Annotated in this window: 96 protein-coding genes (2 of these 96 only partly in view); 42 read left to right on the top strand and 54 right to left on the bottom strand. The window is 39.5% G+C overall.

Going from position 1 to position 115,343, the window contains the following annotated elements:
- Both moaCB and moaA read left to right on the top strand, forming a co-directional pair.
- Positions 1-882, top strand: partial view of a bifunctional molybdenum cofactor biosynthesis protein MoaC/MoaB gene (gene moaCB / locus FDK13_RS05200; RefSeq protein WP_137338930.1) — the 3' portion only. Its footprint begins 24 nt before the window's first position; 882 of the gene's 906 nt are visible here — the last part of the coding sequence; its start codon lies beyond the left edge, outside the window; it ends in the stop codon at positions 880-882.
- A gap of 13 nt (positions 883-895) precedes the next feature.
- Entirely contained in the window at positions 896-1,888 is a 993-nt protein-coding gene (gene moaA, locus FDK13_RS05195; RefSeq protein WP_137338929.1) for a GTP 3',8-cyclase MoaA, read from the top strand.
- Positions 1,889-1,904: 16 nt separating this feature from the next.
- On the opposite strand, the gene FDK13_RS35300 is transcribed toward moaA, so the two are convergent.
- Positions 1,905-2,054 carry a hypothetical protein gene (locus FDK13_RS35300; protein ID WP_170982711.1) on the bottom strand — a complete coding sequence of 50 codons (150 nt, stop codon included), beginning with the start codon at positions 2,052-2,054 and terminating at the stop codon, positions 1,905-1,907.
- 225 nt (positions 2,055-2,279) lie between these two features.
- On the opposite strand from FDK13_RS35300, the gene FDK13_RS05190 reads away from it, so the two are divergent.
- On the top strand, positions 2,280-2,687 hold the full coding sequence (locus FDK13_RS05190) for a T9SS type A sorting domain-containing protein (RefSeq protein WP_137338928.1): 408 nt from the start codon (positions 2,280-2,282) through the stop codon (positions 2,685-2,687).
- 47 nt (positions 2,688-2,734) lie between these two features.
- Here the strand turns inward: FDK13_RS05190 and FDK13_RS05185 are convergent, their stop codons facing one another.
- A complete protein-coding gene (locus FDK13_RS05185) occupies positions 2,735-3,661 on the bottom strand; it encodes an alpha/beta hydrolase (protein WP_137338927.1) in 927 nt (308 codons plus the stop codon).
- 256 nt (positions 3,662-3,917) lie between these two features.
- Here FDK13_RS05185 and FDK13_RS05180 point away from each other — a divergent pair, with 256 nt between their 5' ends.
- Positions 3,918-4,208 (top strand): putative quinol monooxygenase, encoded by a 291-nt coding sequence (locus FDK13_RS05180; RefSeq protein ID WP_137338926.1) that lies wholly within the window; start codon positions 3,918-3,920, stop codon positions 4,206-4,208.
- Positions 4,209-4,234: 26 nt separating this feature from the next.
- On the opposite strand, the gene FDK13_RS05175 is transcribed toward FDK13_RS05180, so the two are convergent.
- Entirely contained in the window at positions 4,235-4,825 is a 591-nt protein-coding gene (locus FDK13_RS05175; RefSeq protein ID WP_137338925.1) for a hypothetical protein, read from the bottom strand.
- 126 nt (positions 4,826-4,951) lie between these two features.
- Between FDK13_RS05175 and FDK13_RS05170 the strand changes: the two genes are divergently transcribed.
- The 3 genes from FDK13_RS05170 to FDK13_RS05160 all read left to right on the top strand — a co-directional run bounded on the left by FDK13_RS05170 (position 4,952) and on the right by FDK13_RS05160 (position 11,994).
- A complete protein-coding gene (locus FDK13_RS05170; protein ID WP_137338924.1) occupies positions 4,952-8,035 on the top strand; it encodes a PVC-type heme-binding CxxCH protein in 3,084 nt (1,027 codons plus the stop codon).
- A gap of 174 nt (positions 8,036-8,209) precedes the next feature.
- Positions 8,210-10,903 (top strand): PVC-type heme-binding CxxCH protein, encoded by a 2,694-nt coding sequence (locus FDK13_RS05165; protein WP_229215910.1) that lies wholly within the window; start codon positions 8,210-8,212, stop codon positions 10,901-10,903.
- Between the two features lie 164 nt (positions 10,904-11,067).
- Positions 11,068-11,994: a hydroxypyruvate isomerase family protein gene (locus FDK13_RS05160; RefSeq protein WP_137338923.1), complete on the top strand. Its 927-nt coding sequence runs from the start codon at positions 11,068-11,070 to the stop codon at positions 11,992-11,994.
- A gap of 102 nt (positions 11,995-12,096) precedes the next feature.
- On the opposite strand, the gene FDK13_RS05155 is transcribed toward FDK13_RS05160, so the two are convergent.
- Together FDK13_RS05155 and FDK13_RS05150 are read right to left on the bottom strand one after the other, a co-directional pair.
- Complete coding sequence (locus FDK13_RS05155) at positions 12,097-12,408, bottom strand: isoamylase early set domain-containing protein (RefSeq protein WP_137338922.1); 312 nt, start codon at positions 12,406-12,408, stop codon at positions 12,097-12,099.
- Positions 12,409-12,716: 308 nt separating this feature from the next.
- Complete coding sequence (locus FDK13_RS05150) at positions 12,717-13,688, bottom strand: aldo/keto reductase (RefSeq protein ID WP_137338921.1); 972 nt, start codon at positions 13,686-13,688, stop codon at positions 12,717-12,719.
- Between the two features lie 120 nt (positions 13,689-13,808).
- Between FDK13_RS05150 and FDK13_RS05145 the strand changes: the two genes are divergently transcribed.
- From FDK13_RS05145 to FDK13_RS05125, 5 genes are all read left to right on the top strand, one after another.
- Positions 13,809-14,591, top strand: a complete 783-nt coding sequence (locus FDK13_RS05145; protein ID WP_229215909.1) for a M23 family metallopeptidase — start codon at positions 13,809-13,811, stop codon at positions 14,589-14,591.
- A 106-nt stretch (positions 14,592-14,697) separates the two neighbouring features.
- Positions 14,698-15,984 (top strand): aminotransferase class V-fold PLP-dependent enzyme, encoded by a 1,287-nt coding sequence (locus FDK13_RS05140; protein ID WP_137338920.1) that lies wholly within the window; start codon positions 14,698-14,700, stop codon positions 15,982-15,984.
- Between the two features lie 234 nt (positions 15,985-16,218).
- On the top strand, positions 16,219-16,830 hold the full coding sequence (locus tag FDK13_RS05135; protein WP_137338919.1) for a Cj0371 family chemotaxis-regulating polar lipoprotein: 612 nt from the start codon (positions 16,219-16,221) through the stop codon (positions 16,828-16,830).
- A gap of 45 nt (positions 16,831-16,875) precedes the next feature.
- Entirely contained in the window at positions 16,876-18,048 is a 1,173-nt protein-coding gene (locus FDK13_RS05130) for a glutathionylspermidine synthase family protein (protein ID WP_137338918.1), read from the top strand.
- A gap of 15 nt (positions 18,049-18,063) precedes the next feature.
- The gene (locus FDK13_RS05125) at positions 18,064-19,647 is read left to right on the top strand and encodes a glycoside hydrolase (protein WP_137338917.1); all 1,584 of its coding nucleotides are present in this window, start codon (positions 18,064-18,066) and stop codon (positions 19,645-19,647) included.
- A 19-nt stretch (positions 19,648-19,666) separates the two neighbouring features.
- Here FDK13_RS05125 and FDK13_RS05120 read toward each other — a convergent pair whose 3' ends face one another.
- Both FDK13_RS05120 and FDK13_RS05115 read right to left on the bottom strand, forming a co-directional pair.
- On the bottom strand, positions 19,667-19,993 hold the full coding sequence (locus FDK13_RS05120; protein WP_137338916.1) for a helix-turn-helix domain-containing protein: 327 nt from the start codon (positions 19,991-19,993) through the stop codon (positions 19,667-19,669).
- Between the two features lie 4 nt (positions 19,994-19,997).
- The gene (locus FDK13_RS05115; protein WP_137338915.1) at positions 19,998-20,339 is read right to left on the bottom strand and encodes a type II toxin-antitoxin system RelE/ParE family toxin; all 342 of its coding nucleotides are present in this window, start codon (positions 20,337-20,339) and stop codon (positions 19,998-20,000) included.
- Positions 20,340-20,454: 115 nt separating this feature from the next.
- Between FDK13_RS05115 and FDK13_RS05110 the strand changes: the two genes are divergently transcribed.
- From FDK13_RS05110 to FDK13_RS05095, 4 genes are all read left to right on the top strand, one after another.
- A complete protein-coding gene (locus FDK13_RS05110; protein WP_137338914.1) occupies positions 20,455-20,775 on the top strand; it encodes a DUF6660 family protein in 321 nt (106 codons plus the stop codon).
- A 95-nt stretch (positions 20,776-20,870) separates the two neighbouring features.
- Positions 20,871-25,214, top strand: a complete 4,344-nt coding sequence (locus FDK13_RS05105) for a CusA/CzcA family heavy metal efflux RND transporter (protein WP_137338913.1) — start codon at positions 20,871-20,873, stop codon at positions 25,212-25,214.
- A 9-nt stretch (positions 25,215-25,223) separates the two neighbouring features.
- Positions 25,224-26,447: an efflux RND transporter periplasmic adaptor subunit gene (locus tag FDK13_RS05100; RefSeq protein ID WP_137338912.1), complete on the top strand. Its 1,224-nt coding sequence runs from the start codon at positions 25,224-25,226 to the stop codon at positions 26,445-26,447.
- 39 nt (positions 26,448-26,486) lie between these two features.
- Complete coding sequence (locus FDK13_RS05095; RefSeq protein WP_137338911.1) at positions 26,487-27,104, top strand: hypothetical protein; 618 nt, start codon at positions 26,487-26,489, stop codon at positions 27,102-27,104.
- 74 nt (positions 27,105-27,178) lie between these two features.
- Here FDK13_RS05095 and FDK13_RS05090 read toward each other — a convergent pair whose 3' ends face one another.
- The 3 genes from FDK13_RS05090 to FDK13_RS05080 all read right to left on the bottom strand — a co-directional run bounded on the left by FDK13_RS05090 (position 27,179) and on the right by FDK13_RS05080 (position 29,452).
- Positions 27,179-27,802, bottom strand: a complete 624-nt coding sequence (locus FDK13_RS05090) for a LuxR C-terminal-related transcriptional regulator (RefSeq protein ID WP_137338910.1) — start codon at positions 27,800-27,802, stop codon at positions 27,179-27,181.
- An 80-nt stretch (positions 27,803-27,882) separates the two neighbouring features.
- Complete coding sequence (locus FDK13_RS05085) at positions 27,883-28,287, bottom strand: hypothetical protein (protein WP_137338909.1); 405 nt, start codon at positions 28,285-28,287, stop codon at positions 27,883-27,885.
- A gap of 529 nt (positions 28,288-28,816) precedes the next feature.
- Positions 28,817-29,452 carry a response regulator transcription factor gene (locus FDK13_RS05080; protein WP_137338908.1) on the bottom strand — a complete coding sequence of 212 codons (636 nt, stop codon included), beginning with the start codon at positions 29,450-29,452 and terminating at the stop codon, positions 28,817-28,819.
- A gap of 693 nt (positions 29,453-30,145) precedes the next feature.
- Between FDK13_RS05080 and FDK13_RS05075 the strand changes: the two genes are divergently transcribed.
- From FDK13_RS05075 to FDK13_RS35295, 6 genes are all read left to right on the top strand, one after another.
- The gene (locus FDK13_RS05075; protein ID WP_137338907.1) at positions 30,146-33,112 is read left to right on the top strand and encodes a DPP IV N-terminal domain-containing protein; all 2,967 of its coding nucleotides are present in this window, start codon (positions 30,146-30,148) and stop codon (positions 33,110-33,112) included.
- 551 nt (positions 33,113-33,663) lie between these two features.
- The gene (locus tag FDK13_RS05070) at positions 33,664-34,806 is read left to right on the top strand and encodes a glycosyltransferase family 1 protein (protein ID WP_137338906.1); all 1,143 of its coding nucleotides are present in this window, start codon (positions 33,664-33,666) and stop codon (positions 34,804-34,806) included.
- Positions 34,807-34,839: 33 nt separating this feature from the next.
- On the top strand, positions 34,840-36,057 hold the full coding sequence (locus FDK13_RS05065; protein WP_137338905.1) for an amine oxidase: 1,218 nt from the start codon (positions 34,840-34,842) through the stop codon (positions 36,055-36,057).
- A gap of 57 nt (positions 36,058-36,114) precedes the next feature.
- On the top strand, positions 36,115-36,249 hold the full coding sequence (locus FDK13_RS36375; RefSeq protein ID WP_262711806.1) for a hypothetical protein: 135 nt from the start codon (positions 36,115-36,117) through the stop codon (positions 36,247-36,249).
- 15 nt (positions 36,250-36,264) lie between these two features.
- Positions 36,265-36,582, top strand: a complete 318-nt coding sequence (locus FDK13_RS05060; protein WP_262711809.1) for a PIG-L deacetylase family protein — start codon at positions 36,265-36,267, stop codon at positions 36,580-36,582.
- Positions 36,583-36,601: 19 nt separating this feature from the next.
- Positions 36,602-36,760 (top strand): hypothetical protein, encoded by a 159-nt coding sequence (locus FDK13_RS35295; RefSeq protein ID WP_170982710.1) that lies wholly within the window; start codon positions 36,602-36,604, stop codon positions 36,758-36,760.
- Here FDK13_RS35295 and FDK13_RS05055 read toward each other — a convergent pair.
- Positions 36,752-37,156, bottom strand: a complete 405-nt coding sequence (locus FDK13_RS05055; RefSeq protein WP_137338903.1) for a glycosyltransferase family 2 protein — start codon at positions 37,154-37,156, stop codon at positions 36,752-36,754. The two genes, FDK13_RS35295 and FDK13_RS05055, sit on opposite strands and share 9 nt — an antisense overlap.
- A 394-nt stretch (positions 37,157-37,550) precedes the next feature.
- On the opposite strand from FDK13_RS05055, the gene FDK13_RS05050 reads away from it, so the two are divergent.
- The gene (locus FDK13_RS05050; protein ID WP_137338902.1) at positions 37,551-38,009 is read left to right on the top strand and encodes a DUF1569 domain-containing protein; all 459 of its coding nucleotides are present in this window, start codon (positions 37,551-37,553) and stop codon (positions 38,007-38,009) included.
- A 181-nt stretch (positions 38,010-38,190) separates the two neighbouring features.
- Here FDK13_RS05050 and FDK13_RS36370 read toward each other — a convergent pair whose 3' ends face one another.
- From FDK13_RS36370 to FDK13_RS05040, 3 genes are all read right to left on the bottom strand, one after another.
- A complete protein-coding gene (locus FDK13_RS36370; RefSeq protein WP_262711805.1) occupies positions 38,191-38,316 on the bottom strand; it encodes a hypothetical protein in 126 nt (41 codons plus the stop codon).
- 345 nt (positions 38,317-38,661) lie between these two features.
- Positions 38,662-39,123 carry an IS200/IS605 family transposase gene (gene tnpA, locus FDK13_RS05045; protein ID WP_137338901.1) on the bottom strand — a complete coding sequence of 154 codons (462 nt, stop codon included), beginning with the start codon at positions 39,121-39,123 and terminating at the stop codon, positions 38,662-38,664.
- A gap of 78 nt (positions 39,124-39,201) precedes the next feature.
- Positions 39,202-40,605, bottom strand: a complete 1,404-nt coding sequence (locus tag FDK13_RS05040) for a purple acid phosphatase family protein (RefSeq protein ID WP_137338900.1) — start codon at positions 40,603-40,605, stop codon at positions 39,202-39,204.
- 188 nt (positions 40,606-40,793) lie between these two features.
- On the opposite strand from FDK13_RS05040, the gene FDK13_RS05035 reads away from it, so the two are divergent.
- A complete protein-coding gene (locus FDK13_RS05035; RefSeq protein ID WP_137339281.1) occupies positions 40,794-42,992 on the top strand; it encodes a B12-binding domain-containing radical SAM protein in 2,199 nt (732 codons plus the stop codon).
- Between the two features lie 73 nt (positions 42,993-43,065).
- On the opposite strand, the gene nagA is transcribed toward FDK13_RS05035, so the two are convergent.
- The 18 genes from nagA to FDK13_RS04945 all read right to left on the bottom strand — a co-directional run bounded on the left by nagA (position 43,066) and on the right by FDK13_RS04945 (position 62,861).
- Positions 43,066-44,175 carry an N-acetylglucosamine-6-phosphate deacetylase gene (nagA, locus tag FDK13_RS05030; RefSeq protein WP_137338899.1) on the bottom strand — a complete coding sequence of 370 codons (1,110 nt, stop codon included), beginning with the start codon at positions 44,173-44,175 and terminating at the stop codon, positions 43,066-43,068.
- Positions 44,176-44,229: 54 nt separating this feature from the next.
- On the bottom strand, positions 44,230-44,793 hold the full coding sequence (locus tag FDK13_RS05025; protein ID WP_137338898.1) for a pentapeptide repeat-containing protein: 564 nt from the start codon (positions 44,791-44,793) through the stop codon (positions 44,230-44,232).
- 21 nt (positions 44,794-44,814) lie between these two features.
- Entirely contained in the window at positions 44,815-45,111 is a 297-nt protein-coding gene (gene trxA, locus FDK13_RS05020; protein ID WP_137338897.1) for a thioredoxin, read from the bottom strand.
- Positions 45,112-45,216: 105 nt separating this feature from the next.
- The gene (locus FDK13_RS05015) at positions 45,217-46,269 is read right to left on the bottom strand and encodes an acyltransferase family protein (RefSeq protein ID WP_137338896.1); all 1,053 of its coding nucleotides are present in this window, start codon (positions 46,267-46,269) and stop codon (positions 45,217-45,219) included.
- Between the two features lie 61 nt (positions 46,270-46,330).
- Positions 46,331-47,620: a hypothetical protein gene (locus tag FDK13_RS05010; RefSeq protein WP_137338895.1), complete on the bottom strand. Its 1,290-nt coding sequence runs from the start codon at positions 47,618-47,620 to the stop codon at positions 46,331-46,333.
- 38 nt (positions 47,621-47,658) lie between these two features.
- The gene (locus FDK13_RS05005; protein WP_137338894.1) at positions 47,659-48,543 is read right to left on the bottom strand and encodes a glycosyltransferase family 2 protein; all 885 of its coding nucleotides are present in this window, start codon (positions 48,541-48,543) and stop codon (positions 47,659-47,661) included.
- A gap of 23 nt (positions 48,544-48,566) precedes the next feature.
- On the bottom strand, positions 48,567-49,517 hold the full coding sequence (locus tag FDK13_RS05000) for a glycosyltransferase family protein (protein WP_137338893.1): 951 nt from the start codon (positions 49,515-49,517) through the stop codon (positions 48,567-48,569).
- 16 nt (positions 49,518-49,533) lie between these two features.
- Positions 49,534-50,295 carry a DUF5672 family protein gene (locus FDK13_RS04995; RefSeq protein ID WP_137338892.1) on the bottom strand — a complete coding sequence of 254 codons (762 nt, stop codon included), beginning with the start codon at positions 50,293-50,295 and terminating at the stop codon, positions 49,534-49,536.
- A complete protein-coding gene (locus tag FDK13_RS04990; RefSeq protein WP_137338891.1) occupies positions 50,295-51,278 on the bottom strand; it encodes a glycosyl transferase in 984 nt (327 codons plus the stop codon). Before FDK13_RS04990 ends, FDK13_RS04995 begins: the two co-directional genes overlap by 1 nt.
- Positions 51,275-52,498 carry a glycosyltransferase family 4 protein gene (locus FDK13_RS04985; RefSeq protein WP_137338890.1) on the bottom strand — a complete coding sequence of 408 codons (1,224 nt, stop codon included), beginning with the start codon at positions 52,496-52,498 and terminating at the stop codon, positions 51,275-51,277. The genes FDK13_RS04990 and FDK13_RS04985 overlap by 4 nt, the downstream gene beginning before the upstream one ends.
- Before the next feature lie 56 nt (positions 52,499-52,554).
- Positions 52,555-53,214 carry an acetyltransferase gene (locus FDK13_RS04980; protein ID WP_137338889.1) on the bottom strand — a complete coding sequence of 220 codons (660 nt, stop codon included), beginning with the start codon at positions 53,212-53,214 and terminating at the stop codon, positions 52,555-52,557.
- Positions 53,215-53,216: 2 nt separating this feature from the next.
- Positions 53,217-53,915: a WbqC family protein gene (locus FDK13_RS04975; protein ID WP_137338888.1), complete on the bottom strand. Its 699-nt coding sequence runs from the start codon at positions 53,913-53,915 to the stop codon at positions 53,217-53,219.
- Positions 53,916-54,016: 101 nt separating this feature from the next.
- Positions 54,017-56,074 (bottom strand): ArnT family glycosyltransferase, encoded by a 2,058-nt coding sequence (locus FDK13_RS04970; RefSeq protein ID WP_137338887.1) that lies wholly within the window; start codon positions 56,072-56,074, stop codon positions 54,017-54,019.
- 4 nt (positions 56,075-56,078) lie between these two features.
- Positions 56,079-57,161 (bottom strand): DegT/DnrJ/EryC1/StrS family aminotransferase, encoded by a 1,083-nt coding sequence (locus tag FDK13_RS04965; RefSeq protein ID WP_137338886.1) that lies wholly within the window; start codon positions 57,159-57,161, stop codon positions 56,079-56,081.
- Positions 57,154-58,419: an ABC transporter ATP-binding protein gene (locus FDK13_RS04960; protein ID WP_137338885.1), complete on the bottom strand. Its 1,266-nt coding sequence runs from the start codon at positions 58,417-58,419 to the stop codon at positions 57,154-57,156. The genes FDK13_RS04965 and FDK13_RS04960 overlap by 8 nt, the downstream gene beginning before the upstream one ends.
- Positions 58,420-58,437: 18 nt before the next feature.
- Positions 58,438-59,265 carry an ABC transporter permease gene (locus FDK13_RS04955; protein WP_137338884.1) on the bottom strand — a complete coding sequence of 276 codons (828 nt, stop codon included), beginning with the start codon at positions 59,263-59,265 and terminating at the stop codon, positions 58,438-58,440.
- 3 nt (positions 59,266-59,268) lie between these two features.
- Positions 59,269-60,342, bottom strand: a complete 1,074-nt coding sequence (locus FDK13_RS04950) for a hypothetical protein (protein ID WP_229215908.1) — start codon at positions 60,340-60,342, stop codon at positions 59,269-59,271.
- A gap of 20 nt (positions 60,343-60,362) precedes the next feature.
- Complete coding sequence (locus FDK13_RS04945) at positions 60,363-62,861, bottom strand: SLBB domain-containing protein (protein WP_137338882.1); 2,499 nt, start codon at positions 62,859-62,861, stop codon at positions 60,363-60,365.
- A 270-nt stretch (positions 62,862-63,131) separates the two neighbouring features.
- On the opposite strand from FDK13_RS04945, the gene FDK13_RS04940 reads away from it, so the two are divergent.
- Entirely contained in the window at positions 63,132-65,006 is a 1,875-nt protein-coding gene (locus FDK13_RS04940; RefSeq protein WP_137338881.1) for a DNA topoisomerase IV subunit B, read from the top strand.
- Between the two features lie 48 nt (positions 65,007-65,054).
- Positions 65,055-66,134 carry a prephenate dehydratase gene (gene pheA, locus FDK13_RS04935; protein WP_137338880.1) on the top strand — a complete coding sequence of 360 codons (1,080 nt, stop codon included), beginning with the start codon at positions 65,055-65,057 and terminating at the stop codon, positions 66,132-66,134.
- A gap of 49 nt (positions 66,135-66,183) precedes the next feature.
- Here the strand turns inward: pheA and FDK13_RS04930 are convergent, their stop codons facing one another.
- The 3 genes from FDK13_RS04930 to FDK13_RS04920 all read right to left on the bottom strand — a co-directional run bounded on the left by FDK13_RS04930 (position 66,184) and on the right by FDK13_RS04920 (position 69,721).
- Positions 66,184-68,337, bottom strand: a complete 2,154-nt coding sequence (locus FDK13_RS04930; RefSeq protein WP_137338879.1) for a hypothetical protein — start codon at positions 68,335-68,337, stop codon at positions 66,184-66,186.
- A gap of 53 nt (positions 68,338-68,390) precedes the next feature.
- Positions 68,391-69,050 carry a hypothetical protein gene (locus FDK13_RS04925; protein ID WP_137338878.1) on the bottom strand — a complete coding sequence of 220 codons (660 nt, stop codon included), beginning with the start codon at positions 69,048-69,050 and terminating at the stop codon, positions 68,391-68,393.
- A 65-nt stretch (positions 69,051-69,115) separates the two neighbouring features.
- Complete coding sequence (locus tag FDK13_RS04920; protein ID WP_137338877.1) at positions 69,116-69,721, bottom strand: DUF4136 domain-containing protein; 606 nt, start codon at positions 69,719-69,721, stop codon at positions 69,116-69,118.
- Between the two features lie 324 nt (positions 69,722-70,045).
- On the opposite strand from FDK13_RS04920, the gene FDK13_RS04915 reads away from it, so the two are divergent.
- From FDK13_RS04915 to FDK13_RS04905, 3 genes are all read left to right on the top strand, one after another.
- Positions 70,046-70,606 (top strand): DinB family protein, encoded by a 561-nt coding sequence (locus FDK13_RS04915; RefSeq protein ID WP_137338876.1) that lies wholly within the window; start codon positions 70,046-70,048, stop codon positions 70,604-70,606.
- Positions 70,607-70,827: 221 nt separating this feature from the next.
- The gene (locus FDK13_RS04910) at positions 70,828-71,505 is read left to right on the top strand and encodes a response regulator (RefSeq protein ID WP_137338875.1); all 678 of its coding nucleotides are present in this window, start codon (positions 70,828-70,830) and stop codon (positions 71,503-71,505) included.
- The gene (locus tag FDK13_RS04905) at positions 71,502-72,872 is read left to right on the top strand and encodes a sensor histidine kinase (RefSeq protein ID WP_137338874.1); all 1,371 of its coding nucleotides are present in this window, start codon (positions 71,502-71,504) and stop codon (positions 72,870-72,872) included. The genes FDK13_RS04910 and FDK13_RS04905 overlap by 4 nt, the downstream gene beginning before the upstream one ends.
- A 700-nt stretch (positions 72,873-73,572) precedes the next feature.
- On the opposite strand, the gene FDK13_RS04900 is transcribed toward FDK13_RS04905, so the two are convergent.
- From FDK13_RS04900 to FDK13_RS04885, 4 genes are all read right to left on the bottom strand, one after another.
- Positions 73,573-74,634 (bottom strand): mechanosensitive ion channel family protein, encoded by a 1,062-nt coding sequence (locus tag FDK13_RS04900; RefSeq protein WP_137338873.1) that lies wholly within the window; start codon positions 74,632-74,634, stop codon positions 73,573-73,575.
- A gap of 3 nt (positions 74,635-74,637) precedes the next feature.
- Positions 74,638-75,474 (bottom strand): N-acetylmuramoyl-L-alanine amidase-like domain-containing protein, encoded by an 837-nt coding sequence (locus FDK13_RS04895; protein ID WP_229215907.1) that lies wholly within the window; start codon positions 75,472-75,474, stop codon positions 74,638-74,640.
- Between the two features lie 188 nt (positions 75,475-75,662).
- Complete coding sequence (locus FDK13_RS04890; RefSeq protein WP_137338871.1) at positions 75,663-77,654, bottom strand: transporter-like protein; 1,992 nt, start codon at positions 77,652-77,654, stop codon at positions 75,663-75,665.
- Between the two features lie 239 nt (positions 77,655-77,893).
- Complete coding sequence (locus FDK13_RS04885) at positions 77,894-79,636, bottom strand: alpha-amylase family protein (protein WP_137338870.1); 1,743 nt, start codon at positions 79,634-79,636, stop codon at positions 77,894-77,896.
- 218 nt (positions 79,637-79,854) lie between these two features.
- Between FDK13_RS04885 and pgmB the strand changes: the two genes are divergently transcribed.
- From pgmB to FDK13_RS04865, 4 genes are all read left to right on the top strand, one after another.
- A complete protein-coding gene (gene pgmB / locus FDK13_RS04880; protein ID WP_137338869.1) occupies positions 79,855-80,511 on the top strand; it encodes a beta-phosphoglucomutase in 657 nt (218 codons plus the stop codon).
- Positions 80,512-80,577: 66 nt separating this feature from the next.
- A complete protein-coding gene (locus FDK13_RS04875; RefSeq protein WP_137338868.1) occupies positions 80,578-82,887 on the top strand; it encodes a glycoside hydrolase family 65 protein in 2,310 nt (769 codons plus the stop codon).
- A gap of 74 nt (positions 82,888-82,961) precedes the next feature.
- Positions 82,962-83,687: a 3-keto-disaccharide hydrolase gene (locus tag FDK13_RS04870; RefSeq protein WP_137338867.1), complete on the top strand. Its 726-nt coding sequence runs from the start codon at positions 82,962-82,964 to the stop codon at positions 83,685-83,687.
- Positions 83,688-83,812: 125 nt separating this feature from the next.
- Positions 83,813-86,086, top strand: coding sequence for a tetratricopeptide repeat protein (locus tag FDK13_RS04865; protein WP_137338866.1), 2,274 nt, complete (start codon positions 83,813-83,815; stop codon positions 86,084-86,086).
- A 115-nt stretch (positions 86,087-86,201) separates the two neighbouring features.
- Here the strand turns inward: FDK13_RS04865 and FDK13_RS04860 are convergent, their stop codons facing one another.
- Positions 86,202-86,570, bottom strand: a complete 369-nt coding sequence (locus FDK13_RS04860) for a response regulator (protein WP_137338865.1) — start codon at positions 86,568-86,570, stop codon at positions 86,202-86,204.
- Positions 86,571-87,001: 431 nt separating this feature from the next.
- Between FDK13_RS04860 and FDK13_RS04855 the strand changes: the two genes are divergently transcribed.
- Both FDK13_RS04855 and FDK13_RS04850 read left to right on the top strand, forming a co-directional pair.
- The gene (locus FDK13_RS04855; RefSeq protein ID WP_137338864.1) at positions 87,002-87,289 is read left to right on the top strand and encodes a YtxH domain-containing protein; all 288 of its coding nucleotides are present in this window, start codon (positions 87,002-87,004) and stop codon (positions 87,287-87,289) included.
- Between the two features lie 61 nt (positions 87,290-87,350).
- Positions 87,351-87,665, top strand: a complete 315-nt coding sequence (locus FDK13_RS04850) for a hypothetical protein (RefSeq protein ID WP_137338863.1) — start codon at positions 87,351-87,353, stop codon at positions 87,663-87,665.
- Between the two features lie 41 nt (positions 87,666-87,706).
- Here the strand turns inward: FDK13_RS04850 and FDK13_RS04845 are convergent, their stop codons facing one another.
- Positions 87,707-89,149 carry an ATP-binding protein gene (locus FDK13_RS04845; RefSeq protein ID WP_137338862.1) on the bottom strand — a complete coding sequence of 481 codons (1,443 nt, stop codon included), beginning with the start codon at positions 89,147-89,149 and terminating at the stop codon, positions 87,707-87,709.
- Between the two features lie 256 nt (positions 89,150-89,405).
- Here FDK13_RS04845 and rpoN point away from each other — a divergent pair, with 256 nt between their 5' ends.
- From rpoN to FDK13_RS04820, 5 genes are all read left to right on the top strand, one after another.
- Complete coding sequence (rpoN, locus tag FDK13_RS04840) at positions 89,406-90,857, top strand: RNA polymerase factor sigma-54 (protein ID WP_137338861.1); 1,452 nt, start codon at positions 89,406-89,408, stop codon at positions 90,855-90,857.
- A 22-nt stretch (positions 90,858-90,879) separates the two neighbouring features.
- Positions 90,880-92,337 carry a sigma-54-dependent transcriptional regulator gene (locus FDK13_RS04835; RefSeq protein WP_137338860.1) on the top strand — a complete coding sequence of 486 codons (1,458 nt, stop codon included), beginning with the start codon at positions 90,880-90,882 and terminating at the stop codon, positions 92,335-92,337.
- A 4-nt stretch (positions 92,338-92,341) separates the two neighbouring features.
- Positions 92,342-93,871: a sensor histidine kinase gene (locus FDK13_RS04830; protein WP_137338859.1), complete on the top strand. Its 1,530-nt coding sequence runs from the start codon at positions 92,342-92,344 to the stop codon at positions 93,869-93,871.
- Entirely contained in the window at positions 93,861-95,288 is a 1,428-nt protein-coding gene (locus tag FDK13_RS04825) for a hybrid sensor histidine kinase/response regulator (RefSeq protein ID WP_137338858.1), read from the top strand. The genes FDK13_RS04830 and FDK13_RS04825 overlap by 11 nt, the downstream gene beginning before the upstream one ends.
- 154 nt (positions 95,289-95,442) lie before the next feature.
- Entirely contained in the window at positions 95,443-96,162 is a 720-nt protein-coding gene (locus FDK13_RS04820; protein WP_137338857.1) for a CPBP family glutamic-type intramembrane protease, read from the top strand.
- Positions 96,163-96,287: 125 nt separating this feature from the next.
- On the opposite strand, the gene FDK13_RS04815 is transcribed toward FDK13_RS04820, so the two are convergent.
- From FDK13_RS04815 to FDK13_RS04780, 8 genes are all read right to left on the bottom strand, one after another.
- Entirely contained in the window at positions 96,288-96,839 is a 552-nt protein-coding gene (locus FDK13_RS04815) for a hypothetical protein (protein WP_137338856.1), read from the bottom strand.
- Between the two features lie 207 nt (positions 96,840-97,046).
- Positions 97,047-100,151 carry an efflux RND transporter permease subunit gene (locus FDK13_RS04810; RefSeq protein ID WP_137338855.1) on the bottom strand — a complete coding sequence of 1,035 codons (3,105 nt, stop codon included), beginning with the start codon at positions 100,149-100,151 and terminating at the stop codon, positions 97,047-97,049.
- Positions 100,152-100,260: 109 nt separating this feature from the next.
- Positions 100,261-101,406 carry an efflux RND transporter periplasmic adaptor subunit gene (locus FDK13_RS04805; protein WP_137338854.1) on the bottom strand — a complete coding sequence of 382 codons (1,146 nt, stop codon included), beginning with the start codon at positions 101,404-101,406 and terminating at the stop codon, positions 100,261-100,263.
- A 31-nt stretch (positions 101,407-101,437) separates the two neighbouring features.
- The gene (locus FDK13_RS04800; protein ID WP_137338853.1) at positions 101,438-102,685 is read right to left on the bottom strand and encodes a TolC family protein; all 1,248 of its coding nucleotides are present in this window, start codon (positions 102,683-102,685) and stop codon (positions 101,438-101,440) included.
- 80 nt (positions 102,686-102,765) lie between these two features.
- Complete coding sequence (locus FDK13_RS04795) at positions 102,766-104,133, bottom strand: HAMP domain-containing sensor histidine kinase (protein ID WP_137338852.1); 1,368 nt, start codon at positions 104,131-104,133, stop codon at positions 102,766-102,768.
- Between the two features lie 52 nt (positions 104,134-104,185).
- Positions 104,186-104,872 carry a response regulator transcription factor gene (locus FDK13_RS04790; protein WP_137338851.1) on the bottom strand — a complete coding sequence of 229 codons (687 nt, stop codon included), beginning with the start codon at positions 104,870-104,872 and terminating at the stop codon, positions 104,186-104,188.
- A gap of 74 nt (positions 104,873-104,946) precedes the next feature.
- A complete protein-coding gene (locus tag FDK13_RS04785; protein ID WP_137338850.1) occupies positions 104,947-106,107 on the bottom strand; it encodes a trans-sulfuration enzyme family protein in 1,161 nt (386 codons plus the stop codon).
- A 10-nt stretch (positions 106,108-106,117) separates the two neighbouring features.
- Positions 106,118-107,125, bottom strand: coding sequence for an App1 family protein phosphatidate phosphatase (locus FDK13_RS04780; RefSeq protein ID WP_137338849.1), 1,008 nt, complete (start codon positions 107,123-107,125; stop codon positions 106,118-106,120).
- A gap of 46 nt (positions 107,126-107,171) precedes the next feature.
- Here FDK13_RS04780 and FDK13_RS04775 point away from each other — a divergent pair, with 46 nt between their 5' ends.
- Positions 107,172-108,047 (top strand): diacylglycerol/lipid kinase family protein, encoded by an 876-nt coding sequence (locus FDK13_RS04775; RefSeq protein ID WP_137338848.1) that lies wholly within the window; start codon positions 107,172-107,174, stop codon positions 108,045-108,047.
- Between the two features lie 238 nt (positions 108,048-108,285).
- On the opposite strand, the gene FDK13_RS04770 is transcribed toward FDK13_RS04775, so the two are convergent.
- Genes FDK13_RS04770 through FDK13_RS04750 form a run of 5 tightly spaced genes read right to left on the bottom strand, consistent with a single transcriptional unit; the run spans position 108,286 to position 114,408 of the window.
- Positions 108,286-110,496, bottom strand: coding sequence for a DUF3298 domain-containing protein (locus FDK13_RS04770; protein WP_137338847.1), 2,211 nt, complete (start codon positions 110,494-110,496; stop codon positions 108,286-108,288).
- Positions 110,493-110,951 carry a hypothetical protein gene (locus tag FDK13_RS04765; protein ID WP_137338846.1) on the bottom strand — a complete coding sequence of 153 codons (459 nt, stop codon included), beginning with the start codon at positions 110,949-110,951 and terminating at the stop codon, positions 110,493-110,495. Before FDK13_RS04765 ends, FDK13_RS04770 begins: the two co-directional genes overlap by 4 nt.
- 53 nt (positions 110,952-111,004) lie before the next feature.
- Complete coding sequence (locus tag FDK13_RS04760) at positions 111,005-112,267, bottom strand: OmpA family protein (protein ID WP_170982709.1); 1,263 nt, start codon at positions 112,265-112,267, stop codon at positions 111,005-111,007.
- 44 nt (positions 112,268-112,311) lie between these two features.
- Entirely contained in the window at positions 112,312-113,658 is a 1,347-nt protein-coding gene (locus FDK13_RS04755; protein WP_137338844.1) for a Kelch repeat-containing protein, read from the bottom strand.
- A 27-nt stretch (positions 113,659-113,685) separates the two neighbouring features.
- Positions 113,686-114,408, bottom strand: a complete 723-nt coding sequence (locus FDK13_RS04750) for a porin family protein (RefSeq protein ID WP_137338843.1) — start codon at positions 114,406-114,408, stop codon at positions 113,686-113,688.
- A 257-nt stretch (positions 114,409-114,665) separates the two neighbouring features.
- Here FDK13_RS04750 and FDK13_RS04745 point away from each other — a divergent pair, with 257 nt between their 5' ends.
- Positions 114,666-115,343, top strand: partial view of a tetratricopeptide repeat-containing sensor histidine kinase gene (locus tag FDK13_RS04745; protein ID WP_137338842.1) — the beginning only. It continues 1,110 nt past the right edge of the window; only the first 678 of its 1,788 coding nucleotides appear in the window; the start codon lies at positions 114,666-114,668; the stop codon falls past the right edge of the window.

Genomic DNA, 115,343 nt, shown 5'->3' with positions numbered 1-115,343 from the left:
AATACGTTGCGGATTGCAACAGCGCAGGCAATTGTTCAGGTCAGTAAGCCGGAAACAATTGCGGCTATTCAAAACAGGACTGTTCCAAAAGGTGATGTTTTTGAAATGGCAAAAGCTGCCGGATTGTTGGCAGTCAAAAAAACACCTGATTTATTGCCCGATTGTCACCCGATTCCTATTGAATATTCGGGTGTGGCTTACAGAATTGAAGAGCTGACGATTGTTATTGAGTTGACTGTCAAAACAATTTATAAAACAGGTGTTGAGGTAGAAGCCATGCACGGAGCGTCTGTTGTAGCGCTTACACTTTATGACATGTTAAAACCGATTGACAAAGGCGTTGAAATACGGAATATAAAATTGTTGGAGAAAAAAGGTGGGAAAAGTGATAGAAAAGCGATTCCTGAACATTTGAAAACAGCGGTAATTGTCTGCTCCGATAGCATTTCAAAAGGTATCGGAGAAGATAAATCTGGTCGGAAAATCATTGAGAAGCTGGATTTGCTCGGAATTGAAGTAAACGATTACAGCATTATTCCAGACAACAAAAATACAATTCAGGAAAAAATAAAAGGCCTTTGTGCTTTATCTTATCAGCTGATATTGATTACAGGAGGAACCGGATTGTCGCCAAGAGATGTTACACCCGAAGCTGTCAGTGAATTGATTGACAGAGAAATTCCCGGAATAGCTGAAACGGCCAGACAATACGGACAGGAAAGAATACCAACTTCCATGTTATCCAGATCGGTTGCCGGTTTGGTCGGAGAAACACTGGTTTTGACAATGCCGGGAAGCACAGGCGGCGTAACGGATTATATGGATGCACTGTTCCCGCACGTCCTCCATGTTTTTAGTGTTATGGAAGGAAATAAGCATTAATTAAAACAAGAAAATGTCTCAACCTATTTTGGATACATTTGGTCGAAAGCATACTTATCTGCGGATTTCGCTTACGGATAAGTGTAATCTGCGTTGTACCTATTGTATGCCTCAGGAGGATATGCAATTTATGCCCTCAAAATGGTTGATGCAGGCTGACGAAATTCAGACACTTGCGGGGATTTTTGTGGATTTGGGCGTTGAAAAAATAAGGTTAACCGGTGGAGAACCCTTAATAAGGAAAGACGTTGGCCAGATTATTCAAAACTTGGGTACCTTGCCAACCTCATTGACTTTAACGACAAATGCGGTTTTTGTAGATCAATTTATTGACGATTTGAAAAATGCCGGCGTACGTTCCCTGAACGTAAGTCTGGATACTTTGAATGAAACAACTTTCAAAAGTATTACAAAAAGAGATCATTTCAACAAAACGCTTGACAGTATCAAACTCCTGATTTCCGAAGGATTTGTTGTCAAAATTAATGTCGTGGTTATGAAAGGAATCAACGATACTGAGGTTAATGATTTTGTCAGGTTAACGCTGGATGAGCCGAATCTCCACGTTCGTTTTATTGAATTTATGCCTTTCAACGGAAACAAATGGGAAATGTCGAAAATCGTATCCTACAACGATTTGTTATCTGATATAAATAAACAGTTTGAATTTGAAAAACTTGAAGGTGAATTACATGATACTGCGCACAGTTTCAAGGTTCATGGCGGAAAAGGTACTTTTGGAATTATCGGGACCGTGACTCATCCTTTTTGCGCAGGTTGCAACCGGATAAGACTCACGGCTGATGGAAAACTTAAAAATTGTCTTTTTGATACAACAGAAATCGATCTTTTGACTCCGCTTCGTCGTGGAGAAGATATTCGCTCATTAATCTATTCTCATTTTCACAAAAAACATTTTGCACACGGTGGGCATATTGATTTTACTGCCAAGGAAGCAAAAGCTGATTATGAACAGAATAGGAGGATGATTGCGATTGGCGGGTGATTCATAAAAGCTTAAATTACTCAGAATCAAGCATTTTTAAAGCTAAATCTTCATCAATCATTAACTCCGGATTATTTTTATACTTTTCAATTCTGATGCTAACTACCTCCATTTGCCATTGAGGTAGTTGGTCATCTTCATGATTTATTAATTGAATAGGTGTCATTGGTAACTTTATTACTTTCTAAGTTTCTTTTCCTATCAAATGTAAACAATCAGTCTTATAAATGAATCCAGGCAGCACAAGATAAAAAGGATAATTATTGTAAGAGTAACCTGATTTTTTATCACTCTACCGTTCAACACGATTTTCTACCGTTTAACTATTTACATGCAACATCGGCGTGACTGAGGACATCATTGTTGAAAATTTAGCCATAAATCTTCAATCATGAAAAATTTCAAAACAACTTTCGTTGCCGTCATGCTCGGCTTACTGGTAAGCGGATTTGCATTCGCCGGACAAACTCAAAATGCATCAGGAAATAATTACTATCAGCCTTTTCGGGTTGGGATGTATCGTGTGAAAAATACTTTGATGATGAACGTACTAGTGGAAAAAGAGAAAGATACCCGCGTTCATATCAGGCTTTTAGATAGCAATGGAAAAATTCTCCACCAGGAATATGTAGGAAAAGGAATCGAGAAAATCGGTCAGAAATTTGATTTTTCCGAAATCAGTGACGGAAATTACAAGATTGAAATTGTGAGCGGAGAAGAGAAAATTGTAAAAAATGTTAGTCTTGCAACTACTGAAATTGCAGAAGTTGCCGGAAGGAAATTAGTAGCGCTAAACTAAATTGAAGATCGGGATACAAATCGGATAAGATTTGTATCCCGATCGTTTTATTTGCCCCAGCCATTTGCTTTAAGCCAGCCGTCCATCGCTGCCGGCCAGTTTACCAGTGATCCTTTTCCATCTGTTCTCAGCCCGAAACCATGTCCGCCTTTTGGATATAAGTGCATTTCTGCCGGAGTTTTAAATTTCTTCAAAGCCAGATAATAAGCAATGCTGTTTTCCACAGGCACCGCGCCGTCATCCATGGCATGTACTAAAAAAGCCGTTGGCGTTTTTTCGCTGACCTGCAATTCATTAGAATAATATTTTATCAATTCTTCCGATTTTTCTGATCCTAGTAAAGCATCTCGTGAACCGCCATGAGCAATTTCGGGCATGAATGAAATTACAGGATATAACAATATTGAAAAATTAGGTTTGGCGTCTTCTGAGGCCTGTTTCCCAAGATTGTAATGTGTTGATAACGTAGCCGCCAAATGTCCACCTGCCGAAAAACCCATCACTCCGATTTTGTCAGCATCAATATTCCATTTCTTAGCCGACTGGCGAATTAACTTTATTCCCTGCATGGCGTCCATTAGCGGAACTTCATGCTGATGCGTCATGGCTTTGGCATCTGGTAAACGATATTTTAGAACAAAAGCTGAAATGCCTCTTTCGTTAAACCATTTGGCAAGATCACTTCCTTCATGAGAAGCGGCAAGTATCCCGTAACCGCCACCCGGACAGATCATTACAGCAGCGCCGGTTGCTTTTTCTTTTGGAACAATAAAAGCTGTGATCGTCGGGACAGTAACGCCGCTGATCCTTAAAATTCCATTTGCATCTGTTACAGATTTTTCTTCAACCTTATTGGCTATGGAATTGGGTACTTTTCCTTCCGGCCATAAGGATATTACTTCATTTTGAGCCATTGATTGTAATGATAAGGCGGTCAGGCCGATGGCCATGACTATAGATTTCGTTTTTTTCATCGATTAATGATCTTTCGTTTAAAAGACGATTATTTTTAATCTCTACCCCAAATATCCTCCGGAGATCCTGATGAAAGTTATCTTTGATATACTTAATCGTCGATGAAGTAAAGTAATAATAATTTTGTAGGTTTAAAAAACCGGAATTTAATATACTTTGTCTGTACGGCTTCCAGTTTAATAGTTGTGCTGCGCGATTAGAGAATGAATTTTGATTTTTTTGGCATTATCCGATCCATCAATCATTAGTAAGTTTATGACTATCATACGAATCGTTAGAATGACTTTCCTCCCTGAAAAAACCAGTGAATTTCAACGTATTTTTGAACAATGCAAAAACGATATCAGGAGTATGCCGGGATGTTTGCATCTTGAACTTTGGCGCGATGTGGACGATCCCAATATTTTTGTAACACATAGTCACTGGGAATCTGTTGAAACCCTTGACAATTATAGAAGAACCGAATTTTTTGGATTGATCTGGAAAAAAACCAAGATACTTTTTGCCGATGCGCCAATGGCATTTTCGGTTGAAAAAGTATCCTGACGTTTATATTCAGTTTTTCCTTCTAACTATTTCTTTGCCGGATTGATCATGATATGGGCGCGATGTGTTCCCGGGTCCATGATCCAGGGCATTCCAGGCATATCAGGTTTTAGCGGAAGGCCGGTACTTTCAGACGTTGCAAAAGGTATATAAACCACATAACGCATATACCCATCTTTCAGCTCGCCCGTTTTTGAATCATAGTTTTCAGCTGATCCGGAAAATGAATAAAGTGTTGCGGGTTGTTTAGGCATCAGCAGCTTTTTGCTTTTGACTTCTTTTTCACGGATATCAAATATCTCTTTTTGATTTTTTCCTTCTTTGGTCAAAACCCGGCCGCGCTCCATAAAAGGTTCAAGGTCGGCGTGATAGCAGGATACGTTAATTCCATCCTTTGTCGGATCGTCGGCAATACAAACAAAATCATTCGTTCCGTTTCTTAAAACCTTAAAAGCGCCGTCAGAAGCGTAGCCATATACTTTTGCGGCAGCTTGTTTATCGCTTGGAGCAGCCAGTATCGCCGTCTTAATTTGTATGTCTTCGGGAGAAATCACAGTTTGCGCTCCTGCCTGAAATGCAGAGCAAATAATGGCAAGGCTAAAAAAAATCCTGTTCATGGTAGTAAATGATAGGTGGCTGTTTTCTTATAGTCTAAATTTAGTAATCTTTATGGATAGAAACCTAGAAAGGATTACTTTGTAAAGCTTACTCTGCAAAAAAATAACTGATTAAACCGATCACCGATGAACTTTAAGAATCCGGTAACATTATCAATTTCTGGTATGCTTGCCTTGGGAATACTGGCCGCCTCCTACATGCGGACCAATCCGAGCACTGTAAAAGGATCAGGTCTGGATAGTTTATACGAAAATTTGACGACCGAGCAAAAGCATTCTCCAAAATATGCTACCGCAGGACTAACCGTTGCCAACGGCCTGGAAGCTACGCTTTTTGCCTCAGAACCGACATTGACTAATCCTACCAATATTGATGTGGACCATTTGGGACGTGTATGGGTTTGTGAAGCGTATAATTATCGTCCCGCAATCAATGGCAATCCAACACATGCCGAAGGCGATCGGATTTTAATTTTGGAAGATACAAACGGTGATGGAAAATCGGATAAAACAACCGTTTTTTATCAGGGAAAAGAACTGAATTCTCCTTTGGGAATTTGGGTAATGGGCAATCAGGTCATTGTTTCTCAAAGCCCTTATGTCTGGTTATTTACAGATGCAGACGGAGACGGAAAAGCAGATAAAAAAGAAGTCATTTTTGAAGGTGTCGGTGGAGAGCAGCATGATCATGGTATGCACGCGTTTGTCTTTGGGCCGGATGGGAAATTATATTTCAATTTTGGAAATGAAGGCGGGCATCTGCTGGACGGAAAAGGAAATCCAGTCGTAGGTCAGGATGGAAAACCGGTGGATTTTAAGAAAAACAAACAGGGAATGGTTTTTCGCTGTGATCCGGATTTCAAAAATATTGAAGTGCTTGGAAATAATTTCCGGAACAATTACGAAGTAGCCGTGGATAGTTACGGTACCATGTGGCAGTCGGATAATGATGATGATGGAAACAAAGGTGTCCGCATTAATTATGTCATGCAATACGGAAATTATGGTTATACAGATGAAATTACCGGTGCAGGCTGGCGCGCAAACCGTACCAATATTGAAGATTCTATTCCTTTTCGCCACTGGCATTTGAATGATCCCGGCGTTATTCCAAATCTTTTGCAAACGGGAGCAGGATCGCCAACAGGAATGGTTGTGTATGAAGGACGGTTGTTACCAAAAATATTCTGGGATCAAATGATTCACTGCGACGCTGGTCCAAACGTGGTACGTTCTTATACGGCTGCAAAATCCGGCGCGGGTTATTCTGCCAAAATTGTAAATCTTCTGGAAGGAAAACGTGATCAGTGGTTCAGGCCTTCGGATGTTTGTGTGGCACCGGATGGTTCGCTTATCGTTTCCGACTGGTATGATCCGGGTGTTGGCGGACATCAGGCTGGCGATCAGAATAAAGGACGTTTGTATAGAATTGCACCGGAAAATACACCGTATAAAATTCCTTCGGCAGATTTTTCAACAGCAGCGGGAGCGGTGCAGGCATTACAAAATCCTAACCTTTCGGTACGGTATCTGGCCTGGAATGCTTTGATGAAAATGGGTGATAAATCACTTCCGGAGCTTAAAAAGCTATTTGAAAATACAAAAGAAAATCCGCGTATGCGTGCCCGTGCTTTGTGGGCTATTGCAACGATTGACAGAGTAAGTACTGAAAATCTGGAATCTGCTTTGCGTGATGCAAATCCGGATATGCGGATTATGGCAATTCGTGTGGTTCGTGAAAAAAGAAATGCAGATTTGGTAAAATATATCAAATTGTTGGCTAACGACTCTGACGTTCAGGTGCGTCGTGAATGTGCTTTGTCGCTTCATGGAACAGTATCTCCGGATGCTGCAAATCTTTGGGCTGAACTTGCACAGCAATATGACGGAAAAGATCGCTGGTATCTGGAAGCTTTGGGAATTGGTGCCGAAGGACAATGGGATGCATTTTTCAAGGCCTGGCTTTCAAAAGCGGGACCAAATCCGATTGCTACGGATGCCGGGAAAAACATTGTCTGGCGTTCTCGAAGTAAGGAATCGGTTAATTTGCTTGCTTCTCTGGCGAGTGATCCGGGTGTTGATCCGAAAAGTCGTTTGAAATATTTCCGTGCTTTTGATTTTAATCCGGGAGCGAAAGAAAAGTCGACGGCTTTATTGAAAATCATGAAAGGAAAAGCCGAAAACCAAAACGAAATCAACGAATTGGCACTTCGTCATTTGGATCCGGTTTTTGTAAAACAATCACCGGAAGCATTGGCATCTTTGAAAAAATTACTTGATGCAACATATGGAAGCGCCACTTATATGGAATTGGTTTCCCGCTATGAACTTCCCGCTGAAAATAACCGATTGCTGCAACTGGCAACGTCTAAATCACAAACAAATATTGGCCGTTCTGCCGGACAGCAACTTTTGAAGCAAGGAGGCGCGCCATTGCTTTGGACAGTTATAAAAGGAAAGGATTCTGAAAAAGCATCCGCTGCGCTGGCTTCTATTAAAGGTGTCGGAAGCAAACAATCTCTGGATATTCTGAAAACTGTTGCGCTTGATACAAAAGAGCCAATCGCAGTCCGTTCGGAAGCCGCCCGCTCATTAGGCGGTACAATGAATGGTGAAGATCTTGTTTTGGTTTTGTTAAAAGAAGGGAAAATTGCAGGCGATTTAAAAACGCCAGCTGTTCAGGGACTCAGCGGAGCATGGCGGAAATCAATTCAGATCGAGGCAGCTAAATATGTTGACGGAAATAGTGTTGCTGCCAAAAAACATCCGGATATCAAAACGCTTGTTGGTATGACCGGAAATGCCGGAAAGGGCAAGGAAATATTTTCGATGTACTGTTCTGTTTGCCATCAGGTAAATGGACAAGGAATGGACTTTGGTCCGAAACTCTCTGAAATTGGTAGTAAACTTCCAAAAGAAGCAGAGTACGCTGCCATTTTTGAACCAAGCGCCGGAATCGGTTTTGGTTACGAAGGTTTTGAAGTTCAATTTAAAGACGGATCATCAGTTACAGGAATTGTTTCAAGTAAAACCGAAACAGATTTAATCATGAAACTTCCGGGTGGTACAACCCAGGAATATAAAATGTCGCAGGTGAAATCAATGAAACAGATGAAGGATTCCATGATGCCTGCCGGTCTTCAGGATGCTATGACAACTGATGAGCTGGTTAACCTTGTGGAATATTTAAGTAGTCTGAAGAAAAAATAATTTATCGCTTTTATTTCAAATCTTTAATTGCAGCCCGTTAAAACACTTTTGTTTTGACGGGCTGTTTTTTTGGCGTTATTTTTTCAATTTAAGTAAAACTTTGTTTCGTTAATCTGAAAAAGAACTGGTAATTTTGAAGTTGTCCAATAGTCTTCTGCTCCATAGAATTAAGTTTTGAAACGAATTAATTACTTTAAGTCTGCCTTTCTGGTTGCCGCAAATCTTTGTTTTTTTAGTCTGAGTGGTATATGCCAAGTGGTTGATACACTGGCGAAAATTCATCCGGATAGTTTGTACGCAACATTTTCCGAACCTGAAAAACGATTTTCAAGAAATGCTGTCGCCGGTCTTTTAACTGCTGACGGACTTGAAACGACGCTTTTCGCTTCCGAACCATTAATTACCAATCCGATTAACATTGACGTGGATCACCGCGGACGAGTCTGGGTTTGCGAATCATATAATTATCGTCCGGCCGTCAATGGAAAATCAGAACTGAGTGTTGGTGACAGGATCGTGATTCTGGAAGATACAACCGGCGATGGAAAGGCGGATGTTACCAAAATTTTTTATCAGGGTGCAGAATTAAATTCTCCGCTGGGAATTTGGGTAATGGGCAACAAAGCCATTGTTTCCCAGAGCCCATATGTGTGGCTTTTCACTGATACGGATGGCGATGATAAAGCGGATAAAAAAGAAATTCTTTTTAAAGGAATTGGAGGTACGCAGCAAGATGCCGGCGTTCATGCTTTTGTATTTGGTCCGGATGGTAAATTTTATTTCAATTACGGAAATGCAGGAAGACAACTTGTCGATGGACAAGATCGGCCCCTTTTGGATAAATATGAAAGACCTATCGATTTTCGTCAATATCGTCAGGGAGTCGTTTTTCGGGTTGATCAGGAATTCAGAAATGTAGAAATACTGGCCGAAAATTTCCATAATGGTTTTGAAATAGCGGTCGATAGTTATGGTACGATGTGGCAATCGGATCAGGAAGAACCAGGCAATGGTGCTGACCGGGTTAGTTATGTCATGGAAAATGGGAATTTCGGTTATATAGATGAAATGAGTGGAGCCAGCTGGCGCATCAATCACACCAATCTTGAAGACGAAATTCCGCGCCGTCACTGGCATCAGAATGATCCTGGCGTAGTACCAAATTTACTCGAAACTGGCTCAGGCCTGCCCATGGGTATGGTGGTTTATGAAGGAGATTTATTGCCAAGACGTTACTGGGACCAGATCATTCTGGCAGATGCCGGACAAAATACGGTGCGAGCTTTTCCAATGCAACCTGACGGAGCCGGTTTCAAATCAACCGGAATTCTTCCACTTTTGGAAGGAAAACGAGATAAATGGTTTCGCCCGACAGATGTTTGTGTGGCGCCTGACGGCTCGCTGATTATTTCGGATTGGTATGATCCGGTAGCGGGTTCTCACAAAATGAAGGATAAAAGCCGGGGAAGGATTTTCAGGATTGCGCCTCCGGGTACTCCTTACAAAATCCCGGTTTACGATTTAACATCTCCGGTTGAAGCGGTGAAGGCTTTACAAAGTCCCAATTTATCCCAACGTTATTTAGCCTGGAATGCATGTGTTAAACTGGGTATGGCGGCAGAACCCGAGCTGGAAAATCTATTCAGATTATATAACGGAAATCCAAAATTACGCGCTCGCGCACTTTGGGTTTTGAACAAAATAGAAGGTTTTAATCATAGAAATCTGGATATTGGGTTCAGGGAATTAAATCCAAATTTACGTATTACAACGTTAAGAGCGGTGCGTCAAAGAAACAGTGATCCTACTGAATATATCAAAAGATTAACCTCTGATCTAAATCCGCAGGTTCGCCGGGAATGTGCTTTGGCTATTAATCATAACCATACGTACGAAGCGCTGGATGTCTGGCTGCAACTGGCACAGCAATATAAGGGAAATGACCGCTGGTCTGTGGAAGCATTAAGTATCGGTGCGATAGGGCAGTGGGAAAGAATTTTTCCTGCATGGCTTGCAAAGGCCGGTAAAAATCCTGGTGATACAGATTCAGGAAAAGATTTAATCTGGCTGGCAAGAACGAGACAAGCCATTCCTTATTTAACTGATCTTGCTTCGGACACTTCGGTAACGTTTAAAAGCAGATTACGTTATTTCCGTGCATTTGACTTTTTCCACGCGGGCTATGAAAAATCACAGGCACTGATGCATGTGATGGACGTAAAATCATCTGACCGGATTGAGGTCAGCAAACTGGCTCTGCTGCATTTGGATAAATCTTTCGTCACAAATTCCCAGCAAGGATTGACAGCCCTTAATAAACTACTCAATGAAACGTACGGTACAGAGGATTATATTGAGTTGGTAACCCGGTATACCCCTGAATCTGAGAATTCACGATTATTCCAAATGGCAATTGAAAAATCGGGTAGCGTTCTCGGGCGTGATGCCGGTGCTTTGCTTTTGGAAATTGCCGGTGTTTCTTTTATTACTGATAAATTATCAACCTTAAACGATTCGAAGAAATCGGCTTTACTGGCATCTCTTCAAACTGCGGGAAGTGCGGAATCTGTCTTTATTTTACGATCCACGGCTTTGGATGTAAACCAGAAAGAATCTGTTCGGGCAGATGCGGCTCGTTATCTTGGCGGAAGCTGGCCGGGGGAAGATGCGGTTGTTAAATTGTTAAAACAAAATCAGATTGACGGAGATATTAAGGAAGCCGCTTTGGAAGGTGTTAAAAATGCATTCAGGGAGGAAGTGAAAAAAGAACTGGCGCCATACTTTCCAAAGCCTGTTGAACCGGTTATTGTAGCGGAAGAAGTGGAGCAGCCGAAAAGTAAGAAGGAAAAAAGAAGAAAGAGAAATTAAGGGTTTCACGCAAAGCAAAAAAGATAAAGGCAAAGCACGCAAAGTTAAAATCTTTGCGTGCTTTGCCTTTTTTCTTACCTGCTTTGCGTGAAACCCTTAAATTAATCGGTATAAATCAGCAAAACTTTTCTTTATCACTAAAACCATAACAATATCATTAAATCATGCTCCGCAGAAACTTTGTTAAATCATCACTTGGAATAGCCGGTGCTGCGATTGCAGCGAATGAGGCTTTTGCAGCTCCAACTTCGAATATGGCAAAAAATACTTTCAAACTTAAATACGCTTCCCACTTCGGTATGTTTCAAAACAATGCCGGTAAAGATGTGATTGATCAGCTTAAATTCATGGCCGATCAGGGGTTTATGGCTTTGGAAGATAACGGTATGATGGGGCGTCCGGTTGAAGAACAGGAAAAAATAGCCAAGGAAATGACTCGTTTGGGTATGGAAATGGGTGTTTTTGTTGTGGATAAAGGTGGAAATGGAGCAAATACATTAGCATCCAACAAAAAAGAGCATATTGATATTTTCCTTGCTGGCTGTAAAAAAGCAGTGGAAACAGCAAAACGCGTGAATGCAAAATGGATGACGGTTGTACCGGGAGATTTCGACCGTAGTCTGCCAATAGGAGTACAAACCGGAAATGTTATTGATGCGCTTCGCAGAGGAGCTGAAATTTTGGAACCGAATGGCTTGGTAATGGTTTTGGAACCACTAAGCGATACGCCAAATTTGTTTCTACGTACTTCTGATCAGACTTATGAAATTTGCCGCGGCGTGAACAGCAAATCTTGTAAAATCCTGTATGATATTTACCACATGCAGAAAAATGAAGGACGTGTTATCCACAATATTGAAGCTACATGGAATGAAATTGACTATTTTCAGATAGGCGATGAACCAGGAAGAAACGAACCAACAACAGGAGAAATCAATTACAAAAATATTTTTAAATACATCTATACCCGCAGCAAAAAGGAAGGAAGAAATTTCATCCTGGGTATGGAACACGGAAATTCCCAAAAAGGAAAAGAAGGAGAAGCTGCATTAATAAAAGCTTATGTAGACAGCGATAATTTTGCAATTTGAGGTAGCTTTCAGCTAAGGAAAAAAAGAAAATGGCCGGTAGAATTATCTACTGGCCATTTTCTGTCTAAAAGCTAAAAGCTAAAAGCTAAAAGCTAAAAGCTATTAAAGAACTACAACTGAATTTTCTTCTGCATTTATTCCAGCAGAAACATATTTATCAGCTTCCCAGTCATTTGCCCAGATTTCGTTATCTAAAAGGTAACGGAATTGGTATTCTTTACCAGGAACCAAGTCAAGGCTAGCCTTGAACGAACCGTCTTTTTGTTTTTTCAATGCAACAGCTTCTTCCGGATTCCATCCATTAAACTCGCCCACAAGCGTAACTGTTTCAGATTTTTCAACGGCTTCAGCAGGTAAGGTGAACGTTACTTTTACAACGGGCTTGCTTTTCAAATACTGTTTAGTAATTGCCATAATTTGTAGTGTTTTTTAGTTGATGAGACAAATATACAATCAAAAATTATACAAATAAATGACTATCAGCATAATAAATTTTTTCTTTCTTTGAATAGTTATATGATTTTATTTAAAAAAGAGGTCTCAGTGCAATTTTTCAACGCTTTTTACTGAAATTCAAATCTGGGGATTAAAGTCATTTTAGCTCCTGGAAAGTTGTTTTAAGGTAGGATTATTCTTAGAAAATCTGCCAAAGATATAATGAAAAATGCTGCACAACGCTCTGTTGCAATGCAGCATTTCTTTGAAAAAGTCAATAAGAAAGTCTATTGGGACCATTCCGTAGGTTCACGGTCCCAACGATGTTTCTTTATTTTTTCAAGCTCGTTTTCTGATAATCTTTGTCCATCGCTGGTAGCAATATTAGATTTAACATGAGATAATTTTCTCATCCCCGGAATGGTCGTGTGAACATCCTCGTTTGCAAGAATAAATCTTAAAGCGGCTTCCGGCATAGACATATTTTCAGGTAGATCCGGACGAAGTGCTTCGGCGTGATCAACGCTGCTATTCAGATTTTCCGGAACAAAATAAGTAGAGCGCCAGTCGTCTGCCGGAAAAGTAGTTTCTTTTGTAAAATGTCCTGACAAAGTACCTTCATCCAGTGGAACACGCGAAATGACGCCAATGTCAAGTTTTTTACATAATGGAAAGAGATTATCCTCTGGTGCCTGATCAAAAATATTGTAGATTACCTGAACCGCATCGATCAAACCAGTTTCCAAAGTTTTCAATGCATTGTCCGGTTCCCAGCGGTTGACACTGATTCCCCAACGTTCAACTTTTCCCTCTTTGGTAAGTTTCTGAATCGCTTCTTTCCACTCATCTTCATGTGCCCAGGCATCTTCCCAGACATGGAATTGTAACAAGTCGATTGATTCAACACCCAGGTTTTTTAAACTTTTTTCAGCATATTCCACGATATAATCAGCCGGAAAAACATCCTTTAAAAGGAAGGAGGGTTTTGAAGGCCATTGACGGTTTTTAGGCGGAATTTTTGTTGCTGCATATAATTTTTTATCAGGATTCCGGCGGATCAGATCTCCCAGAATCATCTCACTCTTACCTTCGGCATATCCCCAGGCTGTATCAAAAAAGTTACATCCGGATGCTACGGCCAGGTCAAGAGAATCTTCAATTTCTTTAAGATCGGATCCTGTCCAGCCGGCAAGTCCCCACATTCCATAACCTATCTCGCTGATCTTCCAATCACTACGTCCAAAACGGCGGTATTGCATTTTTGTTAAAGTTTAGTTGTTTTTTCTTTAAAGGAATTTATAGTACAATTTTAATGCTATTGAAATACATTTGTTTTAATTTATTACATTTAGAAGATACTGCGTTTGTTATTAAATAAAATGTCATTTAGCGGGAGAGCATTGTTGGAGGGTACCATGAAACGATTGGTTGGCTTATTATTGATTTTGGGAATGGCAGGGTGGAATACACAAACGTTGCCCAAAGAGAATATGCTATCCTATTGCAGTTCCTTTCGGCAGATCCAGCAAGATATCCGTGACTGCGCGATAACACCGGATTCGGCGGCGCGGGCCTGGCAGGAAAATATTAGAAATATCAGGGCCACATTTCATAATGGGGATACCTGCCGGATGGGAGATTCGACATATTTCGTTTTTCCAATCAAAGGCTACACGCCCGAAAAATCGATTGGAGGCAGGGGGATGGGTTATAGATCAGACGGTTTTGACCTTTTTGATATGGACGTAAAAGGAAGTCACCCGGCGCATGACCTTTTTGTGTACGATAAAAATCAGGACAATCTGGATGACAGAACCTGGAAACCGGTTGAAGTTTTGGCATTTACTTCCGGGGTTGTTGTGGCAGTGGAAAATAACTGGAAGTATGACAGCGATTTACGCGGCGGAAACTGGATCTGGATTTATGATCCATGTCTTGACGGATTATTTTACTACGCCCATAATAACGTTTTATTCGTAGAACCTGGCCAATGGGTAAATGCCGGAGATAAAATTTCGGAAATGGGAAGAAGTGGTTTTAATGCATTTAAAAAACGCTCACCAACACATTTGCATTTGATGTTTTTGAAACTAAACAGCGACGCATTACCCTATCCGGGTGATACTTACGATTGGTTAATGAATTCAACAGTGAAAAAATAGCCTTGTGAATAAGCGGGTTGGGAAGAAGGCTTGATTAAAATTACTTGAAAAATATTTGCAATATTTTATAAATCACTCCCTTAACTATTCCTAATTTCTCGTAATTATGAACAACCGCCGGTCTTTTATCAAAAAAAGTGCTGCCCTGAGTATGGGCGCATTTGGAGTCAATAGTCTTTTTAGCGAATTGCACGCCGCTGATTTTCAGTCTGCTGAAAAATTCTGGAAAGATGATATCGGAAATAATGAAGATTACTGGGCGGTGATCCAGGAAGCATATTCAGCAAGTAAAAGTGATATTATAATCCTCAACAATGGCGGCGTTTCCCCTTCTCCGCTGGTTGTTCAGGAAGCACTGGAAAAATATAACAGACAAGCGGCACAAGGCCCTTCCTATTATATGTGGCGGATTATGGACAAAGGACGTGAGCCTTTACGTCAGCGACTGGCTGCTTTGGGCGGTTGTGATCCGGAAGAAGTTGCAATCAACAGAAATGCCACAGAAGCTCTGAACACCGTTATTTTTGGTTTGCCTTTGCAAAAAGGTGACGAAGTGATCGGGATGAAATTTGATTATCCAAACATGATGAACGCCTGGCGTCAGCGTCAGCTTCGGGATGGAATTGTTTACAAACAATTGTCATTTGAATTTCCGATTGAAAATGACGCGATGATTGTCAAGGCCTATGAAGATGCCATTACGCCTAACACAAAAATTATCCATCTTACGCATGTGGTTAACTGGGTTGGACAGATTATGCCGGTTAAGAAAATTTGTCAGATGGCGCATAAAAAAGGTGTTGAGGTAATTGTGGATGGTGCGCATTCTTTTGGATTACTTGATTTCAAAATTGCTGATCTTGAATGTGATTATTTTGGTACGAGTCTGCACAAGTTTTTGAGTGCTCCGGTTGGTAGTGGGATGATGTGGGTGAAAAAAGATAAAATCGCCAAAATCTGGCCTCTGGTTTGTAATCACGAACCAACAAGTGCTGATATCCGCAAGTTTGAAACGTTAGGAACAAGAAGTTTCTGTATCGAACAGGCCATAGGTGAAGCGATTAATTTCCAGGAAGCGATTGGAACAAAACGGAAGCAGGAACGTATCCATTATCTCAAAAAATATTGGGCTGAAAAAGCGCAGCAGATTCCTGGTGTAAAAATCCATACTTCCTTAAAACCGGAATATTCCTGTGCCATTGCCGGTGTCAGTGTTGACGGAATTAAACCGGGTGAATTGGAAAGTAAATTGTTTACGGATTTCAAAATCCACACAACGCCAATTAGTTATGAGTATGTGAACTGTGTAAGGGTAACACCGCATGTTTATACTAAAATAAGTGATTTGGATAAATTGGTTGGGGCTTTGGAGAAGATTTCGAAGAAGGCTTAGATATAATAATTAGACAATTTTAAAATCCTTTGAAGGCATTTCATCTGCTTTTCAAAGGATTTTGATTTTAAAGTCGTTCGGGTTAAAACCATTTATCAAATTAAATCGTCGTTAAAACAACCCAAAACATTTATTGCAGCTTATATTCAACCGTTTGACAAAATTGCTTTCGCTACTGTGTTCTAAACAGCTACATTTGGTTTATTCTTTAACCGGGAAAAATTTGTTAATAATATGACCAAACTACGCAAAGGTTCTTTCATCAAAAGAGCCAAAGATATAACACTGAGCAGCGCATTAACCCTGGCGATTTTGTCGGGGACATCTATGATGAGCAGCTGTTCGTCGAACGACGATGAATCCGATTACAGCTATGAGGAAACGACTTATTCAAAAGGAATCCGTTCGCATATTAAAGAAGTGAAACCTGGCGAATTTAAAATTACAGACGAGGAAAGTGTTGCTGCGGATAAATCCCTGGCTATCGTTACTTATCTGGACGGACATACTGATTCTTTAAGTACTACTGCCGCCAAGGCTTTGATTGATAAAGATATACGAAACAATCAGTCGTACGTAGGCCATCACAGCGGACTTTCCAGTATGCTTTTATATGGTGGAATTGGCTACATGCTCGGAAGAAATAATAGTAATGGTTATATGAATACATACCGGGACCAGAATAATTCCAGAGGAAGTGTTTATAGCAATCCGGGCGTTTTTAATAAATCGCAAAGTGCGGTTAATGATGTTAGTGCTTCACGTTCTACACGAGTTGTAACGACGCGCCCGTCGGGTGGAAGAAGCGGATTTTTTGGCCGTTCATCTGGAAGAAGCGGAGGTTGATTTCATTTTTTGAAAAAAATCTGAAAATCTAAACCTTGAAATAATATGATAAAATTAAAATCACTCCCGCAAACTCCTGAAAGTGCACTTCAAAAATTAGGCTGGAACTGGATGCTGGGTACGGATACAACGCCTTATCTGGTAAAAGATGTTGTTGTGATTGATGAAGAAACAGCAACCCGATATTACGAAGCCGCTGCAACACTTTATGATATGTTTGTTGAAGCGGGTCAGTATGTTATTGATAACCAGCTTTTTGATGAAATGGGTATTTCTCCAAATCTGGTTGAATTAGTGAAACTTTCGTGGGAGGAAGACCGGAACGTACATCTTTACGGACGTTTTGATCTCGCTGGCGGTTTTGATGGACAGCCGGTAAAACTGATCGAATTCAATGCTGATACTGCAACTTGTCTGCCGGAAAGTGCGGTGGTACAATGGGCGCATTTGCGGACAAATAGTGAGGATGATTCACATCAATTTAACACTTTATATGAAACGCTGGTAAAACAGTTTCAATACATAAAACTCGTCAATTCTGATCTGACTGCTTCTATCCTTTTCTCCACCATGCATGGTTTTCCGGAAGACGATACGAATGTTAATATTTTATCGGAAGCGGCCAAGGAGGCAGGTTTTGATGTAGATTTTGCTTATATCGAAGAGGTTGAATTTTCCAAAGAAGGGATTTTTAAACAGGACAGTTCGGGATCCGGAAATTTCGTTCGTTTTGATTTTTGGTTCAAGCTGATTCCCTGGGAATTTATAGGTGGAGACGAACCCGAACTAACGGTTTTATTGACTGAAATTGCTAAAAATCGTCTGGCTGTTATTCTCAATCCGGCTTACACATTGCTGTTTCAGTCAAAATATATTCTTAAAATTTTGTGGGATCTATTCCCTTACCATCCGCTTTTGCTGCAAACGGAACGTTATGTTATTCCACATAAAAAATCGGTTAGCAAGGTTTTATTTGGAAGAGAAGGCGCCAATGTATCAATCATTGAAAGGGGAGGAGAAGTGCTTGAAAAAGTGGAGGGTGATTATGAAGGACAAAAAAGAATTTATCAGGAATACGTAGAATTCCCGAAAGACGAGGAAGGTTTTTCTTATCAGGCAGGTGTGTTTTATGTCGGCGAACCTTGTGCATTAGGTTTTAGACGTGGTGGAAAAATTTTGGATAATACAGCTCAATTTGTAGGCCACATTGTTGAATAACCGGTTTCGATTTTTATGATGAAAATTGCTTTTACTGTCTTAGCAGGGTTTGTGTTCGTTTTCGCTTTTGATTTAAAATCGTTTGCTCAGGCAACAGAAGGGCCGATTATTTTTAAAATTGATACAAAAAACAAAGCCCAGGTAATTGAAAACTTTGGAGCAGCAGGCTGCTGGTTCTCAGAGGGAATCGGGAAATACTGGCCGGAGCAGAAAAAGGAACAAATAGCAGAATGGCTTTTTAGCAAATCTTTTGATAACAAAGGAAATCCCAAAGGTATCGGACTTTCAGCCTGGCGCTTTAATATTGGCGGCGGGACAGCAGAGCAGGGTGACAGCAGTGGAATTAAGGACTTTCGAAAACGAGTTGAATCTTTTCAAAATCCGGACGAAAGTTATGACTGGAATAAGCAGGCTGGGTATGTGTGGTTTGTCAAAAAAGCAAAATCTTATGGCGTAGAAAATCTGATCGCATTTTCAAATACCCCGCCGGTACAATTCACTCAAAATGGCCGTGGCTTTAAAACTGAAAAAGATTACAAATCAAATCTGAAACCCGATAAATATGGTGCTTACGCCGGATTTCTTGCGGATGTGATCAAACATTTTGATGCCGAAAATTTACATTTCAATTATATAAGTCCGGTTAATGAGCCACAATGGGATTGGTCGAACAAGCCCGGACAAGCCAGTCAGGAAGGTACTTCATGGAAGAATGAGGAAATTTATAAAGTTACCACGGCACTTGACAGTGCATTAACTGCACAAAAACTTTCATCGAAAATTATGCTTGTGGAAGCTGGCATGCTGAATTATTTATATGCAGGTTCCGGTAATACCAACCGCCAGATCCAGAGTTTCTTTGGAAAAGAGAGCAAACTGAAAGTGCGGAATCTGAAACATACGTCTGACTTCATTGGCGGTCATAGCTATTTTACGGAAAATGGTGATAGCAGTTTGATAAAAATCAGAAAAAATGTAGCCGACACTACGAGGAAATATGATGTAAAATTTTGGCAAACGGAATATTCCATGCTGGCTGATGGTTTTCGCGAAGGCACAAAAGAAAAACGTTCAGCGATTGACTGCGCCCTATTTCTCGCGAAAGTGATTCATAATGATCTGGTCGTAGGTAATGCGTCGGCATGGCAATTATGGAATTCCTATGAACCCGGCAGCCCGGATTATGATACCCGTTATTTTCTTATCGCATTAAAACCCAACGAAAAACATACCGACGGAGAATATTTTCAAACGAAAGGATTATGGGCGTTCGGGAATTTTAGCCGTTTTATTCGTCCGGGAATGCAACGATTAATTGTGGATCGAAGTGATAAAATATCTGATCTAAAAGCGGCTCAAAATGTAATGTTATCGGCTTATACAGATGCAAAAGGCAAAGTTATCGTTGTAGCAATTAATTACACAACATTAGAAAAACGAGTAAAAATTGACCTTGCTAATGCTGGTAAATCCTCAAATTTGAAAAAATATATTACCAGTGCTTCGGAAGGCGATAACCTTAAACCATATCCTGTTCAGAAGTTAAAAGATGAAGTGATTTTGCCGGCACGGTCGGTTGTGACGATGGTTGTTGAGTGAAATAGTAGTTCACAATTTATCAAACCAGTTTTAAATGTTGGTTTTCTAATATTACATTAAAATATATATTCGCATTTAACGCCTTGAAGACTTTTAAAATGGTATCAATACTTGCACTATTAACGCTACTTTCCAATTTCGAAATCTGCGCTTTCTGAACGCCAACAAGTTGTCCAAGCTGTTCTTGTGTCAAATTGCGTTCCTTTCTTGCTGTTCTAATCATTTGGCCCAGGACATCCATTTTTAATTCGTATTCATAATCTTCTCTATCTACGCTTCCCGCTTTTCCGATGTATTTATCTTTCATCTCGGCTAAGGAGTACGATATTGTTTCAATGTCTGCCATAACGTTATTTTTTAAGTTTGCTTTCGAAGTATCTTGTTCTGATTTTTATTGCTCGTTGAATTTCGTTGGCAGGTATTTTATCAACCTTTTTGATCAAGCCATGCGTAGCGAAAACTAATGTTTTTTGCTCATTTGTCTTATCCCAAAATGCCAACATCCTTATTTGTTGTCCTTCAAATCGCGTGCGAAATTCCCAAATATCACCTTGTAGTTTTTTGAACAACCTGGGGTCATTGGTTTGTTGTGCAAGATCAATATTATAAAAAATTTTTCGAACCGCCTTACGATTAAGGCTGGCTAGAAAGTGATCCGCTTCTTCTAAAAATCGTGTGTGAAAGTACTGCAAACTATTTTAATAAAAATAAATAAGTTTCTAAATTTAGAAACTTATTATCAAACGAAAAAGGAGTATTCCAAATTTGAATACGATTTTCAATCCATATTCTTTACCTTTGCACCTAATGAAAATATTCAAGCTCACATTAAGTCTTTACATTTTACTATTGTCGTGCTTTCCGTGCGGTGATGGACTGGAATGCAATGGCAAAGATGAGCTGAAAATTTCTGCTTCTGTGGAGCATAAGAATCATTCACACGAAAGTGAATCCTGTACGCCATTTTGTACATGCAGCTGTTGTGCAGCTTCTACTTTTTTTCAATTTTCGGTTCCAGCGGTTAAAATTCCAAAAGCTGTTTTTGCCGCAGTAAAATTTCCGCTTTACGCTGATTGTTTCCGTCCTGAACTTTCCTTCTCCATTTGGCAGCCGCCAAAGATTGCCTGATAACATCTTATTTTTTGGTAAAATTTTGAGGTATTGAGCCGTTGAGGTTCTATGTCAAAATTCCGCCTGTTTGTTATTTTGGCAATTAAATTTTCATGTTAGATAAAATCATTCATTTCAGTATCTATAATAAGTTTATTATAGGCCTGTTTATGCTGGCATTAATCGCTGTTGGAGGTTATTCGCTTAGCAATCTGCCCATTGATGCACTGCCTGATATTACCAATAATCAGGTGCAGATCATTACAACTTCCCCAACGCTGGCAACGCAGGAGGTTGAACAATTTATTACCTATCCGATTGAGCTGGCAGTAAAATCAATTCCAAAAATTGTGGAATTGCGTTCAGTAAGTCGGTTTGGGCTTAGCGTGGTTACTATTGTTTTTGAGGAAAACGCTGATATATACTGGGCTCGTGCACAAATTTCAGAACGACTGAAAGAGGCAGAAAGTAAAATCCCAAAAGGTCTTGGAAATCCTGAACTGGCGCCGATAAGTACCGGACTGGGAGAAATTTATCAATACGTAGTTTTTCCGCAAAAAGGTTTTGAAAAACAATACTCTGCAACAGAATTAAGAACAATCCAGGATTGGATCATTCGTCCGCAATTGATCGGAACACCTGGTGTGGCAGAAGTCAATACATTGGGCGGAAGTCTGAAACAATACGAAATCGCGATTGAACCGGACAAGTTAAAGGCGATGAATACGACCATCGCAGAAATTCTGGATGCACTGGAATTGAATAATGAAAATACCGGCGGTGCCTATATTGACAAAAAACCGTACGCTTATTTCATCAGAGGAATTGGTATGGTTAACGGTATTGATGCGATCAATAAAATCGTAATCAAAACAAAAAACGAAATTCCGATTTTGATACGTGATGTCGCTACGGTTCAGATCGGCAGCAGCATTCGTTATGGAGCTGTTACAAAAGATGGAAAAGGAGAAGAGGTAAGCGGAATGGTGATGATGCTGAAAGGCGAAAACAGCGCCGAAGTAGTGTCCCGCGTCAAGGAAAAAATGGAACAGATCAAGAAATCTCTTCCCAAAGGCGTTTCCATCGAAGCATTTGTCGATAGGACAAAACTGGTAAACCGCGCCATTGGAACCGTTGAGAGAAATCTTTTGGAAGGTGCTTTAATCGTTGTTTTTGTACTGATCCTTTTGATCGGAAATCTTCGCGCCGGACTAATTGTCGCTTCGGTTATTCCGCTGTCGTTGTTATTTGCAGTGAGTATGATGCATTTATTTGGCGTTTCAGGCAATCTGATGTCGCTCGGGGCCATTGATTTTGGGCTTATTGTTGATGGTGCTGTGATCATCGTGGAATCGATTATTCACCGGTTGCAGGTTAGTGTTAAAGGGAAATTGACGTCTGAGGAAATGGATGCCGAAGTATACGAAGCCTCTGCGAAAATCCGTAGCAGTGCCGCTTTTGGAGAAATTATTATCCTGATCGTTTATCTGCCAATTTTAGCACTTGTTGATATCGAAGGCAAAATGTTTGGTCCGATGGCGCAAACGGTTTCGTTCGCAATTCTTGGTGCATTCATTCTTTCGCTGACTTACATTCCGATGATGACCGCGCTGGTATTGAAAAAACAAACCGGGCATGAGATCAATATCAGCGACAAGATCATTCATTTTTTTCAGCAGATTTATCAACCATTACTTACCAAATCGTTGCGTTTTAAAGGATTGGTATTATCCGTTGCTGTGGTGTTTCTCATTATTTCTGCCTTCGTCTTCAACTCTTTGGGCGGTGAATTTATACCAACACTAGACGAAGGAGATATCGCTACAAACCTTGTGATAGCATCCGGAAGTTCACTATCTCAGGAAATTGAAGCGACCACAAAAGCGGAACAAATCCTGAAAGCCAAATTTCCGGAAGTGAAAATGATCGTCACCAAAATTGGGAGTTCCGAAATTCCAACAGATCCGATGCCGATGGAAGTTGGTGATATGATTATCATTTTAAAGGATAAAAAAGACTGGACTTCCGCGAAAACCAAGGAAGAGTTGATGGAGAAAATGTCAGAGGCTTTGGAAGCAATTCCTGGTGCTTCCACCGAGTTCTCTCAACCGATTCAAATGCGATTCAATGAGCTGATGACAGGCGTAAGGAGCGATGTCGCGGTCAAGATTTTTGGAGAAGATCTTGAAATGCTGGTTAGTAAGGGCGATGAAGTTTTGAAAATCATCCAGGATGTAAAAGGTGTTACAGAAGCCAAAGCGGAAAGAGTAGCAGGATTGCCACAAATAACGGTTCGTTATAACAAAGACAAACTGGCTTTATACGGACTTAATGTTGGAGATCTGAATAAAGTTATCAGAACCGGTTTTGCCGGAGAAGTTGCCGGTGTGGTTTATGAAGGCGAAAAACGTTTTGATATGGTTGTTCGGTTGGCTCAGGAAAAGAGACAGGACATTTCCAACCTGAAAACGCTTTTTGTTTCACTTCCATCCGGTAGCCAGATTCCTCTGGAACAAGTAGCAGATATTGCCTATGAACCGGGCCCGATGCAGATCAGCCGTGAAGACGGAAAAAGAAGAATTGTGGTAGGATTTAACGTTCGTGACCGGGATGTAAAAAGTGTGATTGAAGAAATCCAGAAAAAACTGGATCAAAAATTAAGCCTCCCGGCTGGCTATTATGTGACTTATGGCGGACAATTTCAAAACCTCATTCAAGCCAATGAACGTTTGGCCGTTGCAGTTCCTGTCGCCTTGCTTCTGATTTTTGTATTGCTGTTTTTTACATTTCGTTCCGTTAGTCAGTCGCTTCTGATTTTCTCAGCCATTCCTTTTTCGGCAATAGGCGGCATATTTGCTCTTTGGATTCGGAATATGCCTTTCAGTATTTCGGCCGGTGTTGGTTTTATTGCATTGTTTGGTGTTGCGGTGTTAAACGGGATCGTTTTGATTGGTTATTTCAATCAGTTGAAAGCCGAAGGATTATCCGATATCATGCAGCGAATCAAGGAAGGAACCAGCGTTCGTCTGCGTCCTGTTCTGATGACCGCGGCCGTTGCATCGCTTGGTTTTCTTCCCATGGCATTAAGTACAAGTGCAGGCGCGGAAGTGCAAAAACCTCTCGCTACCGTGGTAATTGGCGGTTTGATCAGTGCTACTTTGTTGACAATGATTGTTTTACCAATTCTTTACTGGTATCTGGAAAATAATTTGAAAATCAAGAAATCAGGTATCATAACTGCCGTGATGATTTTGCTTTTTATTGGGTTTGATACAAATGCACAGTCAATTCCTAAATTGAGTTTACAACAAGCAATTGAATTAGGATCAAAAAATAATCAACTGATTTCGGCAGGTGAGTTGGAAATAAAGATGCAGTCAGAGTTGAGAGGAACTGCTTTTGATATTCCAAAAACAAATATCGGTGGTATGCTGGGACAATATAATACCAAGGCTTTTGACCAGAATTACGAAGTTTCACAAACTTTCAGTCCTTTCCAATATGGAGCCCGAAAGGAGCTTTTAAACAGTAACCTCAAAGGAAGCCAGATGAAACTGGAACAGTCAAAAAAGGAAATAATTTATGCAATCCGGCAAAACTGGATGACACTTTTGTATTTGACCAAACTAAATAATTCGCTTACAAAACAGGATAGTATTCTTGGTCAATTTGTGAAAGCTGCATCACTGAGATTTCAAACCGGCGAAACAAATCTGCTGGAAAAGACAACTGCGATCAGCAAACAACAGGAAATCCAGCAACGGATTAAACAAAATGAAAGTTTGGTATCCGTTGGGAAATCAAAGATCAGATTATTGCTAAATCTCAATACTGATTTTATTGTAAGTGATACTGTGTTTTCAGCCGCGCCCGTCAGTACTTTATTTGACACAACAGCCATAAATCAAAATCCTGTTTTCCTTCATGCGTTACAACAAGTAGAAATTGCAAAGGCTAATAAAAACCTTGAAAGGACGTTGCTAATGCCGGATTTTACTGCCGGATATTTTATTCAGTCGCTTACCGGAAACCAGGATATTAATGGGCAGAATATCAATTACAATGGTTTTCCGCGGTTTCAGGGTTTTAAGGCGGGTATTGCAATTCCGGTTTTTTCAAAGAGCTACCGTTCAAAAGTTCAGGCCGCGGAAACCAACATTCAGTTGCAGAAAAAAAATGTGGATTATCTTCAGTCACAACTTCAAAATCAGTACCAGCAGCAGCTGACTCAGCTTTATACTTACCAGTCGCTGATTGAATACTACCAAACTTCGGCTATCCCCAATGCCCAGACGATTTCTTCCAATGCCTCCAAAAGTTACCAGAGCGGAGAAATATCTTATGTCGAATATCTTCAGGGCATTCAAATAGCGCTTGATATTAATATGAATTACCTGAAAGCAATTGCAGATTTCAACCAGGCTTATGTAAGCCTGCAATATTTATTAAATCAATAGTTGAAAATCATGAACAGAAAAACCATTATATATTTTAATATTTTGCTGGCAGTTTTGGTAGTGCAGGTTATGTTTTCCTGTAAAAATACCTCTGGTGATAAGGCTGAAGAGGAGGAGAAACCTAAAACAGAAGAGAAAAGCCTGGATTTGGAAAATAAAGAAGTCGCGCTGACACAGGCTCAATATGATGCCTCTGATATTGTGCTGGGAACGTTTGAAAGTAAAAATCTGAGTGAAGTAATCAATGCCAATGGTTATACCAAATTACCACCGCAAAATCAGGCGGATGTTTCTGTCTTTATGGCGGGTATTGTGAAGTCAATCAAGGTTATTGAAGGCGAATTTGTCAAAGCCGGGCAAACCATTGCAACGCTGGAAAGTCCGGAGTTTACCCGGCTTCAGGAATCTTTTCTTATTTCAAAAAGTAATACTGAATTTTTAGCTGCTGAATTTGAAAGACAAAAAACATTGTCGGATGAGAATGTCAATGCCAAAAAAGCTTTTCAAAAAACAAAAGCAGATTTTGAAATAGAAAAGGCGCGTTACAATTCTCTTCAAAAACAGTTGAACATGCTGCATATCAATGGATCCGGGTCGGGGAATATTGTTTCTACCGTTTCGGTCACGGCTCCAATTTCGGGTTATATCACAGAAGTTAATATCAAAATCGGCAGTAATGTTCAGCCGGGGAATTCACTTTTTAGTATTGTAGATAATACCAAAATGCATGTGGATTTGTTGGTTTATGAAAAAGATCTGCAAAAGGTAAAACCAGATCAAACGGTACGTTTTGTCCTGACAAATCAGGATAATGCAGAAATCCGCGGAAAGATTTTCAGCGTAGGCAAGGCATTTGAAAATGAGACGAAATCCGTCGCCGTTCATGCTGATATACTGAACGACAAGCAGATATTGATTCCTGGGATGTATGTCAATGCGCTAATTGATATCGGAAAAAATAAAGTAAATGCGTTGCCTGTCGATGCCGTGATCAAAGCAGATGGGAGAGAATTTATTTTTGTTTTGGAAGATGAAAAGGATAAGAAAGAAGCTCAAGAGAAGTCATACCATTTTCAGCGAATCGAAGTGAAATCGGGTACAACACAACTGGGTTATGTTCAGGTAACACCTTTGCAGGTTTTGGGAAAAAATGCAAAAATTGTTTTAAAAGGATCTTATTACATTCAAAGTCATCTCCTTAAAAGTGACGGAGGTGGAGGACATGAACATTAAGTTTTGCTGACACGTTGATAAAAGATAAAAGAGGAAATTATGTACAGTATCATTACAGCAACAATATTATTAGGCCTGGTGCACGCGCTCATTCCCAACCACTGGCTGCCTTTGGTTGCAGTGGCGAAAGCCGAAAAATGGGAGCGTCCGGAGCTATTGAGTGTTGCTTTTATAATAGCGTTGGCTCACGTGGCCGGTACAGTGGCACTGGGAATAGTTCTTGGCATTATCGGAACAAGGCTGGCGGGGAAATACAACGAATTTGTAGATATTATCGCGCCTGTTTTGCTGATTATTTTCGGTTTGATATACTTTTCTGTCAACCTTCCGCATCACCATCACGGTGAGCAGGAAGATGTAAAACAGTATGAAAAATCACGAACAAGATGGATTTTGATTTTCGTTGGGATTATGTTTTTATCACCTTGCCTTGAAGTGGAAAGTCTTTTTCTTTCTGCGGGAGCTTTCGGTGTAAAAAGTGTTTTAATACTTGCCGCTGTTTATGCAGTTACAAGTATTGCAGGAATTGTAAGCCTGGTCATGCTCGCATTTAAAGGAATTCATCTGGTGGATACCCATTTTATTGAACACAATGAAAAGCGCATCACCGGAGTTATTCTGATTTTGGTTGGTATTATCACTTTTTTTCTTCATTAATATAAAAAAGCTAAGTTCCATATGCAAAGGAACTTAGCTTACTTTATTTTGACAGCTTTAAAGTTTTTTCCGGTCTAAGCTATGGATTGAAATGTTTCGACCTTATTCATAAGATCTACCACGTTTGTCACCTGCATTTTACGGTAAATTTTGAATTTAACGGTACTTATCGTGGAAGGCGCAAGATTCAATTCCCTGGCAATTTCGGCGGTACGGCATCCTTTAAGAAGTAACTGCATGATTTCAGATTCCCGGACTGAAAGCAAATTTACAAGATCATTTTCGACCATTCCTTTCAGTAAGAAATCTGTAAGTCCGTCGTCCATATATTTCCGTCCTTTGATAATGGTATTAAATGCGGACTGGAACTCATGTTTCGACATGGTTTTAAGGCAAATCCCGTCAACTCCCTTTTTTAGATAAGGCAGAGCCCAAACTTTTTCATTCTCTTCGCCAAGAACTAAAATTTTAACAGAAGGCTGAATCCGGCGAATTCCTTCAAAACTATTTAAATTGGTCAGGTTTGATAAGCGAATATCAACGATAAGGACATCAAAATAGGATTTTTTTAAAACCGCAGGAATATTTTCCCAGCTATCGGCTTCTTCAATATATACGTTGTCGGCATATTCCTTAATAGAAGCAGCGATACCCAATCTGAAAAAGTCATTTTTTATTAAAATTAATATTCTTGTCATCTTTAATTCTGATTAATAAGTGTATGGAATAAATGAATAGATCATTTCCTGAGTCCTAACCGGAGTGACGTAATTGCTATTTATGCTTTTAATTCCTTTAATTCGAGTAGGTTACGGACAACGTCATTGATTTTCGTTGTAACAATTATACTTACCGGAATTAAAGATTTTCCTGTAATAAGATTGAGTTTTTCTAACCATTGGATACTTTCAGAAGTGTACAAAATGATCCGTAAAGCCGGTTTGCTTTTATGGAGATAGCCCAGGAAATCAAGAATCTCCATATCCGGAACATTAAGGCGGACAACCAGCAAATTATTGCTGTCTTCTGTCAAAGGTGCTTTCTTTCCAAATGCCAGTTTTCTGAAAACATCGCTAATGCCAACAGCCTCTTCAATGTATACTTCCTCTTTATGTAATTGCAAAAGATCTACCAGTTTGGTATGTGTGTTACTTTGCAGATCATAAACAAGAAGTCGTTTCATAACGGTTAAATTTTGATTTCAGGTTCAGGAAATCATGATTTACAGAAAGATGACTTATGGACGTCAAGTCAAAACTTAGTTAAACAACATGATTGTCTTGATGAGGGTAAGATAAATTTTCATTTTTGCCGGAAGCTATTTGAACCCTAAATTAGTATGGTTCAAATAGCTTTGTTTCCGGCCGTTAGCGTGTGAGTAGTGCAGCCGGATTTGAGTATTTGTTTTTTGCCATAGAGTGTGTCTGTTAAAGTGGTAAATGATACCTTATTCTTACTATCAAAGCTAAGGGAGATTTTTATATGTATTTGTCGAGATCGGATTTCCATTTTGTAGAAATATCTCTATGTCATTTTGTTGATTCTACCATTGAATCTTTTTGGAAAGGTGTGGAACAGTTATATTAAGACAGATGGAGTTGTTTTAACTGCTTGTCAACCAGAAGAAAATATAGTAATCGGTATCTGGAAAACGATTAAACAACCATGGTAATGATGCAAGGCAAATAGAATTTTTTTTAATGTGTTGAAGGTCAGAAGTTCTTCAAAAGGGAAACTTTTTTAGATAATTCAATTTCGTCTGACACGTCAAGTTTATCAAATATCCTGCGCTTATAAGTACTGATGGTATTTTCTTTAACCTTTAAAATGGAAGCAATTTCTTTTGTCCATTTTCCTTCGGTTAAAAGCTGCATGACCAGCATTTCACGCGGAGATAAAGTCATTATGGGATTTTTAAGACCCTTTGAGTTGTTATCTCCCAGATTATTCAACAACGTTTGTTGAATACGGTAACTTACATATTTTCCTCTGTTCATTAAGGCCTTGTAGGCGGCCTGAAATTCATCGTGAGAAGCCTGTTTAGAGAGAAATCCATCTGCACCTGCCTGCATATACGGCAAAGCATATACTTGTTCGTCATATCCGGAATGAATCAGGATAAGAATGTCAGGCTGTCTTTGGCGCACCATTTCCATCATTCTGATATTTTCTCCCCCCGGAATGTCAATATCAAGGATCAATAAATCAAACTTTTCATTTCCCAACAATGAAAGCCCCGCGGGGAAACTATCAGATTGGGTCACATTTGCCTTAGGATCTGTATCAAAAATCAGGTGTCCGAGGCCCATTCGGATTAAAGGGTGATCCTCGATAATTAAAATGTTCATAAAATAGTGCAGATGTTGTTTAGCAACAAATCTAATTATTTATTAGCTGTTAAAGTATCGAAATATATCTACAAGAGTTATCCATTTAATGACAATTTTAACGAATGTATCTTCGTATTTTTCTTTTACACAGTGAAATGATTTTTTTACTTATAAAAGTAAAAGCAGTACCTCATGTTTTGGTGTCAAAAAAACAAATCGGTATATGACAGGAATGTATGATTTGTTTAAATAGTGATGCTTTAACAGGATTTTAAGGAAAATTATTCGTCTTAAATCCGAAAAATAAAACAAAAACGTATATTGTAAATCGTTAAAATTTCCTTGCCGGTATCTCGCATTTTTAATGTCTTAAGACAAAGTTGTTATGAAGCATATTGTTTTGGAAAGCCAACTCTTTTTCATTAAAATGTGCTTCAATATTTAATTTGGTCAAAATTGTCTTTTGTGAAATTTATTGGTATATTTAATGATATACTTCAATTAATTATTTCAACTATTGTGCTTCTTTCCAAATTGATAAAAGATGTTTGAATGTGAATATACATAATAAGAAAATGCATTGTTGATATCAATCTTCTGATTTTTTTCGATTTATTTCTATACTTGATTGAGATTTGTAATGCTGCGAAGAACATATTACCAATGATTTAATAAAAAAAGAATAACCCAAAAATCAATAATTATTTAGTAATGAGCATAAAACCAAACCTCTTAAATATTTTCCTTTTTCTACTGATTTTTACTTCGTCCAAAGCTATAACCCCCGATTCTATCCGTGTTACCCTGACAGAAGGAACCAACATGGCCATTGCGCTTTCGCCCGATAAAAAAAGTATCGCGATGGATATTCAGGGAACTATCTGGCTTATGTCTGCTGGCGGTGGAAAGGCAGTTGCTTTAACAGATGCCTTAGGTGATTGCCGCCAGCCAACCTGGTCGGCGGATGGAAGTCAGATCGCATTTCAGTCGTACCGGGATGGAAATTTCCATATCTGGAAAGTCAATAAAGATGGAAGTGCTTTAACACAACTTACTTTTGGGGTATATCATGACCGCGAGCCGCATTGGTCGCCCACAAAAAATGAAATTGTTTTTTCTTCCGATAGAAGCGGAAATTATGACATATGGAAAATTGATGTGGACAAAAGAAATCTTACGCAGCTTACCGCAGAGCCTGGAAATGATTACTTTCCTTCCTTTTCGTCAGATGGATCAAAGCTTGCTTATGTTTCTGAGCGGAATTCTGCTGCCGGATTGTATATTCTTGAATCAAATTGTGAGCCCAAATTACTGGTTCATAGTAAGGAAAAGTTGTTTTCCCCTGTATGGCATCCGAGCGGAAAGCAGGTCATTTTTAATAGTCTTTTACCACAAGGAAGTCAGTTGGAACTTGTAGCTGTGGGCGGTGGCGACTGGCAGACTTTATCGGATAAGTCGGATGATGTATTTCCGTTTAAGGCAAGCTGGATTTCGGATACAGAATACTTGTATACAGCAAATGGCCAGATCCTACGTGCACATTTGGGTGAAACGAAAACGACAAAAATCCCTTTTGAAGCCGAAGTCATTTTAAACCGTAAAAAATATATTACAAAGGTTCGGGATTTTGATTCAAAGAAACCGCAACCTGTTCAGGGAATACGAAGCCCGATTGTTTCTCCCGACGGAAAAAGTATTGTTTTTACTGCCTTAGGTGATTTATGGATTTATAAAAAGGGAACTGGGAAACCTACTCAGATTACGAACGATATCTTTATCGATGTAGATCCGGTATGGTCGCCTGATGGGAAAAAACTGGCCTATACCAGTGATAAAAAGGGCAATATGGATTTGTATGTGAGAGATCTTGTAACTGGAAAAGATACTTGTTTGCTGGATGCCCCGGATAACTTGAAATTTCCTTCCTGGTCGCCGGATGGATCGAAAATTGCTTTTTATCAGGCTGATCCTAAGTCACTTGGTAAAAATGTACTCAATGTAATGGAGTTGGGGACTGGTAAAAGTGCTACGATTTACGGTTCTCTTTTCGAAGGTTCGCAGCCAGGTTGGGCGCCAGATGGGAAATATATTGTTATTTCTTCTCTCGAAGCATATTCGACAAGATTCAGAGAAGGACTCAGTAAAATCCTGATCATTCCGCTTGACAAGTCGCCGTCAAGATTTGTTTCACCGGTTCCTGAACGTACGCTTGCAACAAGAGGAAAGAATGGTCCGGTTATTTCCCCCGACGGCTCAAAAATCGCTTATATTCTTGATAATATTTTATGGATTGTACCTGTTGATCCTCAATTAAATATTGTTGGACCGCCTAAAAGATTAACCAATGAGCTGGCCGAAGCGCCTAGCTGGTCAGGAGATTCCCAAAAAATAGTTTTTCTGGCGACTGATATGTTGAAAGAAGTATCTGTTGCGGACGGTGAAATTAAAATGATCGATATGAATTTTACCTGGCAGAAAAAGCAGCCGGAAGACCGGTTTGTGATTCATGCAGGAAAAGTTTTTGACGGTCGATCCGAAAAATATCTGGAAAATGTTGATGTGCTGATTGAAGGTGCCCGGATTAGAAAAATTACACCGCACCGTGCAGGCGCTTATGGAAATGCGAAAATTATTGATGCTTCAAAACAAGTATTAATTCCCGGACTTTTTGAAATGCACACACATCAAAATGCTCAGATGGGTGAAAAGGGGGGTAGACTTTGGCTGGCATACGGCATTACTTCTATCCGCGAACCGGGTACCGATCCATACGACGCGCTGGAAAGAAAAGAATCATGGAATAGCGGAAAAAGATTGGGGCCACGCACTTTTTTTACAGGCGGACATATGGAAGGAAGCCGGGTTTATTACAACCGGAGCACAAGTAATGTGGGCGGTGGGCAACTGGATCTGGAACTAAACCGTGCTGTAAAATTGGGTTATGATCTGATTAAAACTTACGTTGGCCTGCCGGATAACCTTCAAAAAAGAGTGACGGAATTTGCTCACCAAAATGGTTTGCCGGTAACGTCGCACGAGATTTATCCTGCAGTGGGGAATGGTGTGGATGGTGTGGAACATATGGGGGCCACAAGCAGAAGAGGATATTCTCCCAAGCTGACTGCAATGAACAATACCTATCAGGATGTGCAGCAGCTTCTTATCAAATCCGGAATGTATATCACGCCAACAGTTTCGCTTCAGGGTGGTTTTACTGCTTTGGCAAAAAATGACACCAGTTTTTTTAGTCATTGGCAATACAGTAAATTCTATACGGAAAAGTTGAAAACTGACCTTCAGGGATCTGCTTCCAGAATGAATGAAAGCACTTATTCCAATGTTGAAAAAACATTATTTAATCTGGTCAGATCTGGTGCGAAAGTGACTTTGGGAACTGATTCACCCATTATTCCTTCCGGATTTAGCTTTCATGCTGAACTGCAATGCTGGGTTAAAGCAGGCCTCTCACCATTTGAAACTTTAAGAGCCGCTACCTTGTGGTCGGCGCAGGAAATAGGCGTGGAGAAAGACCTTGGAACTATTGAGCCAGGTAAATTGGCAGATATAGTACTGGTTGACGGTGATCCTTTAAGCAATATTAAGGATGTGCTGAGAATAAATGGTGTATATAAAAACGGAGAATTTTTTGATTTGAAAAAATTAAAAACAGGTTTCTAATGAATTCTGGTGTATCATTTTTCAGGATAAAGGTCTAAAATAATTTTGCACAAACTCCGTCTGATATTCATAATCCGGCATGGCATAATTATTGCACTTGCCCTATTTATATATCGAAATTGTACTATTTCTGACTTGTTTATTCTGAGTAAGTGAATCCACAAGAATTCCCCAAAATGATTTTTTGTCGAGTCGGGTTTTAGCAGGTTTACAACCCTTCGTTCTGGCATAGTTGTTATAATTGATCCAATCAAATTTGATTCAGTACTGGTGATCTTGGGAATATTATTGCAGTTAAATATAATCCTGAAAGTCGCGTAATGTGAGTCAGCTTGCCGTATTCCCTATTTCTCTAAATTATTTAATGTTGATTTCAGATTTTATATCAGGCCTCTTTTGGAGATTCCGATTTAACTGAAGTCTAAAAAATTTGGAAGTATTACATTTTACTTCTTAGAAATTCGTGTGCTTTTATTAAAGTGATTTATTAACCGGACTTTATTTTACTATAACTGACAACTGATTATTTACTTCCAGACAGCGTTAATATTATGATTCAACTACCTAAAAATTTACTGTGTTTTTCACACTTGCGTTGGGATTTTGTATATCAGCGTCCACAACATCTGATGACCCGGTTTTCTGAATTTTCAGCTGTTTATTATCTTGAAGAACCTGTCTTCGGATCATTTCAGCATTCTTTTATAAGTTTTTCTCAAAGGCTTCCAAATCTTTGGGTTTGTGTACCTCATCTACCTAAGGGAATGGATAAGGCGGAAATCAATAAAGAGCTTAGATCTTTGTTAAATGTATTTTTTGTCAACCGGGATATCAAAGATTTTATGTTTTGGTATTACACGCCGATGGCGCTCGAATTTTCGTACAAGTTTGTACCGGGATTGACGGTGTATGACTGTATGGATGAATTGTCGGCGTTTAAATTTGCTCCCGATGAATTAAAGGATTTAGAAAGAAGGCTTTTCAACAAAGCGGATATTGTTTTTACAGGTGGACAGTCGCTCTATGAGGCCAAAAAACATCAGCATTACAACATACATCCTTTTCAAAGCAGTATCGACAAAAAGCATTTTGCAAAAGCGAGGTCAAAGGAATCAGAACCGGCAGATCAAGCAGCTGTGATAGGGCCAAAACTGGGTTTTTATGGTGTTATTGATGAACGTTTTGACACAGATTTGATCAGAAATATTGCGGATGCACGCCCGGATTGGCAAATTATGCTTATTGGCCCTGTGGTTAAAATTGATCCCGCCGGATTACCAAAAAATAAAAATATTCACTATTTGGGATCAAAAAAATATGATGAACTTCCATTTTATCTTTCCGGATGGGACGTTGCCCTGGTGCCGTTTTTATTGAACGAATCGACACGTTTTATAAGTCCGACAAAAACACCGGAATATCTGGCTGGAGGAAAGCCGGTCGTTTCTTCGGCGATAAGGGATGTTGTAACTCCTTACGCAAAAAATAAGCTTGTTTCCATCGGTGTGGATGCAGATGATTTTATAGTTGCTATTGAAGAATTACTGGCAAACCCTGAAAATGAGGTTTGGCTTAATAAGGTTGACGAATTTTTGGCTGACAATTGCTGGGATAATACGTTTCGTTCTATGATGGAGCTTATGAGCAGTACGCTTGAAAGTAAAACAGCGCAGGTTTCTCTTGCAAGTGAATAAGGGAATTCTCATTATAAATTTTAGTAATTATTAATGTCTAATCAAGTGATCGAAAACCCGTTTAGATCTTTCTGGATGGCTGGATTTGAATGTACGGATCAATTAAATGCTTTTGGAAACCGCGTTGATTTTCTTCATGTAACCTCTCATCTTGAAATGTTGCAGCAGGATTATCAAAATCTGGAAGCATTTAATATTAAAACGGTGCGTGAAGGTTTGCGATGGAGCCAGGTTGAGAAAGTACCTTATAAATATGATTTCAGTACTTTTCAACAAATGCTGGAAGTGGGTAGGAAGAATGGTATTCAGCAGATCTGGGACATTTGTCATTTTGGATTTCCTGATGATTTAAGTCCCCTACATCCGCATTTTACAAGAAGATTTGCAGCTTTATGCAGGGCTTTTGCATTATTTTATAAATCACTGGGATATAGTGAACCACTTATTGTAACACCAATCAATGAAGTAAGTTTTATGTCCTGGCTTGGCGGAGACGTAGCCGGAACTTCTCCTTACTGTCATAATAATGGATGGGAAGTGAAATATGGCTATATGAGGGCATATATTGCTGGTGTCAAGGCCCTGAAAGATGTAGATTCTACTATAAGAATTCTGACCACGGAACCTTTGGTAAATGTTGTTGCGAATCTTGATGCAACGCCATCGGAAATTCAGGATGCAAAAAATAATCATGAATTGCAATACCAGTCACTGGATATGCTTTGTGGTAGGATTTGCCCGGAATTGGGTGGGAAACCAGAATATCTGGATATGCTTGGCTTCAATTATTATTATAATAATCAATGGATTCTTAGTCCGCATAAGATTTTAGGATGGAATGACGAGGTGCCTTATCCGTATTTGCGTCAGTTGTCAGACTTGCTTCATGAAGCTCATAAACGGTATAACAGACCAGTCGTTTTGACCGAAACAAGCCATCCTGGTATCGATCGCCCGCTTTGGATCAAATATGTTGTAGCTCAGATTTTGACAACAATCCGTGAAGAAATTCCATTTTGGGGGATTTGTATTTATCCAATAATTGACCGCCCCAATTGGGATCATCCAGACAAATGGCACCATTCTGGTTTATGGGATATGGACCCGGCTGTAGGGATCAAAAGCCGGATTTTACATGAGCCTTCGGCAAAAGCAGTGATGGAAGGCCAGATATTATTGTCTGCTCAATTGCGAGAAGCAGCTAATCAGAAGGATTTCAACATTCAAAAAAAAGGAGCAGTTATTCTTTAATTGTTGGATCATGGTTTTGGTAATTGTGTAATAATAAGGTATTTTACGTCGTAAATTATGGGACAAATATCAGCATTGCATAGCCATATTGGCAAAATGAAAAGTGTAAAAGTGGAGGAATTCGGGTCTGGTTTAATTGTTGCAACACATCCGGATGACGAAACGCTGGGTTGTGCGGAACAGTTGCCCTGATGCGGAAAAAATGGAATTCCAGTTCACTTTTTATTTGTGAGTGATGGAAGTATGTGGTACCCGAACCCGAAAAAATATCCCTCTGAAAAATTGACCAGGGTAAGGGAACAGGAGGCAAAAACTGCTGTTTTAATCCTGAGAGCTGAAATAGCCCATATGGAATTTTTGCGGTTAAAGGATTCAATGGTCCCGCATGAAAATGATAATCAGTTTCAGGAAACTGTTGAAAAGATTGTAAAAATTATCGATGATCTTCAACCGAAAACTGTATTTGTTCCCTGGCAAAAAGATCCGCATCGTGATCATCAGGCAACATTGGGAAATCATGTTTGAGGCTGTAAACCGGGCAAAAATGAAACCAAGATTTCTGGAATATCCCATATGGCTTTGGGAGTTAGGGAAACCGGAAGACATGGAACTATTAGACCAGATGAAAAAAATTACCGTAGATATTGAAGAAACTTTGGAAGTGAAAAATACGAGGCAACGCTTCGCGCGATTCCTAATCTAACAGCCTGTTCAGTAACGTGAATCGATTGTAGTCCGCATCCATCAAAAGCCTGCGGACGGTACCGATATGGGCGACGTCTGGTACTAACTGGATTTCTTCAATATGAAGATTGGAATCAGGATATATTTTCTGATATGTTCTGGCAAAATCTGCGGATTTATCCGTGCAGTTATTCGCTAAAAGCAATACCTCATATTCGGAATGTGATAGTTGTAATCCTTCGCTGTCCTTTTTATTACGAAGTGCTTCCAGTGTGTTAAATAAATTATCCTGCTCATTTCTTACAGGTAAAATAACCGATAATTTAAGATGCTGAGAAGGGGGGATGGTATAAAATAAAGATGAAGCCATTAAAGGCTCATTTTCTGCCGTTTCCTCAGAAAAAGTTTGTACCATAAATTAGTTGAACAATTAAATTGATAGATACTTACTCGCAAAAATCATAACCAGTCAGGAATAATTTTGACAAGTATTAGTAAAAACTATGCCAATAAATATTCCCGCTTTTTTCACTGGTTGTGAGCAGAAATTGAGATTAAACAGAAAAATTAATGAGTTTGAAAAGGATGAAATCCTGCTAAATAATAACAATGGATCCTAAATTTTAAAATGAGGAAATTTGAGGGAAAAGGTGTGAAGAATATTCCGGAATTTGGTAAGTAAAACCACGCCGGTTTTACACAGTATCAACAGGCTGAACATTAATTATCAGATATTTATATAAATTTGTTCTTGGAGAATTATTCATATATCTTATGATAATTTAAAATCAATTCAGAACACTAACAAAATGGCTCTTCCTGATATTTTTACAAAATCGGTAACTGATGAAGTAATTGAGCGGATAGATAAGCTTACGGGCAAAAGTCAGCCATTGTGGGGGAAAATGTCCGGTGCACAAATGCTGGCTCATTGCTGCGTTTCTTACGAATATGTGTATGATAATAACCATAAGCCTCCTGGCAAATTCATGAAGTTTATTCTGAAAATGTTTGTAAAAGATAAGGTTACAACAGAAATTCCTTATACAAGAAATGGTGCTACTGCGCCGGATTTTGTTATAAAAGGAGATAGGGATTTTGAGAAAGAAAAGGCACGGCTAAAAGAATATATCGAGAAAACGCAGGAGCTTGGCGTCGATTTTTTCGCAGGACGAGAATCTCATTCCTTTGGGAAATTAACTATTAAGGAATGGAATAATATGTTTTACAAACATCTGGATCACCATTTGACTCAATTTGGGGTTTAGATTTATGGATTTTTTGTTGGAATAATAAATTGAATTCGTGATATCGCGGCGTTCGTTTTTACGGAATAAATTCTGCGGCTACCACATCGTTCGTTTCCCACGGAATAAATTCCGCGGCTACCACATCGTTCGTGCCTCTGGCACTGTGTGGATTTTTTTGTATCATATTATAATTCCGTAGCTATTCCATCTTTCGTTTCCACGGAATAAATTCTGCGGCTACCACATCGTTTGTTTCCCACGGAATAAATTCCGCGGCTACCACATCGTTCGTGCCTCTGGCACTGTGTGGATTTTTTTGTATCATATTATAATTCCGTAGCTATTCCATCTTTCGTTTCCACGGAATAAATTCTGCGGCTACCACATCGTTCGTGCCTCTGGCACTGTATGGATAATTTTATTTATTACGAACAATTCCTGCGGTTTTCATATTCATTTCGGGATTAAAAAATGCCGTCAGGCATGATCGATATCGTAGCCGCGGAATTTATTCCGTGGTTGTGGTTGATGATTTATCGAATTTAAAAAATGCCGTCAGGCATGACCGATGTGGTAACCACGGAATTTATTCCGTGGTTTGTGGCGGATTTATCTGGAGAAAAAATGCCGTCAGGTATGGCCGATTTTAAGGAATATCAACCAACCTGATTTACATTAAATCTTCAAACAAATATTTCTTGTTATGCTCAACCTCAAATTTGGTCAATAACTCCAAATACTCTTCACTGAAACTCCTTTTTTTATGATGCTCCTCCTGGTTCTGAATATATTTAAAGATAGTATCAACCTGCGAATGACTATACGAAAATGCCCCGAAACCCTTCTGCCACTCAAATCGATGTTGCAATAATCTACTTTCATTCACCCACTTTGAAGATTTTGCCTTAACACTTCTCATAACATCCGATATTGAAATCGCGGGATTTAATCCGAAAAGACAATGAACATGATCTTCCACGCCATTTACGATATAGGTTTTACAGCCGGTTTCATTTAATAAATTTCCAATAACACCGATAAAATCTTTTTTCCATGCATTACTAATTACCGCATTTCGAAATTTTACCGCGAAGACGCTGTGTACATAGACTTGATGATAAGTATTTCCCATATCTTATTGATATTAAGTGACTAATATCAATAAGACGGGAAATATTTAAAATGTCTCTTTAATCGGGTTAATCAATTTCTATTTATGATTCTTTCTGGCTTTATATTCTTTAAACCTTTGATTGTATTCGTCTAATTGTTCAGCCTTGAAGCTCTTTTTTAGATTTTCAGGCAAATCCAGCCGTTCCTGCATTTTTAATGTTGTGGACAATTCCACTAGTGTATTCTGTCCCTTTTTATCTTTTTCAAGATTGAAGGAATCATACAAATCGCCGCTTACGGTAAAAGCTTTAAACGAAAGCAGTGCATCGTTTACCGTGATAACCTGGTATAACTGCGTGTTGGACGCCGCTCTATCCATCCAGTTTTGCAGCCCGATATCATACATTTTCGGTCCACTTACAGAAACTACGTATATCGGCCCATCAGGTTTTTTTCTGCTTTGGCCCAGAGGCATATTAATACCCCGGCCATACGTGTGATCGTGTCCTTGTAATACCAGATCGACTTTATATTTTTTGTATAGCGGCTCCATTTTTGCTCTCCACTCATCATTATCACGTCCGTTTTTAGTAGAATAAATTGGATGGTGATGCATAACGATCGTCCAGCGCATACCATGTCCTGCGGCAACTTTCTCAAACCAGGCAGCTTGTTTGTCCATAACAGTTGAGTCCAAAATTGCTTCCTGAGAATTCAGGGAAATAAATCTTATTCCCTGATAATCAAAATAATAAGCTGTTTCAGTCAAACCTTCCGGGCCATTTTCGGGCAGGGCAAACTGCGGTCTCCAATGCATGGAGACATGTGGTTTTTTTGCCTTATCCATATAGTATTCATGGTTGCCGGGTGTCGCCAAACTTGGTACCATCCCATTTACCCAGCCACCTGCCTCAAACCATTCACCCCACTGATAGTCGGCATTGGAACTATTAATAAGATCACCTGCATGAATCATAAAATCAGCTTTTGGCAAAGTGGAATAAGCACCGCGAATCGCCCGTGACCACAAAGACCGGATATCATTTTGTGCATCACCGAAATAAAGGAATGATACCGGATCATTTTTATCAGAAGCCGTTGTAAAATGAAACCATTCACTCCAGTATTTTCCTTCGCCAACGCGGTACATATATTGGGTTGCAGGCTTAAGTCCCGTAAAGTCAACCTCATGATATTGCACCTGTTTTCCGTCCAGAACAATAGCAGTTGTTTTTGCATCAACACTTTTTGCATTGGATTGAAAATCAGGCGAAGGATCAGCCTCGTGAATCATAGCCACTGCTTTTATAATTGTGGAATCCGTTCGCCAGTTTATTGCCTGAGAATGAGCGGCATCACCTTTCCAGCCAAGAATAATCCGGTCGGGGAATTTGGACGCTGGATAGGATTTATTTTCCTGAGCAAAAACAATTGCCGGCAAAAGCGCCAGGCCAAAAGTTATGAATAGAATAATAGGATTATTTTTTGGTGAAAATAACATTGCCAGTTTGCATTTAGTTAAGTAGTATAGCTGCAATAGTACTTTTTAAGTTTAATAGTAGGCTATAAAGCAATGTTATGATAATGTGAATAATGCTTTTGTTTAAAAATTAACCACTCATTTTTTCACTTAAATCCATCCAAAACTTCCCGTACCTTTGTATTGTGAAAATTGAGATACGCAGTGCTTTGAAAAAGAAAACCTTATTTATAACCCCGCCGTTTACCCAGCTGAATACTCCCTATCCGGCCACAGCTTACCTGAAAGGATTTTTAAATACCCTGGGAAGAGAATCACATCAGGCAGATTTAGGGATTGACGTCATTCTGGCACTTTTTTCTTCAAAAGGGCTGCGTCAGTTATTTGCCTTACTTGAAGATTCTGACACGGAATTAACCGATAACAGTTTCCGGATTTATTCTCTCCGGAATGAATATATCACGACCATTGATCCTGTAATTCGTTTTCTTAAAAATAGAAATCCTACGCTGGCTCACAGCATTTGTGATCGAAGTTATTTACCGGAGGCGAGTCGTTTTCAGCAACTTGAAGATATGGACTGGGCTTTCGGGACGATGGGAATTCATGATAAAGCGAGGCATTTGGCCACTCTATATCTGGAAGATCTTGGCGATTTAATTCAGGAAGCAATTGATCCGCATTTTGGTTTTAGCCGTTATGCAGAGCGTCTTGGCCGTTCAGCTTCACATTTTGACGAGATGTGTGAGGCGCTTGAAATGCCAAATACACTGCTGACCAACATGCTGGTGAATTTGCTGGAAGAAAAAATTCAAAGTTATAAGCCTGATATTGTTTGTATTACCGTTCCGTTTCCTGGAAATCTTTACGGCGGAATGAAGTGCGGACAGTATATCAAAAAAAATCACCCAGAGATTTCTGTTGTCATGGGCGGAGGTTTTGCTAATACCGAATTACGCTCGTTAAAAGAACCTCGTGTTTTTGACTATATAGATTTTGTTTGTCTGGACGATGGTGAAGCCCCGCTTTTATCATTACTCGAATATCTGGACGGTAATCGTGAAAGAGAAAAATTAAAACGTGTTTATGCCCGGACAGACGGCAAAGTAATTTATTACAACGGAGCCAAGGAACGTGATGTACCGCAGCGGGATACCGGAACGCCGGATTATAGCGATTTGCCGTTGAATGATTATTTGTCGGTCATTGAAATTGTCAATCCAATGCACCGGTTATGGAGCGATGGACGCTGGAATAAGCTGACTTTGGCGCATGGCTGTTATTGGGGAAAATGCTCATTTTGCGATATTTCACTGGATTATATCAAACGATATGAACCGATGACGGCTGCACTTCTCTGCGACCGGATTGAGGAAATTATAGAGCAAACCCAGCAAAACGGTTTCCATTTTGTTGACGAAGCAGCACCGCCAGCGTTGTTGCGGGATCTGGCTTTGGAAATCATCCGCCGTAAATTAACCGTGGTTTGGTGGACAAATATTCGTTTCGAAAAAAACTTCACACATGACCTTTGCCTGTTGCTAAAAGCTTCGGGATGCATCGCCATTTCCGGCGGGTTGGAAGTTGCATCGGATCGCCTTTTGGAACGAATGAAAAAAGGAGTAACCGTAGCTCAGGTTGCCAGAGTGGCTGACGCTTTTACCCAGGCTGGCATTATGGTTCACGCCTATTTGATGTATGGTTTTCCAACGCAAACGGCGCAGGAAACAATTGACTCTTTGGAAATGGTACGTCAGTTATTTCATCAGGGAATTATACAGTCGGGTTTTTGGCACCGTTTTGCTATGACGGCACATAGTCCTGTTGGACTTCATCCGGAAGAATTTGATGTCATGCGAATTGGCCCCGAAATAGGAGGATTTGCAAATAACGATTTAGAGCATGATGATCCGTCGGGTGCAAATCATGACTTGTTTGGGGAAGGTTTACGGAAATCGTTATTTAACTATATGCACGGTGTTTGTTTCGATTTTCCTTTGTCAAAATGGTTTAATTTTAAAATTCCTTCGCCGTCTATTTCGCCAAAATATATTGAAAAAAGCATCAGCCAGTTTCCAGACGCAATTCCACGAACCAATGCGATGGTTGTCTGGATGGGAAGTTTGCCCTCACTTTCTGTTTTTGAAGAGAAAAAAGGGAAAGCTATTGTCCAAATAGCTGAATTGGTTTTTTATAACAAAAAACAGGAATGGGCTTTGGAAACCAGCGTTCCGGTGGGCGAATGGCTGACAGAATTAATGCCTGAATTACTTATCGGGAAAGACGAACCGTTTCCTTTGGATAAATTGAAAAACAATTTTGAATCACAAGGATTAGGTGAATTCGAAACCTTTATGCGCTCAAAAGTCTGGAAAGAGTTGAAAAGCGGAGGATTATTGGTTGTATAAATTCAACCGCAATGAATGCCAGTTTCCATCGCGTCTATTGCGAAACCCATAGTGTCCATTGCGGTCAAACAATTCAGTTTAAAACCACAAACTTTTCCAAAGCATCATCAAAAGAACTAAAAACCGCCGGATAACCGACCGCGAGACTTCCGATTTTATCATCTAATCCTAATGCAATAGCCGGACGAATGGTTGCCATTTCAATAGCTTCCTGAACAGAAATCCCAACTTCAAGAACGGCATTTCTTACCGCATCCGCCAAAGAAATAGTAGCTCCCGCCAGATTTCCTTCCGAATTATTATATTGACCGTTTTGCAGATAAGCGTCAAATTCACCCCACTTAAATTCTGTTACTTTTTCTCCAACAAAAAGTGCATCAGAAATAAGGAACAATTTGTCTTTTTTTGCCTTATAAGCAATTCTCGCGGCTGCATAATCGCAATGAACACCGTCAATAATGATTGGCGCATAAACGGAATCATTATCAAATGTAGCTCCCACCAGCCCAGGTTGACGATGACCAAACGCCGACATCGCATTATATAAATGTGTTACCAGTTTAATTCCCTGATCAAATACCCGGCTGGCTTCCTGATACGTTGCATTGGAATGCCCGGCAGAAACGGTGATTCCGGATGCCAAAAGCATATCAATTTGCTCAGGTGTAAACATTTCGGGCGCTATCGTAATCAGCTTAATCACGTCTTTTCCATGACTGATAATGGCTTCAAGCTCATTATCAGAAGGTTTTCTTACATATTCCGTAAGATGGGCTCCACGTTTTATCGGATTTAAAAAAGGACCTTCAAGATGCATTCCGAGAACACCAGATCCTGGGTTATTCCGGATATAACTTCGGGTAGCTTCAATTCCTTTCAGGATATTTTCAAGGGAGGAAGTGATCAGTGTTGGTAAAACATAGGCCGTTCCCAATGCTTTGCTGGCCTGATAAATATCATCGATCGTTTCTTCATCTGCTTTTTCAGTGAAATGAAAACGTTCACCTCCATTAATGTGGGCATCAAAAAGACCTGCGCAAATATTTTGAACTTTCAGTGCACCTTCAACAAATCCGGAAGCTGTTAAGGAAGAGATAACCCCGTTTTCAACAGAAATCAGTTGGCCGGTCAAAACGGAATTGCCGGTATAAACTTTCTCTGCAAATATCTGGTAAGAAGACATAAGTTAAAGACGTTTTTATAAGGTTTAGGAATGATGACGAAATTTGGATAATCGTCATTTGATAATAATGTCAAATTTAGTTAAAAGACCTGCTAAATCGGAAGAAAGAAATTTTGCTTTTTTGACATTATTTATTGCGGGATCAATCGTGAAATTCTGGCTGGTAGTAAAATCTACACCGCTAAGATTGGTATAAGAAAAGACTGAACCCATTAAATCGCAATTCACAAATTTGGATTTAGAAAGATCAGCCTGAGTGAAATCTGCACCGTTAATTTTACAATTGACAAAGGCGCTTTTGTTCAGTTTTTTATTGTCAAAATTGGTATAATCTAAAAGGCATTTTTCAAAACGAACCGAAAAACCGAAGTCTTTCGTATCTGAAAAATTAACACCGATCAGCTTACAGTCAACAAATTCAACATCATACAACTTGCAGTTTGTGATCACCGCATTACTCATATTACACCCAATAAAAGAGCAGTCGGTGAAATCAGTACCCGAAATATTGGAAAATATACAGTTTGTAAATTCATACTGTTCGAAATTTTGCAGCGGAAGATCCTGAACTGTGAAATCGATATTACTGATTGACTCGACGTTTCTTTTATTAAACATTAAACTTCAAAAATAGGGTTACTATAAATATTTACTGATAATACTTTGCAGTTGGTTAGCCTGTACAACACCAGACTGGCGCCACATTACTTTGCCATGTTTGAAAACAATCAGCGTAGGCACGCCTTGTATTTTATATGCTTTTGCGGCGGATGGATTTTTGTCTACATCCACTTTCACGATCGTCGCTTTGTCACCCAAACCCGCTTTTAGTTCTTCCAGAATAGGTTTCATCATTTTACAAGGTCCACACCATTCCGCTGAAAAGTCGACAAGAACCGGTTTGTTGCTGTTAATTAAATCCGAAAATGCTGACATGATTTACATTGGATAGTACACAATGATAACCAATCTGAGAGCCGAATGGTTTACTTATTAACATGAACTTATACAGATTTTGAAATAATAATCCGATGAGCGGATTTATAAGTCAAGTTTCGATTTTAGGAATTTTCCAAATCGTTTTTCTATCAGGTCGTAGGTGAAATGTGAATAAATGAGTGTAAGTGAGATGGAAGTAATTAATGAAAATGCAATCATAGGTTCTGTTGGCACAGCTTTAAAAATCCTGAAAATACAGATATTAACAAAGATGAGAACGATCGCGTGATTGAGATAAATTGAATAGGAGATTTTACCCAGATATTGAAACGGCGCGCTCGAAAGCAATCGTGTGACAATGCCGGTTGAACTAGCGAAAATGATAATACCAATGGAGAACAGAACCGGAAAAATAAGTCTTATCAGATTCCATTCATAGTGATGGGTTGCATACATAGCAGACACAAGCAATATCAGAAATGGAATTTCCAGATAAGTCAGTTCTAAAGTTCTGTTTTTTAAAAATGTAAAAGTGAAAATCCCCATACAGAAACATAACAGACCACGGACAAAGCCGTAATCGTATACCAGCATATAGTCATTTTTTGCAACGATAAATCCAACGCATGTAAGGCTCAAAAGAATGAAAACCAGATATTTTTTTGATGGGATAAACAATAATACCAAACCAAAAACAACGTAAGATATCATCTCGGAAGATATGGACCAGGCAGGATAATTAATTCCCATCCAGTCGCCGAGAATGGGGGTGGAACCCATGAAGGTAAGTGTGTCAAGTCCTGACCGTAAATAATAGGACAGCCGCATATCAGTCATATTTTTCAATGCGCTGTGATCCCCGACCAGATTAGCAATGATGAAAATTACTTCTGTATAAAACAAAAGCGGATAAAGGCGGACAAACCTTTTTTTGAGAAAAGTAGCGATATCTTCACCGGTGTGAATTTTTTCGATATAATTCATCGCAATAACAAATCCACTCAATACAAAAAAGAAATCAACGAAAAGGCTGGAATTAATTACGAAGAAATTGTTATAGAAAATGGAATCTCTGAACGCATTATGATGATGGGCAATGACCAGAATGGAAAAAATTCCTCTCAGTCCATCCAGCTGTTCTACTCTGTTTCTCATTGATAAATGCAATGTCATGAACCTTAATATTTAATACATCAAGGTTATGTCAAATGGATAATTAGGAACTGGCAGCAGCTAATCTGCCGCTTGCTGGTTGACGTGATAATTTGTAAAAATAATCAATACCCAGAAAGCGGATCATCACAGCATAAGGAAACCAGTAAGCAATATCGTAAGGCCGTCCACCGGAAATTAACAGTACGATCAGTGAAATAAAGAAATAGGCAAGGAAAGTGGAAAGCGGAGTAGTGTTTCTTTTGATTTCCTGAATGGAATAAATGAAAAGAAAAAAGTTAAATCCATTAAAGAAAAGAAATCCCAATATTCCGTGATTTACCAAAGCTTCAAGTATCGGAACATCAAGGAACCCACTCTTATAGCCTCGTCCCAGAAATACATCCCATGAATAAAGCGTGTCGAGAAATGTTCCGAAACCACTCACACGACCCATAGCCGAGGCGTCAATATCAGCCGTATCAGATAATTTCACCCCGAAAGATGTAAATATTACATCCATTATGCGGCCCTCAAACATGTCCCAATAATTGAGAAGATTATCCATCACCCCACCATATTGGCTGAGAAAGTAGCTTATTCCAACAAGAACAAGTCCAACAAGCATTATATTTTTAAAGCTGAAAAAGCTGCCAATGGCTGAGAATATTTTAGTGACTTTGAAATTATAAAAAACATATAAACCCAACATCAGCCCCACACCAAGATAACTTGATTTTGCAAGCGAAAGTACAATTACAGCCAGGCTGAATAATATTGAAAAGTAGAGAAACAATTTGGCGAAAATACTTTTATACTGGGGAATAAGAACCATTGCAGTTAACAGGCAAATAATGCCATTTCTGGCTGTTATATGCGGATTCCCGCCAGCCTGGGCGCCTTCATTTGAGAAACTTACCGCTGCCCGCATACCTAATGTCCAACTTGGATCCGTCATCAGCGAATACACCAGCGTCAGATTGGAAAATAGGGAAAAGATGAAAAGAACAGGTACAAGCGCATCTTTTACATCACTGGGGATACTCAGCAACAATAGCAGAAAAGCAAAAATATAGGCATAATTACCAATATCGGTAATACCCATTCCCGTGGAGTTAAAGAAAAGAAAATAGTATACCGATAACAGTAAAAAACCTACTCCTAAATTAAACAGAACCGGATTGGGATTATAAAATCTAAGAAAAAGATTCGTTGGGACCATCAAAAGAAGTGCAAAGGCAAAGAAAACAGCTGTAAAGGTGCTGCTTGCCGGCCCGATTCCCAGTGTATCACGGAAAAAGAATATAAGAGGAAATCCATTGAAGAGCATTGCTATGCCAACGGAATACCTCAAATAGTTGAAGTTCTTTAATAAATTGCTTAGACTCAAATTCATCTTGATAGCCTGAAACGTATGTATTTGAAATCAAATCGAAAAGTAAAATAGGCTATTTTTCTAACCTTACACCAAAGATACCGGATTTTGTTCAGAGCCGGGAATGTTAACGCAGAATTGTACAATTTTTGTATTCTCAAATGCTCTTCGGAGCCAACGGATGCAATAGTAGATGACTTCGCATCGGCATGCACGCGAAGCGCTCCACCCAGTCCTTCAACTTTCCTGATCCGCGTTGAATCATGCATCGTATAGCGGGTGATAAATTCATAATCAAATGCAAAACGATAGGATTCATCAAACTTCCCGAATTTTTCAACCAGTGATTTTTTGAAAAACAATGACTGGTTGTGAATCTGCATTCCTTCCAAAATTTGACAGGTTAAACTGTAAGACGTTGTTTTCAATATTTCCGTCACTTCGTCGTCGGTGGTGATCATGAACAAATCTCCGTATAAAATATCAGTGGACTGTTCCAATGCTGCTTTACCAAAACGTTCAAATGTTCCTGCAAAATATACATCGTCAGAATTTTGAAAACTTATCCATTCACCGGTTGCTCTTTCAAGTGCCTTGTTAATGGCGTGAACCTGTCCACGATCTTTTTCGGAAACCCAGTAGGTCAGGTAAGATTCGTATTTTTTTATAACCTCAACGCTTTTATCAGTGGAGCCGCCGTCAATAATAATGTATTCCAGATTGGGATAATTTTGATTTAAAACGCTCAAAATGGTACGTTCCAGGAAATCTGCCTGGTTGTAAGACGGCGTGATGATGGTAAGTTTTGGGAAACGCGCAGTTTCTTCGGCACTGAAAGTTTTTACCTTCAATGCAGCTATGAAATCACGGAGTTCGGTTGTACTTTCCTGAAGAGGCTTCATACTTTTTATTCTGTTTATTGATCTTAAAACTGATCAATGAATTTTGTGATGGCTTTTAGTTTGCCGGTTAAATTTTTCCGAAGTAATCTTTGATCACTTATTTTCGCAATCCTGCCGTAACCCGGCTCATTATCCGGTAATCCTTTTTCAAAAGTCTTAACGGTTTCTGAATATTCTTTGAATAGTTTTTTGAATACCGGACTTTGATCGGTCAGCATGGTGTGGTCGGACCAAACCGGATCAAAATGCATCATTCCTGCAAAATCAGCCGAAATAAGTTTTTCATTTTCAACTGAAAAGCTTCCATTTTTCTCAGTCAAAGTTTTATTCAAAATACTGTGTAAGCCGTAATGCCATCCGGGATGACTGATTTTTATCGTTTTTTCAACCCAGACCGGCGCGTAATTGAGCCAGAGCTGATCCATACACATACCATTACAAAGATCAAATTTTGCTCGGTCGATCGTGCGATGCGCCCACCAGTCAAGCATTTTGATTGTAACTGGATTAGGTTTTAAAGCCCAGCTTCCGGCATGAAACATGCCGATATTCAAAATTCTTTTATCATCAAGATCTTTTGAAGCGGCAAGTGGTTTTGTAATATTTGGTGTTAAAAATAAATCAGCAGCAGGATCACTAATTTCCTGCATCGAGTTATAAAGTATGGTCGTTGGTGACAAAAAGGTCAGTGAACTGCAATCAGGATTTGTTTTTAAAATTCCTTTTGCAAACCATGGACGCGAAGCTGCTACCAGTTCAAAGTCATAATACCGCGCGCACATTTCTCCCCACTCCTGAATTCCAAGCTTTTCTACTGATATTGTTTTTAAGTTTTTTGGCAGGTTTGATAGCGGTGTTGTATCCGCCCAGCCTATGTAAAATAAATGATCCGGGTGATGGCGCAACACTGAAACACCCAAAGCCAAGGCGTTAGGTAACTGAGTGTTGTTGCAAACGGTAAAAACTATATTCATTATGGTGTGCTTTCTTCTATTTATAAAAAGGAAGATGATCAATATTTTTGGCATTAACGCCGGTTATTCCGGTTGGCCAAGCATCTCGATTATCCGGAAATAACGCTGATTTATTTTCAATATTTTGAGAAAAGCGCGTTTGGACTATCTCAGTTGGTTTTCTCAAATAGGGCCAGAGCCGGTTAGCTTCCAGTTCCCAGAATAAAGAATCCTTATTGTCAAAATCGTTCTGCTCTCTGTAAAGATGCGATTCTTTTTTCTTTGCGGATAAAGTACTGATCATCCGTTGTACATGACAAAGTTTTAATCCGTCATTATTAAAGCCATTTCCTAACGCTTTTTTTTGTTCGTCATTAAGACCTAGAACTTTTGAAAAGTCATTTACCTGTCCGTTTTTAAAAACAGAATTATCCAAAACCGGATTTGCATGAAGATAATCATAACCTTGTTTGCACCAGTAATGAATTTCGTCTTTTACAATCCAGCTGTTTAATTCATGGATCAGAACAAAATCGCTCCATGTAAACCGGTTATAAAAATCTTCCATCAGGAAGAGATTTGCCAGGGTTTGTCTGTTTTCAAAATATTTTGGCCTGAAAGTTAAAATTTCCAGACTGTCATGGTTTGTTTCAATTCCGGATAAATCGGCTCCTTCATAGGAAAATAAAATGACCGGATATCTTTTCAGTGCTTCGAGACTGTGTCTTAAAATTAATTCTTCCAGAACCGTAAGTTCAGGATTTAATATCGGGATCAGAATAGATACTAGTTCTTTCATTACATGGTATCAAGCTGATCTTTTAAATAATTAAATGGCCTTTTTAGAAGTTTTCTAACACGCTGATATCTGAATACTTTCGGTGGTTTTATATAAGCGCAAGGAAATTTACGGTAGTAAGCATTTCCGTTTTTTATCAGACTTTCTCTGTAAATATCAAATAGCGGACCTGCATCCGGTCGCTCTGAAAGTTGGAACCGATTCTGGTATTTTGATAACACAGCAGGTTTTTCAGGATCATAACCACTGTAATGGAAAAAGATCAGCGGATTATTTTCATTGACATAAAACACGTTTTCCTTTTGTGAAAATGTGCGTTCATGCAGGTTCCAGTAAGCCGCGTTATAACCTGGATTTCTTTCAAGATGTGTATCTGTGACAAAAACAGGAAGGAAATTCATCCAGTTCTGATCCACAAATAATCCGTTACAAAGATCGATCAAACACTCATAACGAAGCTTTTCTTCCCACCACTTGATAAATTCAGTATTCACTTCACTCCGTCTGAATGCCACAAAACCTAAATTGTAAATTCCGGTATTTAAATGATGCAATTCATTAGGTGTCAATCGGTCTTCAATGGGTGTATTGATATGTGGCGTTAAAACCGCTTCATGATTTTTTAACGAATTCAACAGTCCCGTTAATGGCTGATAAACAATAATATCAGGATCAAAATAAATCACATTTTGAGCCTTAGGATATTGTTTGAAAAAATAAGTAAAGTAAAAGGGTTTAACAGCAGTGTTAAGCTCTGTAATATTATAACGGGCCGCCATTTCATCAAATCCCTCAATCCCGATTTTATCAATCTCAACCATCGGGTATTTCGGCTGATAAGAATCTTCGAATGCTACGCCTTCCTGATTGTCAACCAGGCCAATCACAAAAATAATTTCCGGATTCGTGCTGGCAAGTGAGTCCCCTAATGTACGGGCCTGTGCAAGGTAATTTATTGAACAAATTGTAAAAGCAATGGTCATTGATTGTGTTTTTCAGAGACCTGCAAAGGTAAGTACTTTTGAATAATGGTTTCAATTTTTGAAACGCTCTTGTCGGTGTTATGGCGTTCCAATACCTTTTCACGTCCTTTACGACCCATAGTTTCCCTCATGTTGGGATCCAGGACCAATTTTATAATCGCTTCCGAAGCGGCAGAAATATCCATGTAAGGAACTACAAATCCGGCATCAGACTCTATTAATTCCGGTGCCCCGCCCGCACCTTCGAAACATACCACAGGTGTTTCATTTAAAGCGGCTTCCAACACAACAAGCGGATATGGATCTTCACGAGAACTTAACATCAGTACATCAAAACGACTGATATAATCCAGAGCCTGTGGCGTAGGAGGTATCAGAATAATACGCTCTTCCAGGGCCATCAGGTGAATGTCACTTTTTATCAATTCATAAATTTCATGCTGCGGACCAGCGCCAACCCAGACAAAATAAACAGGCAAAGGGCTGGTTTTCTGGATAACGCGGCGTGCTATCCAGTTGAAAATGTCATTTCCTTTTCTCCATTCTGCATTTCCGCAACCACCTATGATAACAGCATCTTGTGGAATATTATATGTTTTTTCTAACAGATTACGCTGCGCTTTTTTCAGGATCTCATCAATATGATCGTGATCAATCAATGTAAATGTGCTGACCTGTTCCGCTGGAAACCCGTAATCCCGGACATAATGATTGGCAACGGCGTGGGATACTGCAATAAGATGATCAGCCTTTTTTAGTAAAAATTTAAGGTGACTTTCGAAAGTATATATTTTGACCGACATGCCTAATTCATGAACGAATAAGACTACCGGCAGATGATGCAAAAATTTTAAAGATTCGCAGTAGACCTCTGCGTTGGCGATGGAATTGACAAAAATCAATCCAATATTCTGACTTTCGAGTTCCGCGACAACGCGTTCACGGTTTTTTTGTTCACTGTGTTGTTCGTATAATTTATGCAGTCTTATCTTTCTCAGTATTTTATCTGACAAAGGTTTTGATATAATATCATCCTTATTGAATAACCGCGTTATGGTCACTACCTCTGCAAATTCCTCTTCCAGCTCACCGCCGTTGCATAGCAGCAAATGCATTGGAACTCGTCGCTCTTTGAGCAAACGCAATAGCTGAAGCAGTAATAACTGACTTCCCGCGCGGTTTGCATCGTGGCTTATAAATAGTATTTTATTCTGGGTCATTCGGTAATAAGTTGATATCTCAAATTTCAGATCTCAAAGTCGCATTGGAGGGTTGCTTAGTATGCTTCAAAACTCTTTTTCCCAGGTACTTTTTTTGCCGGATTCCCAATATAAATCCCCCATTCTTCTGTATCTTTTGTAATAGCAGACGCCATTCCAACCAGGGTTCCCTGAGCAATGGTCATATAATCTCTGATTGTACTGTTCACACCAAAAAATGAATAGGATTCTATCACACAGTGGCCCGACATGACCACATGCGAGGTAAAGAAAACGTGATCTTTGATTAGGCCATGATGGCCGATATGATTTCCACTCCACATGACAACGTTATTCCCAACAGTTGTAAAAGGCTGAATGGTATTATCTTCCAGGATGAAGCAGTTGTCACCAATTACTTTTCTGTCCAGAATTGTGGCGTGCGAACTGATGTATGATATAAACTGATATCCTTTGGCTTTCACCTGATGATAAACCGCTTCCCGGTTCCTGTTCATATTCCGTCCGGTCATCGGCGCGAAAAATGAATACTCAGCCGGTGGGAAAATCGTTTCCACATCCTCGAAAGCAACGAGAGGCAGGCCACGAAATGATTCTTCCTGTATATATTCCCGATTTACTGAAAAAGCTACTACTTCATGTTCCGAGTCGTGTTCAAGATAATAATGCGCCAATTCCGCTGTATCCAGAACTCCAAAAATAATAACCTTTGCCATTCTTATATAAGTTCGAATTCTTTAAGAAGTTCACCGATACTTTCGGCATCGTTAAACATTAGTATGTCTATAATGGATAGCCAAGGTACGAAAGCATTTTTAAATTGAGGATAGGCACTGGCAGTACTTTTGATAAAATTCAGCTTAATATCCTCTTTTTCAAATTTATTTTTTTCGTACAGTTCCATTCCGCCAATCGGGTTGATGTAGTGGTTGGCTTTTTCCTGTTTGCAAATATCCAGTATCCGATGCTGGGCCTTTAGATCTGTGTTTTTATAAATGGATGAGGACGGAACAATTTCTGTCGTTATTTCCATATATGCACAGACTTTCTGTAAAGCATGTAATGTAAATTCTGATATCGTTTCTGCTCCGAAATTTACGATTTCTTCAATCATAAGAAAAACCTTTTGATAATTGGGCGCTTTCTGATAGGATTGCTGAACAGTCTTAAGAAACTTTTTTTTCCATGGATCATTAATAGCCAGCTCAACTTCGTTGATTAGCTTATTCTGGCTGGCATCTTTTAGCGGAATAGTAAAAAGGTGTGCCTGACCAGAAACCAGAATGTTGTTTCTGTTGATCCAGCCCTTGTTTATAAAATTCACATCGTCATATATTACAAACTTATCAACAGCATTAATCAGCTGAAAATACCCGATATATGGGAATATGTAAGGCTGCATGATGGCAATGGTCATGGAATTTTTTTTAATGGATAATAAAAAGTGTGCTGTGTTATGCTTTTATATCAATAAAATGATTCTCCGATTTACCGGAAAAACATATTTAACGGTGCGAATTATTTCAGCTTTCTGAGGTAATAGTCCTCTCCTTTAACAGCCAAACCACGGTATTTTGCTGAAATCGTGTCACTTCCCAATCTTAAATCGGTCGGCAATGCTTTTATTCTGCTGGTATCATTCACGACACTTCTGTCATAAAACAGATAATCCGCGTCCTTTGGAATAGTCTGTAAGCCTTTTTCAAACGGATTTATTGAAATTAACCTGCGGCTTAATTTTGCTCCATACAGAGGATATTCAAAGTCATCATTGATCGTAGCAAGTGCCACAACGGCATCCTGAGGAACAATGGAGTCGTAAGTTTCATAAGCCTTTGTAATATCCGGACGCGCAAAGGTCTGGTATTTGATACGATCCATTTTCAAAGCGGATCCCGCCCCATAAGCGGGAAATGGAAGGCACCGGATATTCAGATAAACGGCCATAATCGCGGATGTACATGCCAATAAAACGACCATTAATACATAACCTTTCCAGATTCTGCGTCTTGGTTTTATAATAGACAAGCGATGATTTGAAAATAAAAGAAGCAGAAATAAAACACCGAATAAGCCAGGTTCTATAAAATATCTTCCCTTAAACGGATCATAAACGGCAGAATAGGATATGGCGATAAAATCAAGAACGAAAGCCAGTGCAAGAAACCAGTGAACTCTGGATGAGAATATTCTTAAAAAAACCAAGAGCAACAAAGGCAGAATTAAAGCAAAGCCAAAAACGCCCCAATACGGATTTGCATTATAATTATCAAAATGTCTTTGGAATGAAAATGGAACAATTGCATAGGTCGTTTCTTCATCCAGACGCAAGTGCATTTTATCTTCCAAAACAACAATCGGTTTCCGGATTTGGGTATTCAAATCATATCCCCATTGCGCATTCCGTATTCCATCCAGATTGAAAAATTCGTAACTGTAACGAAAAACATTTCGCGTACCTTGTTTTAAGAGATTTCGCACCGTTCCAAAGCGTTCAACAGACTGGTGTTTCAATGCAGTAGGAGGCCCGATAGGATGTCCGAAAACCTGGATATTTTTCACATAACCCGTAGGTAAAGTATAAATTAAAACTGCCAGAAATATGGCAATTGCCAATTTTATAAACCTGTCAAAAAAGACTTTTAGGTTTGGTGAAATGAAAACAGCATAAATCATTATCACAAAAACAGACGGGAGAAGGAATGCAAAGGTGATTTTATGCCCAAATACAATACCAAATGCCATACCCGCGAGATACAGATATCTATTATCCCGGGTATTGTAAAATGTAAAAATGAAATAAAGCAGACAGCTCAGATAGGCTGTTAAAACAATATCGGTTTCTGTTGTTACGGCCTGCATCAGGAAATTCAGGAACATGCTGTAAGCCAATGCACAGAAAAAACTTGCAGAAAGATTTCTGCCAATTCTTTGCGCTATCCCGAAAATAGAAATAAGCGTTATCCAGAAAGATAAGTGATGAATCAGTTTGAAAGCATTTTCAACTTTTCCCGTAATCAGGTAGGAATATATCTGGATCGCGGTAACACTTTTCGGATAAGTATCCATATTCCAGTTCGTACCTCCGAAATGTTCCATTGTTCCGCGCTGAATGTAACGAACTGCCCGGTTCAAATGCCCGGTCATGCTATCCCACTCATTTGGAACAGTAAAAAGTACGAGTATCAGATTTGTGATTCCGATGATGGCAAGCGTACCGAACATCATCACAAAAATAAATTTCAGATATGGTGATAACTCTCTGGCCCACAATTTAAAAGTACTAAGCCGGTTGCTGATTATGGCACGTACAGAAAATACCGGTTTATTTGGAAGAAGCTTTGTCCAAAGTGCAAAATGCAGACCAATTGTAATGAAATTACCTGCAATCCATGCAGGAACGTTTGCTGTAAGATTCAATGCTGAAAGCACAAACCCGGTTGGGATTATGCTTCCGACAAAAAGAATAAATGATGTGATAAGCCATTCGGTCAGCGATGGTTGGGCTATTTTCTTTGAAGTATAACCAACACTATATATAAACAGAAAAAAAGAAAGCAGATAAAGAATAGCCATGAGACTATGGAGATATGTGATCGTTGATAATTTTACTGATTCGCTCTACGTCCGGAAGAGGCAGGCCGACATAAAGCGGCAAACTTAGCACTCTTTCGGACATATCCTCCGAAACCGGGCAAGGTATATTTTTTGGCATAAAAGCCAAAGTATTCAGCGATGGGTAAAAGTATCTTCTTGGTATTATATCTTCGGCTGCCAGAGCCGCCTGTACTTTTCTCAGGATTTTTTCTGATGGGAAAACAACAGGGTAGTAAGCATAATTGTATTCAATATCAGGACTGATTTTTGGTTTTGACAAAATATCCCAGTTAAGGAAACTGTCGTACCAGTCAAAGATTTCTTTTCTGGCAGCGATGATATCCGGAACATTTGGCAGATTACACAAACCCATGGCTGCATGGAATTCTGAATTTTTGCCGTTTATTCCCGCAAAATAATATTCTTCATCTCCCTTGTGGCCAAAAGCACGAAGCAGGTGTAACTCCTTATCAAGTTCAGGATGATTTGAAATTAAAGCTCCACCTTCAATGGTATGAAAAACCTTGGTAGCGTGGAAGCTGCATGTGCTTAGATCACCGTAAGAAAAAAGTGAACGGCCTTTATAAGTTACGCCAAAAGCATGTGCTCCGTCGTAAATTACTTTCAGATTGTGTTTTTTGGCAATGGCTTCGATTTTTTCAACATCACATGGATTTCCATATACATGCGTTGCCAGGATGGCCGAAGTTTCGGGTGTGATCGAAGCTTCGATTAAATCCGCATTGATGTTGAAAGTTTCCGGGTCAATGTCCACAAATACAGGTGAACAGTTTTCCCAAAGAATAACATTGGAAGTGGCGCAATAGGAAAAAGGTGTGGTGATCACTTCTCCTTTTATTTCCAAAGCTTTCATGGCAATTTGAAGCACAATGGTGCCGTTACCACAAAAATAGAGATAATCTACGTTGAGATATTCTTTCAGTTTGGCTTCAAGTTCCTGAACCAACGGACCATTGTTGGTCAGGTATCCACGGTCCCAAATTTCACGAACGTATTTAATGTACTGCTCCTGATCCGGTAAATATGCCTTAGTGACGTTAATCATTCACTATATGTTCAGTTTGACGAATAGAAAAATTAAGATTCGGGCGGATGTACCCAGGCCATTTGCCATACCAGGTTACGTTTTCACGGTAATCTTCTATGTCAAAAATCAGCGCTTCTTCCATGTTGTAAAGTACAGTACTTGTATCTTTTACTATCATCATGGAAACTACATAAGAACCGTCATTCAAAAAGTGACCAGGAATTTCGCAGGTACCTGTAACAAGTCCTTTGCCAAATTGCTGTGATGTTGTTCCTACGTTAAATATGCATTCGCCGGTAAAGGTGTAAAGGTGCATACTTAAATTCAGATTAGCACCTTCCTCCATATTCCAAAATTCAAATTGGAAATTCATTGGCGTGCGCACATCAATATGCATCAGGTTGTCCTGGTACTCGGCAAGAAGGCGGAAACTTTTTATGCGCACCTGATCATTACCCGGAGCATCATTAACATCATCCCAATGACGTTCCAATGTTTTGTGTGATACTTTGCTTAGGTAGTTTGTAACAATATGCGTTGTCTCGCCCTGATCAATCAGTTTTCCTTTTTCGAAGTAGAAAGACTTGTTACAAAGTGCCTGTATGGCAGTAAGGTTATGACTTACAAATAAAAGTGTTCTGCCGCTTTCAGAAACGTCGCGCATTTTACCAAGACATTTTTTCTGAAATTCGGTATCACCAACGGCAAGCACTTCATCAACGATCAATATTTCCGGATTTAAATGTGCGGCGATTGCAAATCCAAGTCGCACGTACATTCCGGAAGAATAACGTTTTACAGGAGTATCGAGAAATTTTTCAACACCTGCAAAATCAACGATTGCATCAAAAGATTGTCTGATTTCACTTTTTGCCATTCCAAGAATAGCACCGTTCAGATAAATATTTTCGCGGCCCGTAAGTTCAGGATGAAAACCTGTTCCTACTTCGAGTAAACTTGCAACGCGGCCATCAATGGTGATTTGTCCGGTACTGGGCTCTGTAATACGGCTAAGGATTTTCAGGAGCGTAGATTTTCCGGCTCCGTTATGCCCAACAATTCCAATCCGGTCACCCTGATCGATTGTGAAGTTGACGTCTTTTAATGCCCAGAATTCTTCTTTTTCATCAAAATGAGACTGACTTTTCTTTTTGGATGAAAACATTTTGTCAAACGATTCGCTGAAAATGTCACGAAAGGTTGACGGACCACTGCTTTTTTGCTTGTGGTCAATAATATATTTTTTGCTGATATTTTCAGCTGTGATTACAGACATGGCCAAAAGTAACAGGTTCTAAATATGATCAACGAAGGTATTTTCCTTTTTACGGAAGTAAATTAAGGATAATATCAGAATAACAACCGAGATTATTGCCGTGGAGTACACACTATTCGGATTAAAATAAGCTTTGTCTCCTAATAAGCACCATTTAAAACCATCAATAATCCCAACCATTGGGTTTAAATTATAATATTTCTCGTACCAGGTACCCTGTGCAAGCCTGCTGCTGTACGCAATAGGACAAATATAAAAGCCAACCTGAACGATAAATGGAATTAATTGTCCGATATCTCTGAAACGCACATTTAAAACGGCAAAGAAAAGGCCGAAACCCATTGAAGTAATAAAGGCCAATAACAAAAATGCGGGCAGATAAACAATATTCCAGCTAAGCGGGTGGTGAAAAAATACCGTTAGAATAAGGAAAATTCCGAGTGATATCAGAAAATCGACAAACCCAACGGCCACCGAACTAAGCGGCATCAGCAGCCTTGGAAAATATACTTTGGAAACAAGGTTGGAATTAATAAGTATACTGCTGCTAATCTGGGAAAATGTATTGGCAAAAAAAGTCCAGATTGTAATTCCGCATAATACCATTAATGGATAAGGTATTCCTACATCACCTTTTAATTTTGCCACATAACTAAAAACAAAGACCATAACCGTCATTGTCATGATGGGGCGTAAAACGCTCCATGCCACTCCTAAAAGTGTTTGTTTATAGCGAACTGATATATCTCTTTTGGAGAGAATTAATAGCAATTGTTTATTTCTCCATAAATCCTTCCAGTAATCTTTTTCTGATCCTCCGGCTTTAATCGTAGTCGTATGCTGCATTATTTATGCTTTAGGCAATGGTGTGGTGTCTTCTATAATGGCGGTGTAAACGCTTTTTACGTATACATAAATCAGTGCGAGCATCAGGCCAACCAATGCCCCGATTTTTGCTCTTCTTTTGCTTTCCGATTTAAGGTCCAAAGGCACTTTTACATCTTCAATCATTGTGAAAAGTGGTGCTTCACGAACAAGAGATACACGCATTTTTTCTGCATTCCCCATAGCTTCGTAATAAAGCTGCTGTAAGAAACTTGTGTTTCTTTCCAGTTTGTTTACAGAAATTTTCGCCTCGGGAACAATCAGCTGCGTGCTATAATCCAATTCTTTTGCCAGTTTATGTTCGGTTTTGCCCAGCATAATAGCAAGTGAATCCGCACGTCTTTGAAGCAATGTTAATGTATTACGTGATTTCTTTGTCTGTTTTTCTGTATAAACTTCCTCTACTGTTTTCAAAAGCGTTTTTGCCCATAAAGCTGCCAAAGTCTCATTTTGGATCGTTGCCGTAAGTGCAATAAATGATGACTTCCGCTCCAAAGTTGCAATATCGGTAAGTGATTTTAATTTTATAACCAGCTCATTCAATACAACCCGGGCGTCCATGCTAATAGAATCCGGATTCGTTTGCGTAAACCGGAAATTATGAAGTGTCTCGCGGTCTTTCCATTCATCCTCCTTAATTCCGCTGGAATCAATCACAAAGTTTGCCAAAATCATAGGTTTTCCGTGCACAACTACATTTTTCAGCAATGCTCTTTCGATAACCGGGCGTGATTCTACAAAATAGAAAAAGTTTTCTCCTGTAAAAATATTGGCATCTGTTGCAGAACTCATTCCAAAAAGCCCGGCAAGGTTTCCCATATCATTGCCCTGGGTACTGCCGCCCATATTAAATACAATAGTTGCCTCATAAGAATTTGGTTTGATAAGATACACATCCATAGCATATCCTATTCCAAAACCCAGCGCAATGAGTAACAAAAATGCTTTCCAGCTTTTTAGTAACGCATTTTTTGCTGCAACAACCTTTAATATAACTTCCCTCGGTGAAATTTGTTCCTCAGAAACTTGATTAGTCATATTCGACATTCTATTGTGATTTACTTTAAAGTACGGAAGGCGAGAATAGTTACAATTAAGGTCATCACAGAACTCAACACGCCAATCGTTGTTTGGATGGCCTGCTGTGGAGTTAATGAAGGTGCTCCTCGCGAAGGCACAAAGATTTCAGATCCTGGCTGAACTTTCGGATAAACATTGAAGAACATGAATTTTCTTGTTCTGTCTACTGATCCGTTTGGATATTTGATATAAGAGCTTTTACGTAATGATCTCGTTGTAAAACCTCCTGAATGAGAAATGTAATCAGCAAATGATAAGCCTTTTCCGAATTTTACTGTTGTTGGATAAAGAACTTCTCCTGTAACCTGTACCGTTTCAAGTCTTTTTGGAATACGGATAATATCACCTTCCTGAACAACGAGATCCTCGAAAGAACCAGGATTTTTCAGAATGACACCCAATTTAATTCCAATAGACTCCTCTTTAACACCTGGAAGGGATGCCGCAGCTTTACCTTTTTTGATACTTTGCTGACTTGCTTCTTCCTGCTCATAATCGGTAGCCTGACTTACATTCTGTACGAAAGTTCTTCTTAACAAAGTAGCACCTTCTGGGAATGCCAGCTCAGTTAATCCGCCTGATCTTTTAATGATATCGCTTATTTTATCGTTTTTATTGATGATCGTGTAAGAACCGGGAACAAGTATCTCACCTTCAAGGAAAACAGACTGCTGTTCAACATAGTTAGGCGATTTTCTTACAATAACCTGATCAAAAGGAAGAAGGATGAAATTGGTTTCTTTGTTTCCGATGGAAAGGTCACGGTTCACATTGAATTTAAAAGTTTCTGCAATCTGAGCGTTGGCTGCTCCGGGAATGCTGTTTCTTTTTCTTCTGATCACTTCCACTTCGGTAGTGAAAGCAGATTCTCTGAAACCTCCAGCTTTTACAAGAACATCTTCAAGAGTCATGTTGGCAACATATGGATATTTACCATCATTCTCACCAAATTTCGGATTGTTAACTTCCCCTTCAACCGTTACAATGGCAGACTGTGCCATGTCAAATTTAGATGGGATTACAACCTGATCAAGACGTGTAAGTACCAGATCCGGAACAGTTCCATTCAAAACATCGCCAAGGTTCAGCTGAATACTTTCAATGGTTAAATCGGGTCTTGTTCTTAAAACCGATATTCGTCCTGTGAAAGCATCTTCTCTTAAACCCTGTGCATTATCTATCAAAGTTTTCAAGGTTCCGCTATTGTCAAGAGAATAATCTCCGCTACGCATCACGGCACCTTCAATGGTAACAATATTTTCTACACGGTCGAGAACTGTTTCCACATCAATTAAATCGCCGGTTACAACATCCGCAGTTGCGAACTGATCCTGTGGTACATCAACAATTTTTCTTTCTTTGGCAGTAATACGTTCAATTTTAACGCGTGCCTGGTAAGCCTGGTCTGTAAAACCACCGGCATATTTAATTACATCTGCCAGTTTCTCTTCCGGCTTCAATTCATAAATACCAGGTCTTTTCATTTCACCCGTAACCTCAACTCTCTTTTTGTAAAAGCCAACAACAATATTGTCATTGTCCTGGACACGAATATCTCCGTCGATTTTTCCATTTACCAGATAATCATAAATGTCCATGTGTGAAATCACTTTTCCTGCACGTACCACACGAACATCACGGAAAGACCCGATTTCGTTTGGTCCACCAGCCTGATAAAGCGCGTTGAAAGCAGAAGCCAGAGAAGTTATTTCATAAGTTCCGGGATTGATAACTTCACCCGTCACAAACACTTTTACGTTTCGTATCTCGCCAAGCGTTACCATTAATTTGGTTTTCGCAGTCTCACCGTTTTCACCAATAAGGCCTGGTGTAAACTTGGAAAATTTATCAATTAATATCTTTCTTACTTCTTCAATGGTCCGTCCGCTTACATAAATATTACCAAGACGTAAAATGGTAATAAAACCATCCCTGCTCACTATTGTTTTATAGGTAGCTTCTGCGTAGTTATAAAGGTAAACGTTTAAGTTATCGCCTGGTCCAACTACGTAATTCGTTGGTGTTGCAATTTGCAAATCAGGAATCGGGTCGAACTTTTTATCGGCGAAAATAGAGTAACCGTAAATTTTTTCACGCAAGGCAAGTTTTTCCTGCTCTGCCGGAGACAAAGTTCCGGTAGTTGAAGTATTAATTTTGCTTTGATCCGTGGCTGCATCCTTTGGAGCATTTGGATCTGTATTGGCTGCCGCTTTACCTTTTTCGGTAGATTTGGGATCAGTAGCTTTTGGTGTATTTGATTGCTGATTTGAATTTCCTGGCTGGTTTCCCTGTTGTGATCCCTGAGGAGTATTACCAGATGGCTGGCCACTTTGAGTATTTCCTGCTCCTGTTGATGTCGGTGCACTGGTTGGTGCTGAAGGAGCGACAACTTGTGCTAAAGCAGGTAAGGAAATAATCAGGCTTAATAGATAAGGTAATAGAAATTTACAGTTTTTAGCCAACTTGAATGTGTTCATATGAAGTTTATTGTACTATGAAATGCAACCGGTTCAATAATAATATATAATTGTGCTGTTATTTTTGCACTTAAATTAACGTTAAATTCGACTTTGGATTTCTCTACTTAAGACAAAGTAAATTAGATTTTTCTTATTTTTAAAGAATTTCTAGTATTCGGTTTGAAACTAGCACACTAGCAAAGGTACAATAGGGTAACGATAAATGACCCAAATTATTAAAATACAACATTAAAATCATAAATATCCAAACTAGAGTATTCGTAGATTATGGAAAATACTGTCAGCATACAATACGACGAGGATAGCATTAAGTCACTTGATTGGAAAGAGCACATCCGCCTTCGGCCGGGGATGTACATCGGGAAGTTGGGTGATGGTTCCTCTATTGATGATGGTATATATGTTCTTGTAAAGGAAATTGTAGATAATTCCATCGATGAGCATATGATGGGAAACGGAAAGACCATCGAGATAAAAATTTCTGAACATCGCGTGGAAGTGCGGGATTATGGCAGAGGTATTCCGTTAGGGAAAGTGGTGGATTGCGTTTCTAAAATTAATACGGGTGGTAAATACGATTCGGGTGCTTTTCAAAAATCGGTTGGGTTGAACGGGGTAGGTACCAAAGCGGTAAATGCACTTTCCAATTATTTCAAAGTTCAGTCGTTTCGGGAGGGGAAATCCAAAAATGCTGAATTTCAGCAAGGGGTTTTACTAAAAGAATCCAAGGAAGAAACTACAACGCAGCGTAACGGAACGCATATTGCTTTTGAACCAGACGGCCTGATATTTAAAAATTTCAGATACATTCCGCAATATCTGGATAACATGATCTGGAATTACTGTTATCTGAATGCCGGACTGACAGTTAATTTTAACGGGCAGAAATATATTTCTCAAAATGGTTTGCTTGACCTTCTTGTTAGCAAATCAGATGCTGAGGCAATCCGCTATCCGATCATTCATTTGAAAGGTGAAGATATTGATTTTGCCATGACGCATGGAAATCAGTATGGTGAAGAATATTATTCTTTTGTCAACGGTCAATACACCACCCAGGGTGGAACACATTTGGCTGCTTTTCGCGAAGCAGTGGTAAAGGCGGTTCGTGAACATTTTGGGAAAGATTACGCGCCGGAAGATATTCGTTCGTCCATTATAGCGGCGGTTGCGATCAGAGTGCAGGAGCCGGTTTTTGAATCCCAGACAAAAACAAAACTTGGATCCAATACTATTACGCCGGATCCGAACAGTACTACGATCAGGACATTTGTCAATGATTTTGTTAAGGAGAGACTTGACAATTATCTGCACATGAATCCTGAATCTAGGGACGCGTTGAAAAAGCGTATTGAGCAGTCGGAAAGGGAACGCAAAGAATTGGCAGGAATTAAAAAACTGGCAAATGACCGTGCAAAAAAAGCAAATTTACATAATAAGAAACTCCGTGATTGCAGAATGCATTTAACGGATCTGAAAAGTGATTTACGCCACGAAAGTACGCTGTTTATAACAGAAGGTGATTCTGCAAGTGGTTCTATTACCAAATCCAGAAATATCCAGACACAGGCTGTTTTTAGTTTACGTGGAAAACCGTTAAACTGTTTTGGACTGAATAAAAAAATCGTCTACGAGAATGAAGAATTCAACCTTCTTCAGCACGCGCTGGATATTGAAAACGGGGTGGAAAATTTACGCTTTAACCGTATCGTAATTGCCACCGATGCTGATGTTGACGGTATGCACATCCGCTTGCTGTTAATGACTTTTTTCCTGCAATTTTTTCCTGATCTGGTTCGAAATGGGCACCTTTACGTGCTGGAAACTCCGTTGTTCCGCGTCCGTAATAAAAAGGAAACATTTTACTGCTACAACGACGACGAAAAAAAGGCTGCTATTGCCAAATTGGGTAGTAAACCGGAGATCACGCGTTTTAAAGGTTTAGGAGAAATTTCACCTGAAGAATTTGGTAAGTTTATCGGAGAAGATATGCATCTGGAACCTATCATTCTTCAAAAGGAAACTTCGATTCAAAAGTTGCTAACCTATTATATGGGTAAAAATACTCCGGAACGTCAACGATTTATTATTGATAATCTGAAAATTGAAAATAATATTGAAGAGCTGGCTATTGTGAGTTAAACCTGCTCTGACTATGATAATAATACTGTTTAATAAATTAGATTATTTGTGGATTTACAACAATTAAGAGAACGGATTGATACACTGGACGACCAGCTTCTGAATATTCTGAACGAAAGGATGGAACTGGTGAAAAGTGTCGGAGATTTAAAACGCTCTTCAAAGTCAATGATTTATCGTCCGGAACGTGAAAAACAGATTCTGGACCGTCTTGAAAAGAGAAATACTGGACTTCTGACACGTTCGGCCATTGATGCAATCTTTTTTGAGATCTTTGCCGTTTCCCGAAATCTTGAATTGCCGGAAAGAATTTCTTACCTGGGACCAGAAGGAAGTTTCACACACCAGGCAGCTGAAAGCCGTTTTGGTGGCATGAGCGAATATCTTGTGTTACCAACGATACATTCGGTTTTTGAAAGTGTGGAAACAGGCCGGGCCAAATTTGGTGTAGTTCCAATTGAAAATAATCAGGAAGGAATTGTTGTTGAAACAGCAGATTTTTTAAGAGAAAAAGGACTTACCATCGTTGCCGAAGTTTTATTGCAGGTTCATTTTACTTTTGCAACGCAGTCAGATTCTTTGAAAGATATCAAACGTATCTATTCAAAAGATATAGCATTCCGACAATGTGGAAAATTTCTGAGTGAATATCTGGAAGGAATGGGTGTTGAGCTTATTCCTGTTGAGTCAACTTCCAAGGCGGCAAGATTAGCCGCTACAGAGCCAGATTCCGCGGCGATTTGTTCATCAATTTCTGCACACATTTTCGGTGTGCCTATTTTGTTTGATAATATAGAAGACAGCGATCAAAACCGAACACGCTTTTTGATTCTTTCAAAAGATGTATTGAATGACAAGAGCGGAGATGATAAAACGACGATTATCGCAAATCTTCCAAATACAAACCGCCCGGGTGTTTTGTATGAATTTTTGAAAGATTTTAATGACAGGGGAATCAACCTTACAAAGATCGAAAGTCGTCCGCTCCGGGGAGAATCTGTTTTCCGTAACTGGTTTCTGGTAGAATTTTTAGGTCACGTGAATGATCCGGGGGTTCAGGAAATCATGCACAAATACGGTACGCACCTGAAATGGCTGGGCAGTTATGTAAGAGTTTCTGATTTGTAATATAAAAAATATTGGAGCAGGAAATTTGTTTATTTCCCGCTCCAATATTTTATTTCTTCAAAGTGCCGCGATATAATGCGGGCCAGTTTCCGTAAAGTAAAATGGAGGTTTTTTCTCCGTCAGGCAATCTTATTGTAAGTTTTTTCGTAGCCGTAGGAGACTGGAAACTATCTATACCCAACACCACAATTTTATTTCCTTTCACAATAGCAGAAATGAAAGGCTCTTTCTTATCTGCAACCAGTGCTGCCTGTCCCTTTTTCGGTTCGTGCCAGGTGCCATTCATTTCAAAAGCTAAATCCTGATTTGTTCCGCCAACGAGAACATCTTCAACCTGTTTTGCCATCCAGTTTCCCAGTACATAAAATTCCGTCGGATAATCCCAGTACCTTGGAGCTTCTCCATCCGGAACGGTGCGGTTGAAAACTGAAATATTTGTTTTGGCATCAGCCGGATACCATTCCTTGCCCCAATCCATAGACTCAGGCGTGATACGATAAGAATTTGCCCCTCTGCCCGCTGCCTGACTATCGTGCCAAATGTAATAACCGTCAAAAAGAATCAGTGAAAAAAGAGACATGCTCAATGCCTGACTTGCAGGCATCATTTCCAGCTGACCAAAAACAAGCTCTCCTTTTGGATCTGTAGTTTCCAAATGCCAGGGCACAACCGGATCTTTGTAAAGCGGCATATAACGGTTCCAGGCGTAGAATATGGATTTATTTTTCTTTTGAAATGGAATCAGTTCGTTGATTCGCAAAGCGTGAATGGCGGAAAGTAAAGTAAAATTATTTGGCGTATTTCCCTGTTCATCTACCCCAAATGAAGGCCGTGGGTAAACGTCCGTTGGAGAAACGTTAAATACATTTTGAAAACTGTCACCATTTGGCAAAATATCGTAATTGGTATGATTAGGAGCCGGATTGTCATAATCTTTCAAAAACGAACCAGGCTTTTTGTCGTTCATGGTATTGAAATGCGGATTGGTGTAAGCACTTCCGCCCCAATAATCGAAAAGATTCATGTTTGGATTATTTTTTCTTATACGTTCTGCAAACCATATCAGTCGTTGTTTCACTTCCGGAGTGTATATCTGATTCCAGAATTCGAAATCGAAGGCGTAAGCTCCGAAACCGGTAATATTGTTTCCTAATTTCTCAACTTCTTCCCTTGGTAAGCCGGCAAACCAATCCTGGTTTTTATCCTGAAAAAGACCAGGAGATGCTGTCCAGTGCATTTTGTCAGTAGGGACATTTTTTTCCCAGGCTGGTAAATGTGTGATGCCACGATTAAAATAATTTTGAGCCGGTACCCAGTTATTCAACCGGTATTGCATCACCAGTTTTCCTTCTATGGGTTTGAACTCCGGGAAATCGGTATCAAAGTGGACGTTAATATCCTTTTTCGGGGCATACCATGTTGGGATATCAATTCGCGTAAGTGTAGATTCTTCTTTTGCTGTAACGCCATTTGCACTGATCCAGATATTTTGCTGACGTACACTACGGTTTTTCAAACTGTTCCACCAGTCATTATAAGGCGCGTCAATCCATTTGGCGGTAACATTATAAAGATAGCCTGGTTTAACTTCCAAGCCATTTTCCAGTCCGGTAACCACAATATTATCAATCATGACCACATGCGTTCGGCCATCCTGAAAATTGGCAAAATCTTTTAAGAAAATGCGGTTGTTTTTGACAACCGGACGGACATCAAGCCAATTATCCTTACTTCCTTGGCGCACCCATTTTGACTCTTCCAGAATCTGGGTTTTTAGGGAAGTATTGTAATCAAATTCAGCTGTTGTTTCACATCCTGGCTGTCCAATGCTGCTTACCTTGATCGAAGTTTTTCCTTCATTTAAATTAATATCGGTCAAAGTAAGCCAGATTCCCAGTCGATGCGGTACTTTTTCAAACCGCTGTACTTTTCCGTTTTGAATAATTTCAACATTATAAGGTGCCAGTCCTCCGGCGTTGGCAGCAAGTTCAAACTGCATTTCTTTCCCGATTTGCCGGTATCGCCTCACAGTTAAATCACAGGCATTAGAGGCAGAATCGATCGTGGTTGCGAAAGGCAGTTCGTTCGGGATTTCAACAAATACTTTTCCTTCCGACGGCCCATATCGTTGCCAGGCCCAGATACCCGCTCCCGACAAAACCAGGAGTAAAGTACTGATCCAAATAATTGCTGATTTTGACAAAATGTTTTTTTTATGCAAAACTGAAAATTAAACTGTGAACCGCTAAATATAGGTTACCACCAACGGTAAAACAAACCAATGGAAGTATTGAGAGATGAAATGCCGCTGGTAAGATAATCGTATTTAAAGGATGTTCCTGCGTACTTAACCCGTACATCAGCACCAAAAGAGCCATCTTTTTTAAATAGAAATTTAGATCCAACACCAACCCCGTAAGTTGGGCGGATTTTTTGTTTCTGATCGGCCAGACTTCCATAATAAACGGTGTAATCAAGAATACTACCTCCGGCGCTTATCTGGACGTAAGGTTGAATTGCTGAACTTTTTGGCAAAAAATGATAGTTAACAAATGCCTGGATTGGATATTGAGACACGGTTCTGGTTTGAATGGCAGAAATTGTCTGATCGCCTGAGGTGTAAAGTGCTCTTGGTAATCGTTGTTTGAAATAAGAGTATCCAATCTCACCGCCGACTGAAAAAGAATTTTGTAAAACCCATTCAAGGGAAATTGAATAGTTTTCAAAGGATGCTTTATCAATGTAATCATTTTTGAAAGATCCAATTGGTATGGCACTCGTCAAGCGCGCAGTTACCAGATAAGTGGTGTAACGGTCATAAGGAGAAGGCAAAGTATATAATTTCGGTGTTTGTTCCTGAGCAAATGCCGGTGCAAAACCTGCTAAAAGAAAAGCAGCAATGATTAGTTTTTTCATTTTGAAATAATGTTTTTGAAATTATTTATTTCCCGATCAAAAAATCAGAAAGCAATAAACAGGGTCTAGTTAATTTTCAAATAGGTAGACTGACCGAAAATTGAATCAATCATTTCACTGAAATAATCCGTATTCCCGAGGCCGTCACCCCGAATTTGCGCATCCCAGATGACATTTAATGTTTTAGTGGCCGTATTTGCATTTTTCAGATCAAGCATGGAAACAGACCAATAACTTTCGCTTGTCTGATAGTAGGAATAATAGCTTGGATATCCGTAACCATATCCACCGTAATATCCGCCATAATAGGATGAATAAGGTGTTGAAACTACATTTAAATAGTTATTTGTAATTCTTGCAACGGTAAGTCCGACGTCAGGTTTTTTGCTTGCAGCCACATAGGTGTAACCCAGGCTTTGCATTTTTGTTATCACAGTGGATAATATTTGCTTGTCCATGTCCGTCAGTGCTGTTCCGGATCTGTCATCCTCCACAACTACAACTGAATCGGCGATACTAAAAGTTTTGAATTGTTTGAAATCTATACTTTTATCATGATTTGTAATAAAAACCTGAGAGTCCGGATCGGTTAAATCGTTGATCGGATCTTTGGTACAGGAAGTCAGCCAGATTGCGGCAAAGATGATTAAAAATGAAGCTTTTTTCAGCATGGTGATATTTTCTGTTTTTAGTTTTTTAATAACGAATTTTAAAAATGATCATTTTACTTTTCCGCATTTAACACATTAATTTTTATATTTTTTTTGTGAGATACGTTTTATTATGACCATCCGGAACGGATTTTGGTTGTAACGATTTCAATAAAATAACCTGGTTAAATAAATTTTATTTCGGTGGAATTATGTAGTTTGGAACTTTGAAATTGTTACCGCCGAACTTTATTTGATTTTGTCCCGTTCGTTGTTTTATTTTAGCATTAATAAAAATTTGTTACTCAGGCTGAAATGTAATTTCGAGATTCGAACCAATTATATATGGAAACAAAAGAAGAAATTTTAAGGATCATAGATGTACTCAACGATACTTATGAAAGTGAAGAAGCCTGGTACGGCCCGTCCGTAGTAGAAGCATTGCGCGATGTAACCCCCAAAATGGCCGAGCTGAGACTAAGCGCAAACACGCATTCCATCGCGGAAATTGTATATCACATGACGACATGGAGGATATTTGCCGTCCGCAAAATTCAGGGTGATGAAGAATTTGATATTAAAACACAGGATAAAGACTGGAAAAAGTTTCCTATTGTGGACGAATTTGAATGGGAAGCTATTCAGATGGAGCTAAGCTTGTCGCAGGAAGAACTTATTTCTGAGCTTGAAAAAATAGAAAATGATAGTTTTCTTGAAGATTTTGTGCCCGGCAGAGATTATTCTTACTACACAATGATTCATGGTGTGATTCAGCACGATGTGTATCACGCCGGACAGATAGGCCTGATCAAGAAGGCTTTGAAAGGAATGCAGCTGGAAGAAGAGGATGATTTCGGTGCCTTTGATGACCGTGCAAACTTCGGTGGCAATGAAGATTATTATTGACCTGACTTGCATAAAATTTTGTATTTCTTAGAAACATTGTGTTAAATACTAAGAAAAAGTTCTATTTTGCATAATAATTGAAGGTAGTATTCTATGAATACAATCTCTTTAATGGTGTGGATATATGTCAAAAAGCCATTCGGTTCATCGAGTGGCTTTTTTTATGAAATGTCTGAAATCCGTGCCACATTTGGTAGATTTTTCAGAAAAACCCTAAGCGTATGAAAATATTAGTTGTAGAAGATGAGCCAAAGCTGGCTGGATTTTTAAAACGCGGTCTTGAAGAACAATCGTGGGAAGTTGAACTAGCCTATGATGGCCAGGTTGGTAAGAAAATGGCTTCTAACTACAGATTTGATGTAATTATCCTGGACGTTAATCTGCCATTACTCAATGGATACGATTTGGCAAAACAACTTAGAAATGACGGATTGGCCACGCCAATTTTGTTTTTGACAGCACTTGGCACAATTGATGACAAGCTCGATGGCTTTGAAGCAGGCGGGGATGACTATTTGGTAAAACCATTTGAATTTCGGGAATTGATCGCTCGTATTAAAGTTTTATCACAAAGAAATAGCAACCGGGAGCAATCAAGCCAGATATTGAAACTTGCCGATCTGGAATTAAACCTGGATGAAAAAGTAGCCAGAAGAGCAGGCAACCGGATTGACCTGACGGCAAAGGAATTTGCTTTACTGGAATATCTGATGCGAAACAGGGGCAGGGTAGTGTCAAGAGTTGATATTGCAGAACAGGTTTGGGATATTCGTTTTGATACAGGAACCAATGTTATTGATGTATATATCAATTTCTTACGTAAAAAAGTTGATAAAGATTATACCACCAAACTAATTCATACGGTGGTTGGAATGGGTTATATTTTTAAGGAAGAATGAACATAAAAACCCGTCTTACTTTACTGTTTACCATGCTGGTTGGATCCATCATGGCTCTTTTTTGTTTGTCGATTTATTATTTCTATGATCAGTACCGGGAAAAACAGTTTTATTCTTTCCTGAATGAACGTGGGCAGACAATCGCGCAGCTGGTAGAGGCCAGTAATGGGATCAGTAAGGCGGATATTGCAAAAATTGAAAAAGAAAATAATACCGTATTACTTGATGAAGAGATAACGATTTATAACGGCTCGGATTCGGTAATTTTTAACAGTGGTTCTTTTGAATTTATTCTGACACATCAAATGCTGAATGATGCCAGAAGTGGTCGGGAAATTCATACCAAACATGCCAAAAAAGAAGTTATTGTAATAAGGCATATTTTGCAGGACCATCGGAAACCCTGGGTAGTAGTGGCCATAGCAAATGATCATCTTGGTACAAATCAATTACAGCGATTAAGGGAGATTCTGGTTATTGGCTGGCTGCTTTCACTGGTATTGGTAGGAGTGGCCGGCTGGCAGTTTGCCACGGATGCGATAAAACCGGTTTCTGATATTATTGCCCAGGTAAATAATATTTCTGCCGGGAATCTTCATGACAAGGTAACGGTAGGGAGAGAAAAGGATGAGCTGGCCCTGCTGGCACAAACATTTAACCTCATGCTGAACCGGCTTGAAATCGCATTTGTAGCCCAGAAGAATTTCGTTTCACATGCATCTCATGAATTACGTACTCCGCTGGCCTTAATTATGAGCGAAGTTGAAGTTACGCTCATGAAGGCCAGAGACCGGGACTATTATGAGGAAGCTTTAAAAGGAATTCTGGAAGAGGTGAAGGAAATGAATGAACTCGTGAGCAGATTGCTTGAACTGGCAAGAACGGAGGAACATGCATTTCGTGTTACGTTTTCCAAAATCAGGATTGATGAGGTTTTGTGGCAGGCACAATCTTCTATCCAGCAAAAAAATCCGGGATATCAGGTACATATTAACTATGACCAGATTCCGGAAAATGAGGAAGAATTATTACGCTATGGCGATGAAAGTTTATTGAGAACGGCCTTCATGAATCTGATGGATAATGCTTGTAAATATTCTGATAATCATAGCGTTAATGTGTTTCTTGAAATTGATAAGGATCTGATCAAGATTTCTTTCAAAGATGTGGGCATGGGCATTGCAGCTGCGGAATTACCTTATGTTTTTGACACCTTTTACCGCAGCGCCACTACGATGAGCAAAGCCGGTTATGGTATAGGTTTAGCGCTTACAAAACGCATTATCACAATGCAGGGCGCAAGTATTGAGGTTGAATCCAAAGTCGGCCTGGGGAGTACTTTTACGTTAAAATTCCCCCCTTTCTGAAAAGTGACTTTCTTTTTAATTTGATTTTAATTTGGCATTAATCTGACTTTAACAAGGTCTGAGGTCATTTGTATCATAAAATCGGTCTGACTGATTTTATGATACAAATGATTTTCAATCGTATAAATTTAGCATCGCCGTTTCAGTTGGTAGTTTACTTTTCAGTCTTTAAGGATTTAATATTACGCCTGTTCTTATTGAAATAACAAAGGGGAAGGATAGTTTCAATTTTTAGTAATTCAAAGTTGACAATAAAGGGGCCGCGGCAAGACTTATTGTCATATTAAAATGAGAAACTTTTGGGTTATTTATTTCATAATTAGAGAAAATAGGATCTTGTCGAAGGAAAATAATTAAGATTGGACTTTTGAAAAGTGTCTTAGTTGATCCGAGGCAATGAAAAATATAAACCGTTTTAAATTTGATCAGGAAACGGAAAAAGAAATTGATAGAAACTCTCTATCGACGCTGTCCGATGTCTCATTGGCAGCATGTAAGATTCAACGCTTAACTGTAATAAGTTAAATTGAGAGGTGAGTAGTAAGACAAAAAATGGCCATCGGGTTTCGATGGCCATTTTTTTTGGATTATGGTTTTTTCCGTGGGTTGAAACCCGCGGCTACAATGTCGGGCATACCTACGGTATTTGGGTTGATATGAATAAATACCGTAGGTATCGCCGACATTGTAGCCACGGAATTTATTCCGTGGGCAGGGATTTTCCTTCAATCATCAATCCCGGCAGAGATTCCGGATATTCATCTCTAATAAATTCAATGATTTTTTCGCGAACCAGACAGCGCAGGTCAAATGCTTGTGAAGAATTCCTGGCAGACATAATGGCGCGGACAACCATGAATTGTGCCTGCGTATCAGTTACTTGCAATGCCCATGATTTACCATCCCAAAGAGGTGTGTTCAGAAGAATTTCTTCCAGTTTTTCGCGTAATTTTTCAACTGGCGTATGATAATTCAAATTGAAAAATGCAGTACCAATTAACGTGCTATCATTTCTGGTCCAGTTTTGAAAAGGTTTTTCGATGAAATAGGTTATCGGCAAAACCATCCGGCGTAAATCCCAGATATTAACAACGACATAGGTAAGGTTTATTTCTTCAATCCGTCCCCATTCACCTTCAACAATCACAACATCGTCGATTTTGATAGGTTGGGTAAAGGCGATTTGAATACCAGCGAGAAGATTTCCAAGCGATTTTTGCGCCGCAAAACCAATAATTACACTGACAATACCCGCCGAAGTAAGGATGCCAACACCATATTGCCGAACGCTGTCAAAACTCAATAATAATATCGAAACACCAAAAACGATCGTCAGAATGATTACAATCCTTTTTACAAATTTAATTTTGGTGTAAAATTTTCTCGCTTCATTATTATCCGGCGTGTCAAAATCCAGTTTGGCAATCAGGATTTTTTCAATGATGATCACAATGCGCGTCATTAACCAGGTACTTACCGCAATCAGCGCTATTTTGCTGATGCCATGTGTAAATTCATACTCTGGATGTGATTCGGAATACGTTTTAGTTATTAACGTTATGATTAGTAACGGAATGAAAAAATACAGAACACTCGTTTGATTCTCGTGAATTGCCCTGACCACGGGCCATTCTTTTTTTCGTGCCGTAATAGCAATTGTTTTTATAACAATCAGACTAATCACCAAGCCTATCAGCGTGACTAGCAGAATGATTAGCCAGGGAGAGTTTTTGTAATCAAGTAATTCCAGGAAATTATTCATTGCTTATTGTTCTGTGAGCCGCGCCACGATCATTCCTGTATGTTTAGGAACTGATGCCACGTATTCTGCTAACGGCAGGGCGGATAAAATTACTTTTTTTCCTGCCAGTGATGCGTGCAATAAGTATGCACGGTTTCCAATTTTTGTGATAATGCCCATGTGGTTACAATCAAGTCCTTCTACCGATGAAGTGAAAGCAACAATATCGCCGTCGCGCAGCATAGGTTCTGCTTTTTGGAGCGACGCTTTTGGAATGTAAGAATATTCCCGGCTGTTGATAATGTTTTCCTGTTCTTTAATTTTTTCCCAAACCTCCGTATTGTCCAGCGCGGGATAAAAATTCGCATGGGTTGACATAAAATTAATTTCCTTTTTAAAAGGCACGCCACCTACCTTGGAAGTTATATCTTCCAGTAGGCCGCGCTTTTCATTTTCATACATCCAGTCCAAAACATAATGTAATCTTGAAGGGTAACCATCTATCACACCGTCTCTGTACCGGATTTTGGTAAGTTCTGTTTTGTAGCCATCATAATTCAGATTCTCACTTTTGGCAAGTGCCAGTGCAATCGAACTTTCCACTAGTGTAGTACAATCCAGTCCATCAAACTTACAGACAAGCTTTTCTGTCGGATTTCCTTCCAGTGTGCTTGCAACATAAGGTGTGCCTAAAAAAGATTCGGCCATGCGTAAAACCTGTGTCCCCAAATCACCGTTGCCGGGAAGCTCCATTTTTTGGGTAAAAGCTTTCTGTGTGGCTAATTGCGCCTGTGATTCTGCTGAGAAAAATATTATTAATGAAAATGTGAATAATTGTAAAAAAGCAATTCTTATTTTCATTGCAGGTAATAATTTACCGCTGTTCATAACGTGATAATCTTTAAGGAGAAATTATTTTTAACAATAAAGTGAATTTTGTGCAATATCTATATCGCTCAGGCTACCAAAACCGCTATTTAAAACAAATTTATCATATTTTGGAAATATAATTGTCTTCATTAAAACGACTTCCTTTATCACTTTCGCATCTATCTGTTAACAAACGCTTCTGGCAGCTCATCATTGCCGACAGCAGGTTCTTTAATAGGAAAAAAGAATGCTGAACCGTGGTGAAAAAATTGCCAGGATAGGTTTCCCAGCAAGCTTTTCACTTCACTGAATTTTGCATTTCTTGATTTCAGAGCGAATGCAATGGAAAGTCCGAAACTTACAAGCACGTTCATTATACCGATACACGAAATACCTATAATGGAATTAATCCACAGATCTGTGGAAATATGGCTGTGCAATCCGGCAAAAGCCAGCCCGAAATTCCCAGATGCAAATGTAATGTGACGAATATCCAGAGGTAAGCCTAATGTAAAACCAACCGCGCTGGTTGCTCCGAGAAAGACACCCAGTGCAAAATTTCCTGCCAAAGCGCCAAAATTATGTTCAAGGTAAAGTGCAATCCTGTTCAGTTTTTCCTGTCCGAAAAACCGGATAAGTCCCGGATGACTTTTGATTCTTAAAGTATATTTGTCATAAATCCATTTGTTTTCATAATATCCTGAAATTAAGCCTGATATCATTAAATAAGCTCCGGCAAGAGCGGCATGGGGAATAGCCAGACTTTCCCAGACATTAAGTTCGCCGATCAGTTTTATCGCTTTTGCGGCATCAGCAATGTGGTATCCGTAAACATAATAATAAACTCTGTCGAGGCCATAGGCAACCGGAAAAGCGATAGCTGCATTTCCTACAAGCGAGATAAACTGGCTACGGATCAGTCTGATCAAAAGCTGGGTTGTCGTTTCCAGCCAGTTAGGATTTTCACCATTGTTACTGAGATTTGCCGCAATGGTAGAAGCCGTCATTGCCGGCTGTTTAGTCGCGATTGTAAAGCCAAGTATGTGGATCAGCATGAAGCCGATCGAATAATTCATACTGTAAAAAAAGGCTTCCCAGAAAATAGGCAGATGTTGGAAATATAATCTTGTTTTGTTGCAGCACAACAAACCTACAACGACACCTCCACCCAAAGCCCTTCGAAATAATTTCCAGTAACCCGCCTTGTCCGAAGAAATATAATGTTCTCCCGTTTTCGAAGTATTTTCAATGACTTTGAAAGTCAGTAATTGCAGATTAATAGAAAAGTGCTTTCGCAGGCTGTATTTTGTATTTTCTGCATAGACAAACTCTTTCAGCAAATGCGTTATTATGAGCCATTGTCTGGCTTTTTCATTGGTTTGCAGCAAGTCAAGCAGTTGTGTCAGCCGTTTGAGATATTGTTCCAGCTGACGGATCAACGCTGTGAGCTGAAGACTTATTCCAAAAAGATCTTTGTGTTTGTAGATATATGTAACCTGGCTTTTACACTGATTGATCATCACCAGAATATGTTTGTAATCATTATCCCGGTCTTCATTTTTATAGTCGAACTGGTTTAATGTTTTTTCAACATACAGCATCACTTCACGATTCAATCCTAAAAAAGGAGAATCAAGATCATCTACGCGAGGTATTTTTGAGATAACTTCCGGTTCAATTCCCAGATTGGCGGCGCGTTGAGCAAGTACCAAAATGGAATTTAAAAGCTCTTTTTCTATATGCTGTTTTAGTGTCGGGCTGTTTTCAATGAAAATATCGGCAAAGAAACTACACCAGTTTTCATCCGGAATGGCCTGTACCCAGAAGTAATCTTTTTTGTTATTAAACAGATTGTCAAACTGCGTGCGAAGTTCCGTTTCTTCATGAACGGGCGGAAGAAATTTGTAACCTAAACGGGCTGATGCATCAGAGAAAAAGCCACGAGTCGAGCCAATTTCAGCTTCTGTAAGCAGTGATACAAATTTTGCTGAAATAAGAATGGAGTATATCTGTTCCGCCAAAAGATCTTTTTCGCGGCGATCCATCAGAATACTGGTAAGGATTTCCGAAAAAGGTTTATTCTTATTCGTTTTTGCATGAAAGGAACTTCGGATGAGTTCAACAAATTTCCCGAGATAATTGATACGGTTTGGATCTAAAACGCTGCTCATAGGATAGAAGGATTAAAGCGTTTATATCGGGCTTGAAATAAATAAATGCCGTGCCATTAACGTAAATTTAATACTTCTTTTGATTCGGATAGGACTTTTGTTTCAATAGTGCAAGGATGTATTGGAATATTAAAAATTTCATTTTCTTGAAACACAGGAAAACCAGCATTCATAAATATCAATCTTTCCACTTCATTTTAGTGTTAAAAAGGAGCCAATTTTCCTGTGTTGTCTGAATTTTAATCTTCCAGAATTTCATAGACATAAACTGAAACCGGTGGTAAAGTAAGCGGAATTCCGGTAGACGTTATTTCTGATGGTTTAATATTTGGGGTTAAAATGAGCAAAGGGAAAACCTGCTTCAAAATATAAGATCCGGTTGATTTTAGTTTCAAAGTATCGGTCCAGGCATCCTGCGGAATACGTACATTGGTATGACAGGATTTTTCTTTGTCAAAATTATAAATGAACAAAAGTTTCTGTTTATCAGTATAGCGTAAATAGCTGTAAACGCGCGTTTTGTCATAATCCTGGCTCTGTCCGTCAATATTTACGTATTGAAGATCATAAAAACTTCCGGCATAAACAGCTTCATTTTTGGTGACAAACTTGTTCAGATTTTCATAAAAAGCGCGGAGTCTTTTTTGTTCAGTTGCCAACAATTCGCCGTCAAATTTCCCCCCGTTTGCAAATTCCTGAATTTCAGGAACGCTCCAATAGTCAAAAATCGTTGTCCGGCCATCTTCTCCCTGAAAACCTTCGGATACAACTGGATTTACACCCAGTTCCTGCCCGAAATAAATCATTAAAGGACCCGTGTGTAATGTGGCGCTGAGTGTCATAGCCGGTACTGCAATCCATGAATCGCCGGCGAAATATTTTGAGGCAATACGCTGTTCGTCATGGTTTTCCAAAAAGCGCAGCATGTTTTCAGAGATGTCGCCTGATTCCTGCTGCCATAATCTGGTAATATCCTCAACCGTTCCGCCGCCTTCCATAAGACGGCGAAGAGAATTGTATAAACCTACTTTATCGTACAGATAAGTAAACTGGCCGTTTTTAAGGTAATTGTGATACTCGACAGGATTATAAATTTCGGCGATGAAAATAATATCAGGATTGATCTTTTTGATTTCCGGAATCACCCAGCCCCAGAACTCAACCGGAACCATTTCTGCCATATCACAGCGAAATCCATCCACACCTTTCGAAGTCCAGAAAATGAGAATATCCCGCATTTTCAACCACGTCGACGGAATCGGATCAAAATAGGTAGTATGGCCGTTTAGATAATCTACGCCATAATTCAGTTTGATCGTTTCATACCAGTCGTACTGACTCGGCTGGGCCCGGAATACATCATTTCCGGTTGCTTTTGCCGGTCGTTCTGAATACGGAGCAATCACGTTAACCGGCGGTTTATGGCCTTCGGGAACGATAAAATCCTGGTTTGGAATGTAGTAAAAATTGTTGTTCGGACTAAAACTTATCGAAGTATCATCGTCTTCGCCAAAATCTTTAATTCCGGCTGAACGAGCAGTATCGGAATGGTACTGACGGGAAACATGATTAGGAACGAAATCGATAATCACTTTCAATCCGGAATCATGCGTTCTTTTTAGGAGATCTTCAAATTCCTTCATCCGGTTTACCACGTCAACGGCCAGGTCCGGATCCACATCGTAATAATCTTTTACGGCATAAGGTGAGCCCGCCATTCCTTTAACAATCAGTGGGTGATCGATTTTTATTCCAAATTCAGAGTAATCGGTTAAGGTCGCGTGTTCAATAATACCGGTATACCAAACATGCGTGATCCCGAATTTTTTAATCGATTCCAGCGCGGTAACCGTGATATCATTAAATTTCCCCGAGCCGTTTTCCTGGATTGTCCCGTATATTTTATTTGTTGTATTTTGATTATCAAATAATCGTGTAAAAATCTGATAAATGATATGTTTATCTTGGTTGATCGCAGGCATAGCAGGTTTTCGATGTATTAAAACAAAAATACAAATAACAGGCACCTGGCTTATTATTTGTTTGAAATAAAAAGAAATGTTTCTTTGACAAATAAAATTAGTAATGCTAATGTCAGCTTTATTGCTGATTATAGAATTACTTTTTTGAAATAACGTTTGACAACGTGAGCGAAAACGCTCTTTTTACTATTTTGCAAGATATTAAATTTTGAAATGATATGCCGACTGTTCAAGCTTGCCTTTTTGATCTGGATGGAGTGATCGTAGATACTGCCAAATACCACTACCTCGCCTGGCGCCAGCTTGCCAATCAGCTGGGATTCGATTTAACACTGGAACAAAATGAGTTACTGAAGGGAATAAGCCGGATGGAATCGCTGGAAATAGTACTTGGGATTGGCGGTGTGAAATTAAGTGAAGAAGAAAAATTAAAGTTTGCTGCGGAGAAAAATGCGCAGTATCTGGAATTTTGCAAACAAATTACACCGGATGATGCACTTCCGGGCGTGCGGGATTTTTTGGATGAATTAAAAGCAGATTCGATAAAAACAGGTTTGGGATCGGCCAGTAAAAATGCAAAAACGATTCTGACAAATCTGGACATGCTTAACTATTTTGATACCATCGTCGACGGAAACCGCGCCACCAAAGGAAAACCTGATCCGCAGGTTTTTTTAATGGGGGCCGAAGATCTGTCTGTTGCACCGGAACATTGCATTGTTTTCGAAGATGCCGTGGCCGGAATTCAGGCTGCAAAAGCCGGAGGAATGATCGGTGTCGGGATAGGACAGGCGTCCGTTTTAACAGAAGCGGATTATGTAATGCCAGGTTTTGACGGTGTCACAGTAAAAGATCTCTTCGAAAAATTAAAATAACAGTCCAACCAGAATTCGAACTGCCAAAACTAATCGCTAAAAGCTAATCGCCAATAGCTAAAACCAATGAAGAACTACATAACACACGACGAATGGAGTATTGTGGAAGACGGTTTCCATGCTGCTAACAATGAAATTACGGAAAGTCTGATGAGCCTCGGAAATGGCCGGATGGGTCAGCGCGGGAATTTTGAAGAACAATATACCGGAAAAACATTACTGGGAAATTATGTAGCCGGGGTCTATTTTCCTGATAAAACGCGTGTTGGATGGTGGAAAAATGGTTACCCAAATTATTTTGCAAAAGTACTTAACGCCTGCAACTGGACGGGCATTGATATAAAAATAGGAGAGGAAACGCTTGATCTGAATACTTGTCAGGTTGAAGATTTTCGCAGGGTGCTGAATATGCAGGAAGGAACTTTGGAACGTACTACAACGGTTCAGCTGGCTAGCGGAAAACGTTTGAAGATCTATTCCAAGCGGTTTTGTAACATGGTAGACGATGAATCCGGAGCGATACAGTATTCGGTTACACCGCTGGATTTTACGGATACTTTCACGATTACGCCCTATCTGGATGGGAATATCAGTAACCGGGATTCGAATTATGATGAAACGTTCTGGAATGAAATCCATAAGGAAACCAGTTTTTCGGAAGGGTATCTGGTTTTGGAAACAAAAGGAAATCCATATGGTGTTGAACAATTTCAGGTTGCGACCGGGATGGCTTTTGATTTGAAAATCAATAGTCTGAAAACCGATTACCAATCGTTGCCCGCACGCCGTGAAAAATACGTTGCCGGTGTTGTGCATATTGAAGTGAAAGAAGGCGATGAATTGACGATTTTCAAATACGCTGTTAATTTGTCTTCAACCAATTACGAAAAAGATCAGCTGATTCCGGAGGCTAAAACTTATATAAAACGTATTTCTGAAAAAGGTTTTACGCAATTATATGCGGAACATGTGAAAGCCTGGGCTGATAAATGGGAGAAAAATGATATTACCATTGAAGGCGATATTGCTGCCCAACAAGGAATCAGGTTTAATATTTTCCATTTAAACCAAACCTACACCGGGGAAGATGAGCGCTTAAATATTGGCCCCAAAGGATTTACCGGTGAAAAATACGGCGGAAGTACGTATTGGGATACCGAAGCCTATTGTATTCCATTTTACCTTTCAACAGCTGACGAAAAAGTGGCCAGAAATCTGCTAGTTTATCGTCACAGACATTTGGAAAAAGCGATTGAAAATGCGGAAAAACTAGGATTCAGCGGTGGTGCGGCACTTTATCCAATGGTGACCATGAATGGTGAGGAATGCCATAATGAGTGGGAAATCACTTTTGAGGAAATTCACCGGAATGGAGCCATTGCTTTTGCAATTTACGATTATGTAAGATATACGGGCGATGAAACATATTTATCTGAATACGGACTGGAAGTTTTAATAGGGATTTCAAGATTTTGGAAACAAAGGATTACCTGGTCTGCTGAGAAAAATCAGTTTGTCATGCTGGGTGTTACCGGGCCAAATGAGTATGAAAATAATGTCAACAACAACTGGTATACCAATTATATTGCTTGCTGGACGCTACGTTATACACTGGAAGTGATCAGCAAACTTTGGGGTTCTGAGCGTTTAAATGAAATTATTTTTCAAACACATTTCAACCTGAATGGTGAAATGGCGGATTGGAAAAATATTGTTGACAATATACATTTTCCATACGATCCGGAAAGACAAGTTTATTTGCAGCAGCAAGGATTTCTTGACAAGGAAATATTGACTGTAAACGATATCGCAGATCATCGTCCAATTAATCAAAAATGGTCATGGGACAGAATTTTGAGATCTTGTTTTATCAAACAGGCGGATGTTTTGCAGGGTTTATATTTATTTGAGGATGAGTTTTCGGTTGAGGAAATCAAACGGAATTTTGAGTTTTACGAGCCTATGACGGTTCACGAATCTTCTCTTTCGCCTTGCGTACATTCGATTCTTGCAGCAAAAATCGGGTTGAAAGAAAAAGCGTACGAAATGTATGTACGGACTTCCCGGCTTGATCTCGACGATTATAATAATGATACCGAAGACGGGCTTCACATCACTTCCATGGCAGGAACCTGGATGAGTGTTGTGAAAGGTTTTGCGGGTCAGCGGGTGAAAGACGGCGTGTTAACGCTAAACCCATATATTCCTGAACAATGGAATTCGTATTCTTTCAGGATCGGGTTCCGTGGTGCTTTGCTTCGGGTTCAAGTAACGCAGGAAGGAGTGGCAGTCGAGAATATCTCAGACCATGACGTTACCATTTTGATAAAAGGCGAACCGCTTCTTGTTGCTGCCAATTCAACAGAAAGAAAATAATTTATTTAAGATAAATCAGTATTTTATTGATCCGGCGAACTTGTATTTACCGGATCAATAAAATTTACTTTATCATGCGCAAATTTCCTCATCTCTTCTGTTTTCTAATTCTATTAAGTTTTCAGGTTAATTCTCAAAGTTTAAATACACTTTCTGCACAAGAAAAAAAGGAAGGCTGGAAATTGCTTTTCGATGGTAAAGATTATAAAGGCTGGCATTCCTATGGTGCGAAAGAAGTTGGTCCGGCCTGGATTGTGGAGCAGGGAGCAATTAAACTAAATGTACCTGAACGCGCCGGGAACAAAGCAAAAGGCGGCGGCGATATCGTTATTGATGAAGCTATTAATGGTGATTTCGAATTTAAAGCGGAATGGAAAGTCAGTAAATATGCTAATAGCGGGATTTTCTTTTTTGTAAAAGAACTCCCTCAGTATAAAAACATGCATGATACCGGTTTGGAGCTTCAGGTAATTGACGACAAGATTTACGAAGGCGCCAAAGAGAATACCCATCGCGCCAGCGATTTTTTCAGTGTTGCCAATGCGCGTTTGAGAGAAGGCAATCCGGAAGGTGAGTGGAATCAGATTCATTTTATTATCCAGAAAAACAAACTGACTGTTTACCAAAACGGATTTATGGTGCAGGAACACGACCTGGCAGGAGCCGACTGGAAACAACGGATCGCAGGCAGCGGACTGAAAGCTGCACCGATTGCAAAAGGATCATTTACAGGAAGAATCGGTTTGCAGGATTGGGGAAGTACGGTTTGGTATCGCAATATTAAATTGAAAAAATTGTAAAAGATTTCAATAAGTTTATTGCAAGAAAAAATTAGATTAAAGGACTATAATATGACGGTCAATAAGTAATTTTTGATAATGTTGTTCATTTATAGTACGTTAGTAATCGCGCTAGCCTATGGGTCATGATAAGGAAAGTCATCCGGTCGTTCTTGATCATTATGTCGGTGATGTTTTTGGTATGTGTAAAACAGCCGGCATCAGCGCAGGATTTTAGTGCTTGCCAGAGACTTCTAAAAGATCTTCTTGTAATCTTTAACCGCTCCTTTGAAGAAAATAATCCAGCCTTGTTGAAAACGCCTGAGTATCAGTACGAGCTTCGGGAACTTCAGACTGAATTTTTAAAATACGACAAGCAATCTTTTATGCCGTCGGACTCGGTTCAGCGATTGAATAATGAGGCAGTTGTACTGGCATTATCAGGAAGTTATCAAAAGGCACTGCATATTCTGGAATCTCTCGATATGTCTGGGCAAGAGGCGCAGCTTCAGTATAACAGAGGTTTATTCAATCTTTTAAGCCGGAAATTCCAGGCATCGAGAGATGATTTTTCTAATGTATCCAACCATTCATACAGCGTCGTAAATTCTATTGTTGCCTACGGAAAAGAGAAGAAATTTTCAGATGGTTTAAGTTTTGCTCAGGGAAATCAACAAAAGAATTCAGAAGGAAAGTGGAGTTATAATGTTGGCCTGATGTACAAATATACCGGACTTCTGCCCGAAGCTACTGATGAATTCTCCTCTGCCATTCGTCAGAAAGATGAAATCATGGCGTACCGTTTGCAACGCGGCGATATTTTGATGCGCACCGGAAATCAGAAAAAGGCAGTTAAAGATTTTGAAAAAGTTGCACGTAAACATGCCAAAGCGCAGATCCGGTATGCAAATGCGCTGCTTTCTCTAAATCAGTTTGCAAATGCAAAAGCTGTTTTTGAAAAATACCTGGAAAGTGATGATAAAACATTCAGGGGCGATGCCTATCTGGGAATTGCACATACGTTTTACGGACTAAACCAGATCAGGGAAGCGCAGCAATATTATCGATTAGCCTCAACGCTTAAACGGGAAACGCCTGCATTGCTTTCGGGAATTGGCAATACACATTTATCCAATCACGATTACCAGTCGGCTTACAATTCTTTTGATCGTGCGATAAAAAAGGATACTTCTTATCTGCCTGCTTATCTGGGAAGGGCGGTTGCGCATTACGGTATGAAACAGTTTGAGCTTACGTTGGCAGATTTCAAAAAAGCCGAGTCGATCATGGATCCTGAAAATAAGTTTTATGCTGATTTATTTGTGACACGCGGTTTCACAGAATATTATTTAAAAAAATCAAAGGAAGCTCAGGAAGATTTTACAACTGCGATTCGTCTGGATGGTGCGCGTTATGAAGCCTTGGCAGGCATGAGCAGTATCATGATTGATCAGAAAAGGTATTCGGAAGCGGGGCAATTTTTGAGCAAAGCGCTTAATTACGAACAGAATTACGACCGGATGTGGAGTAATTATGGAAACTTGCTTTTACATTTTGACATGTTTAAAAAGGGTTACAACGTTTTCAAAAAAGCGATTTCCCTGAATTCAGAAAACATAAAAGCACAAAATGGCTGGGGTGTCACATTGCTTGAAAACGATCAGCTTGACAAATCCATGGTATTATTTGACAGTCTGGTAAAAGAAAATCCGGAGTTGCCTTATTTGTATAATAATCGCGGGATTGTGCAGGCTTATCTGGGAAATCGTCACGAGCAACGGCGTCAGATTGAAGATGCGAATGTGCGTTATGAAAATTCTTTTCAGGATTTCAAGACTGCCATGGAAGTTGCACCCGCCAGGAAATTTTACAATGTCAATCAGGGAAATGTTTATAAATACTGGCAGAAATATGACGAAGCTTCACTGAGTTACCAGACTTATCAGGATAAAAGTGCGCTGAATAACACGGCCGTCATGTATGCCGGACAGCAGAAAATGAAAGATGCAAAATATTATCTTGGCGTAGCGATACAAATTGATTCCTTGCACCGGGTTTTTCAGTACAATATGAATGTACTTGTTAAAGGAAAACAAAAGGAAATGATGAAGCTGGTCGCGTCGGCGGGTGATGATGGTCCTTTTGCCGACATAGGTATTAAATACAGTCGTGACGGATTTGTGACCATCTATCTTTATGATTATGAGTACGACACACTGGCGTTTAAAGGAAGACATTATATGCCTTTACCGGTTGCAGAGTACAAAGAGGATTATTTCATACCCGAATACGACTTCAAGTTTTTACCTTATCCCAAACATAAAGATATGGTAAGAGTAAAAAGAGGAAAGTATAAATCTCAGAAAGTTAAAATGCCTGGCAGAAAAGGAAGAAGTGGGACGCAATGTCCGGTATTTTAGCTCTATTAATTCTTAAAACGAATAATTTATTCCTCTGGGTATTAATCTCTACAAAAATGTGAAATGGTTGCCCATTTCGGGAATTTGGAGGGAATTAGTCTGTTTGAAGATGAATTTATTGTATATCTCCGGGGAAAAGATTCTTAACCTCAACAAAACTGATGGGTTTATCAAGAAAATAATCTGCTCCTTTTCTCAATGCTTCTTCACGAAGGTTTGTCATGGCACTCATCATGACGACCTTTGTATTGTAGAATCTTCCGCTGTTTTTGATATGTTCAATCTCGTTAATCCCTTTTCCGTCAGGCAAATTATTGTCAATAAAAACCCATTCAGGATTCAATTGATTGATAAAACTTATGCCTTCATGAAGCGTGGTAGCTATTTTTACTGTATCAGGTGCTTTTACATTAAGTTGTTTAACCAGAAAATTGCGCATCAATATCCCCAAATCTTTTTCATCCTCAATAATTACAATTTTCATGGTTGCCAATCTAAAATAAGTAGTCAGTAAAATTTTGGAATCTGTGATTAGTAATTTTTTCAGTTTATAGTTGAATATCCCGCCTCACTTTTTCATTAAATTAATAATCGGTTTCTGACAATAACCTTGCCATATTATTCGCATTTCAATCCAATCAAAATGTACGCTTATTCAAATGTCCTGACTTTTCGGAAAGCTCTTCCCCATCTTGTAGAACCACGTCCCAATAATGTATAGTAGAAATTTTGGTTTTTATAATCGAATTATGGTTGATATTTATATTTTTTTTAAAATAATTCACTTAATATGTTGATTTGCAAATTGTTAAAAATATTTTTTGACAATTTGGAGCTTTTGGGTACAAGATTTTAGCAATTTTATTCATGTCATCAATTAATTTATCAAAAACCATTATCTAAAAGAATATTATCATGGTAAACAGTAAAGTGTTTTGGGGAATTGTAACAGCTGCTGCTGCGGGAGCAGTAATAGGGATGCTTTTTGCGCCTGAAGAAGGAACTCAGATTCGTAAGAAAATCAAAAAAAGAACTAATAGCCTTGCAAGCGAATTGATCGACGCACTTGAAAAAAGTAAAGACAAAGCAGGCAAGACTGCCGATGACCTGAAAGCAAAAGGTGAGCAGTACAAAAGTGAATTCAAGGATAAGGCTGAAGAAATTAAGGAAGATGCTGCCGATGAAATTGAAAAATATAACTAATTGAATAGCCGGGTGGTAAATATTATCACCCGGGCAGATCTGATTTATTACACTTGAACTCATGAAAACTAAAAATATTGATAAAGTACAGGATTCCATTCACACTGCTTCTACATACGTAAGGGACTTGTTTATGGTTTCTGCGCCAGGTGGTCTTGCAGGAAAAGGGATTGAAATGGGAGTAGGAGCTGCTTTGGCAAAAACGGTTTTAAAACGTCTTCCCGTTCCTCTTAATTTTATCGCGCCAATTATCATCGAAAAAGTTATTTTGAAACATGGAGTCGAAGAAGGCCGTGAAGTTCTTTTGAAAGGTTTGAGATGGGTCAAAAAAGCTACGGATGAAAAAATTCCTTTTGAGCCTGTTTTTGATAAGTAAGGCAACAGTGACTTTCTGCCAAAGTAAAATTGTCTTAGCGATTAGTTAAGTAAAGATTCTGTTGGCAGATATATGAAAAAACTTGCTCCGTTGCCCTCACTGCTTTCGGCGAAAATGTAGCCGTTGTGGTTTGAAACGACTCTTTTACAAATAGCCAGGCCAATACCGGTCCCTGCAAATTCATGTTGACCGTGGAGCCTTTTGAAAATTATAAAAATCTTTTCTGCAAATTCTCTTTTGAAGCCGATTCCGTTATCGCTGATCCTGATCTGGTGAAATTGAATATCGCTGTGAGAAGGTTTAATTCCTGGAATAATTTCCCCTTCAACCAAACGGTAGGTAATCCGAATAACCGGCCTTATATTTTCCTGTTGATATTTTATAGAATTTGAAAGCAGGTTTTGAAAAAGCTGGGTCATTTGTGAGCCGTATCCTTCAATTGTAGGTAATGTCTCAGAATGGATTGCAGCCTTATTTTCCAAAATCATTTCTGAAAGATTGGATCTTGCGTCAGACAATGCGGTATTGAGATTAACCATTTTTACTTCCGTTGCAATTTTTACAATTCTTGAAAAAGAAAGCAAGTCATTAATTAGTAGCTGCATACGTTGCGCAGATCCATCGATTTTGCCAAGCATCATAAATATTTCTTCCGAAACATCATTGTGGTATTTCGTTATAAGCCGGTCTGAGAATGATCTTATCTTTCTTAACGGTTCCTGCAAATCATGTGAGGCGACATAGGCAAATTGTTCAAGTTCGCTGTTGGAACGATTCAGATTTTCAATTTTATTTTCCAGATCTACTCTGTAAAATTTATTACGCCGAAGTTCACGATCCAGAAGAACAAAAGCAGAAGACAGAAAAACAATGGCCACGAGCATAATAATCCAATTGTATCTGAAAACCTGAGCCGTGTAATTTTCCCGGCTCTGGACACGGTTGTACATTAACTGATTTTCTACGCGGGTCATACTGACAACGAGTTTTGCCATAGAATCCACCTCGGCATTTTTTCTTTCTGAAATAACAAAAACGATTGCAGGATTTAGTGAATTGCCACCTTTTATTAACCGGTTGGTGTATTTGGAAAATTGAGTATAATGTTCCTTAAAGCCAATTAATCTTTTACGCTGTGCGCGGTTTTCGGCTACAAGTGAATCTACTTTTAGCGTTAATGGAAGTATCGTTTCAAGCGAGGCAAGAGTTTTGTTAACGTAAGCGGTATCTTTTAAAAATAAATAGCTGTTGGTATGGTGAGCCGTTTCATAAATTGCAGATGAAACCTGATGAAGCCCGCTGATGACCCTTTGTGTCTGATTTACCTTTTCAGAATAATTGATAAGTTCCTGGTTAATTTCATTGTAACTGTATGACAGAGCAATGATTAGTATCAATGAGGTGCCAAACAGGAATCTGGTAATTAAGGAAAGCGAATGTTCACTAAGTGTTCGGTTGAGGAGAGAAAGGGTAGATAGTTTCATAAATAAGCGTTGTGTGAAAAATCTACATTTCGAATTAATATACTCAGTCTGTGGAAATATGTACGCAATATTCGCATTTTGCCGATCAGGGTTAAGTAAGTTAAGATAAAGTATAGTAAATTTAAAAGATGTATGTCGTAAGTCATACCAGATAGCCCCTTTTGATGTTAAGTTTCGGGGATGATCCGAAATATACCAGGTTTCAGTTCAAACGATATCATTAAAGAGAACTTTTAATATTACAATTAATTGCTATATGCAAAGACAAACGCAGACGCAACGACAAACCCTTAAATATTCTCCTCTTCAGATTCAGATGCTGAATTTATTGCACCTGACAACTATGGAGCTTGAGCAAAGAATTAAAGAAGAATTAGAGGAAAATCCTATACTGGAAGAGGGTAAGGAAGATACAGCTTCAGAAGATACAGCGGATGAATTTCAGGATGCCGACGATGCCGGCAGTTCAGGGGAAGACGACTATCCGTCGGTTCAGGATTATCAGGACTGGGACGAGTTCAGAGATGATGATATTCCTGACTACAAAACATATGCAAATAACCAGTCGGCTGATAACGAGCTGTATACCCGTCCGATGGTAGAGGCTATTGGTTTCAGAGATGATTTAAAACAGCAGGTTCACTTTTTAAGACTGGACGAAAGACAACAGCTCGTCGCAGATTTTATTCTTGATTCGCTGGACGAAGACGGATTTCTTAGACGTGAGAGTGAAGTAATAGCGGATGACATTTCTTTTGCCAACAGCATGTTCATCGATACCGAGGAAGTTGAGATGATGCTAAGAGTAATCCAGCAACTGGATCCTCCCGGGATTGCAGCCAAGGATTTGCGTGAATGTCTGCTTATTCAGCTTCATCGCATTGAAAATCAGGACGAGGTTTGGGGATGGGCTCACAAGATTGTTTCGGATACGTTTGATGAACTGGGTTCGCGCAATTATGATAAGATCATGCGTGTTTTAAACCTGGATGAAGAATGTTTGAAAAAGGCAATTCAGCTTATCACTACACTTAATCCAAAACCTGCATCCGGACTTAGAAACGATACACTTGTCAATGAAAGTATCAAGCCGGATTTCATGCTGCGTTATATTGAAGACAGCGAAATTGAAGTGCAGCTAACTTGGGGAAATAGCCCTGCGTTACGTTTGAACAAGTTATTTACTCAAATGGCAGAGCAAAAAATTGATAAGGCAACGAATCAGTTTTTGAAAAATAAAATGAATTCTGCCAAGTGGTTTATTGATGCCATTAAGCAGCGTGAAAATACAATGCTAAGTACATTAAGGGCGATTGTAAAACTGCAATACGATTATTTCCAAACGGGTGATATTAAAAAACTCCGCCCAATGATCCTCAAAGATGTTGCGGAAATAATTGATATGGATATTTCCACAGTATCACGCGTTACTACGAATAAATATGTACAGACACCTTTCGGGATTGTTTTGTTGAAAGATTTATTTACCGAAGGTGTTACAAATGAGGATGGTACGGAAGTATCAAACCGTGAAATTCAGGAAGCGATCCGTGAAATTACGGCGGCGGAAGATAAACGACATCCATATAACGATCAGCAAATTACCGACTTGTTATCAGAAAAGGGTTATTCTGTTGCCCGTCGCACTGTAGCCAAATACAGGGAGCAATTAAATATTCCAACCGCACGTTTGCGGGTTACCATTTAATTAAGAAAGCACTTTATTCCACATGAAAAAAATAGTAGTGGTCGATGACGAAGCGGACATTTGCTTCTTGTTAAAGAGATTTTTGTCAAAGAATGATTTTATTGTAGAAACCGCGCTGACTGGAAAAGACGGACTTGCGTTAATTGAATCTTTCGAGCCGGATCTGGTAATGACGGATTTTCGTTTGGGTGATATTACCGGAACTGAACTATTGAATGCAATTAAATCGAAGCGTCCGAATGTACCGGTTTTGATTATCACCGGTTATTCTGATATAAAAATTGCGGTGAACGTAATGAAACTAGGCGCTTATGATTATATCACAAAGCCTCTTTTTCCGGATGAAATATTAGTTACTGTAAAAAAAGCCCTTGCAGATGCTGAGGCTGAAAGAACAGGTGCAACAGAATTTGTAGCCTCAGGCAGCCATTCAGATTCTGTTGCACCAAAAGCTACCCGCAAAACTTCTCACAAGATGAAAGCGGGGTACGTAATGGGGCAAAGTGAAGTGTCCGACAATCTTTTTCGCCAGGTTGATCTTGTTGCTCCTACCAATTTTAGTGTAATTATTTACGGAGAAAGTGGTTCAGGTAAAGAAGCTATTGCACAGGAAATACATAACAGATCACGCAGAAGGGACATGCCGTTTGTGGCGATGGATTGCGGTGCTATTTCTAAGGAGCTTGCTGGTAGTGAGCTTTTTGGGCATGAAAAAGGATCTTTTACAGGTGCCTTGCAAACCAAAATCGGACACTTTGAAATGGCAAACGGAGGGACTTTATTTCTGGATGAAGTTTCCAATTTGTCCTATGAGATCCAGGTAGCTTTGCTGCGTGTGGTGCAGGAGCGTAAAATGCGTCGCATTGGTGCTTCAAAAGAAATTGAACTTGACGTTCGTATTATTGTTGCGAGTAATGAAAAATTGCTGGAGGCAGCCAGGAATGGTAAATTCAGAGAGGATCTTTACTATCGTTTTAACGAATTTACAATTGAAGTTCCGGCACTAAGAAACAGGAAAGATGACCTTTTACTTTTTGCAACGACTTTTCTGGATTCGACGAATACTGAATTGTCCAAAAATGTCAAAGGCTTTTCGGATGAGGTAATGAAAGATTTCGTTAATTATTCATGGCCGGGTAATTTACGGGAGCTAAAAAACGTGATCAAGCGTGCAACGCTTTTGTCTGATGGTGAATTTATTGAGGAAAAATCTCTTCCTTTCGAGATCGTTAATCATAGCAAACTTAAAGATCTGGACGATGAAATTGCACCTTCGACTGTCGTTTCAGCACCAGTTACTCTTGAACCTGCCGATACGGATGATACGAAGCCAAGCCTTAAAACAGTAGCGAATGAAGCCGAATATGATATGATCATGCAGGTTTTGAGGGATGTTAATTTTAACAAAAGCAAAGCTGCACGTTTGTTAAATATTGACCGCAAAACATTGTATAACAAGATGAAACAATTTGATATTTGATAGATTGGAAAATCAGTTATATCCATTTTCTTTTCATGATATATTAAGTGCGTCGCCAACCGGATTTCTTGTTTGCGGAAGCAGTAATGAATTGTTGCCAAATGCAGATCCTGAGTGTTTTTATGCCAATAATGCTGCATCCGGATTGACAGAAATTTCTGATTTTGACGGGCTTACTTTAAAGTCGATATGCGGTGAGCATTTCGACTTTATTGCTTTAAGAGAAAACGGGTCTGTAAATTTTCAATTCAATAAATCAGGTATCTGGTGCAGAATCGATAAGTCAGTAATTGACAAAGAATATAATTTGTATACGCTTACCGATATTTCTGCCGAGAGAAATGTTGAAGCCCAACTGACATATCTGCAAAAATTATCAGCAGAAGCCGAAGAGACAATGGAATTTGGCAGCTGGATATGGGACATACAAAACGGGAGATATGAATGGACAGAAGGTATGTACAAACTTATGGGTTACGGCCCTGAAAGTTTACCTGTTGAAAAATTAAGCAGCGCTACTTTCAAAAAGAACATTCATCCGGATGACGTGGCGTTTATCTCGGAAAAATTAAGAAATGTTCTTTCCTATACTGATGCCTATATTTTGGAGTTCAGAATTATTGCAGAGGGTGGTGAGGAAAAATATTTATATGTCCGTGGGCATAATTCGATTGATGAAGTAACGGGCCATAATATTTCTATCGGAACGGCTTTTAACGTTACAACGCTTAGAGAAATACAAAGTGAACTGGAAAGAAAAGTCAGTGATTTGAATAAATCCAATGAAGATCTGGAACAGTTTGCTTATGTAGCTTCACATGATTTGCAGGAACCGCTGCGCAAAATTATTTCATTTGGAGAGCGCCTTGAAAGTAAGACAAAAGATGTTCTGGATCAGGATCAACAGGTTTATCTGAGCCGAATTTTGAGCGCGACCAGACGTATGCAGAAAATGATTAATAATCTGCTGGAATTTTCAAGAGTTAGCAGTTTGTCAAATGTTTTTGAGCCGACAGATCTGAATGATATTTTAAGAAGTACGCTTAGCGATCTGGAAGTAACCATTCAGCAAAAACACGCCCTGATGGAGATCGATAAGCTGCCGCTAATTGACGCCAATCCGACTCAGATGTCTCAGCTTTTTATCAATCTTATTTCCAACTCTTTGAAATTTACAAGGTCGGAAACGGCTCCTGTGATTTCGCTTCGCGTAACAGAATTACCGGTTTCGGAGGTTTTGAAAAGAAAGATGCCGACAGAGAAAAATTATATAAAAATTACATTGAAAGACAACGGCATAGGATTTTCGAATGAAAATGCATCCCGTATTTTTACAATTTTTCAGCGTTTAAGGGGGCGCTCGGAATATGAAGGTGCAGGCATTGGTCTTTCTGTTTGTAAAAAAGTAGTTGAGGGTCATCACGGAAGTATTGAAGCGTTTGGCATCCCTGACCAGGGTGCAACCTTCGAAATTATTCTTCCGGTAAGCCAAAATCAAGTTAAGATTTATCCACTTATTTCTAATGAACAGTAAAGTGATTACAGTACTTCTTGTTGACGATGATGAAGATGATTACTTTCTTACCAGAGAGTATTTTAACGATCTTATTAACTGGAAATTCGATATAACCTGGTGCGCAACGTACAAGGAAGCGATTCACGCTATTCAAAATAAAAAATTTGATCTATACTTTTTTGATTATCTGTTGGGTGAACGCAACGGAATTGACCTGATTGAAGAAGCTACTACCCTCGAATGTGAAGAGCCAATGATTCTTCTCACAGGAAAAGGAGATACCAAAATTGCCGTAGAAGCGCTACGACTCGGAGCTGTGGATTATCTGATAAAAAACGAACTGGATTCTGAAAAGCTGGAACGGACGATTCGTTATGCATTGGAACGCACTTCTGTTTTAAAAGCTTTACGTCATAGTGAAAGACGTTACCGCAGGGTTTTTGAAGAATCGAATGACTTTCTGTTTATCAGTGATCTTGAAGGCGTTATTACAGATTTTAATACTTCTGCCTGTACGCTCACCGGTTATTTACCAAAAGAGTTAAAAGGGAAAAATATTCTTGAAATCGTAGATGATGTAAATTTCGGACTGGTTTGGGATGGTATCGAGGATCGTGCTATACAGGATTTTGAGGTTCGGATAGCCACGACGGATGGTGAAAAAAAATATTGTGTTTTTTCGGCTTCCATGGAAATGGATGAAGATAATCCTTACGTACAGGGAAGATTGCATGATATCACAGCCAGAAAACAGTCGGAAAGAGAAAGACTTTTTTCTGAAAAACTGGCTGTTACTAGCCGGCTTGTCAGAATGCTGGCGCATGAAGTAAGAAATCCGCTAACCAATGTAAATCTTTCGGCAGAACAGCTGGAAATGGAATTGGTGGATGAAGACCAGAAATTTTATACCCAGATCATAAAACGAAATTGTACTCGTATCAATGATCTGATCACGCAGCTGCTGCAACCGTCAAGTTCTTCTGATATCGTTCTTGTGGAGCAATCCATTCATTATATTCTGGACGAGGCTATTGCAACGGCTTACGACCGTGTGCAGCTGAAAAGAATAAAAATTACCAAAGCATATGCTGATGAGGATTTTTGCATTCCGCTGGATTCCGTTTCGTTACAAATGGCGTTTTTAAATCTTATTACCAACGCCATTGAGGCCATGGATGAGGATAAGGGAATTTTAAGAATTACGACCAGAATCCAGGCAGATTCTTTACAGGTTATTTTTGCAGACAACGGTTCCGGTATCAGTCAGGAAAATATGGATAAGGTTTTTGAGCCTTATTTTACGGGCAAGAAAAATGGTATGGGACTTGGTTTAGCCACGACTTTAAACATTCTTCACGCGCATCACGGGCGTATTGACGTGCAGTCGGAAGTAGGGGAAGGGACAACTTTTACAGTTAGCTTTTCTGATAAATAATTCCCAAAAAGGTTGGTTCTAATCATGATAACCAATCATTTTATTAAGACTCAAAACCCCTTTCACGAGGGATTTTTTCATTTCATACAGTGACGCGAAGTTCAAATTTGTGTCAAACAACGGAAACGTTATCTCCTCTGTAAATCCTGTTGTTATGAAAATGATCATTTCGGAATTAGGTATTTTATTATCAAGTGGAAAAGTTATTTCCAGTAAGAATCAGTTTTATCTAAGGCTGATAGAATTTTTTCGAATATTTCTGCTTGCACTATTGCTGAGTTTTGTTTCAGGATTAATCATATTAGCCTTTTTTGAAATTTTCAAGATAGAAAAACCTGTAAATGTTTTTTTGAATTCTTTCAGACAGAAATCCTGGTTTTATCAAATTGCACTCGCTTGTTTATATGCTCCAATTGTTGAAGAACTTCAATTTCGTCTATGTCTTAAATATTCCCAAATAAATTTTGCAGCATTTTCCGGTATCTGGCTATTTTATTTTTTAAAAAGATTTATGACTGGTTATGGCCTTTTTGGAGAACATAATCATACTTCTTTGGCTATTGGATTAAGTCTGATTATAATGGGGGCGATTTACAGTTTTTTGCATGAGCATAGAAATGTAAATAATCGTTTGGCCGAATTTTGTCAAAAACATTATAAAGTCCTTTTCTATATATCGGTTATAGGTTTTGGTTTCCTCCATAAGACCAATTTTGATTCAAGTTTTTCTACACTTTTGCTAACTCCGGTCATTACGCTTCCCCAAACTTCTTTGGGTTTTATGCTGGGTTATGTCCGTCTTAAATATGGATTTTTATATGGAATTCTGCTTCATTCAGCGTTTAATTTTTTTCTTTTATGTTTTCAGTTTTGAAAACGATAATCTTGCGAAACGATATAGCAATTGGCAATAAACCCTCATCCTGTTACAAGATGAGGGTTTATTATTTCAATTTTGCAAGACAAAAGGATTAAACAAAAGAGCTGATATTCGGAATCCTAATTTCTACCATTTCCTCTTTTGTCGTTTCTGTTATCACGGCCGTTGTTATTATTTTTTGCGTTATTATTTCTGTTGTTATTATTGTTATTTGATTTTACAACCACTTTTGTTTGTTGTTTTTCCCATTGCTGATGTTGCGGGTGCTGGGCGCTTTGGAAATATTTTTGATCTCTGCTGTTACGAATAATCTGTTGGTTGTGCTGACCTTTGTATTTTGCATATTTGGCAACATATACACTGTTACGTAGATACGGTCTGGCTTCGTTTACCACCACTTTGTAGCTATTGTAGATATCAAAATTACGGTAGCGTGCAGGAAGGTTTTGTCCATAAATCCACTGATTTCCACTTGGATAAACATATTGCGCTCTGACCACGTCATAATAAACATTGATATCCGGTAAATAATAGAAGTCAACATGGTCATAGCCGGTAGGACCCCAGGCAGGTTGTTGACCGATATTGATACTTAAACTGATTTGTGCATTTGCCTGCGGAGCGGAGATAGCCGCAATAAAAACGAACATGGCTACGATTATCTTTTTCATGATTTCTGATGTTTATAATTTAAATTTCTGTGTTTTCTGATTGTATGACACAGATATAACCCAATTGTTTAATAAATGATTTATAATGTCGACGTACAGTTACTTTTTATCGACGTACAGCGGAATAATAAGGGAGAATTTTAAAGACAAAAAAATCCCCGCTCCGAATAAATTCAGCGCGGGGACAAAGGAGAGTTTGAAATAATATCAGGAATGTGCTGGCTGTTTCTTTTTATTGAAGAACCCGTAAATGATTGGGAAAATCAATAGCGTTAAAACCGTCGCCGTAATTAATCCTCCGATTACTACAATCGCCAGCGGTTTTTGTGTTTCCGATCCGATACCGGTTGAAGTAGCAGCCGGGAGCAGCCCAATGGCAGCCATAAGTGCGGTCATGACTACCGGCCGGATTCTTGACTTGACACCCTCTCGAATGGCATCGTCAAGAGGCATATGGGCTGCAAGATTTTTATTAAAGACTGAAATCAGGATTACCCCGTTCTGGACGCATAACCCGAAGAGTGCGATAAAACCCACACCCGCCGAAATCCCGAAATTCATATGCGTTGCATGAAGTGCTAAAATTCCGCCGATCAGTGCAAATGGAACGTTAACCAAAACCAAACCGGCATCTTTTGCATTACTGAACATAATGAAAAGCAGAATGAAAATACCAATGAGACTGATTGGTACAACCTGACCTAAACGGGCAGTAGCACGAACCTGGTTTTCAAATTCTCCGGACCAGCTTACCGAATAACCTTTTGGTAATGAATTTAATAAAGGTTTTACACGACTTTGCGCATCCGCGATTGTACTTCCCAGGTCACGTTCGCGAACTGAGAATTTTACACCAATAAAACGTTTGTTGTTGTCACGGTAAACAAATGCTGGCCCGGTTACGGTCCGGATAGATGAAATCTCTTTCAAAGGGATTTTTCCACCCGATAAAGTTGGCACCATAAGTTGTTGGATATCATTTACATCACGTCTGTATTGTTGTTCGTAACGTAAGCGGATATCAAATTTGCGTTCGCCTTCATACAAAATCGATGCCGTTTTTCCACCGATAGCCATTTCAATAACAGCCTGCACGTCACCAGTACTTACGCCATATTGAGCCATCAGGTGATCATGAAGAATAACACTGATTTCGGGCTGACCTATATTCCGCAAAATACCAACATCCTTGATTCCCGGAACATCTTTAATTGCTTCCAAAACCTGGTTTGCCTTGACGTTCAGTGTTTCAAGGTCATCTCCATAAATTTTTACGGCATTACTTGCGTTCATTCCCGCCACAGCCTCGGCTACGTTATCAATAATAGGTTGGGAATAGTTATAATTAATACCCTGAAATTGTTTCAGTTTGGTATCCATTTCTTCAATCAGATCATCCTGACTTATATTTCTCGTCCATTCTTCCTTAGGTTTTAAGTTAACCTGCATCTGAACATAATAAAATCCGGATGGATCGGTACCATCGTTGGAACGTCCAGTTTGAGATAAAACTCCATTTACTTCAGGAAATTCATTTAGCTTGGAGCGAAGTATGTGCACCATTTTAATGGTTTCACTTAACGAGCTGCTCATAGGAAGTTTCGCTTCAACCCATAGTGCACCTTCATTCAGCGCAGGAAGAAATTCAGAACCCAGAAAAGTGGATGAAAATAAACTTACCCCAAGGAAAATGCCGGCAATAAGAACACTGATTTTCTTGCGTGCATAACAGAAATTAAAACCTTTGATAACGGCGTTGTCAAAGAACCGTACAATTGGATTGCTCTTTTCCCTTACATTTTTATTAAGCAGGAATGAGCACAAAACCGGAACCAAAGTTAGTGTATAAAGCAGGGCTCCCAATAGAGCGAAACCTAATGTATATGCCAGTGGCGTAAACATTTTTCCTTCAACTTTTTGAAAACTGAAAATCGGGATAAGCGCTGTGATGATGATCAATTTGGAAAAGAAAATAGCTTTTCCCAATTCACCGCCTGTCTTTTTGATCAAACCCAGTTTGGAAAGTTTGTTATAACGTTCCATTCCGTTTTTATGGGCGAGGTGATCCAGAGATACAAAAATACCCTCGACCATTACCACCGCTCCATCAATAATAATACCGAAATCTATGGCGCCCATTGATAAGAGGTTGGCAGACATGCCTCTCATTTTTAGGCACATAAATGCGAATAAAAGAGCCAGCGGGATAATGATCGATACAATAATCGTTGTTCTCCAATCGGCCATAAAGAGAAACACAATCACCGTTACGAAAACAATTCCTTCGATCAGGTTGTGTTTTACGGTATGAGCACAAAATTCTATAAGATTGTCGCGGTCATAAAAAGTAACCATTTTCACGTCAGGAGGAAGAATTTTGGTGTTGAGTTCTTCCACTTTGTCCTTTATACGAGCCAATACTTCGCTGGGATTTTCGCCTTTTCTTTGAACAACAATACCTTCAACAACGTCGTCATTCCCATCCAGCCCTACCTGTCCAACGCGTGGCATATCCGATTCTTTCACATCAGCTACGTCTCTGACCAAAACGGGGTAATCTTTTACGTATTCAACAATGATATTCTCAATGTCCGGAATGGAATTCAACAAACCAATTCCACGAACAACATAAGCCTGTCCGTTTTTTTCAATCACATCCCCACCTACATTAACATTACTTTTTGTTACTGCCTGATAAACTTCAAGGGGCGTAATATTATATTTTACAAGTTTCGTAGGATTAACCTGCACTTCATATATTTTCTGACGGCCGCCAAAAGCGACCACATCAGCAACCCCCGGAATACTTCTCAGCTGGCGATCAATTACCCAGTTGTGTAATGTCAGCAATTCCCGGCTGTCACGATCTTTACTTTTAAGCGTAAAACGGAAAATTTCACCTGTTGGCCCATATGGAGGCTGCACATCGGGTTCGACGCCTTCGGGCAATGATATATTCCGGAGCAGGTTATTGACTTGCTGCCGTGCAAAAAAATCTTCTACATTATCGTCGAAAATGATTTTGATAATACTCAGCCCGAACATGGTTGTGCTACGCACGTTTGTTTTTTGCTGAACCGAGTTCATCGCTACCTCAATTGGCACTGTCACAAACCTTTCGATTTCCTCAGCACTTCGGCCATTCCATTGGGTTACGATAATAATCTGGGTATTGGTAACATCGGGAAAGGCCTCTAACGGCGTTTCACGATAACTGACTATTCCCGCCACAATGAGCAAGGCAGTCATGAAAAATATGAAGAATCGGTTTTTAAGGGAAAAACCAACAATTCCCCTGATAAATTTATTCATTGAGAAATCAGATTTTGAATGGGATAACGCACATCTTTAATGATAGAATGGGAGAATGAGGGAAAAAGATTGAATCAGCGATTCATCCAATCATTCTCACATTCAAAATTCAATCATTAAGCGCATCGTAAACCAATAGTTGATTTTTGGAAATGACTTTTTCTCCGTCCTTTAACCCGCTTTTGATGTAAGCACGATTAGCTAGTGTACGATATACTTCCACGGGACGTGTTTCAATTTTTGAACGGCTGTGGAATATCATCACCCAGTTTTTGCTTCGGTCAAAAATGATAGACTGGGAGGGGATGGCTTGCATTCTGTCGGTTTCTTCAAAATTCAGACTGACTGTTGCGTGCATCTCCGGTTTAAGTTTAAAGCCGACGTTTGTTAGCTGGATACGGATTTGCATTGCTTTTGATTCAGGGTCAAGCACATTATATATTTTATCAACTTTTCCTTTGAAAATCTGATCGGGAAAACTGATCGTCCGCACATCTGCGCTCATTCCAACTTTAATCCGTGGAATATCGCTTTCATTTACGTTAGCCAAAACCCAAACATCGGCAATTTGCCCGACCGTGAACAAGGCTTCTGAATTATCAGAACGAAGCTGCATACCACGGTTTACATTTTTTGAAATAATAAAACCACTGATCGGTGATTTTACAGTATAGTTGGTTGATTTGCTCAAACCATAGATTGAAAAAATTTCTTTCATCCGGCTCACTTCTGCCTGTGCTTTATCCACCATTTGTCTGGCCGTAATGGCGTCTCTTTCCGGAACCAGTTTGCTTTCATACAAATCTTCTGTTGAGGAAAGATTTTTCTGAGCAATCAGCAAATCTGACTGAGCCTGGATCATCTGACGATCAAAATCAGCAACTTCGCCAGAACGGATGGTCGCTAGTTTCTGCCCTTTTTTTACATTATCTCCAAGTTCTACGTTTACATCTTCCACATTACCCCCAACCAATGGGAAAATTTTGATAACCTGGTTTTCGTCAGGTACAACTTTTCCGACAAGGGTTAATTCATTGCGCACAATTTCTGTTTTGACAGTATCCAATGTAATACGGCTCATCATCGTATCAGACAGCATAAATGCTTTTGATTCTTCCTGTTTTTCTTCTGCTTTGTGACAAGAAGAAAACCATAGACTTATCAAAGCCAGTGAACATACGTAAACTAAATTTTTCCCCGCGCCTGGCCTTTTGCCGATAATTGATAGATCTAATTGCTTTGTTTCAGCTTTCATCCGTAAGTATGTAAGAAATTGAATTCGTTTATTAATTAAAAAGCTCTTCGCCAACTACGAAATTGAGCTCTTCATATACCTTTATCCGGTCAGCCTGTAACCGGTTATACTCTTTGATACTTTCGTTGTAGGTTTCTATGAAGTCAATAAATTCAAGCAGGGTAATATTCCGTTTTTGGAAATTGTCATAGAATCCTTTGCTCAGTAATACAAACTGGTCGGTAAAGTGGCTTTCAACGCCTTTATAGGCTTTCTCCGCCACGACTACTTTCTGAAGCGCAGCATCTACTTCGTTATTGATGCTGTTCTGCTTTGCCATTTCTGCTGCTTTGAAATAACTGATGGTGCTTTTCGCGGCGCGGATATTTCCTTGATTTCGGTTGAAAAACGGCAAGTTCATAGCGAGGTTGATCCCAAAATAATTGTTGACATAATTACTTGCCTGGTCATAAATTCCGCCAATCTGTAAATCGGGAACAGCAAGTGACTTTTGTAGTGTGTAGTTTAATTCTGACTGTTTGGTTGCAGATTCTGCCACTTTTAAATCAGACCGGCTTTGTAAAGCTCTGTCCTTTAAAAGTGCCAAATTATAATTTCTCAGCTGGTAGCGGCTGATATCAGAACTGTCTACAACTGGCTTTACAGGAATTTCAGCATTGAGCAGAGTACGTAGATCACGCTGATTATCTGACAGTTCAAAAACAATATTTGCCCTGTCGTTGGTAAGCTGGAAAAGAAGTGCTTTTAAACGAACCACTTCTTTAAGGGAAATATTCTGGCGGTTGTATTCTTTGTCAAAAGCGGTAACCGTAGTCTTTAAGGTTGCAATTTGAGTGTCATAAAGCGCAATGGTCTGGCTTAGGTAATATGTTTCAAAGAACATTTCGCGTAGCTCAAATTTTAGTGTTCTTATCAAATCATAAAATTGGAATTCCGTTTTTCTGGTAGATTCCATGTCCAGTGCCACACGCTTGTTCCTTTTTCCGGCAGTAGTAATTAACTGCTGGATCGTAACTGCTTTTTGACCCTGACGACCCACGTCAAACGCTCCGCGTGAGTGATTGTAGGCACTCAATTCAAGCGAAAGTGTAGGATTAGCCCAAAGTTTATCCTGAATTTCCTGAGATTTGGAAATATCGATCTGATATTTTTCCGCTAAAATTTCAAGGTTTTTTTGTAAGAAAATGCTGTCCGCTTGCCGGATCGTGAGCCGGAGTGTATCCTGGGCTCGTAAACTGATGGTAAAAAAAAGTAAGAGTACGGTGAAGTAAGTTCGCATAATTCCATTTTAGAAAGATGCGATATTCGTCACTGGGTATTACAGGAGGCTTAGAATAACCTTAGAAAAAAATTAGAATGCTAAATGTGCTTCAGACTGACCTGGAATTCACTGCCTTTTCCCAGTTCACTAGTCACGGTTATGGTACCATGGTGCAGGTCAATAATGCGTTGGCAAATGGAAAGGCCGATCCCGAAACCAGGAACTTCACTGGTATGCGATGACCGGTAAAACGGGTCAAAGAGATAAGGGATATCTTCCTGACTGATACCGATTCCCTCATCTATTACTTTGACAAAACAATCCGTTTCATTTGTATCTATCAATACCCGCGCCGTATTATTGGAAGAATATTTGCAGGCATTATCAATCAGGTTTAGAAGTACACGTTTCAGCAATTCTTCATTGCCGTCAATAACGGTATCATTTTCGTTTTCGGGGATTGAAATATAGTCGATCAGGATGTTATAATTTGGGAAAGATGAAAGGATTTCTTCCTTGGCCAGAAAAGTAATGTCTTCAATCCGGACCGAAGTTGACTTCATATTGCCCATATTTTCAATGGAGCGGGCCAAGAAAAGCAGATTATTTGTAATACTGATCAGCCTTTCCGTATCTGAAAATAAATTTTCAAAAACTTCTTCCAGTTCCGGGTTGTTTTTTGTGAAACGCTGGCCGAGCTGAATTTCCGATTTTAATGCAGCCAAGGGCGTTCGCAGTTCGTGAGAAGCGTGCGAGACAAAACTTTTTTGTTGTTCAAAAGCCTTATTGAGCCGGTCAAGTACGGTATTGAAATTTATTGCAAGCTGTGCAATTTCATCTTTCCGGTTTCCTTCATCCAGCTTTTGTGCAAGATTGTGCGCTGTGATCTGAGAAACCTGCTGATTGATCAAACTAATGGGTTTCAATGAGTTGCTGGCAAAATAAATGCCAAGTGCAACGGTTAATCCGATTCCGCCGACAAGCCCCCAGGCAAGGATTTGTAAAAGATTATCGAGCTTGCTGCGTCCAAATTTATCAAAAGCGGATGCCAGCACTACGAGCGGTTCGTCACCTTCTTCATAAAGCAAACCGATGGTTTCACTATCATCCTGCAAAAATTCCATTTCCTTATTTGCTCTGACTTCTTTAAGCAATTTGGAATGATAGGTTATGAGTTTATCATCAACACTGGAATATAAAAGCTCGTCTTTCATATTGAAAATCAACACCTTTTCATCAAACATTTCTGAAAGTGTGTTTTTATCAATCGTCCGGAGAAGGTCTTTATCAATACCTTTTACTTTTACCAGAAGCCGGCATGTTGTCTGCGCCTTACTTTTTAACCGGTCATAGAATTCCTCCTGGCGGTATCGTGCTGATAAACTGTAAATTGCTATTGAAAAAAGAAATAATATTACAGCTACCATTAAGGTGAATTGCAGGGCGATCCGGTCTTTTATTTTCACTGATAATAATATTTCAAGGAATGGCAGAATTGAATTTGGCTATTTCTAAACGTTATTCTTCTTTCAGAATATATCCCAAACCTGGCCTGGTATGGATCAGCTTGGTATCGAAATTTTTGTCAATTTTTTTGCGTAAATAATTAATATAAACTTCGACAACATTTGTTCCCGGATCAAAATTCAGGTGCCAGACGTGTTCTGCCAAATCCATTTTTGAAACAACGCGACCCCGGTGCAGAAGAAAATATTCAAGCAAAGCAAATTCTTTTGCCGTCAGTTCAATGGATTTTCCTGCGCGGATAACTTCCTTTGTACCAACGTTTAATTCAAGATCTGCGATACGTAAAGTCTGGTTTTCTGTTTCCGGATTATTCAGTTCCGAAACCCGTAACGCCGCGTTGATTCGGGCCATGAGTTCCCTGAAATCAAAAGGTTTAACGATATAATCGTTCGCTCCCTTATTCAAACCTTCAACTTTATCTTCAATTTCACCATAAGCGGTCAGCATAATGATTGGGATCGAAGGTTTGTAAACCCGGATTTGTTGACAGACGTCATAACCTTTCAATCCGGGGAGGTTTACATCAAGTAAAATAAGATCAAACTTTTTACTTAAAGCCAGATTTTTACCTGTGATACCATCATATGCAATTTCCGCTTCGAAATTTTCAGCATGCAATCCACGGTAAATATTTTGGGCAATACGCCTGTCGTCTTCGACAATGAGTATAGTTTTCATTTAGTATCAGGTAATTTCATTATTTGAGCAGTAAGTTACGGGTAATATCGATTTTCCGGCAATCTGATGTTTTATTACAATACTTCCAACGCCTGTTCAAAGTCTTTGATAAGATAATCAGGATCTTCAAAACCAATATAAATACGTGCCAAACGGTGGCTTTCGTTGTTTGCATCAAAAATTTCGGGTTTCAGTGCGGCGGCTTGCGGCATAATAAGGGACTCATGTCCGCCCCAGGAAACTGCTACCAAAAAATGTTTCAGCGAATAAGTAAACAACTCAATCTGATCAAGTGTATTGGCTTTTAATAAAATTGTAAAAAGTCCGCACGCTCCGGACATTTGTCTGTGTGCTAGTTCCAGTTGCGGAAAATCTTCATCAAAAGGGAAAATTATCTTTTCAATTTTGGGATGATTTTTAAGATGGTCAATTACTTTCCGTGTGGATTTTGAAATATGTTCAAGCCTCATCGGCAATGTTCTCAATCCTCGTAAAATCAGCCAGGCATTAAATGGAGAAATGCCGGATCCGGTATTTAATAATTGCTCATTAAATATTCTTTTAAGCATTTCTTTTGAGCCTGTAAGCACACCGGCAAGTACATCACTGTGTCCGCCCAGATATTTCGTGCCGGATTGCAGGCTGAGATCGATTCCCAAAGCAAGTGGTTGCTGGTATAGCGGTGTGCAGTAACTGTTATCCACAATGGTAATTATCCCTCGACTTTTGGCCAGGTCGGCTACTGCTTTTAAATCCTGTAATTCATAAGTCAGTGTATTGGGTGTTTCAAGATAAATAACGGTGGTTTCAGGTCGAATCGCATTTTCGAAATTTTCAATTTTAGTACCGTCAATATAAGTAGTTTGCACACCGAAACGCGGCAGAATATTATCAAACAAACGCGTTGCCCAGCTGTATGGTTTTTGAACAGAAATAATATGATCGCCCGACTTGACATTGGCCATCACAGAGCAATAAATCGCTGACGCGCCACTGTTAAAAACCAAAGCATCTTCTGCACCATCCAGTGCTGCCAGTTTTTTACTTAAAATATCAACGGTAGGATTATTTCCGCGGGAATAAAGAAAATTTGAATCTTCGTTGGCAAAAGCATTTCTTAACTCTTCAAAAGTATCAAATGCAAAATTACTCGTCTGAACGATCGGAGGTGCCACCGCATTAAAATACTGGCTGCGGTCTTCACCTAGTTCATTCAGAATATAAGAGATGTCCATTTATTTGAATTTATTTATTTTCCGTCGGTTGTCTGAAAACAATTCCGGTCTCAATGGAGTGAATGATGGCTTTATTGCTGTGAGAAAAATAGCTGGTGTCAATATCCCTTTCCTCTATTCCTTTTAAAAGCATTGTTACCTCGGATTTACTTCTTTTACGTGTCTGACGGATATAAACAGCCCTGATATTTGGCGCATATATGGCACAGATTTCAGCATAAATTTCAGGGTCTTTTTGGGAATCATCACCCAGTAATATGAATTGCAGCTCCGGATAAAATTCAATGATATTCTGAATTTTGCGAAATTTATGGCCATGTGACCCAGCGCCCGTCATGATAAAATCATCAAGCCCCGATTTGATTTTTTTAAGTTTAAGGATTGCTTTTGGTAATCCGTTCAACTCGGCAAAGCGAACGATCATATCATACAAATTCCATTCGCTGCTTGAAACGTAGAAGAAAATATTATTCTGCTGAATGGGATTTGTACGGCTGGCGAGCGACAAAAGCTGGTAATGTTTTACCACATCATCAAAAGGTTTTCTGGCCTGGACGTTTTTTGCGAGCAGTACAAATAATTTTTTGAAGGAACGCCGGCTATGGGAAATCAGAAAGGTGTCGTCAATATCTGAAATGATTCCATAAGAACTTTCGTAAGGAAAGAAGAATTCTTCGTGCCTGGTAGCCTTGTACTTATGTTTGCCTATTTCGTCGTCCACACTTACTTCATAGGAATGCCAGCCACCTTCCATAGGTTCGTGAAAAGGTATTTGAAAACGAAAATATCCGTCATCTTCTGCCTGAGTTTCGGCTACTACCGAACCCACACGCAAAACCACACGCAAATTTGGTATGGTTTTTAATGAAAATAACTGGAGGATGGTGCGTGCATATCTAAAACCTGTGCGGGTATATTTGTGATCGCCTTCAGGATATTTTTCGACGATATGGCCGAAAATGACTATTTCCTTTTTATTTGCATAACCTCTGTATAGTTTTAAGTCGCATCGTTTCATATTATTACCAGATCCTTATTCACTTGAAGTGCCTAAATTAGAGAATATGTTTTCAGAACGAAAAGTTTTGTTGGTTGTTAACCCAATATCAGGAAATAAGGATAAACAGGAAATTCTTTTAAAAGTTGCTGCCAGAGCAGAGGAGGATGACTATGTTTTGAGCATTTTTTCAACAACCGGAATCGATGATTTAAATGAGATACGGGAACTGGTAAAAAACCTGTGCCCCAGCCGCGTTTTAGTGGCCGGGGGTGATGGCACCATTTCCATGGTCGCCGAAGCAGTGCAAGGTCAGGAGGTTATTTTTGGAATTATTCCGGCTGGTTCAGCCAATGGATTATCTGCTGATTTTGGTCTTCCTGTTTCCATTGATGAATCGATTGAGGTGGCTTTTGGTGAAAATTCAGTCCACATTGATGCAGTAAAAATTAATGAAGATATCAGCCTGCACCTGAGCGATATTGGCCTTAATGCACTTTTGGTTAAAAATTATGAAAGCGGCGACACGCGCGGAAAACTGGGTTATGCGCTGGAAATGTTCAAAACGCTGAATGAACACGAAAACTTTCAGGTAAGGATTACGACGGATCAGGGTATAATTGAAACAGAAGCGCTGGTTGTAATTATTGCCAATGCAAAAAAATACGGTACGGGAATCAGCATAAATCCTTTTGGGGATATGTCGGATGGAAAGTTTGAACTGGTGATCGCCAAGAAAATCGATTTCATTGAAACGGCTAAATTCCTGACTGGTAATACAGAATTTAATCATGACGTCATGGAATTTCTTTCGGTTGAAAAGGCGAAAATTGAATGCCTGGACCGGGAAGTTTATTTTCAGGTTGATGGGGAATATAAAGGTTTGGTGAGATGTGTAGAAGCGGAGATTCTTAAAAATTATGTAACTGTTTTGGTACCTTAATGTTTGAGTTTTAGACAATTTATCAGAATATCATAGCACTGTTGGTTGTTGCACAACTGACAGTGCTAGTTCAGGAATATTGTGAACAAAAGATTCAATTAGGAAAGTACCTAATATTTTATTGTTGTCGAATAAGATTTGAACTCCCTCCGAAGAGGTTGAATTTACTTTTGAAAAGCTAGATTCATTTTTTATCAGTACTCTTCGCTTATATTGCTATGTTATTAGCATCGCTGATTCACATTGTTTCCTGCTCAATCAACCTTCCATACTCGGGCCGGAAAAGAGTTTGAATTTTGGCATATGGAATAGCCAATGTCCAAATGCCTGCTGAGAATGATTTTCCTTCATAAGGGTTATAGACAAAAGTCAGGCTTTTATCATCAAGCCTGAATTGCTGTGCTAAGGCAAACTTACATTTGTCGAAAATGTAGTTTTTACATAGTGTGGTCTGAGGGCTCAGTTTTTCATTTTTACGAAATGTTGCCTCGGCAATGGTTAATAAATCAGCCATCCCTCTGTTGTCAAATAGGTCTGAAAGGGTAAGAAAGTATTTTTTCTGTTTGTCATAGATCCAATAATTTTCAGCAAATTGCCCATGTACGGCTCCAGCTTCCTGTCCGTAGTAATCGTTTCTTAGTTTTAGGAAATGGTCGGTCTCTCGGATAACGGTAACTTTTTGATGTAATATTGCCTGACTCATTGCAGCTCCAATTTCATCGTCCTTATAGTTGCTTAACATGTCCTTATGATCGGCAACCAGGCCTTGGGCTTCTTTTTCATAGGTACTTCCCTTTACCAGCTTGTACCGGATAAGTTGATTGAGTGTATTATCTGTAAATTCAGGATAAATAAATTCCGCTTTGGCGGAAGCAATGGTATCTCCTTTACTATTTTTTCTGCCAAATGTTCTAGTGACATTTTTGATTTGGTAAGAATTTCTGTTGTTGACACTAGGATTCCTTGGCTTAACGCTTTCGGCTACTTGTGTTGACGATGCAGTGTTGATAATAGCTGATTTTACGACAGTCGGAATTGGAACGCGAAATAGCTCAGCGCCTATTGCTTTCTCGTTATTTGATGCATACTTATCTCCTTGGCCAATAAATAGGAGATATTTTCCAAGTGCCACAAAAACTGGCCCTTCTTCTTCGCCAGCAATACCAAATGAGCTGCCATAGAAATGAGGAAACCTTGGAAGTCCAATTCTTTTTCCAAGTTGCCCGATTAGCCGTGTTCCCAATGGAGTGCCATCGCTTTGCCAAATCCCCAATCCTTCAATAGAATGCGTTTCGTTGGAACGCACATTTGCATAGTAGTACATCATGTTACCAGTTTCGGTTAAGTAACTAGGATTGGTACCTGTAAAAGCAGACGTGAATGGTTTCGTGGATTCTGGTGTACCATCCGTTGTCCAAAGTTCCTGTCCCTGGTTAGTCTTACTTTGATATGAAAAATAAAGACGATCCTTAAAAGCAATAATGGCATTGTTGTGTTCCTCTCCGGAAATAGCCATGGTACCCATAAGTGTTCCATCTGTTTTCCATAAACGAGTGTTGAAAGAGGCTCTTTCTTTTGACCAAAAATAACCTTGTCCTTTGGAGAGGAAAATCTTCACCCCATATCCTGCCCCGTCAATGTTTCTGATTAGCCCTGTTCCATTTACTGTGCCGTCAGTTTTCCATAAGTCTCCTAAATCCTGGAGGAAACAGTACAGATGATTTCCTATGAGTGTAAGGCTCGTTGGGCGTTTCGGTAATATAGGGCCAACCCTAACCGTTCCCGGCTGAGTTCCGTTCGTTTTCCACAGCGCGAATCCTACATCTCCAGATATCCACCCGGTAAAATACAATTCGGTTTTAAATGCAACAGGCGCCGTGGGGTGGCTAGAATACCTAAATTGCTTTACCAGTATTGTCTTGGCAATGGATCCTCCGGTTTTGTATAAGTCATATCCTTCACCGTTGGTAAACCAAAAGTACACCTCCTTTTGGAATTCAGTGAGGTGAATAAACTTCAATAGAGTTTCCTTATACGAGAAATTTGTTACCGCATAGGTTCCGGCTTCGGTTCCACTACTTCTCCAGATTTGTAGCCCATGAATGCCATCATCGGCAAGAAAATACAAGGTATTGTCTACGACTATTGGTTTAGTAGCAGAGACTCCTCTTTCTGTTGAGGAGTTTTTACCAGGTGCAATATCTTTGACCAAATGGGTACCAGCACTGGTGCCGTCTGTTGTCCATAGCTCGCGCCCATAATACTCATCTTCGGCAAACATGAGGGCTGTCGTCTCGTTGATTTTTGTTAGGTAGCCAATATGGCTGTCAAACTTTCCCGCATTGATATCCTTCACCAACTCGGCAACGGGTACTTGTGCATAGGAATTGCTCTTCCAAAGCAATATTGGTATGAAGACGAGAACCAGATATGCGGTTGGATTTTTCATTGTATGGTTTCTTTAATCGAAGTGAGGACCCAGCGGCTTGGTTGCTCTTTTCTGTTTACTTTGTCGAAGTGGGCGCGCTGATAAATAAATTCAAAAACGATGTACAAATCATTGCCTATTCCTGACTGAACAATCCTTCGTCCCGTATCGTAGCGTTCGGCTGGCTGGGACACCCATTCATAAGGTTTTGGCCCGCTACTTTGTCCTTTGCTAAAATCAATGTGTTTCCATTGAGATGGTTCGATCCGTATTACTTCATCTTCTATGGTAGCACTCCGAACTTTTTGCCAGACAACATTTTTTCCGTAGTTGTAGGCCATCACGCGTTCTCGCTGAAATGCCGGGTCTGACGAAAGTCTTTTTATGAAATCGTCAAATAACTCTTCCTGATTTTGGGCAAATGATGAGGAATGGATGATAGTTAAAAAGAGTATTAAAAAGCCTGATGTTTTCATGCATTTTTGGGGATATAAAATTAGCTTAGCTTTTAATATGAGATGCCATTTTTCTATTTCTTCAATATTACCATTTCCACCCGTCGATTTTCCGCGCAAGGAGGGGCGCATATGGGTTTGGTGTCTCCGAATCCCTTGATTTCAACGCGTTGGTATTCGATTCCTTTCAGTGAAAGGAAATTCTTTACTTGCACCACTCTCTGGATCGACAGAATTTGGTTCTTTTCATGATCTCCAATCATATCGGTATGCCCGTTCAATTGAATATGAATTGTTGGATTGGCTATGAGCCAACTTGCGAGATCATTTAGTTCGTTCGTCGAATTGTCTAGCAAATCACTTTTGCCCTCCTCAAAATACAATCTCAACATTATTGGGGCTTTTTTTGTCGCTATGTCGAAACGGGAGTCAGTCTTGAGTTGCACATTAGAGCTTTTATCATTCGGAGGAGGAACGTTGTTTATGGTCGTATTTTTGTATTTCTTTTTGTCTTTTTGAAATGTTTTGAAAAAACTAAATCCTACACGGAGCATAGCCACGGTGTGAAAAGTTCCATAGGAAATGACTGTTTCGTCGACGAGCGTATTCTTTTGATAGAAACTGTACCTTTCTGAGAAAATATAACTTTTCGATGGGATATGCGCTGAAAGGGTGATTTCGATTGGTTGGGTGGCTGCGGTGAGTCCAACCTCTGGAATTAGATAAAATACATGATCTTCTTTGCTTACAAAACTCACTCTGAAGCCAGCTCCCTTTTCGATATATGTCTGTTGGTAGTTTTTATTGACCGGGATATTCAGCCCTCCTGTGGTGTAACCTGTGTAAAGTCCTGCACCTAGTCTGATGAAGAGTTTTGTCTCGTTTTTGGTATCATAGTCCCAGAAACGAGCTATACCCCCTTGAAAACTCCAGGCTTCCAAGTCTCCGTTTCTTCGACTAAGGGTGTAGTTTTTGAACTGAAATGTTGGATTGTTGTCGAACGAATAACTGTTTCGCGAGACATTGTAAGATAGATTGAACAACCAGCCGTTTCCGGACCCGTTCATAATCGTGTATCGGGCCATCAGGTCCAAATCGACTTCTCTGAAAAATACTTTCTTTTTCTCACCCTTTTCAGTAATCGTATAATAGTCCCCAAACCAGTCGGATTGGGGCTTACCTGCATATGTGAAGATATTCCAAGGCCCATTTTCTATTTTCGGATCTGTCGATAATCTTCGGTAACCAGCTCCGCCTGACATCCCAAAGGATGTACGGATTTTGTCATGCTTTGATTGGGCCTGAGCTGATGAAGTTTGGAGGATGAGGACAAGCAAAAGTATTTTGTGCATTTTGTGGCCAGATGAAATATTTCTACTATTCACGGTGTAAACTTCCAGAGATCTTTTTGAAAAGGTCCTAATCCTACATAAGCATTATTGCCGATTGAAAATGTTACATTATTTTGTGGCGGGGCGGTGTAATCAGGCTTTTTGGTCCAGTTGCCCGCGCCTTCGTCATAAGCAAAAAGTTGAGGGTACCATGTTTTTGAAAGATTGTCGTAGTAGAGCATGGGCACATAAACCTGGCCCCCAAGAGAAAATCCAAAAGTTAACATAACGTCATAAGTTGCACTGATAACTCCATTCTTTGAATTTATCCCAATAAAGGTGGATTTTTGAGCCCATTTATCTGTCAAAGGGTCATACTGCCAAAATGCATATTTGATTCCCCACAAGTCGGCGAGTTCACTAGACATGAGATAACCTTTTGAAGGTGTACTCATCATTAACGGCGTTTCAATGCTAAGCCCATATGCAAAAGCCTCCTTGTATGGGAAAGGGGCTCGCTCCTTCCATGAGTCGTCGATTGGATTATATTGCCAAAGATCGTTTTGTACCTCGACCGCAACGTTGAGCCCCGATCCCACGTAACCATGGTTGCCGATTGAAAGGCAATATGCTTTAGTTCGTCGTCCTCCGGGGAAATCTTTCTTTTTAGCCCATTTATCAATCGCTGGATCGTACTCCCAAAAATCCTTTTGGAACTCATCTCCTAAACTTCCGACTACGTCGTCTCTGCTACCAAGTCCCAGGTATCCTTTGTTGCCAATGGCAAAGGATATGAAGTAGTTCCTGTTCCCTCCCGGAAAGTCAGCCTTCTTTGTCCATTTGTCCAGGGATGGATCATATTCCCAGAAGTCATAAAAGTAAGTGTCGGTGTACTCCTCGGTAGTAGCTTTTCCTCCGAGTCCTACATAGGCTTTCCCATTTATAACAAAAGCGCTGGTTAGTCCGGTTTTGGGTGTACCTGGAAAATCGGCTACCTGCTTCCACTTTCCATCGGATGTGTATTCTTTAATTACCAGCCCTCCCAGCTCAATCGTATTGTTCCCAATCGTCAGCGTTACTTCTCCCGACTTGGCTCCCTTGGGAATACAGGTTCTCAGCATCCGAGTGGTTTTATTTCCAGTCAATGGTTTTAATTCTACCACTTCCACATGGCTGACCTGGACACCGTTAACTTTGATAACATTATCTGCTGGTTTCTCGGCGAAGTTTTCTCCTTCTATCATTAACACGGTTCCAGTGGAGCCCTCTTTGTTAGTGGGAAACGTAAGTTTGGCAACGGGTGGTGCCTGTGGTAGTGGCGGTTGCTCTTCCGTTTTTTTCTTACAGCTTAGCGAAAATAGAATAATACCTAAAAACAGTATATGTCTTGCATGCATAGTGATATGGTTTAATGCGAATCGAGATTACTTAATATTGAAGAAATAAGCTGCTCTGACACCAACTACCTGATGCCGTCCGAAACGTTGAGAGTCGATTTTTGACGATGGATTCCACTTGGTTGTCGATGGTTGGATATTTAAGGACAGTTCTAAAGGTTTGTTCATAACCAGAATTTCCTTTGCAATTCCCAGATTCAAAGCCAGGTCAATTGGTCTTGCATCGTCGGTATCGGCATTGTTTCCGATCTTCCCTTTGATAGTTACGTCCTCATTATTGCCATTTCCGGATTCCTTCGTCGTTTGGCTTATTTTTAGGGCAAAACCAATAGTCGGACCTGCGATCAACTTAAAGCCGTTGGTGCCGATTCTGTAAGTAGCCCAAAGCGGTAGGTCAAGATAGGTAAAGGTCTGTTTAGTGGAATAACTAACGGCAATACCTGAGTATTTGCCATCTGTCTTAAATTTCCAACCCTTTACATTCAGGATTAATCCAGACTGAATGCTGAGAGATTTTTTCAGGGTGTATTCGACTAACCCTCCGATCTGAAATTTAACCACTGGTAGAAAACTAACTTTCCCTTTTTCATCATAGATGTTATTCAATGCATCCTCTAAATCGGTTCGACTTTCCTTGGATAAGTTAGAAACGGTAACATTTGCTCCCAAAACCGGTGCGATTCGGAAGTTTTGGGAAAAGGATGAACTAATAGCTGTCAATAAAAAAATAGAGGATAGTAAAGTTTTCATACGGTGAAAATTTGATTGAGGTTGTTTCGCCAACAAGAAGGGTAATTTCGTAATTCGATTTTTTAGAGATTTCCGAATGGTTTGAAATTCCTTCCGGATGTGCAGTTATCATATCCGAAGAAGGATTTGATAACTGTTATTGATTTGGGAAATGGTGATATTTATCGAAGAAGTCAATATGTTTTGAACCTGATTATTATTTAAATTTACAAAAAGGCCATCGCCATCCCTTCTCATCAAAAAAAGATGTTGGTATCATGAATAATTCAAAAATTTTTCTGGTCATATTGATCCTGATTGGTAATTTGTGTATGATAAATGCGCAAGACGTTGGAGTTGCCAAAATCGGAAAATCGCCGTATGTCCGGCTTAGGGAAGCAGACATTGAATATCGTGCTGCCGTCGCGAGACATGCCGATATTGCTGAAATAGCCGAACTGAGCTATATTCTCGGTAAGCGCTACACGGGTCTGGAAAGTAATCACAAAGCAAAGTATTGGTTTTTGAAATCGCTGACAATGCTGGAGCCGTTCGGCCCCTCTGAGGATATTGGCAAGATCTGCATATGGTTATGCTCTTTGGAGCATCATATAAATGGCAATACCGATACAACTATGTTATATGCCCGACGAGCGCTTTTCAACTTTCAAGCAGTGGGATCTGCTTCTCGCCTGATAGGAGCTTATGCAGAAATTGGAGGTATACACGCTGTTGGATGGACGGAAAGCAAAAAGGGAATAAAAAGGTCTTTTAATCCATCGATTGATAGTGCTTTCTTTTATGAAGAGGAAGCACTCAAGATGGCGGTTTCCCAGAATCGTGCCCTTGATATTGGTTTGAGAAACTGTGGCCTCGCAAATCTTTGGTCATTGAAGAACGATAAAAGAAAGGAGATTTCATTTATGCGTAAGGGTCTCAATGTTTTCAGGCGCGGG

It is taken from the genome of Dyadobacter frigoris (assembly GCF_005280585.1).
GTDB classification, from domain to species: Bacteria; Bacteroidota; Bacteroidia; order Cytophagales; family Spirosomataceae; genus Dyadobacter; species Dyadobacter frigoris.
Note: the sequence above shows the minus strand (reverse complement) of the source record. Positions and strands in the feature narration are given on the sequence as shown.

Coding starts and splice junctions, on each gene's coding strand:
- moaA (WP_137338929.1), top strand. CDS start 896: ATGTCTCAACCTATTTTGGATACATTTGGTCGAAAGCATACTTATCTG.
- FDK13_RS35300 (WP_170982711.1), bottom strand. CDS start 2,054: ATGACACCTATTCAATTAATAAATCATGAAGATGACCAACTACCTCAA.
- FDK13_RS05190 (WP_137338928.1), top strand. CDS start 2,280: ATGAAAAATTTCAAAACAACTTTCGTTGCCGTCATGCTCGGCTTACTG.
- FDK13_RS05185 (WP_137338927.1), bottom strand. CDS start 3,661: ATGAAAAAAACGAAATCTATAGTCATGGCCATCGGCCTGACCGCCTTA.
- FDK13_RS05180 (WP_137338926.1), top strand. CDS start 3,918: ATGACTATCATACGAATCGTTAGAATGACTTTCCTCCCTGAAAAAACC.
- FDK13_RS05175 (WP_137338925.1), bottom strand. CDS start 4,825: ATGAACAGGATTTTTTTTAGCCTTGCCATTATTTGCTCTGCATTTCAG.
- FDK13_RS05170 (WP_137338924.1), top strand. CDS start 4,952: ATGAACTTTAAGAATCCGGTAACATTATCAATTTCTGGTATGCTTGCC.
- FDK13_RS05160 (WP_137338923.1), top strand. CDS start 11,068: ATGCTCCGCAGAAACTTTGTTAAATCATCACTTGGAATAGCCGGTGCT.
- FDK13_RS05155 (WP_137338922.1), bottom strand. CDS start 12,408: ATGGCAATTACTAAACAGTATTTGAAAAGCAAGCCCGTTGTAAAAGTA.
- FDK13_RS05150 (WP_137338921.1), bottom strand. CDS start 13,688: ATGCAATACCGCCGTTTTGGACGTAGTGATTGGAAGATCAGCGAGATA.
- FDK13_RS05145 (WP_229215909.1), top strand. CDS start 13,809: ATGTCATTTAGCGGGAGAGCATTGTTGGAGGGTACCATGAAACGATTG.
- FDK13_RS05140 (WP_137338920.1), top strand. CDS start 14,698: ATGAACAACCGCCGGTCTTTTATCAAAAAAAGTGCTGCCCTGAGTATG.
- FDK13_RS05135 (WP_137338919.1), top strand. CDS start 16,219: ATGACCAAACTACGCAAAGGTTCTTTCATCAAAAGAGCCAAAGATATA.
- FDK13_RS05130 (WP_137338918.1), top strand. CDS start 16,876: ATGATAAAATTAAAATCACTCCCGCAAACTCCTGAAAGTGCACTTCAA.
- FDK13_RS05125 (WP_137338917.1), top strand. CDS start 18,064: ATGATGAAAATTGCTTTTACTGTCTTAGCAGGGTTTGTGTTCGTTTTC.
- FDK13_RS05120 (WP_137338916.1), bottom strand. CDS start 19,993: ATGGCAGACATTGAAACAATATCGTACTCCTTAGCCGAGATGAAAGAT.
- FDK13_RS05110 (WP_137338914.1), top strand. CDS start 20,455: ATGAAAATATTCAAGCTCACATTAAGTCTTTACATTTTACTATTGTCG.
- FDK13_RS05105 (WP_137338913.1), top strand. CDS start 20,871: ATGTTAGATAAAATCATTCATTTCAGTATCTATAATAAGTTTATTATA.
- FDK13_RS05100 (WP_137338912.1), top strand. CDS start 25,224: ATGAACAGAAAAACCATTATATATTTTAATATTTTGCTGGCAGTTTTG.
- FDK13_RS05095 (WP_137338911.1), top strand. CDS start 26,487: ATGTACAGTATCATTACAGCAACAATATTATTAGGCCTGGTGCACGCG.
- FDK13_RS05090 (WP_137338910.1), bottom strand. CDS start 27,802: ATGACAAGAATATTAATTTTAATAAAAAATGACTTTTTCAGATTGGGT.
- FDK13_RS05085 (WP_137338909.1), bottom strand. CDS start 28,287: ATGAAACGACTTCTTGTTTATGATCTGCAAAGTAACACACATACCAAA.
- FDK13_RS05080 (WP_137338908.1), bottom strand. CDS start 29,452: ATGAACATTTTAATTATCGAGGATCACCCTTTAATCCGAATGGGCCTC.
- FDK13_RS05075 (WP_137338907.1), top strand. CDS start 30,146: ATGAGCATAAAACCAAACCTCTTAAATATTTTCCTTTTTCTACTGATT.
- FDK13_RS05070 (WP_137338906.1), top strand. CDS start 33,664: ATGATTCAACTACCTAAAAATTTACTGTGTTTTTCACACTTGCGTTGG.
- FDK13_RS05065 (WP_137338905.1), top strand. CDS start 34,840: ATGTCTAATCAAGTGATCGAAAACCCGTTTAGATCTTTCTGGATGGCT.
- FDK13_RS36375 (WP_262711806.1), top strand. CDS start 36,115: ATGGGACAAATATCAGCATTGCATAGCCATATTGGCAAAATGAAAAGT.
- FDK13_RS35295 (WP_170982710.1), top strand. CDS start 36,602: ATGAAACCAAGATTTCTGGAATATCCCATATGGCTTTGGGAGTTAGGG.
- FDK13_RS05055 (WP_137338903.1), bottom strand. CDS start 37,156: ATGGTACAAACTTTTTCTGAGGAAACGGCAGAAAATGAGCCTTTAATG.
- FDK13_RS05050 (WP_137338902.1), top strand. CDS start 37,551: ATGGCTCTTCCTGATATTTTTACAAAATCGGTAACTGATGAAGTAATT.
- FDK13_RS36370 (WP_262711805.1), bottom strand. CDS start 38,316: ATGATACAAAAAAATCCACACAGTGCCAGAGGCACGAACGATGTGGTA.
- tnpA (WP_137338901.1), bottom strand. CDS start 39,123: ATGGGAAATACTTATCATCAAGTCTATGTACACAGCGTCTTCGCGGTA.
- FDK13_RS05040 (WP_137338900.1), bottom strand. CDS start 40,605: ATGTTATTTTCACCAAAAAATAATCCTATTATTCTATTCATAACTTTT.
- nagA (WP_137338899.1), bottom strand. CDS start 44,175: ATGTCTTCTTACCAGATATTTGCAGAGAAAGTTTATACCGGCAATTCC.
- FDK13_RS05025 (WP_137338898.1), bottom strand. CDS start 44,793: ATGTTTAATAAAAGAAACGTCGAGTCAATCAGTAATATCGATTTCACA.
- trxA (WP_137338897.1), bottom strand. CDS start 45,111: ATGTCAGCATTTTCGGATTTAATTAACAGCAACAAACCGGTTCTTGTC.
- FDK13_RS05015 (WP_137338896.1), bottom strand. CDS start 46,269: ATGAGAAACAGAGTAGAACAGCTGGATGGACTGAGAGGAATTTTTTCC.
- FDK13_RS05005 (WP_137338894.1), bottom strand. CDS start 48,543: ATGAAGCCTCTTCAGGAAAGTACAACCGAACTCCGTGATTTCATAGCT.
- FDK13_RS05000 (WP_137338893.1), bottom strand. CDS start 49,517: ATGAATATAGTTTTTACCGTTTGCAACAACACTCAGTTACCTAACGCC.
- FDK13_RS04995 (WP_137338892.1), bottom strand. CDS start 50,295: ATGAAAGAACTAGTATCTATTCTGATCCCGATATTAAATCCTGAACTT.
- FDK13_RS04990 (WP_137338891.1), bottom strand. CDS start 51,278: ATGACCATTGCTTTTACAATTTGTTCAATAAATTACCTTGCACAGGCC.
- FDK13_RS04985 (WP_137338890.1), bottom strand. CDS start 52,498: ATGACCCAGAATAAAATACTATTTATAAGCCACGATGCAAACCGCGCG.
- FDK13_RS04980 (WP_137338889.1), bottom strand. CDS start 53,214: ATGGCAAAGGTTATTATTTTTGGAGTTCTGGATACAGCGGAATTGGCG.
- FDK13_RS04975 (WP_137338888.1), bottom strand. CDS start 53,915: ATGACCATTGCCATCATGCAGCCTTACATATTCCCATATATCGGGTAT.
- FDK13_RS04970 (WP_137338887.1), bottom strand. CDS start 56,074: ATGGCTATTCTTTATCTGCTTTCTTTTTTTCTGTTTATATATAGTGTT.
- FDK13_RS04965 (WP_137338886.1), bottom strand. CDS start 57,161: ATGATTAACGTCACTAAGGCATATTTACCGGATCAGGAGCAGTACATT.
- FDK13_RS04960 (WP_137338885.1), bottom strand. CDS start 58,419: ATGTCTGTAATCACAGCTGAAAATATCAGCAAAAAATATATTATTGAC.
- FDK13_RS04955 (WP_137338884.1), bottom strand. CDS start 59,265: ATGCAGCATACGACTACGATTAAAGCCGGAGGATCAGAAAAAGATTAC.
- FDK13_RS04950 (WP_229215908.1), bottom strand. CDS start 60,342: ATGACTAATCAAGTTTCTGAGGAACAAATTTCACCGAGGGAAGTTATA.
- FDK13_RS04945 (WP_137338882.1), bottom strand. CDS start 62,861: ATGAACACATTCAAGTTGGCTAAAAACTGTAAATTTCTATTACCTTAT.
- FDK13_RS04940 (WP_137338881.1), top strand. CDS start 63,132: ATGGAAAATACTGTCAGCATACAATACGACGAGGATAGCATTAAGTCA.
- FDK13_RS04925 (WP_137338878.1), bottom strand. CDS start 69,050: ATGAAAAAACTAATCATTGCTGCTTTTCTTTTAGCAGGTTTTGCACCG.
- FDK13_RS04920 (WP_137338877.1), bottom strand. CDS start 69,721: ATGCTGAAAAAAGCTTCATTTTTAATCATCTTTGCCGCAATCTGGCTG.
- FDK13_RS04915 (WP_137338876.1), top strand. CDS start 70,046: ATGGAAACAAAAGAAGAAATTTTAAGGATCATAGATGTACTCAACGAT.
- FDK13_RS04910 (WP_137338875.1), top strand. CDS start 70,828: ATGAAAATATTAGTTGTAGAAGATGAGCCAAAGCTGGCTGGATTTTTA.
- FDK13_RS04905 (WP_137338874.1), top strand. CDS start 71,502: ATGAACATAAAAACCCGTCTTACTTTACTGTTTACCATGCTGGTTGGA.
- FDK13_RS04900 (WP_137338873.1), bottom strand. CDS start 74,634: ATGAATAATTTCCTGGAATTACTTGATTACAAAAACTCTCCCTGGCTA.
- FDK13_RS04895 (WP_229215907.1), bottom strand. CDS start 75,474: ATGAAAATAAGAATTGCTTTTTTACAATTATTCACATTTTCATTAATA.
- FDK13_RS04890 (WP_137338871.1), bottom strand. CDS start 77,654: ATGAGCAGCGTTTTAGATCCAAACCGTATCAATTATCTCGGGAAATTT.
- FDK13_RS04885 (WP_137338870.1), bottom strand. CDS start 79,636: ATGCCTGCGATCAACCAAGATAAACATATCATTTATCAGATTTTTACA.
- pgmB (WP_137338869.1), top strand. CDS start 79,855: ATGCCGACTGTTCAAGCTTGCCTTTTTGATCTGGATGGAGTGATCGTA.
- FDK13_RS04875 (WP_137338868.1), top strand. CDS start 80,578: ATGAAGAACTACATAACACACGACGAATGGAGTATTGTGGAAGACGGT.
- FDK13_RS04870 (WP_137338867.1), top strand. CDS start 82,962: ATGCGCAAATTTCCTCATCTCTTCTGTTTTCTAATTCTATTAAGTTTT.
- FDK13_RS04865 (WP_137338866.1), top strand. CDS start 83,813: ATGATAAGGAAAGTCATCCGGTCGTTCTTGATCATTATGTCGGTGATG.
- FDK13_RS04860 (WP_137338865.1), bottom strand. CDS start 86,570: ATGAAAATTGTAATTATTGAGGATGAAAAAGATTTGGGGATATTGATG.
- FDK13_RS04855 (WP_137338864.1), top strand. CDS start 87,002: ATGGTAAACAGTAAAGTGTTTTGGGGAATTGTAACAGCTGCTGCTGCG.
- FDK13_RS04850 (WP_137338863.1), top strand. CDS start 87,351: ATGAAAACTAAAAATATTGATAAAGTACAGGATTCCATTCACACTGCT.
- FDK13_RS04845 (WP_137338862.1), bottom strand. CDS start 89,149: ATGAAACTATCTACCCTTTCTCTCCTCAACCGAACACTTAGTGAACAT.
- rpoN (WP_137338861.1), top strand. CDS start 89,406: ATGCAAAGACAAACGCAGACGCAACGACAAACCCTTAAATATTCTCCT.
- FDK13_RS04835 (WP_137338860.1), top strand. CDS start 90,880: ATGAAAAAAATAGTAGTGGTCGATGACGAAGCGGACATTTGCTTCTTG.
- FDK13_RS04825 (WP_137338858.1), top strand. CDS start 93,861: ATGAACAGTAAAGTGATTACAGTACTTCTTGTTGACGATGATGAAGAT.
- FDK13_RS04820 (WP_137338857.1), top strand. CDS start 95,443: ATGAAAATGATCATTTCGGAATTAGGTATTTTATTATCAAGTGGAAAA.
- FDK13_RS04815 (WP_137338856.1), bottom strand. CDS start 96,839: ATGAAAAAGATAATCGTAGCCATGTTCGTTTTTATTGCGGCTATCTCC.
- FDK13_RS04810 (WP_137338855.1), bottom strand. CDS start 100,151: ATGAATAAATTTATCAGGGGAATTGTTGGTTTTTCCCTTAAAAACCGA.
- FDK13_RS04805 (WP_137338854.1), bottom strand. CDS start 101,406: ATGAAAGCTGAAACAAAGCAATTAGATCTATCAATTATCGGCAAAAGG.
- FDK13_RS04800 (WP_137338853.1), bottom strand. CDS start 102,685: ATGCGAACTTACTTCACCGTACTCTTACTTTTTTTTACCATCAGTTTA.
- FDK13_RS04790 (WP_137338851.1), bottom strand. CDS start 104,872: ATGAAAACTATACTCATTGTCGAAGACGACAGGCGTATTGCCCAAAAT.
- FDK13_RS04785 (WP_137338850.1), bottom strand. CDS start 106,107: ATGGACATCTCTTATATTCTGAATGAACTAGGTGAAGACCGCAGCCAG.
- FDK13_RS04780 (WP_137338849.1), bottom strand. CDS start 107,125: ATGAAACGATGCGACTTAAAACTATACAGAGGTTATGCAAATAAAAAG.
- FDK13_RS04775 (WP_137338848.1), top strand. CDS start 107,172: ATGTTTTCAGAACGAAAAGTTTTGTTGGTTGTTAACCCAATATCAGGA.
- FDK13_RS04770 (WP_137338847.1), bottom strand. CDS start 110,496: ATGAAAAATCCAACCGCATATCTGGTTCTCGTCTTCATACCAATATTG.
- FDK13_RS04765 (WP_137338846.1), bottom strand. CDS start 110,951: ATGAAAACATCAGGCTTTTTAATACTCTTTTTAACTATCATCCATTCC.
- FDK13_RS04755 (WP_137338844.1), bottom strand. CDS start 113,658: ATGCATGCAAGACATATACTGTTTTTAGGTATTATTCTATTTTCGCTA.
- FDK13_RS04750 (WP_137338843.1), bottom strand. CDS start 114,408: ATGAAAACTTTACTATCCTCTATTTTTTTATTGACAGCTATTAGTTCA.